Origin of the sequence: Nodosilinea sp. FACHB-131 (genome assembly GCF_014695395.1) — a bacterium.
GTDB lineage: Bacteria > Cyanobacteriota > Cyanobacteriia > Phormidesmidales > Phormidesmidaceae > Nodosilinea.
The window spans coordinates 1-114,131 of record NZ_JACJOF010000010.1; the positions used below are offsets into that span (position 1 = coordinate 1).

Here is a 114,131-nt window from a genome sequence, read left to right on the forward strand (position 1 = left end):
GGTTGGTTAAAAAGCCGAATTCGAAAGCTCCTTCCCCATGACGATGGCTTGCGCGCTGCCATGGAGTCAATCCTTAAGCAAGCCGTGTCCTAACCTAACCGGCTTTAGCTATAACTTCTAGCGAGAGTTATTCAAGAGCGCGCTATCGAGGGATACTAAATCCTATCTGTGTAACCCGTAGGAGTGTTACAGTGCAATGCCCCTGTGGGGTATCGGCGATGAATGGGGTTTCGGGAGTCGGTGTGAAGCCGGGGGTAATTCAGATTCGCGGGTTGGCCGCTCGACCCAGTTCGTCAATTGATCAGGCTAGCGATCGCCGCCACCAGTTCAGCGGGCCCAACCGGCTTGCTAAAGTGGCGCTGAAACCCGACCGCCAGGGCTTTTTGCTGATTGATTTCGCCAGCGTAGGCCGTCAGGGCGATCGCCTTGGGCAAGGGATAAGCCGTGGCCTGCCCGCCTGGTTCAGCCAACTGAGCGGTCATGTGCTGTAGCAGCATGTAGCCGTCCATGTCGGGCATGCCAATATCACTGATCAGCACGTCAAAGGTTGACTGGTTGAGGGCTTGCAGCGCGTCTACCGCAGAGGCCACGGCCGTCACCGTCGCCCCGGCCTGCTCCAAAATAAAGGTCAATATCTCGCGAGAATCGGCGTCATCGTCCACGGCTAACACACGAACGCCCGCGAGGGGCGCAGTGCTAGACCCCAAGGGCGCAGGCTGAGGGTGATCCACCGGTCTGCGCGCCTCTGCCAGCAGCGGCAGTTTCACGCTAAAGGTGGCTCCCTGACCGTCGCCGGGGCTCTCGGCAGCCACGGTGCCGCCGTGCAGTTCAACCAGCTGACGCACGATCGCTAGCCCCAACCCCAACCCACCAAACTGGCGGGTCGTTGTGCTATCGGCCTGACGAAAGCGATCGAAAATATAGGGAAGCACCTCGTCGATAAAGCCCTTGCCGGTATCGGTGACCGTAATTTGAGCGTAGCTCTGGAGCGGTAGAGGAGGGTCAGATTCAGCGCTCGTACCCGTTTCACACCGTAGGGTGACCTCCACCCGTCCTCCGTTAGGGGTGAATTTCACCGCGTTGGAGAGCAAATTCCAAACCACCTGCTGGAGGCGACCGGCATCCCCTGAAACGTACCCCACCTGACCATAGTCAACCTGAATCGCGATCGCCTTGGCCTCAGCCGCTAGCCGCACCGTTTCCAGGGCAGCTTCAATGACGGATTGAAGATTTACCGGCGCGGCCTCAAGGCTGAGTTTGCCCTGCAAGATTTTCGACATGTCGAGCAGGTCGTCAATCAGCTGGGTTTGCAGCCTGGCGTTGCGCTCAATGGTCTGGAGGCCACGGGTTTGAGTTTTCAAGTCGTGCCGCTGCTGCTGGAGGATTTTTGACCAGCCCAAGATCGGGTTTAGGGGCGACCGGAGCTCGTGGGAGAGCACCGCCAGAAACTCGTCTTTGATCTGGTTGGCCCGCTCGGCCTCAGCGCGGGCCTGGCGCTCGGCCTCATAGAGCTGCGATCGCGAAATGGCCTGGGCACACTGACGGCTCAGGGTCAGCATAAACTCGCGATCGTCCTGGCTGAGCTGCTTAAACTGCTTAAACGACAGCGATAGCCCGCCCACTGGCTTGCCTTCCACCATCAGGGGCAGCGAGATCCAGGCCTGATAGGGATGGCGTTTGTAGACCTCGGCCAGATGGGGATAGCGGGCCAGCCGTTCTGCCAGTGGCTCTGACCAGGCGGGCTGACCAGTTTTCACCGCCTTTGAAAGCGGCAGCGATGCATCGATAGAGAAGCGAGGCTGAATTTCCTGGGGATTGGTCTCATAGCCAATCGATTGCACGATCTCAAGGGTGGTTCCATCCGGGCTGAGCAGGGCCATGAGGGCGGCATCGGCCTCCAGAGCCGCTACACTCTGCTCCACAATCACCGCCGCTACTTGCTCGGGCGTGAGCAATTCAGAGAGCGCCGCCGTCACCGTCTGCAACCGAGCGGTGCGATCGGCGGCGGTTTCGGCGGCCCGCTGAGCCTGCTGGGCGGCTTGGTAGAGGCGGGCATTGTCGATGGCGATCGCGGCCCGACGACCCAGGTCCTCAGCTAGGGTTAGATCACCTAGGCCATACTGCTGCTCAGACTCGGCAAACGCAAAGGAAATACTGCCCAAAACCCGGCCCCGCGCCTCCAAAGGGGCAACAATGCAGGACCTCAGGCCCACCCCGCGCAAAATATCTAGATACTCAGAGTTGGTGACAGTTGCCGTCAGTTGCTCATCGGTGATGGTAACCATAATTTCGCTTTGCCCAGTCTTCATCACTCGAGAGATGCCGTAACCATCGTCTAGGTGCCTGGGAAAGCGCTGGGCTAACTCCCAGCCCAGCTGCACCTTTTGAGGATCGCAGTGGGCGACAGCAACACGGCTAATGCTGCCGTTCTCATTTAACAGATCTACCGCGCACCAGTCGGCAAAGTACGGCACGGCTAGCTGAGCAACAATTTGCAGCGTCTGTTCGTAGTCTAAAGATGCGGCTAGGGCCGTACTCACCTCCACCAGAAAGGTCGATTGCCGCTGCTCAGTCTCAGCCTCCAGCTGGGCCGCCTGCGCCCTGACTAACTGGGCGCCTTCTTCTGCCAGGCGCAGGCGCATGGCTTCGGCCTGTTTGTGTTCGGTGATGTCGTGCATGACCACCACGGCCCCCTGCCGTTTGCCCTGAGCATCGACGATCGCCTGCCCGTTGACCAGCAGTGTGCGGGCGGGGCCAGTTTTAGGCGCAATAACGATCTCGGCGTTGTTGACAATTTCGCCCTGCAAAGCTCGAAAGAGAGGAATTTCTGCCAGCGGCAGGGGCGTTTGGCCGTCGGAGCGGTACAGATCGTAGCCCTCGGCCCACTGCTCCGGTGGCAGGGGTTGCTCGGGCAGCCCGTGAAACTCGCGGGCCGCCTGGTTAAACAGGGTTAAAACGCCCTCGGCGTTGCAGGCCACGATGCCAGCCTGCAGGTTGTCAAGCAGCACCCGCAGCACGTTCTGCTCGGTTTGCAGAGCGGTTTCAGCCTGCTGCCGGTCAGCAATTTCGGCGTGGAGGAGCGACTTGGCCTGGGTGAATTCGACCTGCTGGTTGAACAATTGCATCAGCGCCTGCTGCCGAGCGGCCTCAGAGGCTGATGGAGGCTGCGCGGGTGACGCCGAGTCGGGGAGGGGTTCAGCCATGAATCGATTCAGCAGGAATAGCTAAGCGAGCGAATAGGCTAGCAAACCTTAATCCTACCCAGTTTCTTAGGCAGAGTAGGCATGGCCGATGCCCAGGGTGGCGATCGCTCCAATTAAATCCTCGGGCTCCACAGGTTTGGCCAGGTGCAGCTGAAACCCGGCAGCTAGGGCCTGCTGCCGATCGAGTTCTCCGGCATAGGCGGTCAGGGCGATCGCGGCAATGGTGCCCCCCTGCTCGGGCGGCAGGGTTCTGATCTGCCGCATCAGCTGGTAGCCGTCGGTGTCGGGCATGCCAATGTCGCTCAGCAACAGATCGGGCTGGAGCTGAGGTAATGCCGAGAGGGCCGCCGCCGCCGATGCCACCGCCACCACCTCGGCTCCAGCCTGTTCGAGCAAAAACGAAAGCACGTCGCGGGTATCGATTTCATCATCGACCAGCAGTACTTTGACGCCCTTCAGCGAAGTAGAGTCAGCGGGTTCAGGGGGCAGGGGCGGGCGGTCTTCCCCCAGCCCAACCGGCAGGGGCAGCCTGACGGCAAAGGTTGCCCCCTGCCCAGGGCCAGGGCTGGTGGCGGCGATCGTCCCCCCGTGCAGTTCTACGATGTGGCGGGCGATCGCCAGCCCCAGCCCCAACCCCCCAAACTGCCGGGTGATAGCACCATCGGCCTGCCGAAAGGTGTCAAACACGTGGGGCAGAAACTCCGGAACAATCCCCTGGCCGCTGTCGGCAACTCGAATTTGGGCAGAGTGAGCTGTGGGCGAGGCATTCCCGGTCGGGGCGGCGGCGCCCCAGGGCCAGGGGCTGTTGCTCACCACCCGCTCTAGGGTGACCTCAACCTGACCGCCAGAGGGCGAGAATTTGACCGCATTGGAGAGCAGGTTCCAAACCACCTGCTGCAACCGATTCGGATCGCCAGACACCCTACCCACGGCGGCGTCAAACACCGTTTGGATGTGAACCGCCTTGGTGTTGGCCGCCAGCTGAACTGTCTCGATCGCAGCCTGAATAGTGGCTCTTAAATCAACGGCATGGTCATCCAGGCGCAGTTTGCCCTGTAGAATCCGCGAGACATCGAGCAGGTCGCCAATCAGCTGGGTTTGCAGCTGGGCATTGCGCTCAATGGTCTCTAGAGCACGATCGGTCGTTGCGGCATCGTACTGGCGCGATCGCAGCAGTTTAGACCAGCCCAGAATCGGATTGAGGGGAGTGCGCAGCTCGTGGGACAGCACCGCTAAAAACTCATCTTTGATGCGGTTGGCCGCCTCCGCCTCGGCCCGAGCGGCTTGCTCAGCGGCCAGGCTGCGAGTTAGCTCAAGCTGAGCCTGGCGCTGGGCCGTGATGTCGCGCGCGGTGACAATGGCCAAAATGATTCGACCTTGCTTATCCTGCACCGGAGTGCCGCTGTAGCTGCCAATCCAGGTCTTGCCGGTGTCGCGACGATGTACCTGGATGGCATAATCGCGAAAGGTTTCGCCCCGCAACGCCTTGACCATCGGCCACTGCCCCAGGGCAATACGCTGGCCCTGCAAATCGTGACCCTCAAACAGGTCCGCAAACTCGGGCACAGACCGCTGCACCTGGTCGACACTGTCGTAGCCGTGCAGCGCTAGCGCCACCGCATTAAACGTCACAATGTGGCCCTCGGGGTCGGCTATGACCAAACCCTCGGTCATGCTGTTGATGACGGCTTCGAGCTGGCCCAGACTAGTCTCTAGCCGATGCAGGAGCTGTTCCCGTTCAAGCTCGGCCCGTTTGCGATCGCTAATATCTAGAAAGGCCGCCACCGACCCGCGCACCTGACCCTGGTGGTTAAGCAGTGGTTTAGCGTAGCCAAATAGGTTGAACCGGGTGCCGTCGCCTCGCACAATGTCGACTTCTGTGCCTTTGACTTCTGTGTTGTGAATCGCGGCGTAGCGCAGGGGAAATTCATTAGGGGTAAGTTCTTGGCTCCCCCTAAAGAGTTTGTAGCCTGGCGACGGGGTCTCGACGCGGGTGTAAGACACATTCTCCTTAGGGTCAAGCCCTAAAATTTGGGCAAAGGCCGGGTTCGATCTGATCTGCCTAAACTCGGCGTCTTGGGCGATTAAGACCCCGACGGGAATCACCTCAAAGAGGGTTTGCATGTCTTGGTTGAGCGCCGCGATCGCCTGTTCTCTGGCCTCAAGGGCCGTGGCCATGTCGTCAAACGCCCGCGCCAGCTGACCCAGCTCCCCAAACTGGTAAGACAGCTCGGTGCGAGTTCCCAGGTTGCCCTCCTGAAGCTGGTGGGCGGTCTGCACCAGAGACTTGACCTTGCGCGTCAAAAAAACATCGCCCCCAATCCAGGCAGCCGCTAGGGCTAGCGCCGTCACCCCGGCTAGAGCAAACAAGTTTTGCAGCAGCAGCCGGTTGCTTTGGGCCACGACAAGGCTTTTGGGCACTCCAATACGAATATGTACCGCCTGATCGGCGGCGCTATCGCCCAGGGTTGTAAACCCGTAGAGTCGCTCGACGCCATCGAGCCCCCTGGCTACTGCGGTCCCCTCTCCCTGACTCAGCATAATCTGGGTCACGGGCGAATCTGGCAGCGATACACCTACCCAGCTGGAGAAATTTGGGTAGCGCCCCAGCACAGTTCCGTTGCGATCGGTGATGGTCATGATTGCCCCCGGCGGCAGGTCCACGGCGGCGGCCAGCTGATCGAGCCAGGTCAAATCGAGCGCGGCCATCACCACCGCCTCCACCTGCCCAGTAGCATCCAGAATGGGATAGCCAAAACTGAGGTCAGCCTGTTTTGTAATCCGCCCAATTTGATAGTTGCCAATGGCAAAGTCGCGGGTATCGCGGGCGAGTTGAAAGTACGGGCGATCGCCAATGTATACCGGCTGAGTCGGCGTGGATGTACTACAGATGGTGTAGCCTGTCCGGTTGGCAACGGCCAGGGCCACATAGGTTCTGTACTGCTGAATTAGATCGGCTAGGAGCTGATTACAGGCCTCTGCATTGCCCTCGCGCAGGTCAGGCATTTGGGAAAGCGCGATCAGCAGTTGTCGAGCCCCTTCACTCGTCTGCCGCTGGTGGGCAGCCGCAAACTTAGTTAGCCGCAACAAGTTTTCTTGTGCCTCGACGGCGGCAGTGCGACGCTGCACCGCTGCCGTATAGAGAATCAGCCCCAAGGCTGGAATTACGGCCAGGAGAACCAGCAACACCAGGCGAGCACGGAGACTAGATATTTGGTAGCGGAACCTGGCCTGCCTTGCGATAGCGCTTGCTCTCCCATTGCCTGAATTGAGGTTGACTGAACTAAGGTAACAGCTGCGCTCCCGTGTATCCCAGCCTAAACGGACACCCGCTAGATTTCACCAAAATACGCAGAGAATGCTCGGCGGCCACCGGGCCAGAACGGAAGAACTTCGCCATACTCTATTAATTAACCCGTCTGACCACCAGCGATCGCCTTTTCCTAAACACCGCGTTGGCGTCAAACTAACCCTTTACTGTACTGCTACCGGAAATCTGATGCGACTAACCGCAGGGTGTGAGCTTTTATTTGAGACCACTGAGCCTTCGCCGCTGATCCTCATGCTGCGGCCGCGCGGTGGGGCCGCCCAGCAAATCATTCAAGACAACCTAGAGCTTGGGCCCAACGTGCCCGTAATCAACTATGTCGATAGCTACGGCAACCTCTGCCAGCGGCTGCTCGCCCCAGTCGGGCAGCTGCGGGTGCGCAGCACCTCTACCGTCGAGGTCGCCGACGCCATCGATGTGCAGTTTGGTGCCGAGTTTGTGCCCGTGCAAAACCTGCCCGACTATGCGCTTCAGTTTTTGTTGCCCAGCCGCTACTGCCAGTCTGACCTGATGGCCAACTTAGCCAACGACATCGTGGCCAACATTGAGCCCGGCTACGACCAGGTCGAGGCAATTCGCCACTGGATTCACACCCATATTGAGTACCGCTACGACACTAGCGACGCCTCGACCTCAGCGATTGAAACCGAAAAAACCCGCGTCGGGGTGTGCCGCGATTTTGTACATTTGGGCCTTGCCCTATGCCGCAGCCTGACGATTCCGGCCCGCATGGTGGTGGGCTATCTGCACCAGCTCGACCCGATGGATCTGCACGCCTGGTTTGAGGCCTACGTAGGCGATCGCTGGTATACCTTTGACGCCACCCAACCCACCGCCAAGGGCAACCGCATTGTCATTGCCTACGGTCGAGATGCCGCCGATGTCGCTCTGGCCACCCAGTATGGGCCGATCAATCTAACCGAAATGAAGGTCTGGGTAACCCCGTCAGAGCTATGACTATTACAATAGAGGATATTCCAGCTACGGCGCTATCCGTTGCGGGCGTTCCTACTGGCTGACTAAAGGTTTAAGCCAATACCTGAAACGTTTAAAGCGCGTTGGGCATCGCCCAATTTCACCAACTAGCTCTTTATTGGTCAAATATCATGGGCAAGGAAAAGAAAAGCAACAAAGAAGTTAAGAAGCCTAAGTCCGATTCGAGTGGGGAAAAGAAACCTAAGAAAGATCCTAAACGCTACGACTAACTGTTCTGGCGTCGTCAGGTCTTTCAGCTGTAATGATTACCGTTCACCACTTAAATAACTCGCGCTCCCAGCGGGTGCTCTGGCTGCTTGAGGAATTGGGTCTGCCCTACGAGGTCAAGCGCTACGAGCGTGACCCAGAGACCATGCTGGCCCCACCCACCCTGCGGCAGGTGCACCCCCTGGGCAAATCGCCGGTGATTACCGATGGCAATCGTACCCTGGCGGAATCGGGAGCGATTGTCGAATATTTGGTCGATCGCTATGGCGATGGGCGGCTGATTCCGGCCTTGGATACTCCAGAGCGGCTGCGCTACACCTACTGGCTACACTATGCCGAGGGGTCTGCCATGCCGCCGCTGCTGCTAAAGCTGATCTTTGACAGAATTGAGCAAAGCCCGATGCCATTCTTTGCCAAGCCAATCGCCCGAGGCATCGTTGGCCGGGTCAAAGACTCATTTATTCATCCTCAAATTACTCAACACCTCGATTTTATGGAGGCAGAGCTGGGCAAAAGTACCTGGTTCGCCGGAGAAGACTTCACCGCCGCCGACATTCAGATCAGCTTTCCCCTAGAGGCCGCCGCGACGCGGGCGGGGCTCAACGCCAGTCGTCCCAATCTGATGGCGTTTTTAGATCGCATCCACGCTCGACCCGCCTACCAAAAAGCGCTGGAGCGAGGCGGTAAGTACGAGCTTTTGAGTTGAGCGCGCAACTTCAGCTGTAATCAGCGGGCCTGGGCAGACTCTATGGGACAAAGCAATTCGACAGTCCTACGAGCCGGGCGCTTCATAGCCCTGATGCTGGCTGCGCTCAGTCTTAGTTTGTCGATGGCTCACCTGCTAAAGCTGCCGCAGAGAATGCAGTTTGACCAGCAGCTCTGGGTTGAGGTCACAATTGTTGAAAACGCTGATCGGCTGTTTGGCTCAGTTGGCGCGGGTTTTGACATAGGGGCCATTTTAGCGGCGATCGGGCTGGCATTTCTGGTACGCAGGCGCGGTGCAGCGTTCTATTGGACGCTGGGTGGAGCAGTGCTTCTGGGGCTGGCCTTCGTGGGCTGGCTGGTCTTTGTGGTGCCTATGAATGCCGAGTTTGACACCTGGTTGACCGAGCCCGTGCCCACCGACTGGATGCGGTATCGTGACCAGTGGGAATATGCCCAGGCTGCGATCGCACTGATCAAAACCCTTGGCCTAAGCTGTCTTGTCATCTCTGTATTACTGGATGCGCCAAGCAAGCTAGCGAATAATTCTCAGTTTGAGAGGCCGCACCAAAACGGCTTGCCAGCGACAACCCTATCCTCTGCGCCGGCTAGGGCCACTTCTGCCTGGCTGTGGTCAGTGCGGCTGGTGGGGGTAATCGTCGTCAGCGCGGCATTCTTTGGATTAATAACCTACGTTTTTCACAGCGTTCTAATAGGGACAATTTTATCGATCGCAGGCATTCTGGGGCTTGGCTCCATGGACAGATGAGGCGGTTAGGTCTTCGCTACCACCAACCACGAACGCTTAAAGTGTATAAACCCGGTGGACAGTGAGATTGAAGAGTAGACAGGGGCGATCGCTTCTAGGGGTATCACCCCGCCCGTATCTTTTCGCAATCAGCCCACCCCGTGATCTAGTTAAAATACAAGCAGCAAGTTTCTCCCTAGCAAGTTACACCGAATCCATCTGTGCAACAGTCCTCTCCTAAACAGCCCCATCCCGACTCAGCCTGGCGAGCAGATCCCGGTTTGCAGCGGATTATTACCCACCTCTCGACGAGCCTGGAGCGGGATAGCCAGATCGTGGAGACCACCCGCGACCTGCAAGAAAAACTGGGCGTTGATAGAGTGCTGTTGTATTACTTCTACCGGCCTTGGAAAGGGCGGGTAACCTTTGAAGCCCTGAGCGATCCGCAGTTTTCGATCTTTGGTTCCACTGGGCCAGACGAATGTTTCACCAACGAATATGCGGAGCTATACCTAGCTGGGCGAGTCCGGGCGATCGCCGACATTGAGACAGAGCCCATTGCCGAATGTCACCGCAATTTTCTGCGCGAGCTGCGAGTGCAGGCCAATTTAGTCGTGCCGGTGCTGGTGAATGACGATCTCTGGGGACTGCTTGTGGCCCATCACTGTCAGTCCCCCCATGTTTGGACCGATGGAGATATTGCGGCCATGCTATATGGCGCAGAGACCCTGGCTATTGCTCCTGCCATTCGGGGTCAATAGCCGGTGAACGATGGGTTTAATACAGCCCCAAAACACCAAGATTCGAGTTTCTGAATCATTCCAATAGAAACCCAGGTCACGGTTGTGTCTTAGGAATTGGACGACTGTGCTCAGCAATTTCTATCAAATCGACCCGCTCTGGCTGCATTGGCAGCGACCCCAGTTGCCGAGCACTGGAGCGGTCTGGGGCGGAGGGATTGCGATCGCCCTTTAAGACCGGCCCTTGATCATCGCCGACTAGCTGGCGATAGACCGCCTCATAGCCATCGACCATGCGCTCAACGCTAAAATTGACTGCGACATGCTCTCGGCAAGCGCGGCGACTCAGGCGATGCACCTGGGTTAAAACCCCAACGCAGTCGTCAACGCTGTGGCAGAGAAATCCCGTCTTGCCATCGACCACTACCTCCGGGGCCGCCCCCGTGGCCATGGCCATGACTGGGGTGCCGCTGGCCATCGACTCAGCCATCACAAAACCAAAGGGTTCTGGCCGGGTACTGGGACACAGGATGGCGGTGGCGTGGCTAAGCAGAGCTTTTTTCTGGGGCTGGCTGACCTTTCCCAAAAACTCGATTTGCTGTCCGTCGATCAGGGGAGCCACCTGATGCTCAAAAAACGCTTGGTTTTGAAAATCAATTTTTCCTGCCATTCTGAGACGCCAGCCGCTGCGCTTGGCAATCTCGATCGCTAAGTGCGGGCCTTTCTCTTCCGCCATGCGACCCAGAAAGGCTAGATGCGGCGGCTCTTGGGGTAGAGGATGAAAATCGAATTGGTCGAGGGCGATCGCGTTGTGTATCGCAGCTACATAGTTGAGCCCAAGCTCGGGCCGCTGCTGCGACCTAGACACCGTGACTAGGTTTTGCCGCCGATACTGACTAAAGATGTTCTCAAAGGCGGGGGTGAGCAATTCGTGCAGGGTGTGAACCACTGGCGTCGGGCTGAGATGGGCATAGGGCAGCGCCACTGCATCCACGTGAGAGTGAATGATGTCAAAGTCTCTAGCGGCTTGAAAGACGCTTTCTAGCTGTCGCTGCTCGTAGCGGGCATACTCCAGCGGCAGTAAGCCCAGGGGACGCAAAGCGCGATAGCAGCCCGGCACTAACCGGGCCTGGGTCTGAGAATCGCCTGAGGCAAACAGCGTCACCTGGTGTCCACGGCGCACTAGCTCTTCGGTGAGCAAACTCACCACCAGCTCAGTGCCACCGTCGGCTAGAGGCGATGCTCTCTCCCACAGGGGGGCAACCTGGGCGATCCTCATATAGATTCCCTCTAATCTTGGTATGACGCTAGGCGCGTCAGCGCTGGGTCACAAGGTTTAGTCAATAAGTCGTGAAAATGTGTGAGCTTACCGCATTACTTTACCCAAAAAGTTTGATACTAAATGGATGTCAAACCCAGGGAAAACACATGTTTGCGTACCGTTATCCTAAGCCTCTGATCTGCTAATAGCCTATACCGCTGTGACGATTGGACCTACCCAAAAATCTCTACCTTCAGGCTGGTTTAACTTGCATCTTTGGTATAGAAAAAGTGGATTTATTTTTGGTAAGAGTTAGCAGCAATGGCAGGAAAATTTGAGTCAATAAATAAGGCAAAAACACAACCCTTTTTAGGGCGAGTTCCTTGCTCTAAAAACGAGCCCAACTGCGCTAGGTATTGATTAATCTGCTGGGCAATACTAGCAAATGCATGCCCCAGGGAACGGGTGCATCCCACTTTTGTGGCCCACCCTACGGGAAGCAAGCTACACCCTAAATCCTTCTTCCAATGCGGGAGAAGGACGTTGAATCCGGCCCCCCTTCTCCCGTTTTGGGAGAAGGGGCTGGGGGAAGAGGGCAAACTGCAAAGTTGGGACGCGCCCTCAGGGAGCTGTGGGCTTTAATCTAGCGCTCTAGGGCCTGATCGGCCCACGAGACCGGATCCTCTAAGGGTTCTAAATGGGTGAAAACAAAGGTGCCGGGTAGCGATCGCGCGATCGCTGCCTCAATGTCTTCACAGAGGTCGTGCCCTTGCTTGACGGTCCAGGCCCCCGGCACCAGCACATGCAGCGAGACAAACCGCCGGGCACCGGCCACCCGAGTTCTGAGGGCGTGAAACTGAACGCCTTGGGCCTCAAACGGCTGCAACGCCTGGGCGACAATCTGACGGTCCGCCTTGGGCAAGGCTGTATCTAAGAGGCCCAACCCGGTTTCGCGCATCAGCCTGAGCCCGGCCCACACAATGTTGGCCGCCACCCCCAGGGCAATAATTGGATCGAGAATCAGCCAGCCCGTTAGGGGAATTAGAATCACCCCCACCCCCACTCCCACTGATGTCCAGACATCGGTCAGCAGATGGTGGGCATCGGCCCGCAGGGTGATAGAACGCAGCCGTCGACTGGCCCGCAACATGACCACGGCCAAAGCCCCATTGATAGCAGTCGCCACCAGCGAGAGCACTAGCCCCAGACCCACCTGCTCGATGGGCTGGGGATCAAACAGGCGACCCCAGGCGGCAAAGGCAATACTGCCGGCGGCCACCAAAATCAAGACACTTTCGGCACCACTAGAAAAATATTCTGCTTTGTAATGCCCAAAGGCATGGTCTTCATCGGGTGGCTTAGCGGCAAAGGTTACCGCCCAGGTGGCCACGATCGCGGCTACCAGGTTCACCACCGATTCGGCCGCATCGGACAGTAGCCCGACCGAACCGGTCAGCAGGTAAGCCGTTGTTTTAAGCAGGATAGTTAAAACAGCGGCCCCGATGGAGAGCAGGGTGTAAAACCGAGCTGAGCGATCGCCCATGGCAGTCGGAAAGGCAGTAGAGAGGCTAACCCTTTCAGCTAGTCTACGGCCAGTTGCCCCTCGGTAAGCGATCGCGGCTGTTTTCGTTGGGTAGGAGGGTTTAAGGTATTTGGTTTAAGGCAAGCCGTAAACCCGAAACCTGAGACCCAAAACCTGACCCTCTCACAAACCCGTAATCCTTGGCTTTGCAGACCGCCCGAATTCATAAAGAACCAGAAAAATCTAGGCTCACTGGGTTGACTGGAGCAGGCGATCGCCAGAGCATAGACGCTCGCCCCCAGCGTCAGCGGAGCTAGCACCCTTGAAACGTCGAGCACTATTGTCCTTAGGCCTTGGTGGTTTTGCCGCAGCGGTAGGGCGGCGTTACTGGACTCGAACTCCGGCGGGGAACGGCGCGCTGCTCAACTTTATGGCTGCGGGGGATGTGGGGACGGGGGCCGAGGAACAACACGCCGTGGCCCAGGCGATGATTCAGCGGCAGCGGATGGCGGCTTCTGCCTTGGTTTTGCTCACCGGGGACAACATCTATGAAGATGGTGAAATCGAAAAGATTGACCGGGTTTTTGAGCAGCCCTATGCCGATTTGCTGCGGCAAAATATCAAGTTCTATGCTGTCTTGGGCAACCACGACATCCGCACCAACAACGGGGAAGATCAGGTTAGCTATCCAGGCTACAACATGGCCGGACGCTACTACACCTTTACTCGGCAGTTTGTGCAGTTTTTTGCCCTCGATACAACCCAGGCCATCGACAGCGACGACAAATCGCCTTGGATGGCTCAACTCGACTGGTTTGAGACCGAGCTGCGGCGATCGCAAGCTCCCTGGAAGATTGTGTTTGCCCACCATCCGCTCTATTCGTCCGGCAGCCACGGGTCCCATCAATCGCTGATTGACGAGCTCTCGCCTTTGTTTGCAGAACATGGCGTGCAGCTCTACATCAACGGCCACGACCACAACTACGAAAGAACAGAACCGATCGACGGCACCACCTACATTACCTCTGGCAATGGCGCTAAGCTGCGCCCGGTTGACCGCTCTGTCTGGACAGCCACTGCTAGCTCTCAGCTCGGGTTTACCGCCTTTAGCGTCTTTGCCGATCGCATTGAGGTCAAAGCCATCGATACAAACAATGCCGCCTATGACGAGGTTTCAATTGGTCTGCATAGGGCTCAGAGGACTTTTGCGGCGGGTTTAGCGATCGGGTGAGGGGCCAAGTCGCCTCTTCGAGTGCCTCGACTACCCCGCCGAACGTCCATAACTTCAAGCACTCTAGATCCCGGAGAGGTGTAGCCGATGGCAGCCTCATCCTCGCGTTTCAGTTCTTGTAACCGCCCTCACAACCCTTCAACCCCTGGAGAAAATAGGAGCTGAACTAGAAGAATCCTTGGCCTACCATGCGGAATTATCTCGCTGGCGGTTGAAGGTTCTGAAGCGATGCTGCGGCTCTAAGAAGCATGCGATCGCTCCCTAGAGGCTACGTGACCGGCACTCTGCTCGACGTTCGCTACCGCCTACCCTGCCCCCGACGTTGACCCTGGCCTCACTAGCTCAGGCGCAACGTCTTCCTCTCCCGACGACCTATGAAAATCTCTATTCGCTTTCCGACTCTAGTCGGCATCAGTTTACTCACTACTACTCTCCTGGCTTGTTCCGCCGTTCCCCCTGCTCCGCCGGAGACACCGGAAACACCCGCTCCCCAGGGCGAGGCGGCCCCATCTAACTGGGCCGACATTGTGGGGCCGATCTCTGCTCCCCCAAACTGGCAGGTCGAGCCCTGCGTCAATGCGGTGCTGCTGTGCGTCGAGGCCGACGGAGAGCTAATTGGCACAGTAGAACGCTTTAGCCATCCCATTAGCGAGGTGCCCATGCAGGGCGGCTTACCGCTACCCGAAGGGTCAGAGCTTGATTTTCTTCAAGCCTGGGTGAGCAACCACTACCGCACCATCGAAGAAGATCGGCAGGTGGCTGACCCCGCCCTCAAGTTTATCGGGGAGACGCCGGTAGCCATTTCCGTGGGCACCCTGCCTGGGCTCCGCTACGACTACACCATCGAGCATCCCAATGGGGCACTGTTTGACCGCGGCGTTGGCTATGTGACCACCGACGGCACCATGCTCCATGTGTTTGCTACCGGGGTGATCAGCGGCGACCCCAGCGGCTCATTCTCTGACGAAGAATTATTCGAAACATTTCTACCCCACCTCAACACCACTATTCAGGGGCTCAAACTATGATGCGAGGCAACATGAAGCGATTCAAACGGCTGGCTTACCTGGGCCTGGGTTTGGTGCTGGCGGCGACGTTGAGCTGGCCGACGAATTCCCTCCAGGCTCAGATCGACCCAACTGCTCAGCAGACAAACTGGGCCCAGGCCCAGGCGGTAGATGTGGGAGCGCTGCGATCGCACCTGGCCGCCCAAGACTGGCCCGCCGCCGATGCTGAAACCCGCCGTATTCTAGACCCCTGGATTCATCCGAGGGGTGATATTCTCAGCCCGCCGCTGGCGACCAACATTCCTCCAGAGGTGCTGCAAACCCTCGATCAGCTCTGGGTTGAGGCGAGCGACGGTCGGTTTGGCTTTAGCGTGCAGCAAAAAATTTGGGCTGAGGTGAGAGCCGCGAACCCAGTAGATTCGGCGGTGGCGGCGAAGGCCTTTGGCGATCGCGTCGGCTGGACGCGCCCTGCCGGCATGGAAGACCCCACCTTCATCGCTGGGGAATGGCTGACCGAGCAAGAAATTAACCCTTCCCTGGATGCGCCTGTGGGTCACCTGCCCTGGGCTGGGGTGAGCTGGGAGCAAATCAGGAAAATTCTGACGGTTGAAAGCTGTGGCAGCTGCACCATCGACGCCATGTACCTCCAGGGCGAACGGTTCAACCAGTACATACCGGTGCTGTTCAATTGGGTAGACACAGCCCTAGAGCTACCCGTGCCGGCGATCGGCTCCTGGCAGCAACCCCAGCTGGCCAGAAGTATCGATCTCAAATCTCTCTATCCCGACTCCCAGTGCCCGATTCGCACTGCGTCCTCGGCCATTAGCCCCAACGGGGCGGTGATTGCCATCGGCAGCTACAGCTACGAGCGATCGTGCACCCGTGGCGAAAGCGCCCTGGCTCTGTGGAATGCTGAGCGCGGCAACCGCATCATTACCCTGCACCGAGGGCCAGCCCTGGAGGCATCGGCCCAAGGAAATCCGCCCCAGGAGCCGGCGGGGCAGGGAACTCGCATCGTTGGGGATGTGGCCAATGCCGTGGCGTTTACCCCCGACAGCCAGATGGTCGCGGCGGGCATGTCCTACGGTGTGGTGCGGCTCTGGTCGGCGACGACGGGCGAGCAGATTCGCACATTTCAGGGGCATCGGTATGCAGTGCGGGCGATCGCCATCAGCCCCGACGGCACCACGCTGGCCAGCGCCAGCGCTGACCAAACCCTAAAACTGTGGAACCTACAGACCGGGCAGCTGTTGCGGACGATATCGATGAATGCCGCCGATGGCATGGTGCACACCCTGCGGTTTAGCCCCAACGGTCAGCGGTTGGCCACAGCAACTGACCAAAACACCCTCCAGCTTTGGGATGCCACTACTGGGCAACAGGTGCGGACCCTGGTGAACCGAGCCGCAACCCGCTCCCCCCTCCTGCCGCTGGCCTTTAGCCCCGATGGGCAAATTCTGGCCACGGGCGATCGCGACAACAGCGTCAAGCTCTGGAACGCCACTACCGGCGCACGCCAGCTCACCCTGACCGGGCACACTGAGCCCGTGCGGCATCTGGCCTTTAGCCCCGACTCCCAGCGTCTGGCTACCAGCGACGGCAAAACGGCTCGCCTATGGAACCGGCAAACCAATGAAACGGTTCACACCCTCACACTCAACCAAAGTGCGGGGCACCCTATTCAACCGACCAACCTGGGCGAAGTGGCGTTTAGCCCTGACGGACAGACCCTGGCCACCAGCACCCTGCTGCTGCCCCTGGTGCAGAGCGAGCCCATCCCCGGCCAGGGAATGACCCTCTGGTCGGTGGCGACTGGGCAGTCGCTCTCGCAGATCCACGACGTCGGTCAGTTTCAGTTCAGCCCCGATGGTCGGTTTTTGATGGCCCAGGGTCAGCGGGTGCAGCTCTGGCAGCCCTACCGTGGCCTGGTGCAGTAGACCAGTGTGGCCATTAGGCCACCTCAGTTGCGGGGTGTATCCCAGCCCTCATCCCCCAACCCCTTCTCCCGTTTTGGGAGAAGGGGAGCCAGAGTCAAAGTCCCTCTCCCAGAACGGGAGAGGGATTTAGGGTGTAGCTTGCTTCCCGAAGGGTGGGTTACAAAAATGGGATGCACCCCTAATTCCAAGCATTGGACTGGCGGGCTGAGGGCAGGTGATACCAGGGAAGATTGGGATATTCGTGGTGCTCCCAGTGGTAGCCGAAGTAGTAGCAGGTCAACAGCGACAGCACGAGTGGATAGTTGCTGCTAGTCGCGCTGTGGGGGTTAACTTGCCCCGCGCGGTGCGGCAAGTAGGTGCCAAACAGAAACAGCTGCATCGAACTCAACACGATGGGCAAAAGCCAAAACAGAATCAGGTTGCTGAGAGGAATTTGAAATCCAATGATGAGCGTTAGGCCTATGGCGATTAGCTTGATCAGCATGACCACTTTTTCGCGACCGTTGAGATAGCCCGACATAAATTTCCAATACCAGCGGGCAAAGCTGCGGTGAATGCCATCGTGAAAATCGGGATCTTGAGCTTGACCAGGATATCGATGATGCCGCCAGTGGTTGGTAGACAGTTTCTGGTAAGACAAGGGGGCGTATAGGCTAACGGCCAGTTGACCAATGCCGTGGTTTAAGCGGCGATCGCTCGGCGCCACGACGCCATGAATGGCGTCATGGGCCACAATAAATAGCCCAGTCTGAATGTAAGTGCGCCCTAGTATGGCCGCAAACATCCACAGCAGGTTGAGCTGAGCTATATCTACCAGCAAAAGCCCGGCTAAACTGCTCAGCCAGAGTGCCACAATTACTAAGGCAACAAAAATACCCATTACAAAAAATGGCCTAAAAACCAGGCTATAAACTTCAGTAATCAAAAACTAGAGCTATGGGCTAAACGCTGTCGCTGCGACCAAATCGAAAGTCGCTGAGGTTTTGCGTATAGTTTGGGTCTTGGGTGCCCAGCAGCCGATCCCAAAACGTGAAGTAAAGCCCATAGTGCACGGCATATTTGAGGTGATGAATGGAGTGATGGGCGGGACCAATCACCCACTCACCTAGCCAGTGGTGGGGGAACAGAGCCGGAAGACGATCTGGCCCCAAATGGTTAAGAACAGCCCATACCGTCATCGTTGTGAGTACGGCAATCACCGTGATGAAATGCAGCGGCAGCACAAAGACAATGCCGACTAAAAAGAGCGCCTGAACGACGGCCTCTAAGGGATCAAATGCAAAAGAAGTCCAGGGGGTGGGGTAGCGCGAGCGGTGGTGTCCCCGGTGTAGCCAAGCAAACAGCTTGGGGTGGTGAAACAGCCGATGGGTGAAATAAAAATAGGTATCTTGCAAAACCAAGACTGCACTATAGCTAACCCCCAAATACCACAGTCCATATTGTCTTGGGTCAGTGTAGAGGCGGGTAGCTCCGTCCTCGTAGGAGGAGAGGATGAAGCCCGCGGCCAACGCAAACACCAGAGCCGACAGCGCCGAAAGATTGATATCGTGGCGAATTGCTGGCCAAGATGGCACCCGATGCCGCAGTCGATGGTTGATAAACGACCGACTGATTGGCGAATAAAAGACCCAGTAGGTGATACCTGCCACTAAAAAATAGCGGAACATAATGATCCCTAAAAAGGCAATGCTGTAAAACTCAAAGGATTGTTCTCTCAAGTTGATTTAGTTCCTTTTTAGGCCCTTAATTAGTGCAGTGGTATCCGCCTGAGGTGCGCGTCAACGGTCTAAGCAGCTGGGGCTGCCCAATGTAGACCGAGTTTAGCAGCAGGTCAGCCGTTGGGCCTGGCGATCGCTCACCCCCTAAGGAGTGGTTGTTGCCATCGTCAGGTTGGTTAAGACATGCTGTACACTCCTTGGTGCGCTAATACGCCAGAGTGTCACCTCAGTTTTTCCGGTGGTAGGAACCTGTACCTCAAGCGAGTTGGACAACCTACCCCATTGGCCTTACCCTATCCTGCCAACAGCAAATCACCACCCGTCGTTTGGGCGGTTTTTTAAGTTTTTATAAGGGCGATCGCCAACAATTTGTCATACTGCAAATCCTCCACTTTACTGATGTGACTAGCAGTTGCGTTGACCATATAAGACCGGTCTTTGGCCATTACGGTACAGCAGCCACAGACAGTAGGATGATTGGAGGTTGGCTTACGGGCTGAAACTCGATTGTTGACGTTACCCACTGCTATGGTTGCCTCACCGCAATATCTCACCCCTGAAGACTATCTTCAGTTCGAGGCCAAAAGCCTCATCAAGCATGAGTACTTTGGGGGGAAAGTCTCTGCCATGGCTGGGGCTAGGGACAGGCACGTGACCCTTACAGGTAACCTTGGTGCCCTGCTCCGCAACCACGTGCGCGGCACGGGTTGCCGGGTCTATATTTCAGCGATGAAGGCCCGCATTGAGGCTCGCGATCGCTTCTACTACCCCGATGTAATGGTGACCTGCGACCCGCACGACCAGGAAACCTCGGCCTACAAACGCTTTCCTAAGGTGGTGGTAGAGGTGCTGTCTAGTTCTACAGAAGCCTTCGACCGGGGCGATAAGTTTGCTGACTACCAAACCCTGGAGAGCTTAGAAGAATACGTGTTGATCAACACACGCCACCAGCGGGTGGAATGCTTTCGCCGCAATGAGGCGGGGCTGTGGGTGTTGCAATATTTTATGCCCGAAACAGCCGTGCCCAAAACAGCTACATTTTGCCTAAAGAGCATCGGCTTTACCGCCACCATCGCAGCCCTATACGAAGACGTAACCCTAGAGCAAGCTGAAGAAACCTCTGACCTCTGATGAGGGTAGTCTGCTAGCAGGTGAGGGCTACACTGACAGGTTCATTGAGATGCTGTGGGTCTGAAATTGGCAATTATGCCCTTTGAAAGCATTACACTGCTGTGCCACTTTGCTTTACACCGGCTTGTATAAGCTGTACAGCTGTGCCACTTTGCTTTACATCGGCTTGTGTAAGCTAAACAGCTGTGCCACTTCGCTTTACATCGGCCTGTGTAAGCTATACAGCTGTGCCACTTCGCTTTACATCGGCCTATGTAAGCTAAACGGGTTGCTCAGCATGCCAAGTTGCGGGGGCAGGATGCTTTGGGTTGGCGATCGCAGCCCCCGAGAGCAAAGAGTATGCCGTCGGGGGCGGGCGGCGAGCGTTACTCGATCAGTATGGTTTTAGTGGCGATTCGCGAAGCGTTCGGGAACCGACTCGGAACGAGTATCCGTCCCAGAATCGCTATCTAGATCTAGGTTTCGCTGGATGCTGAGCCATAAATATCGCTGGTGAGCGGCACGGAAATAGGTCACTCCAGTCGTTGGTTGGCTGTTCGTGGGCGTCTCACCACCTACGGACAGCGCCAAGATTTTCGAGTTCTGCGGGTCCACTCTGCTGAACGGCTTAAGAAAAGAGAACACTAGTACAAAAGCTCCCCGTCAACACTGGAGGAGAGCTAATCTTAAAGGGAAGTTGAAAGATTGCAGCTTTCAATAGAGGGATGGCTATGCTGATTTTTTCCATCTAGTCGACCATATGAGGCAGTTAGACTGACATCTTTCTACCTAATCTGCTGTGTAGACGAAATTGTTCTCTCTAATAACGAGTCAGGTTGCTCAAGCTATTAATTAGGACGTAGTTGAAAAGTTATCTATTGATGTGCGAGCTTGGGCTAAGCTACACCCTTAAAAACACTGAAAATTTCAGGTAACTCTGTGAATCAGCAAACTTACTTGAAAGTGCCTTTTGTCTGGGAAGAGCCTAAGCCGTTGATTGAGGTTCCTTCCCGATTAAAATTCAAAACTGCCAAATCGTTGAGCTACGAGATATTACTTTCGTTAGTTGCTCAGGTTATGGAATCATCGATCGATGCCAGCGATCAAAAACAAGTCATTGAACATGGTTCTCGCCAAGCTGCTGAGCAGTTTTTAACCGAGTCCACAGATGGGTTCTCGCACCAAGATGAATGGTGGCAAGTAGGGGTTAGTAGCGATGATAGAATCATCGGGTTTGTTTTTCCTGTGATTTATCAAGGTGGTGCTAGAAATGGCTTGGAAGAAGCAACTGTTTATTACATTGGGGTTTTGCCAGAACATCGTGGGCAGGGCTTTGCAACCGATCTGCTGTTAAAAGGAACGAGAGTACTGCAAGATGTAGGAGTTTGGAGAGTTTTCTGCGATACGGATGTGAGCAATATCCCGATGATTTCTACTTTTGAACGAGCTGGATATCAGCAACACAGTGAGCCTTGGCAGCGTCCTCTATAAATATGCACGTACACAGCCCAACAACACCCATACGCACCGACCGCTGAGAGGTTATCTGTGAGTGTCAAAGAGTTCTGCAGTGGGTGATGGGCAACGTCAAGCTAAATGGTTAGTTCTTTTCTTTATGGCGTAAGGGTTTTTAGCTAAACAAAGAGCTTACTATGTCAAGTAATTTACAGATTTCAAAAGAGCTTCGTAGAAAAATAGATAATGAGCTTCAACCAGGAGAGTCTATAAGATGGGTTGGGCAACCAATACCTCGTTTTTTCACAGCAGATTCCATCGGATGTGTTTTATTTGGTATTCCCTGGACTATCTTCACGATATTTTGGATGTGGGCGGCACTAGAGTTTAAACTTCCCAATTTAAGAGAGGATTTACAACCTCAGCATTTGTTTGCCCTTTTTGGTATACCTTTTATGCTGACTGGCTTTGGGATGCTGTCTAGTCCCCTATTAGTATGGCAAGCAGCAAAAAAGTCAGTTTACTTAGTGACAAACAAACGAGCTATCTCTATTCAAAGTGGTTGGTCTACTACAATCAGAAGCTACCTGCCTGATCAATTAAAAGATGTATATCGGAAAGAGAGAGCTGACGGAACGGGTGATGTGATTATTGCTATTCGGGAATGGATAGACAATGATGGAGACCCAAGAAGTGAGGAGATAGGATTTTTGGAAGTTCGTGACCCACGAGAGGTTGAGAATATATTAAGGCAACTATTTCAGAATAATGCCTAACAACATCCATGAACGTTGACCGTCGGAGGTTGATTGCTTAGCGCCAAAAATTCCTGGCGGGTAATGGACAGCATCAGCTGGCTTCGCATCAATATCTGAGATACCTTTTAAGGAAGTCAGTGAACTCGTAAGCACTCAGAAGGCGATCGCCAATCTCCCCCGAAACCCTTTTGAATTTTGGATTTTGAAGTGGATGGTGTTGGCATGGCTGTGAAACCAGGGCGGCAGTGGATTCGGCGGTTGAAGTTGAGCCTGTGGTGCATGGTTCTGTTGGGGTGCATGATGTTGGGGACTGGGGGATGCGATCGCCATCTCCGTGCGCTCAAAAGACATCATGCCTTTTACGCCGGAGTTAAACATTAATGTACGTAATTGCTGGGTTGACTGGACTGCATGGAGTTCTTATTGCTAAAAGTGCCTTTAAACATCGCAAACAAGCACAATCTAGTATGGGCAACCTCCTCATAGAACTCAATTGTGCAGGCTTGCTCGTTCTGGCTTGTCTAATAATGCTGACGCATGTAGTGTTTAAAGTAGCACCAGTTATCTCTTTTTTCTGCGGTTGGCTTTTAGCTGCGATCGCAACTTTGCCCCTCGTTATTATAGGAGTAATAAAAGTCATCACAGCAATTAGACAAAAACAGCGTGTATGGCGAAAAGTAGTAAGGCTAGTACTCAATTGTTTTGCCTTATTAATCTATTTAACATTCGCACTTTGGATGAGTATGCTTCTCGTGATGCTTTTATCAGGAGAGCCTTATATGGGTAACTAAGCCCTGTAAATTGGGTAACGCACTAACAGAGCCCAACAAAGCTAAGTCTGTGACCTTTTGTATTTTAGATTTCTAGAGTGGATAGTGTTGGCATGGCTGTGAAACCAAAGCGGCGGTGGATTCGGCGATTGAGGTTGAGCCTGTGGTGCATAGTTCTGTTGGGGTGCGTGATGCTGGGGACTGGGGGATGCGATCATCCCGTCCGCTCCAAAGACATCACGCCACAGACCGGGCAACTATTAGTCAATCGCTGGTTTGTTTCCGCCCATAGCTTTCACGAAGGGTTGGCCCAAGTCGAGCCGGTGTTCCAGAGCTATGGCTACATCAATCGCCAAGGGAAACTGGTTATCCCTGCTGAGTTTGAGCTGGCTCAAGATTTTTCGGAAGGGCTGGCGGCGGTCATGAAAAATGGGCTGTATGGGTTCATCAATCCGTCCGGTGAGATGGTGATTAAACCTCAGTTCCAGCGAACGCCGTTGCCAAGGCCACAAACCATGAAGTTCATCGCGGACTATCAGTTTCAGCAGGGCATGGCCTCGGTGTACCAAAACGACCGCTGGGGCTACATCAACCGAGATGGACGGTGGGTAATTTCACCTCAGTTCGACGCAGCAGATGGTTTTGTAAATGACCGTGCGTCAGTGCTAGTAGGCGATCGCTGGGGCATCATCGATCGTGCCGGGCAATGGATCGTTTCCCCAAAATTCACGGATTTGCAACCCTTTCACGAAGGCTTAGCAGCAGCGCAAGACGGTGACTATTGGGGCTTTCTCGATCTAGCTGGGAATTGGGTGATTCCGCCTCAATACCGCTCAGCCATCGCATTTTCCGAAGGGTTAGCGGCTGTTGCCACCGATGAGGGCGGAGGCTATATCGACACCACAGGAGCCTGGCGCATTCCCCCTCGCCCAGCCCGAACCATGGCCTTTTCCGACGGTATTGCGGTTGTAGAATCCGAAAAATCTGGCTACATCGATAAAGCTGGGAAATGGGTCATCAAACCGCGATTCGATGGTGCGTCGGAGTTTCGGCTAGGGCTGGCAGCGGTACGGGTCGATGAAGATGAGCAGGGGTTTGGTGGTCATTGGGGATTCATCGATCGCAAAGGTCGCTGGGCGATTCGTCCTGTGTATGATGATGCCTATTCCTTTTCCGATGGGTTTGCCCGCGTCTGTTTTGGGGGCGATCACTGCGACTTTATCTACCGCTAAGGAGAAAGCTCGTCTATCCTAGTACCAATACATCCAGCTCCTTCCCGAGAAAAGGTCCGGTGATTGCTTGGCACATCAGGCTGATTCAAGCCTATGACTTCAACCAGTTAGCAGTAGCCAGCTAAAATAAGATTTTCAGTTTTGATATGACCACTATCGGAACCGTCGAAAGCTTGTGGTGCTACCCAGTTAAAAGCATGCGCGGCGTAGAAATGCCCGAAATCTTTATGGGGTTTTCTGGTATCTACGGCGATCGCTGCTACGCCTTCAAAAGCTCTACCGCTCGCAAAGGATTTCCCTATTTGAACGCGAATGTGCAGCAACAAATGTTGCAATATCAGCCACAATATCGCTACCCAGAACGAGCCTCAAAACCGCCGAATCTAACCGAAGCAGCGAGCATAGCACCTGGGGTGACACCCGCCAACAGTGACCCAGAAGACATGATTTTGGATATTGTCACCCCATCAAGCAAAACTATTTCTGTCGATGACCCAGAACTGATACAACTACTGGGTGAAGGACTCGACGAAAAGACCCAGCTAAAACTTGTGCATTCAGACCGGGCGTTAACTGATTGTCGCCCGATTTCGTTGATCAGCTTATCCACGATTCGACAAATTGAATCCGAATGCTCGATCTCCATTGATAAGCGGCGTTTTCGAGCAAACGTCTACTTCGATTTTGCGCCAGACGAAAGCGGATTTGCTGAAGATAGTTTTGTCGGTCGCCGTCTACGAATTGGTGCAACCGCGACGGTCATGGTGCTTGAGCGCGACCCGCGTTGCAGGATGATTGCGCTCGATCCAGACACAGGCGAACACAACCCCGAAGTGTCACGGAAAGTGGCCCAGGCACACGACAACTTTGCTGGACTTTACTGTGCAGTTTTAGTTGAAGGAGTATTAAAAAAAGGCGATCCTATCGAATTGGATCATCGTTTTTGATAAACTTTGGGTGTCACCCCTGTCATCTGCCGGAAGACTTTTGTCAGATGAGTTTGATTTGAAAAGCCACAATTTAGAGCAATGTCGCTAATTGAAATGGCTTGCTGTCTCAGTAATTGCTTGGCTCGTTCTACACGTTGTTGCATCAAATACTGATAGGGCGCAATTCCCACTGACTGCTTGAAGGAGCGGCTAAAGTGGGATTCGCTCATGCTGGTCAGGCTCGCCAAATCCAAAATCGATAAATCTTGTGCTAAATTCGCCTTTATGTAGTCAATAACTCGCTTCAGCTGTGATCGGGGTAATCCGTTGGCTTTGAACTCAAGCGCAGGTTTGCTGACTGCATAGTTCTGCACCAAACGAGCGGCAAGCGCTGTTCCCAACGACTCGCCATACAATCTGCCAGACATACAACCCGTTTGGATTTCCGTCTTAAGCGCGAGGGCTAACTGCTGGATTACCGGATCATCGATCGAAAACTGTGGAATCAGTTCTGTTTTACCCTGCGTCAATTCCTGGGTGGTTTGATTCAACAATGTTGGACAAATTGCAATCACCGAAAATTCGACTTCCTGATTCCAGTTCGTCCAATGACTGAGAAAGGCTGGGATAATATCTACGCGACCGTTGCCGTGGGCGTAGTGTTTAAACTTGCCGTCTAAATGACGCTCTGCTTGAAAGCAACTTTTGGAATCTGTGATTACTAGTGAATGTTGTAGAAGGCTATGCTCCACCGTTTTGTGGGGAGGATGGCGGTAGTGAATGAAAGTTAATCCTTGCCATCCCGCATGATAGCTAGCGACTAAGGGTGTTTGTGGCAGCACTCGCGCTGCTTCCTGCTGGTTTGTCAGATCAAGTGTGAAGGGTGCATGGTTCATGATGGGTTTTAACCCAGTCAAGATTTCACATCCCAAGCAGGATTAGGATAATTTTAGCAGAATTGGATGAGACGACAGGTTGAGGCTGTGCCTACTGTAAAGGTGTCCACAAAAGGCGATAGTAGCGAGTATCCCAATAGAAGGGAGAAAGTTCATCCGATCGCAAGTTAGACACTGTCCCATCTCTTTCTCCTACTTCTTATGCCAGATCAATCTGCACCAGAAATTGAGCTGCTACGCACAGCATATGCGGCCTTTAACGCGCGTGACATTGACGCTGCTCTCGCCCTCATGACTCCCAGCGTGCATTGGCCGAGAGCCTTCAAAGGTGGTTTTGTCCGTGGAGCTGAAGCAGTCCGTGCTTACTGGACGGAGCAGTGGCGCGAGATCGATGGCCACGTCGAACCGGTTGCCTTTCACCCTGAGGATGCTGGGCAGATCTTGGTCGAGGTGCATCAGGTCGTGCGCGATCTGGCCGGAGCTGTGCTGGCCGACGAGCACGTTGGCCACCGTTTCACTATTGAGCAGGGCTTGATTCAAGCGATGGAAGTCTGTCCACTGCCATCGCCCGAACTCGGTGCTTAACCGCGCCTATGGGTTAGCAGGTCGCGGCATTTGAATGTAGCCCCACTTGCCACCTCGGAGTTGGCTGGAATAAAAGCAGCCGTCACTTTGGGTACAGCCCGTCTGCACTCGGGTCCAGGTGCCGCCTACATTAACCCGTGCCATGCCATTCGAGACCCGATCAGCATCCACAAACTGAGTTGCGATCGCATATCGCCCCGTGCGGTCAATAAATCCAGCCTGCTCGCCCCGACGCACCATAGCAATGCCTCCCGAAAAAGGAGTCGTCACCGGGCCTTGATACTCTGAATGGGCAAAGAATTGAGGTTGAATTGCCGTTTCACCGGCGCGGTTAATGTAGCCCCAGGTGCGTCCGTCACCACTGAGGCCTAGAACAGCGGCCAATCCCTCAGAAAAAGGCTCGGCATCGTAATACTGGGGCTCGATCACAAATGCCCCAGTGCGATCGATATAGCCCCACAGCGCGCTAGCTGTGGGAGAAGAACGCACTTTTACAGCAGCCAACCCATCGGAAAAGGCCCTGACTTGCTCAAACTGAGGCTGAATTGCGATCGCCCCCGTTTTGTCGATAAAGCCAGATTGACCATTGATTGAGATCGCGGCTAGCCCTTCCGTAAAAGAGGTCACGTAATAGGGCTGAGGCTCGATTGCGATCGCACCCGTTTTGTCAATAAACCCAGTTAGCTGACCCTCAGTGCGAAAGGCCGCCAAGCCATCAGAGAAGTTCTCAGGGCGGGTCGTAAATTGCCGGGGAATGACATAGGCTCCCGTGCGATCGATAAAGCCCCAGCGATCCCCGACCCGCACCGCCGCTAACCCGTCGGAAAACGTTCCCCCTTCGTCAAACTGCGGCGCAATTACAGTTGCTCCCTGTTGGTTCATATAGCCAATTTTTCCATTGACTAAGAAGGGCGCTAGCCCCTCTGAAAAGCGATCAAACCCTCCCAGTTCAGGCGGAATCGTAAACACCGTGCGATCGCCTGCCACATACTCTAGGGGCAGCGTCCGAGGGAGGTTGAGGGACTGGCAGATCAAGGCCGCCACCTCGCCCCGAGTGATGGCTCGATTGGGCTGTAATTGTCGCGGGTTTGGATAGTTAACGACCAAACGCCCCACCGTTCCGGCTGCGATCGCATTTCTAGCGTAGGGCGGCACCTGCTGAGCATCGTCAAAATAGCGCGGCAAAACAGTTTCCGCTGGTTCCGGGCTGCTCATGTGAGTGGCATTTGCCAAAATTGCGATCGCCTGCACTCGGGGAATGGCCTCTGTCGGTCGAAACGTGCCATCTGGATAGCCCGAGAAAAACTCGCGCGCGTAGGCGTCCTGAATCGCTCGATAGCCCCAGAAGCTAGAGGGCACATCTCGAAACGTCGGCGCACTGCGAGTCGGCTCAACGTTGCCAAACGAATTGAGCATAAGAACAGCGAATTCAGTGCGAGTCAAGGTGGCCTGAGGGCGAAAGCTGCCCTCGGGATAACCACTCACCCGCCGCTGCGCCGCTAACTGGTCAATACAGTTGGTGGCCCAATGAGATTGGGTATCTGAAAAAGCAAGGGCGCTGGAAGCAGCTAAAGCCCAGGTAGCAGTTGCGGTTGCTGAAAGGGTAATAGAGCGAAGCAGTTTGAGAACGGTCATCCTACACCAGACAGGTCAATGGCTTTAAGAATTATCAGCAGACAATAGAGGATTAATGCCTAATTGTTTCATCCGTTAAAACTATTTCAACCTATATAGCTCTAGTCAGGCTCAAAATGAGACTGAATACAGTAAAAGTAGGGTGGGAACTGCCCACCACTCCATCAACGCTCTTACCCATTGCACCGCGATCGCCAACTCCCCCTCAACCATCACGCGCCACCATCAAACCTCCACACCGTTTGACAAGACCTATGGCAGGCTGGCATCCCCAGTTTGCCAATTTTTTAAGTTGTGCCATGGGTAAGATGTCGCGGCAGTCCTGGTCTGGTTTAGTTTAGTCAGATCCTATGAGGTGGATGATGTTTCCAGCCTGGTTGGTAATTGCGGTGGTGGGAGCGGCGATCGCGTCTGCGTCTAGCCTGATTAGGCCTCGCGGTATTAAGTGGTTTAAGCGGCAGCGGCGCCCCGACTGGCTAAAGTTTGAGTTTGCCATTCCTGTTGTGTGGATGGCGGTATTTATCTGCGGCGGCTGGTCGGCCTACATTGTCTGGACCCAAACCCAGAGCTGGTGGTTCATGGCGGGATACATCCTGCTGGAGTTGCTGATTGTGAGCTATAACCCGGTCATGTGCAACTTGCAGAATTTGCGAGCAGGTACGGCGATCGGAGCGGCGGGGTTTGTGTTCGGGCTACTGCTGGCCTTGCTAGTTGCGCAGGTAGACACCAAAGCCTTCCTCTTGCTGATCCCCTTTCTGCTATGGAGCCCAGTAGGAACGCTGATTACCTGGCAGATGGTAAAGCTAAATCCAGGTCAGTAAACTTGATAGTCTGTCGAACCTGAGTGTGTAGGTTGGCTTCCGCTTTAGTGTCCCTAACTTACGAGAATCCTGGTCTTCGGGTTGACGATACGCTGGAGGAATCTGCGTTGCGCCTTTAACAACTCGCTAGTCTTGATCATACGAAATAGTAGTGCGATCTCTGCCAAAAACCTTGAATTATATCTCGTAGCTAAGTTCCAAAAACTTGATAGAAGTCATCTTTCCAATCGCAAAGAGTTGGCATCAAGATCTGTTTGGTCTCAGATTAAAGAAATTTGAGAGCCAATTTTTATATTCTACTTTCCCCATTAACTATCTCAGCTAAAATTTATGCGTTTAGATTGAAAAAATTATACCTCGCGATAGAGACAAACCCTTTACTCCAGACTCTAGACTAATTCAGTTATTTTACAGAGAAATACCATGAAAGCAAGCTGGATGGTCTTACCGTTGGTGCTTGGACTTTCTTCTTTGACTGTTGCCTGTGACGCTGGCGGAAACACAGAAGGCGATGAGCAACTAGAAACAACGCCGAACGAGGCTGAGTCTGTCGAAGGTGAGGAAGAGGAAACTGAAGAAGGCGAAGGTGGCGAAGGCGGCGAAGGCAACGATTAAGGCTTCTACCCTCTTAGTTATCACACAGGTTGGGTACGCGTTGGCAGAACTAAGTAAAACTTGGTTTGAGTTAGACTGCCATTCGTGTATCCAACCTGCTGACCAAAGATTTATGAGTTAATCGAGAGCAACTTCATCGCTCTCTTTGTATAGAAGAATGAGCAGTACAACAATCTAGTTCTACTGCTTAAACAACAGAAACAAAATATCAGAAGGTGAGCTAACCGATCTGACGTTTTTGTAGCCATAACGCAATTAAAAATTCAGAGTATTGACAATGAGTCCAAAACAGGTTTGGCGACTACTCAAAGAGGCTTTTCAGGAGTGGAACCAAGACCAAGCTTCGCAGTTGGCTGCTGCGTTAGCCTACTACACTCTATTTTCTCTAGCGCCTCTGCTGATTCTAGCGATCGCGATCGCCAGCCTCTTTTTTGATAACGGCGCCGTGCGTGACCAGCTCATGGGCCAAGTCGAATCGCTGATGGGTGGGGCCAGCGCCGACTTTGTGCGCACCGTGCTCGACAACGCCAATCGCCCTGGGGAGAGTTCTGGCTGGCTAGCTTCAGCCATTAGCGTTGTGCTGCTGTTGGTGGGCGCTACGGGAGTGCTGTCGCAACTACAACTGTCGCTTAACACGATTTGGAATTTGGAAGCTCGCCCTGGAATTGGCCTGATCGCTCAGCTTCGCAAACGACTGCTGTCGTTGGGAATGGTGATCGTTATTGGCTTTCTGCTGCTGGTGTCGCTGATTGTCAGTTCGGCGATCTCTGGATTTTCAGGCTACCTCAACACGCTAATGCCGGGTTTAGATGCTCTGGTTCAGTTCTTCAATTTTGTGCTGGCCTTTGGTCTGACCACCCTGCTCTTTGCCATGATGTTCAAATATTTGCCCGACGCAATTATTGCCTGGCGCGATGTTTGGTTTGGGGCCGCTGCCACCGCCATTTTATTTTCCGTAGGCAAATATTTCATCGGTCTCTACTTAGGCAACAGCAGTTTTGGCTCGTCCTATGGAGCAGCAGGTTCCGTAATCATTTTGCTGGTTTGGGTGTTTTATTCGGCCCAAATTTTGTTCTATGGAGCCGAACTTACTCAGGTTTATAGTCGTCGCTTTGGCTCGCAGATTAAACCCAATAAGTATGCCGTTCAGCGAGAGCCATCGCCCGGGCAATCATGATTCCCCTTTCACCCATTTCCTGGATAGATGTTACCGGTCGATTGGCCGTTGCTGTTGCCTTGGGGACTGTGATTGGTATCGATAGAGAATTTAGCCGCAAAGCTGCTGGCCTAAGAACAAACATGTTGGTCTCCTTAGGGGCCGCTCTATTCGTTTTAGTAACCATCCAAAGCGGCATGGCTCAAGTGGATAATAGCGCCATGGGTCGCATTCTTCAGGGCATTATCACTGGGGTTGGGTTTGTGGGAGCAGGGACTATTTTTCGGGAGGATCGGGTGCGAGGGCTGACCTCTGCCACGGCTATTTGGGTATCTGCTGGCGCAGGGGTCGCTGCTGGGTTAGGGCTATGGCAGCTGGGCCTTTTGAGCACAGGATTTGCCTTAATTATTCTACGCCTAGTTAAATTTATCGAAAGCCGTGTGTAACACCATAAACTCCCTATTATTAAGCAAATATTTGTTAGCAAAACCGCTATCTGCTTTTAACGTCGAAGACAACAAAGCCTTCTAAAATCCACCTATAGGATGATAAATTTCTGCTAGCAAGATTGCTAGTGTGGATTGATTCCTCAGGGTTGACAGCAACAGCAGCGGCAAATGTTTGACTATAGGTGTCTTTGCTTTGATGTCATAGCGTCGTCGCTGCGATCGCAATGATGTAACGCGGCCTTGAATTTATGGCTAACGATAACTCGATGAACTCACAACAATCTGATCTCACTGAAAAACTTCCCCATGAGATAGATGCAGCGCCACCGCCGTCCAACGAACCCGTAATCCACCTTCCCCCTAGTCAGGCTGAGGTTGAAGAAGCCCGCGTCGGGCAAAGCGACGACAGCGCGCACCTCGGAGCCGACGTGACGGCTTATAACGCTATGGAAACGAGTAGCCCTTTAACTGGGGGTGACCCTGATGCGGTTGCAGAGCGAGCCGAAACGGTTGGTGAAGAGGCCGTTGGCGGCACTACGCCAACTCCCGAACAAAATGATGTTGACGCTCTCGCTGACGCTGTGGGCATTAGCACTCAGCCCGAGCACCCCGTTGGCGTCCTCAACGAAATGAATCGTCGGGATGCCCAACGGTTTGAACTCGATCCGGAGTCTAAGGATCTTGAGTCTTAATTGTCACAGCTATGGCCTATCGATTTTTCACCGACAGTACCGTTGAGGCCAATGTTCAACGCATTCTTAACGAGCAGCTTGAGAAAGCAATCCAAGAGCTAAGCGACGGCATTCGAGAAGCCCCCGAACAGGCGATTCACAGCACGCGCAAGCGGTTAAAAAAGGGGCGAGCGGTGCTGCGGCTGGTGCGAAAGTCGATAGGCGAAAAGGCTTATCAGCGGGAAAACGAGCAGTTAAGAAGTATTGGTCAAGCTCTTGCTCCGGCCCGAGATGGTGCTGTCTATCAAAAAACCTTGGACAGCCTAATCGAAATTTATGGAATATCGCTTGAGAATAAAGGACTCTCTGAGCTGCAAGTCAACCTGACAGATCTCTATAAATCCGAACTCAAGGCACTAATTGATCGCGATGATGCGATCGCGCCCATTCTGGCTGACTTAGAAGCGAGTAAGGAGCGGCTAAGCCAGCTTACCCTTCATCAAACGGGGTGGAAAGCGGTCTCCAAAAGCCTAGAGCAAGTTTATCGGCAGGGACGAGAGCGATTTCACTCCGCCTACAAAGACGGTAGCGACGAGGCGTTTCACGACTGGCGCAAGCGAGTCAAAGATCTGTGGTACAGCTCCTGTTTACTGAAGGAGATTTGGCCCCCTATTATGGAAGCGTTTGGCTCCGAAGCTCATTACCTCTCCGAACTGCTGGGCGACGGCCATGACAGCGCTGTTCTGCAACACTTTTTGAGACATCACCCCTCAAATGTGGCACTCAGCGATACTCATTCGCAGGTGCTCATGCCCCTGCTGGTTCATCGACAAGATAAGCTGCATCAGCAGGCTAAGGATTTAGGGAGAAAACTTTATAGTGAGGAGCCTAAACCGTTTATCAAGCGTATTCACAGCTATTGGCGGCCTGAGTTTTCGAGTTCGAGTTAGTTCCAAAACTGAAAACAGTTGGTGGCCTCAACTTTGCTTAGCCACCAACTATTGAGCTTGATTTAAGTTCAAGTGCAACAAAGGTAATTTAAACAGGGCACAGCGGCATTCGTTCTGCCAACAAATTAGGGCAATGGAATAGAATTTGCGATCGCTCATCACGCCTAATCTATCTGAGCATTGCTAGTCTGCTTGGGTAGTTGAAAGATGTCAGCAAATATTGATTTAGGGTCGGGGCGACGATTGTCGTCTGGCGAATCGTAGACCACCATTAGCCCATCGTCGTAGCCTAGACAGGGCATCAACGTGAGGCCCTCGGCATGGTCAGAGCCGATAGTAAACGGTAGATCAAACAAGACCTTGAGCCGACCAGATTCTTGGCTCCACAGCGTATCGTTGGTGTGCTCAAGCACGTCCTCAAGACGAAACACCTGCATGGCGCCCTCTAGCTCCATAGTCGGGCCGGCCAGCAGCAGCAGATCGCCGTCGTAGAAGCACAGTTCGCGAACGCCCTGACCATTGAGATCAAGAAAGTGTTTGCGGTAGAGACAACCCTCCCCCAAATCTTTAAGCGTGAGCGTACCGGGTTCGGCATCTTCTACTTCAATTTCAAGAATCATTGCCCACCCGCGCAACACCGGGCCGCGCAGACCCAAAAAGATTTTGCTGCCGCTAACGGCGATGCCTTCGATATCAAAGCCGTTGTCTTTGGAGGGCAGCTGCATTTTTAGAAATAGCCCCAAGTGCTCGTCTTCAGCAAGGGCTTCTAGCAGCAGATTGTGACCGCTCACCTGCTTTAAGTTGGCTGCGGTAAGGGCACCGCCTTTGTTGTCAGGAAGGGCATAGGTTTGCACAATTTCGCCATTGAGAACTGGCAGCCGAGCCAGCAGCGATCGATTGGGGTCATGCTCAATTTCGGAGAGCCGTTGAATATCTTTGTGCTGCTTTTTACCCTTGGCCTGAGTGCGTTTAAAGCTGTGGGAGCCCACCACCCAAAGATAGCCGTCGCAGTAGGCAAGGCCTTCAATATCAATTTCAGACTCATTATCAAAGAGCTGAATAAATTCTTGGAGATGGAAGGTTTTGTGGTTGCCATAGACCCCATCGCCCATAGGGCTCAGCCGCTCCAGAGTAGTAAATTCGTCAGAACCGAGCCAGAGATTACCATCCGGGGTGCGGGTTATAGCGGATAGCTCGCCAATTAAATCTTCGGATTCGGTTTGAAACTTAAGTAGAGCGCGGCTGAGCAAAAATCCATTGGGCATGATGACCACGAACGCCAGTTTGAGACTACTCTAAACAATTCGGCTGATGATAACCTCTTTCAAAGGATAGGAATAGCTCTGTGTAGGGCCAACATTCTACATGCGGATAGAGGACTAAAAATTCAACTCTCCCATAGGTTTGGGGAGCGTAATCCTTCAGCTAAGGATTTAAGGCTGGCGGTCGGTTACTTAACTGAAACGGTTAAGCTGTTCGCTTAGCAGCACGATGTACTGCAATAGTTGCCATAGAGGCACAAGGTGTTATCTTACGCTCAGCGTCTTCCCCCATCCCGTTAAATCTCAAATTTCAGACCCGCTCCTAACCGCTTTAACCTTCTCCTCCTCCCCATGTTCAACTGGATCACGACCTGGATTGAGTCTCTTGGCTATGTTGGCATCTTTGGCCTGATGGTGCTGGAGCATCTGTTTCCGCCCATTCCGTCAGAGTTGGTGATGCCACTGGCGGGGTTTGTCAGCCGTGACAGCTCTGACATGAATTTGGTTGGGGTGATTTTGGCGGGGTCCCTCGGCTCGTTAATTGGGGCGTCGGCGTGGTACGTGGTGGGTCGGCTAATCAGCCAGGAACAGATAATGGGCTGGGTGAAACGCTACGGCCGCTGGCTGACGCTCAAGCCCAAAGATATTGAAAAGGCAATGGATTTTTTTCAGAAGAGTGGCGGCAGCTGGATAGTAGGGGCAGGCCGCATGGTGCCGGGGGTGCGCACCTATGTGTCGGTGCCAGCGGGGCTGAGCCACATGCCGCTGCTGCCCTACTTGGGCTACTCGGCCCTGGGCACCCTGCTGTGGACGGGGACGCTGGCGGTAGCAGGCTACATTTTAGGGGCTCAGTTTGAGCGGGTGCAGGTGTGGCTTGGCCCAGTCAGTAAAATCGTGCTGATTAGCTGTGCGATCGCCTTTATTATCTGGGTGGTCGATCGCCGTCGCCGCCAGGCTTAATCTCCCGTTGAGATTTTGACGAAAAATTCTGTCGAATTAGTATAAAAGCCACCACCAAATCAACTTTGACGGCGGCTTTGAGTAGGTAGTATTTGCCTAAAGCGATCGCTCCACCGCAGGGAGGATTCCCCTAGGGTGAAACCAACCCAAACCACAGCTGGGTTCTACTTAAGCATCGGCCACAGTAGTCGTATCAGCCGTTGCTTTGCGGGCCGCTAGGGCCGCCGCCAGTAAACTAATGCCGCTCATCAGCAGACTGATGCCAACATAGAGGCCAATCAGCCACAGGGCGCTAACGGGCCAGCGATTGAGCACCATAATGCCCAAGATTAGGGTGACGACGCCATTGAACGCCACTAGCCAAGACATGCTGCGGCCAGCCTTTTGAGTAAAGGCCATAACGATGGTAAAAACGCCCTCAACGATGAACAAAACGCCAAAGGCAAAGGTGAGGGCCAGCAGCGCTGCGCCCAGGTTAAACAGAATATAAAGGCCTGCTACGGCATAGAAAATACCGACGATGAGGTTGAGCCAAAAACCTCTAACTGGATGCGATCGAAAGGATTCAACCACCATAACGATGCCGCTGATCAGGGAAATCCACCCCATCATGGCGGTAAAAAAGGCCGAGGCCACCATCGGCGAAACGATCGCCAAAATACCCAGCACAATCAGCGCAATGCTGAGCAAAATAACCCAGTTAGTTGACTTTTTAATCTCTTCGCTCGACAAAAAATCGGTTGTCATAACAGTTTCCTCTCATTTCGTTGTTCATAGCTTTGCGACTAGTGAAATGAAACGACTGAGAAAATTGTATGCGCCAAAAACGTCAGTGAAATTAATAGATGTAAACCGTATGAGCCCCATTAAAATTTAGGGGATCCTCGCTGGGGCAACACTGATGGTAGTCATGCACCAACCTCACTGCGGCTGTAGAGAATCTGCACCACGCGCGAACCGGGTTCGCAGAGGGCGTCGCGGGCGACCACGGCAATTTCGCCAACTACGCTGGCCCGATACTCGGCTACCACATCCCCAAAGGCATTACGCTGGATCGCTACCGGTTGGTCAGGGATGACGCGATCGCGCAGATCTACTAGCAGCTCTAAAAAGCCACCCGTGGTGGCGCGAATTGTCTCTAGAGCATCGCCATAGACCGTGCCCACCTCAGCGGTGGTGCGCCCCAGGGGGCCATCGACCAAGCCGTAGTGCTTGAGCACGTTGCAGGTGCCCTCCACCGCCCGAGCAATTTTGCTGGCGTCGAACCGTCTAGGGCCACCAATTTCCACCGTCAGGGCCGGAATGCCCGCCGCTACCAGAGCCGTTTCGAGGGTGCCGACTAGCCCCGGATCGTTTTGGATTTGCTCAACCGGAAACAGTTCTGCCATTTGCCGCACTGTGGGCTGGCGCAGGTCGGCAAACAGAAACAGAGTGAAGTCACTGCCCGTCGTCACCGTGTGGTAGTCAATCACCAGGTCGACGTTGGTGATTAGCAGGCGATTCCACAGCAGCCCGGCGTGGCGAGTGGCGGCATTGACCCCGGTTTCATCACCGGGCCAGACCCGGTTCATATCTACCTGCGAGCCGCCGCCCTGGGCCGTCAGCCAGTGCGATCGCATATACTCCACCGCTGGGCGTGACACTCCCAGCACCGCCACCACGCTGCCCGCCATCGCCGTGGGGTCGAGCTGGGCCATCACTCGCTGCACCGCATCAATGCCGCTGACCTCATCCCCATGAATACCCGCTACGAGACCCACGCAGGAACCGGGGCGATCGCCCTTAGCCACCACCACCGGCACATACCAGTGCTGGCCGGTCGCCATCTGCACCCCTTCAAAGAAAAACCGATGGCTGTGCCCTGGAGCCAGGTCGCCCACTCCTAGGTGGCTAATCACCGGCACTCCCTGGAGGATGTCGCCGGTATAGATGGTCTTGGCAAGGTCAGAGACGGAACCTGGGTTGATGAGAGTCGTCATAGTGGCTCAGCGGAATTTGTGGACACCAGCGGTTGCGTAACTGCCCTAGCCTAAAGCGCCTCGGCGGCAGGGCCAGGGGCGGTGGGCAGCTTGTCAATTTTGAAGCCCGTAATGCCGTAGAGCAGCGACAGAATGGGGCTGGCGATGTTAAAAACCGCAAAGGGAAAATACAGAAATGTAGAGACTCCAGCGTCACCGCCATGAACGCACCGCAAGAATTCCACGGTATCAGGGCTGAGGTAACAGTACCCCCATCGGCGGCCAAACGCGACAGGTTTTGGGGCTGCAACCCCGCTTTTGAAACTCAATCCGAAACATGTGGGCGGGCAGCACCAGGGCAATGTACGGGTCGCCCGCAAAAATATTCAGGCCGATCGCCGTCGCAAATAGCTTGCCCTGGGTGCGCGCCCGCAACAGCACTGGGCTAATCAGCTTGGTCAACATACCAAACTCTTCCATGATGGTGCCAAAGGTCACGGCCCCAATAATAATCCACAGGGTGTAGAGCATGCTGTCCATACCGCCGCGAGAGACCAGGCGATCGACATCGGCAATGCCCGAGTTTTCGCTAAAGCCATTGGCTATGGCCAACCAAACGCCCTTGAGAAACACCAGCGGCGCTGCCGTCCCTGGCTCGTTTACAAAGCGCATTACCGCTTCAGGTTGCAGCACCGCCGCCGTCAACCCACCCACCAGCGTAGCTACCATAATTGTCAGCGAGGCCGGCACCTGGCGATAGGAGAGAAACCCTAGCAAGAGCATGGGGAACAAAGCCAGGGGCGTAATCCAAAATAGCTGATCGAGCTGGTTGAGATCGGTAACGGTTTCTACCCCAGCGGTGACATCCGTTTGGCTGCCAATAATGGCAAACACAATCAGGGCAATGATGAAGGCCGGCCCCAAAGTCCATAGCTAAGCACGAATGTGGGTGTAGATGTCGATGCCCACTAGCTGGGCGCTCAACACCGTGGTCTCTGACGGAGACGTCTTGTCGCCAAAGTAAGCGCCAGAGATTATTGCCCCCGCTGTTACCGCTGGGGAAACTCCTAGCACGGTAGCAATACCCACCAGTCCCACCTCAATCGTGCCTGCGGTCGTCCAGGAGCTGCCAATGGCCACCGAGACGATCGCACAGATGACCGCTGAGGCCAGATAAAACCAGCCCGACTGCAAAATCTGAATGCCGTAGTAGACCAGGGTGAGGATGGTGCCCGCCATATTCCAGATACCGATCAGCGCCCCCACCGCTAGCAAAATGAAAATAGCGCTGGTGACTGAGGCCACGGCCCGCCCTCCGGCAGCGCTAATCTCTGACCAGGAATTGCCGTTTTTAAGGGCCACAACAGCGGCAGCCATGGCGCTGAAAATTAGCGTTACCTGCACGGGGCCATCGATGGCTGCCAGCCCAAAGAGAGTAACCGCTCCGCCAATCAGGCCAATCGGCATCTAAAAAGGAGGGGGGCGCGAACCGTCAGAGGGCTGGGCCATAAAGCATTTCCTAGTAGCTACACGATCGGTGTAAGGGTCTTGAGGTTAAAACGGTAGCCGTGAGGCAAAATGTGCAGCTTGACGCCGCACAGGGCAATGGGTTCATCCTTGAGCAACCCTTCCAGGTTGTTGTGGGTAGCGGTGCTTTCATCGACCACGGTGATGGTGCCTGCCCCGACGACCTGAAACTCATCGCCAGTAACGATAATGGCCGTGTTTTCGTCGATGCCCAGGCCAATGACGGCGGGCTGTAGTACTAAGGCAGCCAGCAGCCGACCCAGTCTTCCCCGCTGGGCAAAGTGCTGGTCGACTACAACACCGGGCAAGAAACCCATGCCTGGGCCCATCTCTACTGCATCGACGCTGGGGTTTGACACCGAAGCGCCCCCCACAATCATCTCGTCGGGCATCATCGCGGCCCCGGCGCTGGTGCCGCCGATTACGGCTCCTTCCCGATGGCGTTGGTGAATCACTTCGTCTAAGGGAGTGTCTTTGATGTATTCAACGATGCGAGACTGGTCGCCGCCGGTAAAGAAGATGCCGGTAGCTCCTTTGATTTTTTCTAAATTTTCCTCGCGTTCAGAGTCTTCTCGGCGATCGGTGTGCACCACATCGACGCGCTTGGCCCCAATCCGCTCAAACACACGAGTGTACTCATCGCCCACTTCGCCGGGCAGGCTGGTGGCGGCCGTCATAACGGCGATCTCGGCATCAACCCCACCAGCGGCCCGGATGAATTCTCGCAGGACAACGCAGTCGCCTTCTTTATCCTCCGCGCCGCCAATAATAACTAGTGCGCCCAATTGTTGGTCAGTACCCATGGTGATTCTCCTTGAGGTGTCTGTTGTTACAGAATCCCAGCATCCCAGATTGGCGGGCTGGTCGTGCTATATCCACCGGCTGAGACCTGAGGGCAAATGCTGACATCAACAGTATTTGACAGTGGCTCAGCATGGGTGGGCATCACACCTGAAGCTGATGGGTGCTAGTAGTCTGCCAAGCCAAAGGTGACAGGTTAGTGGGGTTTAAGGTTCAAGGTGTAGGGTTCAAGGCCTGCTGTGAACCCTATACCTTGAACCCTGAACCCTAGACCGTCATAGCTCTTGTAGTCAGCTTGGAGCACGCACTAGTCCGCTGCAGCGGGCAAGCTAGGCACCTCGCCGGGCACATAGCCGGGCAGCCGGCGGGAGGGCACAATCACCAGCAGCGCCAGCACCGCCATGGTGAGAAAGGAGAGCTTGAGGGCTCGCAGTCGAGCCGCCGCGTTGATCTCTACCGCTGCCGCCACCTGCTCTGGGGTAGCGGTGGTCGTGGCCAGGGTGCTCTCGAGGCGATCGTTGCTGACGAAGGTGACGTTATCCAGGTTCACCTGCTGAATCAGCTCTGGGGGAATTACCGAGTTATCGACCACGCCACGCTGAATATTGAGGCTGAGAATGCCCACCACTACCGCCCCGGCCAGGGCCGTGCCTACCCCCGCTGCCAGGTTGTTGACGGTGCCGCGCAGGGCACCCACATCCGCCGCCAGTTCTTTAGGCGAAGCGGTGACCAGCACGTTAAACAGCAGCGTCACGAGCGAACCCTGGCCCAAACCCACCAGCACCAGGCCAAAGATCACCAGCAGGTTGCTCCACTGGTTGTTCATCACGATCGCCAGCACCACCATGCCCACTGCGACCAAGATGAACGCGTTGCGGGCGATCTGGCGGGGAGAGAGGCGATCGAAAAGTTGCACGATAGAGATGGCGGCGGCAAACACCGCCAGCTGGTAGGGAATCATCGCTACCGAGGTATCGAAGCTGGTGCGACCCTGCACCATTTGAATGTAGAGGGGCACCAAAAAGGTCAGCGCGTTGCCGAGAATGACGATAGACATCATTGAGTACACCGCCGCCTGCTCCCTGGGCGAGTCGATCACCTCTAGGGCCAGCAGGGGGGTGAGCTGCGCCGCCTGCCGCCGCTGGGCCCAGGCAATAAATAGCTGCACACCAATTACGCCCAGCACCACCATGAGCGGAGCGGGCGAGAGGCCCAGGGGAGCAAAGGGAGCGGCGGCTCGGGAGAGAAACAGGCCCCAGCTATTCAAATTGTTGACGCCGACGCTGATCAAAATAATCGACAGGGCGGCCAGCACAACCCCCACCCAGTCAATTTTGACGCCGGGAATTTTGGGTACTGGTTTGAGGCGCAGGCTGAGCAGCAGCACCACCGCCGTAAACGGAATGATGATGCCAAAGGCCCAGCGCCAGCCAATCCAGGTGCCCAGAGCCCCGGCCAAAAAGAAGGCGGTGACGGTAGTAATTGCCTGCACCGCCCCCAAAATTCCCAGGGCCTTGGACTGCTGCTTGCCGCGGTAGTTGTTGGCAATCAGCACCACGAGTGTCGGCACGATCGCCGCCGCCGCCAGCCCGGCAATCAGCTGGGCCACAATCATGATTTCGGCACTGGAGCTGAAGGTCATCAGCACCATGGCCAGCAGCAGCAGGCCGGTAGCTACCCGAAACACGTTGAGGGAGCCAAACTTTTGGCCCAGCTTGCCCCCCAGCATGACAAAGCCCGCCACCGCCAGAGAATAGGCCACGATCGCCGTACCGACGGTAGTAGGTGACGTGTCAAATTCGTTGACGATGTTGCTGATGGACACTGGCAGGGCGTTGATGTTGAGCGACATCTGTACCTGGCCCATGCCGATCACGACCATCGGTAGCCAGGAGTCTTGAACTTCGATATCGGTGTTGGTTGAGGGAATCGAGTTGGTGGTCATCGGAGGATCTCCGGTGGGTGAGTGGGTTAGGGGGTGGGGAGTGGATGGGTAGATGAGTGGATGGGTAGGGTGGGCAATGCCCACCATTCAGGGAAAGCGTTTTTAGCCAATAACCTCACTGCTCGGGCGGGAGGCGAACAAATTCAGCCCCAGCTGTTCCGACAAGAACTGCGTCACCAGCTGCCCCTTGACGCTGTTGCCCGCCTCATCCAGAGGCGGGGCAAAGGTAGCTAGGCCGCCCTTGCCGGGGGAAACCGTGACTAAGCCGCCGCTGACGCCGCTTTTGCCGGGTAGGCCGGTTTCGTAAAGCCAGTCGCCCGAGTTTTCGTACAGCCCAGCGGTGACCATGACGGCGAGCACGTGCTGGCAGTGGATCGGGTCAATGATGGCGTCGCGGGTGACAGGGTTGACGCCGCCGTTGGCCAGGGTCGCGGCCATCACCGCCAGGTCTTTCGCGGTGACGTTGAGAGAGCACTGCTTGGTGTAGACATCGGTGGCTTCGACCGGGTCGAAGAAGATGCGATCGTAGGCGTGCAGCAGCTTGGCAATGCCGGTGTTGCGCTGGTTGGTGGCAGCTTCGGATTCGTACACGGCCTGGTTGAGACTGAGATCTCGCCCTGCAAACCGCGACAGCTGGGTTTGGATAAACTGCCACTTGGCTTCGGCGGTGTCGCCGGGGGCCAGGCTGGTGGTGGCGATCGCCCCCGCATTCACCATCGGGTTATTCGTCCCTTCCTCAATGCGCTCCAGAGCAATCACTGAGTTAAAGGGCAGGCCGGTGCTGTTGACCCCCAGCTTTGCCTGGGCGGCAGCTTCGCCAATAGCTTGGCAAATCAGGGCAAACACAAAGGGCTTCGACACGCTCTGAATTGAAAACTCATAGTCAATGTCGCCCGCGCCGTGGATCGCGCCGTTGGTGCCCACTACACAGACCCCAAACAAATGGCGCGGCACCGCCGCCAGGGCAGGAATGTAGTCGGCGACCACTCCCTCATCGATGGGTTTGAAGCGATCGTAGGCGTCATCAACCAGGGTCTTGACCAGGGAGGACGACGGTAGCTGCCCGGCGGCGATCGCCGCCGCCTGAGCCGCTCCATCAGTGGCGTTATTGGCCCCGGCGGGCTCCCGGTTTCGTTGAGATAACCATTTACGCAGGGGCATTGCTGGTATTGAGTAGTTTTGCTTTAGCGAGCTGAAACTCGTCGTTGGTCAGGGCACCGGCCTCCTTGAGCTGAGCCAGCTGGGCCAGCTGGGCGACCAGATCGCTCGGGGGCGCGGCAGCGGGCGCAGCGGGCTCCACGACAGCTGGCGGCGCGGCTGGCTGAGCGCGCGCCGCTTTGTTGTGCATGGCGTTGCTGGTGGCCTGGCTAGAGGCCGTCACCGCACTGCTAATCACCGAGGCTCGGGCGGCGGTGCGCAACAGGCTGGGTTGGTCACGTCGGTTTCTGCGCATGGTTGAGGTTCTGAGAGAGGGGTAAAGGGTGACGTTGGCATGGGGGAAAAATCGAAAATCATTCCGCCGCTTGGGCGGCCAGTGCCTCATCGACGATTCGGCTGGGAATTCGTTCACTCAAGATCAGCTGTCCGTCAGCCTTGAGCACCGCATCGCGAAAGCTGGTGGCCCAGGTATTTTCAAATAGCATGAGGGCGGCAAAGGAATTGTTGTCTAAACCCTGGGCGATCGCCTGCACATCTTCTTCCGAAATCAGCCCAGAAATGTCGGCAATTAGAGGATCTAAAAGGCTGTGATCAATGTCGTCCATCTCGTCAATTTCGGTTAGGGTGACGTCGCCGCTACCGTTCTTTTTGACAAATAAAATGTCAACGATGCGAATCATTTGGCTGTCGACCAGAGTTTTGAGCGCAGCGGCGATGCCCGCTGTGACTGCCCTTTCGGGAAATTTGATACTGAGAATTTCAATCGGGCCGAGGGGCATAAGAGGTTCCTTAGGTGGTGGGGGTTGTGGTGATGGGAGGTTTCGCCTAAAACTCGACGGCGTCGCGAATGATCGGGCAGGTCATGCAGTGGCCGCCGCCGCGCCCGCGCCCTAGCTCGGCTCCGACAATGGTGACGACTTCGACGCCCTCTTTGCGCAGGGCGGTGTTGGTAACAGTGTTGCGGTCATACATCACCACTACCCCCGGCTCCAGGCAGACGGCGTTGTTGCCGCTGTCCCACTGCTGGCGCTGCTCCTGGTAGGCGTTGCCGCCAGTCTCCACCACCCGCAGCTTAGGAAATCCCAGCGCGTGGGCCACCACATCGACAAAAGATTTCTCTTCTTTGACGATGTCGTAGCCCCGAGGCTTATCGCTGGGGAAAATCGAGAAGGTCACGACCTGGTTCATGACGGGCGGAAACAGGGTAACCAGATCGCGATCGCAAAACGTAAACACCGTATCCAAATGCATGGCCGAGCGCAGTTTGGGCATACCCGCCACGATTACCCGCTCGGCTCCACCCTTGGCGAATAGGTTGGCCGCCACCTGGGCAATCGCCTGGTAGGAGGTGCGCTCGCTCATACCCACCAGCACAATGCCCTTGCCAATCGGCATCACGTCGCCGCCCTCAAAGGTGGCGGTGCCGTGGTATTCGGTCGGGTCGCCCCACCAGATCTGAAAGTCGGCATTCACAAAGCTGGGGTGAAACTTGTAGATCGCGGTGGTCAGTACTGTCTCCTCGTGGCGAGCGGGCCAGTAGAGCGGGTTGAGGGTGACGCCGCCGTAGATCCAGCAGGTGGTGTCGCGGGTGTAGAGGGTGTTGGGCAGGGGCGGCAGCAGGTAGCCCGCGTAGCCGTCGTTCTCCTGGGCCAGCTTCAGCAGCTCGCTGCCAAAGTCGAGGGGCATATCGTAAACGGCCAAACCGCCAATTAGATATTCCGCCAGCTTAGCTGGGGGCAGCTCGTCTAAAAAGGCCCGTACGTCATCCACCAGGCCCAAACCCACCTCGTTGGGCACGATCTGCTGATCGAGAATCCACTTTTTCGCCTCGGGGATGGCGACGGTTTCCGCCAGCATTTCATGCATTTCGATTACGTCGATGCCGCGCGATCGCATCTTCAACACAAAGTCAGCGTGGTCGCGCTTGGCCATCTCCACCCACAGCACATCGTCAAATAGCAGGTCGTCGTTGTTGCTGGGGGTCAGCCGCGAGTGGGCCAAACCGGGCGAGCACACCATCACCTTGCGCAGTTTGCCGACTTCGGAGTGAACGCCGTAGGCTGGGGTTTCTGTGGACATAGAAAGTTCCATACAACAAAGTTGAATGAGGCAGTTTTGAGTGTTGAATTTTAAGTTTTGAATGGCTAAACAACTCAACATTCAAAACTCAAAACTAAGAACTGCTCAAAACTGCTCTAGGCCCAAAAACTCGGTTGAGCTGTTGTCGGCGATCGTGCTGCAATCGCTAGAGATCACCCGCGAGTTAAACACCTCAATCCGGCAGGTGCCGGTAGTATTGGTAATAATCCGCAGGTTGGCCGAAGAGTCAAAGCTCCGCACCCGCGTAAACAGGCTAAAGCTATTGGCATTGGCTGGGTCATTGGTGCGTCGAGTAATCGCCCCGCGATACTGCACCCGCGCTAGGGACTGGCCGCGCACATTCGACGGCAAAATCTCCGTTAGCTCCAGACCAAAGTTTTCGCCATCGAGGTTGAGCGTCACATTGGCATTGCGGCCGCGGTTGAAGGAAGCTCCTTGCGCCACCCCGCGCCCCTGAGACAAGTTGGTCGGGGCAGGGCGATTGGGAATCTGGGCCTGGGTTGTCGGAGCTATGAGGGCAACCCCTAGGGCAGCGATCGCCCCTGTCAGGGCAATGGGTAAGTAGTTTTTCTCGAACATCTGGTTTTAATGGGTTGTGGCAACAGGTTAAATCGATAGATTCATGCACCTAGGCGGTTTGGACCCACACTCACCGGCTCCTAAAACTGATCCATGCCTCGGAACTCAGTTGATAGGCCAAGCACAGTCAAGTCAGTTGGAAAGGCTGGAGCCGTGACGTTGCAGATAGAAGACACCACTAGCGCGTCAAACACCTCAATGCGGCAGGTGCCGCTGGCCTCAAAAACCTGCCAGTCGCCCAGGGAAGACACAAACGAGTTGACCCGGGTCTCTAGCACAAAGCTATTGGCGGCTTGGCGACCAGCAGACCGCCGGGTGACAGTGCCCTGGTAGAGCATTTCTAGGTTGTTGGCAGCGGTGGCGGCGATGGAAATACTGAAGTTGTTGTCGTTGACGTTTAGCATCGCATCGGCCTGACGCCCGATCGCAAACTTTGAGCCAGTCGCAACTCCCCGGCCAGGAAACGCCCCAACTGGCGTAGAAACTCCGACCCCACGGAACTCGCTCGATAGACCCAGCCCGGTCAAGTCAGTCGGAAAAGCTGGGGCCGTAACGTTGCAGGTAGAAGACACTACTTGCGAGTCAAACACCTCAATGCGACAGGTGCCGCTGGCCTCGAAGACCTGCCAGTCGCCCAGGGAAGACGCAAACGAGCTGACCCGAGTTTCTAGGACAAAGCCGTTGGTGCCTAGAGCACTGGCTGACTGGCGAGTGACGGTACCCTGGTAGAGCATTTCTAGGGTATCGGCCCCGGTAGCGGCGAGGGACAGACTAAAATTGTTGCTGGTATTAAAATTCAACATCGCCTCGGCCTGACGCCCGACGGTAAACTTCGAGCCGGTGGCGACCCCTGTCCCAGCAAATGTTCCCTCCCTCACTCCCTCCCCAGGGGGGAACTCAATCACCGGGAAAGACTGAGCTAGTCGTGACGCTACAGATGGACTTGGGAGGAGCCGATCGGTCTGGTTGGCCACTGGCTCGCGGGCGGCAACAGCGCCTGTCATTCCCAGTGCAGCAAAGATGGCGCTGGCCCCTAACAACGAGTAAACGGGTCTAATCATCGAAATCCTCAAAAGAATGGTGCCGTGCATCAGTAGACAGGCTGCCAAGAGCGATCGCCTAGAACGGCCCTTGACGCCATGCCCTACCTACTCGCAGGCTGCGATCGAGAGGTTGTAAAAGTTGCCGTTGACGCCGCCAGTGCGGGCGTTAACGATGGCAGGCTGTCGGCCCGTCGGCGACTCAAAGGGAATGGCAATGGTTTCACCTGCCTGCACGTCAGCCCGTGAACTAAAGACCTGTTCCACCCCTCCGTGGGACTGCCTGAGATTGATATCCATCCAGTAGGAGGCTGTATTTTCTGGAGTGACCAAGGCCACGAAATATTTAAAATTGGGCTGGTTGGGCACTAAAAAGTCTAAATGCCAGTTATTTCTGGCAATGCGGCGGTTTTCGATGCGGCGGCGCACCTCGGTCTTGCCGGTGACGACCTCTTGCAGCAGTACGCAAGAGTCCGTGGTGGGCTCTGTCAACTCAGCCTGAGCCAACTGCTGGGGCTCAGGGCTGACTTGGGGGGCAGCAGCGATCGCCCCCGGCATGAGAACAACACCCGAGACCACACCAGCGATCACAGCCGTAATCTTGTTAGCGTTCACGTTTTCTACCTTGATTCTTAAAAAAGCTGTCTTAAAACAACTGAAACTGGTTTTGCCAATGGCTGAGTGAAAACCAGCACCCATAGGTTGCCTATAGAGTTAGACTGGGCGCCAAACTCCATAGGCATTGGAGCACCTACAGTTCAGCGCCAAAGTCTTCGCGCAGCTTGGCCTCCTGCTCAGCGCTCAAATTCGACTGAATCAGTTCCCCCACCTCATCGGGAGCAAACGCCTCACTGACCTTGTCCACCGTGACCTGCCCAGTGAGCAAAAACAGGGCTGAGGTGCCCTCGGTCACTTTGTTGCGCAGGTCTTTAATAAAGTCGTCGTTGATGCCATAGTCGGTAAACTTGCCCGACAGCGCCCCCGCCGCTGCACCCACCAGCAGGCCAAACAGCGGCACCAAGAAAATTAGGCCAAACAGCATGCCCCAAAAGGCGCCGCCCAGGGCACCGACACCCACAGTGCTCACGGCCTGGTTCGTCCTCGGCTTGCTGCGCCCCACGGGCCAAGACACGATCGCCGCGTCTAGCACCTTAACAATTTCCTGCTTTTGCAGATCGCCCAGCTTGGCCAGCGCCTTTTCGGCCCCCTCGGGGGTTTTAAATTTCCACACCGTCAATGTAGACATAAATATTCTCCTGGTACTGTTTATTGTTGGGCAAAGGTACTTAGAAAATCCCTTGTTTTTCCTGAGGCAGAAGCTACTCGCTCAATGGTTGAAAACGGACTTTGAGTGCAAAATCTAGATTAAAGTCTTGCCTGATCAGGCTAATTTTCAGGGTTCTCTAAAGTCATTAGGCGATATATCTGAGACGACAAGGTAGACGGATTAAAGGGTTTGCTAATTGCCCCAGAAAAACCCATCCGGCGAAACTCTTTTAGAGTGAACCAGTTAGCCCGAGAGCTAAGTAGCAAAAGAGGCACCGATTGCCTAAAGGAGTACTGCTTTAGCTCCTCAAACAGAAGTATCGCATCGCTTTCAGAAATGGACGTGTCAATCAAAATTACATCTGGTCGTTTTTCTTCACACAGTTTAATGCCTTCTTGAACAGACCCTGAGAGCCTGACCTCCCAGCCGCCTAGCTCCCTGAGGCAATCGCCTAAAATGTCTCGAAGACCAGCTTCGTTCTCAATTAAAAGGATTGAATTACTAGGCATAATTCGCCCCTTTAGATTCCTCAAGAAGGAACGCCCTACGCTTGGAAGGCAAACCGATGCAAGCGTAGGTAAATTGAGATGACTTGGAAATTAAGAGTAGAAGAATCCTATAGGAAAGTTATAGGAGTAAATAGATGGTTTATGCCCTATCTCATTTGGCTAGGGAGGGCGCGATCGCTCACCCTAGCTATAACCCTCAATAGACACTTACCCCTAGAATCAAGGGTGTCAATTCATGCCTGAGGAGGCGTTGTGGCCCACAAGCGACTAATTATTGAAATGGGGATGGGCGTCGATCAGCACGGCCAAGACCCCACCGTGGCGGCGGCGCGAGCGGTACGCAATGCGATCGCCCACAATGCCCTGCCCGGCGTCTGGGAAGTTGCTGGGCTCAGCCACCCTAACGAGATGCTGGTTGAAGTTCAGGTCGCTGTCCCCTTCCCCGACCAGGTGCGGCAAGACGACGTGCTGGCGGTGCTGCCCTTTGGCCAAAAGACCTTGGTGCTTAAGGATGGCGGCATGGTAGTAGCCGGGCGCGCCATCCCTGAGCTAGACGATAAGAACGACGATATGTACGTGGCGATCGCCGCAGTCACGGTATCGATCCCTGAAAGTAACGAGTAAGGAATCACCATCCACCCCCTACCCATCCACTCCCTACCGCAGCCTCGCCCCTCGATACCGCATCTCCTTCTTGATCGCGTTCTGCTGGGCAAAGTTAGGCATATCCCCCTGGTGACCCATCAAAATAATCGAGTCGCCTAGGGCCAAATAGGTAGCCCGGCTGGGGTGAATGATCACCTCACCGTCGGCGCGGCGCAGGGCCACGGTAATAAACGTGCCCTGGCCCTTGACCTCGATGTCGCCAATCGTGCCGCCAATCAGCGGTGAGGCGGCATCAATCACTAGCTCATTCAGCTGAATATCTAGCTCCGCCAAAAACTCATTGAGCCCGTGCTGGCCATCGGTCTGCGACAAAAAGTCCACCGCTGACGGGTGACTAATCAGATGGGCCATGCGCAGGGCGCTAATGCTGGCGGGCAGCACCACGTGGTTGGCTCCCGCCAGCCGCAGCTTTTTCTCGGTGGAGGGCATTTCGCCCCGAGCCAGGATCATTAAGGCTGGGTTCATCTCCCGCGCGGTGAGGGTAATGAAGACGTTGGCGGCGTCGTTGGGCAGCACCGTTGCCAGCGATTTGGCCCGGAGGATGCCCGCTGCCTCTAAGGCGGCTTCGTCGGTGGCGTTGCCCTGATACATTAAATAGCCCTGCTCTTGGGCCAAGGCTACCCGCTCAGGGTCGTTGTCAACAACAATAAACGGCTGGCGATCGCGCTTCAGCTTGCGGGCCACCAGCTGGCCAATGCGGCCAAAGCCGCAAATAATCACGTGGTCTTCCAGGCTGGCAATCTCTTTAGTCATGCGCTTTATATTCAGGGCTCGATGAATCTCCCCTTCGGTAATCATCTGCACGAAGCCCGACACGGTGTAGGCCACCGACAGGGCTCCCGCGATAATCACAAAAATCGTAAATACCTTAAGCGGCGGTGAGGTCAGGGGCTGCACTTCCCCATAGCCCACTCCAAAGATGGTGATCACTACCATATAGATAGCGTCGAGGAAGTTCCAGCCCGCCACCATGTAGCCAATTACTGCCCCCACCACCGTCAGCGAGAAGAAGCTAATTCCCGTAACAATCCGCCGAAACGAGCTATTTGGCATTAACACCTCAGACAGGGCTCAGGCCTCGACAGAAATCGGCTCAGTCCTCAAATAAAGGCTATGGTAATTGACAGCCTGCCCCTCAAAGAGTGCGGCACATAGCAAATTGAGATACACTATAAAGCAAACTCATAATGACTTCGACTAAACCCATTACCTACTAAAATGCTTGCCGCCTCAACAGCGGCCCTAGGGGCTTTAGGGCAATGGCCCGGCCCAGTTAGTTTTATCGTTTTTGTCCCTCCTACCTCCATTGATTCTGCGACTATGACAGCTACCGTCTTGCAAAACCCCCTCCTGATTGGTGCCGGTCTACCTCCCTTCGACAGCATCGACACAGCCCACATTGTGCCGGGCATCACCGCTCTACTTGATGACCTCACTACCGCCTTAGAAACCCTAGAAGCTCAGGTCACCCCCACTTGGGACGGCCTAGTTGAGCCCCTTACCCGCATCGAAGAGCGCTTGGGCTGGAGCTGGGGCATTGTTGGCCACCTGATGGGTGTAAAAAATAGCCCTGAGCTACGCGCTGCCTACGAGGAGGTGCAGCCGCCCCTGGTGCAGTTCGCCACCCGCCTCGGCCAGAGCAAGCCGATCTATGAAGCCTTCAAACAGCTCCGCGCCAGCGACCAGTGGGCCAGCTTCGACCCGGCCCAGCAGCGCATCGTTGAGTCCTCGATCCGTGAAGCCGAGCTGTCGGGGGTAGGCCTAGAGGGCGCTGAAAAAGATCGCTTCAACGAAATTCAGCAGAGCCTGGCCGAACTCACCAACAAGTTCTCCAACAACGTGCTCGACGCCACCAAGGCCTTTAGCCTCACCCTCACCACCCCCGAAGACATCGACGGGCTACCCCCGAGCCTGCTGGCCCAGGCTGCCCAGGCTGCCCGCGATGCCGGCGACGAAAGCGCCACCGCTGCCGCAGGCCCCTGGCGAATCACGCTGGATTACCCCAGCTTTGGCCCGTTCATGCAGCACAGCCGCCGCCGTGACCTGCGCGAGCAGCTTTACCGCGCCTTTGTCACCCGCGCCTCCGAGGGCGATCTCGACAACAGCCCCAACATCGAGAAAATTCTCGAGCTGCGCCACGAAATGGCCAACCTGCTGGGCTACGCCACCTACGCCGACCTCAGCCTGGCTCGCAAGATGGCCCCCTCTGTCGAGGCGATCGAAAAGCTGATGGGCGAATTGCGCGTCGCCAGCTACGACACCGCCGTCAAGGAGCTGGAGGAACTCAAAGCCTTCGCTCAATCGAAAGGGGCAGCCGAGGCCGACAGCCTCACCCACTGGGACACCGCCTTTTGGGCTGAGCGCATTCGCGAAGAAAAGTACGGCCTCAACGACGAAGAGCTGCGCCCCTACTTCCCGCTACCCCAGGTGCTTGACGGCCTGTTTGCCCTGGCCCACCGCATCTTTGACGTCACCATTGCCCCCGCCGACGGCGAAGCTCCGGTGTGGCACCCCGATGTGCGCTACTTTCAGGTGCTGAATAGCGGCGGCGACCCGATCGCCCACTTCTACCTCGACCCCTACAGCCGCCCCGCCGAAAAGCGCGGCGGCGCCTGGATGGATGACTGCATCAACCGCGGCAAAATCAACGATCAGGTGCGTCTGCCCGTGGCCTACCTGGTGTGCAATCAGGCTCCCCCGGTAGACGGCAAACCCAGCCTGATGACCTTCCGCGATGTGGAGACCCTGTTCCATGAGTTTGGCCACGGCCTTCAGCACATGCTGACCAAGGTTGACTTCACCGGAGCCGCAGGCATTAACAATGTGGAGTGGGACGCCGTCGAGCTACCCAGTCAGTTCATGGAGAACTGGTGCTACCACCGCGACACCCTGCTCACCCTGGCCCGCCACGTCGATACCGGTGCGCCCCTGCCCGAAGACCTTTACCAAAAGATTGTTGCCGCCCGCACCTTCATGACCGGCAGCGCCATTCTGCGCCAGGTGCGCTTTGGCTGGACCGACATTGAGCTGCACCACCGCTACCGCCCTGGCAGTGGCGAGACGGTGACCACCGTTAGTCACCGGATTGCCGAGCAGTCCTCGATTCTCAAGCCCCTGCCCGAGGATGCCTTCCTCTGCGCCTTCACACACATCTTTGCGGGAGGCTACGCGGCAGGCTACTACAGCTACTTCTGGGCCGAGGTGCTAAGCGCCGACGCCTTTGCTGCCTTTGAAGAAGCAGGGCTGAACGACGAGGGCGCGATCGCCGCCACCGGTCGCCGCTTCCGCGATACCGTGCTTGCCCTGGGCGGCAGTCGCCATCCGATGGAGGTGTTCAAGGCCTTCCGGGGTCGCGAGCCCAGCACCCAGGCTCTGCTCCGCCACCGCGGGCTAGTGGCCGCCTAGGGCCTATCGGCTAAGAGATAAATTAGTAGGACCCAGGGTTTTCGCGAAAACCCTGGGTCCTTTTTGGCTCAAGACTCTTCGCTATGGTGGCGCTGGTGAAACCCGTCGATCGCACTCGGCAGCGTAAAGAAGATGTGCTCGGTGCCGATCAGCTCTAGCAGCCCACAGCGCTTTAGCTGGGCGTAGAGATCCTGTTTAACCCGCGCTAGGGCCAGGGTAATGCCTTGTTTCTTCAGGGTTTCGTGCAGTTCTACCAGCATGTCGGCGGCGGTGACGTCGATCCCAACCATGGCCTCGGTATTGATCACAAACCACTCCACTGGCGCGGTTTCAGCCTCGACTACCGCCAGGGCGCGACGCTGGAAATTTACAGCGTTGGCAAAAAACAGCGGTGCATCGTAACGATAGATCACCAGCCCCGGAATGGTGGTTGCCCCCGGCCAGTCCGTCACATCGTGCAGCCCAGCGATGTTCGGCACCCTACCCATGACCGCGTCGTGGGGGCGGGCAATGCGGGCAAAGAGTTCGATCACAGAGAGGCCGACGGCGATCGCTACCCCCACCAGCAAATCCGTCGCCAGCACTCCTACCGTAGTTGCCAGCGCCAGAGCAAAATCGCCCTGGCGAAATGCCCTAAGCCTCAGAAACTCGGGAATATCCACTAGTTTAGTGGCGGCAAAAATCACCAGCGCCCCCAGTGCCGCTGTCGGAAACATCGCCAATAGAGGTCGCAGAAACAGCAGCACCCCCAGCACGACCCCAAAGGCTGCTAGCGAATATACCTGGCTCTTACTGCCCATAGAGTCGCCAATGGCCGCACGGCTAGCGCTGCTGCTCACCGGAAAGCCCTGCACCAGCCCGCCGCCCAGATTGGCTACTCCCAGGGCAAATAGCTCCTGATTGGCGTCTATGCGTTGGTGGTTGCGAGCCGCCAACGCCCGTGCCGTCAGCACATTGTCTGAGTAACCGACGATCGCAATTCCCACCGCCGCCGTCAAAATTTGTTGCACCTCCTGGCGAGAGGCCAATGGCACCACAAAACGAGGTAGCCCCGCCGGAATTTCGCCCACGACTTTGACCCCCTGCTGCTCCAACCCGAGTAACGCCACCATGCTGGTCGCCAGCAGCACCGCCAGCAGCGGCCCAGGCAGCTGCGAAAACCGGGCCTGTACCGCAAACAAAAACACCAAAACAAAGCCCCCTACCGCCAGCGTGGGCCCGTGGGCCTGACCCAGGTGACTCCCAAATTCCGTCAGCTGCCCCACCACCGATTCAGCCTCAATAGGTATACCGCTCACTCGGCTGAGCTGTCCGGCGATCATAATGACAGCGACTCCGGCCATATAGCCAATTAAAATCGGCTTTGACAGCAGATCGGCCAAAAATCCCAGGCGGGCCGCATAGCCCACTAAGCACAGTACTCCCACCGCACAGGCCAGCAAAGACGCCAAAATGGTGTAGTCCGTGCCAGAGGTGGCTGCCAGAGGGGCGATCGCCACGGCCGTCATCACCGCAGTGCTCGACTCTGGCCCTACCGAGAGCTGGGGCGACGTGCCCACCAGGGTATACAGCAGCAGCGCCGGCAAAATTGCCCATAACCCCTGCACTGGGCCAACTCCCGCCAACTCCCCGTAAGCCATGCACTGGGGAATGAGATAGGCCGCCACGGTAATACCCGCTAAGCAGTCCTGACGCAGCCAGGCTCTAGGGTAATGGCGCAGACGTTCCAACCCGGGTAACAGGGCATAGAAAGGAAAATGCTTAGGTTTTACAGTCAACTTAGTTCTTAGGTTAAGGAAAGAATAAGTAGTCTACCGTCTGATATAGCGCAGGACGAAAGCTCTTAACAGAAAGGCAGGATCCACTGCACAGACGATGCTCAAGCCGCAGCAATTGTTGTCGCCGTTAACGTCAGCAGCTGCCAAAAGATTAGCTCCTAATACGGTAGTGAATTAGCCACCAGCCCACCGTAGAAGCCAACTCAGCACAGCTTTGTTGTGGCAATACCTAGTTTGAATCCAGAAGACATAACACCGATCAGCAAAAGCCCTACGAAGTCAATCAAAGCTATCAACAAAACTATGCCTATCGAGAATTCAATCGTCTTTCCATTGACCGATAGGACCCATCAACCTGAGCCTTAGCATGACACCAAGACAAATTTTTCAGGAGGACTCAGATATGGCTTTGTATCATCTCAAGGACTACTACCCCAACTATAAAGACACCCTCGCTGACGGACAGATGGGAGATATCAGCTCCTATTCCGTTTACGCTCAGGGCGAAGACAAAGTTGGCACCGCCAAAGATTTGCTTGTAGACGAATCCGGTCGCTTTCGCTACCTAGTAGTCGACACCGGCCCGTGGATCTTCGGGAAAAACGTTTTGGTTCCCGTCGGTGTAGCCCGGTTTGACTACGACAACACCCGCGTCTATGTGAACGGCCTGTCTAAAACCCAAGTTGAAAACCTGCCCGAATATAAGGACGACACCGTCGTAGACGAGCGCTACGAAGAGCAAGTTAGAGGTCAGTATCGACCCTTGGCCCAAGGCCGCTCTAGCCGTCAGTTCCTAGGTAGCGCCTATGTTGCACCGAACGACGCCTCCAACATGAATCCCCTAGATTCTGACCGGATGAATCCTCTCGAGGTAGACCAGCAGCGCACTCAGACCACTGTTGGCAATACCCAAGGGGTGAATAAGATTCGCGAGACCATGGCTAATCAGGACGTTGCCCAGACAACTCCCACTCCGTACGATCGCGAACCCAGCTTCTATGGTTTAAGCGATGAGGACAACCACGGTCCCCTACGGCTGTATGAGGAGCGCTTAGTCGCTCACCGCAGTCGCGCAAAAGTGGGCGAAGTAATCGTAGGCAAGCGCGTTGAAACTCAAACCGCTGAAGTCTCTGAGCCGATCGAGAAAGAGCGCGTTGTGATCGAAAGACGCGATGTTACTGGTCAGGCCGCTGTAGGCACCGACCATGTCTTTGAGAATCAAGAAGTAGCTCGTATGGAAGTCTACGAAGAGCAAGTTAACGTTGAGAAAGAAGCCTTCGTCCGCGAAGAAGTGGATGTTCACAAAGAAACTGACCGTGAACTAATTCGTTCACGGGAAGAGATCCGACGTGAGGAGCTGGATGTTAACACTGACGGCAACCCCAAAATCGATCGCTAGGATCTGAACTAGGAGATAAACATTAGTATCTCCGTTTGATTAAGGGGGCGTAGCTACGGCTACGTCCTCTTAATATCTATTGCGAATATTAGTTATTAGCTTACTTGCGTCTCAAAATGTCTCAACAACACCTAATCAGCAGTGATGTTTTCGATCGCTCAGGATATCTAATTGGCAATGTGGCTAGAGTTGAATCCGCAACAGCCACAGATTTTTCTCTCATCGTGCAGCCTATAGGTAGTGATAAGGGAAGCCAAATCACGATTCCTAGTGTTTCCATCACAAACATAAACTCCGAGAAAAATACTATTCATGTTGATCGGGATCAGCGCGAATTTGCTCCTAACGCCGGTCAAAGAATCCAGCTGGTTGAAGAGCGCTTAGTCGTTGACCGCAAGCGCGTCAAGGTAGGTGAGGTCAGCGTCCGCAGAGTAGTCGAAACCGAGATGGTGCAGATTCCTGTGCGGCGAGAGAAGCTGGTGATCGAGAATATTGGTAGCAACACGCCCCCCGTTGAGGTGAGTCTGGGGGAAACTCAGATTCAAGGCCACGAAATTGCTGTTCAACCTGACAGCGATCGAGATATCACCGCTAGTGGCGTCTTTGAAACTATTCAAGACGCAATAACTTTTCTTGGCACCGTTGACCAGAGGCCAGAACTCCACTGCGAGAAAATCAGAGTGGCCATTCTTCTGGACGGCAAAAATGGTCTTAAAGGGACTATTTATGAGTTTGAAACCCCTCAAACTGCAACTCAAAAGCTCTCGCGGTTAGAAAAGGTTCTTTTCAATCAGTGTAGTCACGTTCGCCTAGAGCTGTTCCTCAGCGATCCCAGCATGGCACAAACCTATCAGAAGTTGATCTCTGAGCATACTTCCGCTTAAAACTTCGTACAAAAGACTGGCAAAGGAATAAGCGGCTTAACTGCTGCTCAAGTCCACACTGTTGTAGAGACTCATGGCTTTTTCGACTCCGTCGGTAAGGGCTTTCTCAATGGCGCGCAGAGTCGTGTCAACCACCCCGTCTAGGGTGCTGCGTTCGGCCTTAGAAAAGTTGCCTAGCACATGGGAAACAACGGCTTGATCCCCAACCCGTTCGCTGGCCCCAATGCCAATCCGCAGCCGCGGAAACTCTTGGGTACCGAGGTGAGCGATCGCCGACTTCATACCGTTATGCCCCCCAGCTGAGCCCGAAAGCCGCAGCCGCAGCCGCCCTACCGGCAAATCCATATCGTCGTAAACGACTAACACTTGACTCGGCTCCAGCTTTAGCCAGTCGAGCACCGCCCGCATCGACTGACCTGAGCGGTTCATGTAGGTTAGCGGTTTGAGCAAATACACTTTCTGGCGAGTTGGCCCAAACCCTGCCCCATACTCGCCCTGAAACCGCCGCTCCTCCTTAAGAGAAACAGCCCAGGTCTTAGAAAGGCGATCGACCACCTCAAAGCCAATGTTGTGGCGGGTACCGGCATATTTATCTCCCGGGTTGCCCAACCCCACAATCAGGCAGGGGGGAGCAGGCGATGCTGCGTCAGCCATAGGTCAACGGTTCCTATCACCTCAAGCAGGAGAATCAGTTTCAGCTGACTCAGCCGCAGGGCTGCCGCCATTAGCGCCACTTGATTCCAGCGAAGCCATATCGGGTTCAACCTCCGGAGCAACCTCAGGGGGTGTCAGCACCTTGGGCGATTCAGGTTCTAGGGTCGCCTTCATTGGTGCAGTCACCGCCTTTTCAATTTGTTGGGCCTCCTTCTTGAACTCCTCCTCAAACTCCCGAGAAGCCTCTTGAAAGCCCTTAATGGCTTTTCCCATGCTGCGACCAATTTCGGGCAGCTTTTTTGGGCCAAAGACCAGCAGCGCCAGCACCATGATTAGCGCCATCTCTGGCAAACCCACACCAAATACGTTCATAGGTCAACTCCCGAGTAACGACGGCTGTGCAAACGACCTGCTGCTTGTACCAACATGCGTGCATCAAACGGCAAAAGAGGCCGGGTAGTCAAGGGTCTACACCAGCCTCAGATTAGTAAATTTTGGATGCCGTATCCAAACTGCGTTGGCAAAATTTGAGACCAAACCGAAGTGGCTCGATCCCGAAACTCCCTAGAGCCCTACGCTGCGCCAGTCCACATCAAAGCTTTCCAGCACGATGGAAGAATTATAAAGCTGCAAAATAATCAGCAGAAACACGAAGAACAGACCGATAAAAACCGCCATCACTGGGGTAGTGCCCCAGCCGGGAGCAACCTTACCGTACTCAGAGTTGAGGGGCTTTAACACGTCTCCTAACCTAGTCCGTTGTGCCATGGATCCTTCCACAATCAACACTTTATAGTTCGTAATATTATAGGATGGGGTGGTTTCCTATTCTCATAAACCCCATGGAACCTGCAACAGTTCTTATCATTTCCGTGGCTGCCGTGGTGGTAGCCGTGACTGGTTACTCAGTGTACATGTCCTTTGGCCCCCCGTCCAAGCAGTTGGCCGACCCCTTTGACGACCACGAAGACTAGGGTTTCTCAGGGCGATGTCCCAAGCTTTGGAGGCACCGCCCTGATAGCCTCAAGCTTTTGGGTCAAAACCATTGATTGCACAGGTCTCTAGTGGTAGGATTAGAAACCTGTGGATTTATTCTGGCTGTCCTGCCGCAATCCGTACAGGTCAAAACCTTTCAACCTCAACGATGTTGCTCTAAACCCTATGATTAAGCTTCGACTCAAGCGTTTCGGCAAAAAGCGGGAAGTCAGCTACCGCATCGTAGCCATCAATAGCGATGCCCGCCGCGACGGCCGCCCTTTAGAAGAGGTTGGCTTCTACAATCCCCGCACCGACGAAACCCGTCTGGATGTTGCCGCTATTACGCGCCGTCTTGAGCAAGGTGCGCAGCCCACCAAAACCGTGCGGCACATCCTTGAAAAGGCCAACCTGCTTGAGAAGTTTGACATTAAAGCTAAGACCGAAGCCAAGGCTGAAGTTTAGGTTACTGACTGTTTTTAGCCCCCACTCCCGACATGGATAGCCCTGATTTTCCAGGACTGGTTCGGTTTCTGGTAGAGCCTTTTTTAGACTCACCTGATTCTTTGCGCATCGATTGCGAGGAAAACCCCATACAGTCCAAAGTTTGGATTCGGATTGCCTTTAAGGGCGACGAACGGGGCAAGGTTTTTGGTCGAGGGGGGCGCAACATTCAAGCCATTCGCACCGTTGTGCGAGCTACGGCGGCGTTGTCGGGTTGGTCGGCCTACGTGGATGTCTACGGCGCCTCGGAGCAGGAAACTGGGACTGATCACAGGTCTCACAGTGGCCCTCCCCAACGCTCGTCGAGCAAGCCTAAGCCACAGCTTCGTCCAAAAGTGTAGGGTTTAGGCACAAGCACTCCAGGCCCGAATTATTCTGGCAATCTTTTTAGATGGATTCTCCCCTTCGGATTGAACTGCCTACCTCAGAGGGCGCTGTGGCCCTGGCGGGCTACCGAAACGAAAATATCAAACTCCTGGCGAGCCAAACTGGAGCATCTCTAGTGTTGCGCGGCCAGGAGTTATTTATTTCTGGCACTGATCAGGGTGCAGCTCTGGCCCAGCGGCTGGTCTTAGCCTTGGAACCGCTGTGGAGTCAGGGACAGCTGATCACCACCGCCGATATTATGACGGCCCGCCAAGCCCTCGACACCGATCGCGTCGACGAGCTCCAGGCGATTCACCAGGATGTGGTAGCTCGCACCCGGCGAGGTGAGGTGGTGCGGGCTAAAACCTTTCGCCAAAAGCAGTATGTCAAAGCTCTGCGCAGTCAGGACATGGTGTTTTGCATTGGTCCAGCAGGCACCGGCAAGACCTTTCTGGCGACCTTAGTAGGTATTCAAGCACTGCTTAACAACGAATTTGAGCGCCTGATTTTGACCCGCCCGGCGGTCGAAGCCGGAGAGCGGCTGGGCTTTTTGCCGGGAGATTTGCAGCAGAAGGTAAACCCCTACCTGCGACCGCTCTACGATGCCCTCCACGAGCTGGTAGACCCAGAGAAAGTTACCAACCTGATGGAGCGCGGCATCATCGAGGTGGCCCCCCTGGCCTATATGCGGGGGCGCACCCTCAACAACGCCTTTGTGATCATGGATGAAGCCCAGAACACTACCCCAGCCCAGATGAAGATGGTGTTGACCCGCCTGGGCTTTAAGTCACGCATGGTGGTAACGGGCGATGTCACTCAGACCGACTTGCCGGCCGACCAAACCTCAGGTCTGGCCGTGGCTCAGCAGATTCTCAAAGGGGTAAACGGGATTGCCTTTTGCCAGCTCAACCAGGCAGACGTAGTGCGCCATCCGCTAGTGCAGCGCATTGTGGCTGCCTACGAAACCTACGAGAGCCGGGTGACAAAGCGGGAGAATCGATCCCGATAGCCTCGTGCTTGACTCTCTTAATGGATAAAGCCAAACAGCAAAAGATCGAAAAGACAAGGATAAAAAACGTCAGTAAGTGCCGGTGCTCCAGCTTTTGGTTTGATCATTGGTTGGCGATCGCCCTAACACCAAAGACCCTCCCTGCTGAAAAACCGCTAGCAGGCGAGAGTGCTTGATTAGAAATGCTGGCCTAAGTAACCCAAGCCATTAGACGGTAGCGAACTCTGGTGCAGCCGCAGCCACAGCATCATTCGTCGGCACCGAGGCATAAACTTCCGCAGAGTTGTTGGGGCTTTCGATCAGCTTGACCTTGTGGAGACTGGCACCCAAGTCAGCGATCGGGCCTTGCAGCAGGTCACGAATGTGGACGGCGATGTTCTCTGCTGTGGGCACTACTTCGGCAAAGTAGGGAATGTCTTTGTTGAGGAAAGTGTGGTCGAAAGGTTCTACCACATGCTCGTCAATAGCCGCCTGGAGCGCTGCCAAATCGACCAGCATGCCGGTGCGAGGATCGATCTGCCCTTTAACGGTGACTTCTAGGTGGTAGTTGTGGCCATGGCCGTGGGGGCGGGCGCACTTACCGTAAATTTCGCAGTTTTCTTCGTAGCTCAGCCGAGGCGAGGCCAGACGGTGAGCGGCGCTGAAGTGAGTGCTGACGGTGAGAAAGGCTTCCATGGCATTACCTGAGTAGTCGGACCAGAGTTCGGGGTGTTCAAACAGCTGAACGTTGACGATGGGCAAATGGGGAGCAAGGCGATCCCAGATCACCTTGGCAAGGTATTCGGTGGTGGGCAGGGTGTGCTGAAATTCTGGCCAGACATCGTTGAGGTAGGCAAAGTCAAGCTGGGATGTGACTTCCTTTTTGATGACATGCTTGACGTCAGACAGGTTGAGCACCATGCCGTACTCGTCTAGGTCGCCTTCCATGGCTACATAGAGCACGTAGTTGTGACCGTGGCCGGGAAAGTTGATGCAGGGGCCAAACCGCTGGGCGTTTTCGGCCTCGCTCAGCTCGCTTAGCCAGTAGCGGTGGCTAGCAGAAAACTGCGCCCGGCGATTGATGATGCATTTCATAGAACTGGGAACCCATGCGGGAGGCGATGGTTACGTTAAGCAACCGTTACATATTCAGCATAGTGTAAATTGCTGGCTATTGAGGAATCGGCGCGGGCGGCGATCGCTGCAAAGAAACAGTAAAGATTTACGGCTACCCCATCGCCCTCCTGACCCCTCAAACCTTTGGTTGGTCAGCTATTTCCTGAGATAGATATTCCTTTAAATTAAATGACATGGCTTGTTGACATCGAAAGGATTTAGTAAAATTGAATACAGAAAGTACGTTGACGTTCATCTGAGGCAACCTGGAAACTACTCCACTACGCCCTAGACGGAAGTAAGGAGATTGGCTCCCGAAGGAACGCACCCTGCTTAGGCAGTTTGTTAAATCCTTTGTCAACAAGAGGCGTGACATGAAACTTTGCTATCGCGGCGTAGATTACGATTACAACCCGCCTTCTCTAGAAGTGCGTGAAAGTGAGCTGACCGGATCCTACCGGGGCCGTCCGATAAAATTTTCCTACGTTAGGCATTTACCGATAACCCAGCCTATCGGCAATTACACTTATCGTGGAGTTAGCTATAGCACCAATTGCCACGGGCAAATCGAGTCTTCCACGGCAGCTTCCGAGCGTCAGCCTGTGTTTCAGGCGGAGCGGACTGCGGCAGGCAAAGGGCTACCCGCCCGTCGTCACCTGCTACAAGAAGCGGCTGAGGCCCACCGCATTAACATTCAGCAGTCGACTCAGCACCGGATTGAAGTGGCCCGGGCCCAGGGCAACGACCAACTGCTGAAGCAGCTTGAGGCTGAGCTGCACCAAGTGGTCTAGGCTTTGCGTCAGCGACTCCACTTTTTGCTGTAGCTGGAGCAGTGAGGGACATCCCCAAGGGGGTGTCCTTTTCTTTGCGATTTTTTGAGCGATCGCCTAAAGTCTGCTGCCTGTCTCGGCATAACGGCGATCGCCCCCATGAGCTGCCACAAAACGATCCATATCAAGAAGTGAGTAGGAGATTGACTAGCTGAGTCCTATCCACAACCGGGCTAAGGCATCGTTTTTTTGATCAGAGCCCCCAACGTTCCCTCGGTTGCAGCCAGGTAATCTTTTGGAGCTAACCACAGCATCAGACCCCGTTTGCCGGCCGATACGGCCACAGTTTCAAAGCTGAGGATCGATTCATCCACATAGACTGGATAGGCCTTCTTAGTGCCCAGAGCCGTGACACCGCCGCGAATGTAGCCGGTGAGAGGCTGCACGTCTTTGAGGGGCACGGTGTCGGTTTTGCGATCGCCCGCCAACACCGCCAGCGCCTTGAGGTCGAGCTGAGCGCTGCCGGGGATGACGGCGAGGTAGACGCCCGTGCGATCGCCCTTAGCCACCAGGGTCTTAAACACCTGCTCCGGCGGCAACCCCAATTTTTCAGCGGTGCTCTCAGCGGCCAGATCGTCGGGATCCACCTCATACTCCAGCAGTTGATAGGGCAGCTTGAGGCGATCGAGGATGCGGGCGGCGTTGGTCTTGCTCACAGGACGGCGGTAGAACTTTGAAAGGTCAAATTAAAAGGGTTCAAGGTACAAGGTATCAGGTTCAAGGGCGTGCCCTAAACCTTGAACCTGATACCTTAAACCCTCTTCCATGACGTCTTTGACCCTACTTAATAAACAGCATCTCCTGGTAGGTGGGCAAAGGCCAGAGGTCATCGGCCACTTCGCCCTCTAGGGCATCGGCATACTCGCGCACCTGGTCCATCAGGGGGCGAATGGTTTGGGCGCAGAACTGCATGTGCTCTTCCACCGACATGAAGTGCTTGGTCAGCATGTCGGCCAGGTCACCCACCGAGGCCATCATAGACTTGGTGAGTTCTGCCACCTTGGCCACGCTGTCTTTGCCAAACTCAATGCCAATTTCATCGAGGCTGTCGATGGTCTTGGCCAATTCGCCCATATAGCGCACAGCAGCGGGGTAGATGATGGTCTTGGCTATGCTAATCACCAGCTTGGCTTCGACCTCAATGTGCTGGATGTACTGCTCAGAGTAGGCCTCAAAGCGGCTGCCCAGCTCTACCGGGGTGAGCACATTCTCTTTGGCGAACAGGTCTTCGATGTACTGCTCTCGCAGCACGGGCAGGGCGTCGGCGGTGGTGCGCAGGTTGAGCAACCCGCGCTCGTTGACGGCCATTTCGTGCCACTCGGCGGAGTAGCCATTGCCGTTAAACACCACGGCTCCGTGGTCGCGAATCACGTCGCGCAGAATGTCGTGGATAGCGACGTTGAGGTCGACGCCGCTGCCCAGTTTGGCCTCAAGCTGATCAGCCATCCAGTCTAACGAGTCGGCCAGGATGGTGTTCATCGCCACCAGCGGCCCAGAGACCGACTGGCCTGAACCCACAGCCCGAAATTCAAAGCGGTTGCCCGTAAAGGCAAAGGGTGAAGTGCGGTTGCGATCGCCTGCATCCTTGGGAAACACCGGCAGGGTCGGCACGCCCAGATCCATGTCGCCTCTCAGTTGGGAGCCGGTGACCTCGCCCGAGGCAATCTGGTCAAACACATCCTGGAGCTGGCTGCCCAGGTAAATAGAGATGATTGCGGGCGGTGCTTCGTTAGCCCCCAGCCGGTGGTCGTTGCTGGCACTAGCGATCACCGCCCGCATCAGCGGCCCATACTTGTGCACGCCGCGAATCACCGCCCCGCAAAATACCAGAAACTGTGCGTTGGAGTGGGGTGTGTCGCCTGGGTCGAGCAGGTTGCCCTGGGTGGCGTTGCCCACCGACCAGTTGACGTGCTTACCCGAGCCGTTGATGCCCGCGAAAGGCTTTTCGTGGAGCAGGCAGACAAAGCCGTGCTTTTTGGCTGTGTTGCGCAGCACCGTCATAATCAGCTGCTGGTGATCGCTGGCCACGTTAGCCGCTTCAAAGAAGGGGGCAATCTCAAATTGGCCAGGGGCAACCTCGTTGTGACGAGTTTTGGCCGGAATGCCTAAGCGGTAGAGCTTTTCCTCCACATCCTGCATGAACACCTGCACCCGCTCGGGGATGGCCCCAAAGTAGTGGTCGTCGAACTGCTGGCCCTTAGCCGGGGCCTTGCCAAACAGGGTGCGGCCCGCCAGCAGCAGGTCGGGGCGGATATTGGCAAAGCTGGCATCTACCAAGAAGTATTCTTGTTCAGCGCCGCAGCTGGAGTTGACCGGGGCAACTTCGCTGTGGCCCAGCAGCTTGAGCACGCGGGTGGCGGCTTTGCTCATGGCGGCGTTGGAGCGCAGCAGCGGCGTTTTTTTGTCCAGCGCTTCCCCCGTCCAAGAGACGAACACTGTGGGAATGCAGAGAGTGACGCCGTTCTCGGTCTCCATCACAAAGGCGGGGCTAGTGACATCCCAGGCGGTGTAGCCCCGGGCCTCAAAAGTAGAGCGAATGCCGCCGTTGGGGAAGGAAGAACCGTCGGGCTCACCCTGCACCAACACCTTGCCGGAAAATTCTGAAATTACCGACCCATCGCTCTGCACGGAGATAAAGCCATCGTGCTTTTCGGCGGTGGCGTTGGTCAGGGGGTAGAACATGTGGGAGTAGTAAAGCGCCCCCTTGGAAATGGCCCAGTCTTTCATGGCCACGGCTACGACATCAGCCACCGAAACGTCTAGCGGTGCCCCGGTGGTAATCGTCTTTTGCACCGACTTAAATACCGACTTGGGCAGGCACTCCTGCATCTTGCTGAGGCTAAAAACGTCCTTGGCCCAAAGATCTTCGAGCCGTCCGGGAGTGCTCACTGCCACCTTGGGACGGCAGGCGATACTGGCAATAGCCTGGGCCCGCAATTCGTTTCCGCTCATAGAAGTCTCCTAGTTGAATGGGAAATTAAGCAAAGCTGTCACTGGCGCGGGGCAACGCTAAGGCCACAAGTATCAGAAAAGCCCGTCCTGGAAACCATGGTGGATAAATTGGCCCTGGAGCGATCGCCTCCCGCACTAGAAAAGTCTGAGAGGCTTGACTGCTAGGCATCTTTGAGGAAAATCGCATTGCCGAGACAGAAACTGGCAACCCCGTAACGGGAAGCTTCTGTCTACAATGGCGATCGCCTAGCAGCCAAAACAAACCTCTCAGACAAACGTGAAGTACCCAAAATGCCAAGGGCAGATGGCTCATAGGCCTAGGCAATATTTTTGACCCATATTCAATACCGTCACCCTAAGCAGACATTGGAGAGATAAAATCCTCAGTGTTTAAATCGAAACCAGAGCCAAAACCGCACTTTTCTAGCTAGTTAATATCACCCTGAAAACTACCAGAGCAACATTATTTCAGTCTTTGGGTTTTGCCAGCGATGGTCTTAAAAAATCCGTAGAAATTTGCATTATGGATAGTAGAGGTAAAGCCTAAGGGGCTTTTGTAGCTATGAATACCTTTGTCAATCAATTCAGCTTACCTAAAGATTGAGGCCCGATCGCAACTTCAGCTGGGGCAAACTCCAAGTTGAAGCCTAGCCTCATTCAACCCGGGTGACGGGTTAGGAGCATTAGCGCAGCCATGCCGAAGGCTTTACGGTGTTGCCCCAATGAGTCGAGGCTAACCCAAGAGGATTCGGCCCCAGGTCCCCGTTCAGCACCGCTCTGGGTCAGAATAGTTAACATTCTGTGTAAACCCACTACAGACCGAGCACGACTATGCCGCGCATTCGAGACATTCTGCACAAAGGCGAACCGGGTCAGAGCACCACCATCCAAGGCTGGGTGCGCACCAAGCGTGAGGCCAAGGGCGTCACCTTTGTGGATGTCAACGATGGCTCATCGATGGCGGGCTTACAGGTGGTGCTCAATGCTGACCTGGCAGGCTACGACACCGTCGTCAAAGACCTCACCACCGGCTCGTCGGTGGAAATTGGCGGCACTCTGGTGGAATCACCCGGCAAGGGCCAGCGCGTGGAACTGCGGGGCGAAACCATTACGGTCTTCGGCACGGCGGATGGAGAGACCTATCCACTGCAGAAAAAGCGGCATTCCTTTGAGTATTTGCGGACGCTGGGGCATCTCAGGTCACGCACCAATACCCTCAGCGCCGTCTTTCGGGTCCGCAACGCCTGCGCCCAGGCAATCCATCAGTTCTTCAACGAGCGCAGTTTTTTGTGGATTCACACCCCCATCATTACCGCCAGCGACTGCGAGGGCGCAGGCGAAATGTTTGCGGTCACAGGATTAGATCTGGCCAACCCCCCTAAGAATAAAACCGGCGCGGTGGACTACAGCCAGGATTTCTTCGGCAAACCCGCCTACCTCACCGTCAGCGGTCAGCTCGAGGCCGAGATTATGGCGATGGCCTTTACCGATGTCTACACCTTTGGCCCCACCTTTCGGGCCGAAAACTCCAACACCTCCCGCCACCTGGCCGAGTTTTGGATGGTGGAGCCAGAGATGGCTTTCTGCGACCTGACCGGCAATATGGATCTGGCCGAAGAATTTCTCAAGTACATCTTCCACTCGGTGCTAGAGCAGTGCCCGGAGGATATGGCCTTCTTCAACGATCGCATCGACAACACAGTGCTGGCCACCGCCGACAATATCATCAACAATACCTTCGAGCGCATCACCTACACCGATGCGGTGAAGCTGCTAGAAAAGACAGACCGAAAATTCGAATTTCCGGTCGAGTGGGGGATTGATCTGCAATCGGAGCACGAGCGCTACCTGGCGGAGGAACTGTTCAAAAAGCCGGTAATTGTCACCGACTACCCCACCGGCATCAAAGCCTTTTACATGCGCCTCAATGATGGCGGTGAAACCGTGGCGGCGATGGACGTGCTGGCCCCCAAGGTGGGTGAGATTATCGGCGGCTCCCAGCGAGAAGAGCGGTTGAATGTGTTAGAGCGTCGCATCGTCGAGGCGGGGCTAGATCCGGAAACCTACTGGTGGTACCTGGATCTGCGCCGCTTTGGCACCGTGCCCCACGCCGGATTTGGTCTGGGCTTTGAGCGCCTAGTGCAGTTTATGACCGGCATGGGCAACATCCGCGATGTTATTCCCTTCCCCCGCACCCCAGACAGCATTGAGTTTTAGGGCTTTAGAGGATTTGATCAAACCGGCTGAGGCAGATGGTTTTTAGGGAATTTCTCACCTCAAAATACCAGAACTAACTCTATCCACCAGTCCTTGTCCTGGCGCACGATCTGGATGTCGCGGATGAATTCACGGAAAAAGAAGCGCCGCTCGGCCTCGGAGAGATCGAGCCAAAACTGAGGAATTGACACCGATTGGGACAGCTCTTGCAGGTTCACCGGGGGCAGCTGAGCGAGCTGCTGGTGCAGGGCCGAAATTTCGCCCCTCAGCTTGTAGCGGCGTAAAGCAGCGGTTTCAGCATCCAGAATGCCAGATTCTTCTAGGGTGGGTAGCTGTGCGATCGCGGCCTCTTTGGCGGCGATCGCACCCTGCAAACCGGCGCTAGGAGCAGGAGCACCGGGGGGAATTTTGGCCGTGAATTGGGCCACCGCTGGAGGCAACTCCTGACAGATCTGATTCACGATGCGGAGCAGTGCGTCGTCGTAGGGAATGGCTGGGCAGCGGGGAGCCCTGGGACAGCCGCTAGGCCGCAGGTAAAGATAGCTTTTGGCTTGGCCCCTGGATGTGCTTTTGGGAGCAGTTTTTGAAATGGTCAGCGGTTGACCGCAGGCCTGACAGGTAACGAGGCCGGCTAGCGATCGCGGTGCTCCCGCCGTCCGGGGCGGCAGGGGCCGGTTGCGGCGCAGCAAGCGATCGATCTGGGCCGCCTCGTCACGGCTGATGATAGCGGCGTGGGTGTCGCGCAGAACGTTGCCATCCTGGTATTGCAGGTCGCCCCGGTACACCGGGTGAGTGAGCCAGCGCCGCCCCGTAGACACCGAAATTCGCTTACCCAGCTTGCCCTCGATGAACCGCACCGCACCCCGCAGCGAGCCATAGAGCAAAAATTCGTTGACGAAGGCGGTGACTACTGGGGCCGTGGCGCGATCGATCAGGTAGCGGCCCTGGCCCCGGCGGTAGCCGTAGGGCGGCTTGCCTGGGGGCGGCAGCGCCTGTAGGCGACTGCGGGCGTGGCCCTCTCGCAAGCGGCGGCGGCGCTGATCGTTAGCTAGGTTGGCCCCCTGCAAGATGCTGTCCAAATCAATGGCAGTACTGCTTAAAGAGACAACTTCAGCCCCGGCAGAGGCCAACGCCTGCACCCAATGGCGAATATCTTCGGGATCGTTGCCCAGGGCAGCGAGGTTGTCCACCAAAACCCGATCGGCAGGATTAGCTTGCAGGTCGGCTAGCAGGCGATCGCGCTCTGGCCGATACCCTGGCTCCGTCGGCAGCGCTACATCGGTATAAACCCGTTCCACCGCTGCCAACATCTCCTCCCCGAGGGCGTCAGAGGGGGAAGCGGTTGAGGCCTCATCTCGGTAGCGATAGGCGACAACGCGCATAACCTAGAACGCCTGCTTCAGCGCTTCACGCAGGGCCAGCGCCTGTTCATCGCTGTCACTGGCTACCACTACCATCACTGTGGTAGTGGCTGGTGGGTTCTCAAGACACACAAACATCGCCGTCGCCGTCTCAGAGCGCCCAGCCACGCTGGTGGCATCGTTTTGCACCGGCTCTAGGCCTTGAGATTCTAGCGCTTGTCGAGCCTGGCTCAGACACTGGGCCGTATCGATGCCTAGAACCTGCCAGGCGTAGTGCATGCCTGGCGGAGCGGCCTGAATAGCAGGAATCGTGGCGACCATGCCCAGCCCCGTCAGCATCGCCGTCAGCAGATAGGTCATTGAAATCATTGGTGTTTCCTCATCGCCGTGGCTTCTTTGTGGCTCTGGGCAGAGATAACCACCCTGTGTCGATAATACTCTGCGGCTTTAGTTTCATACCGCTGCTCCGGCCATTGGCTCGGGGTCGTGGCAAGATAAATGGGTGGGAATGGGTTTGAGGTCTAAGGTTTAAGGTCTAGGGCTAGACACAGCGCCCTGAACCTTAAACCCTAAACCTTAAACCTTGAGTCAAAGCTTGCCGACTCCTCCGCGTTGCATTCCTAAGAGGCAGTTTCTTTGCAAATTACATTTTTGGGTACCAGTTCTGGCGTGCCGACTCGCGCCCGCAACGTCTCAAGTGTGGCCCTACGGCTTCCCCAGCGGGCCGAGGTGTGGCTGTTTGACTGTGGCGAGGGTACCCAGCACCAGTTTTTGCGCAGTGAGTTTAAGTCGAGCCAGATTCGCCGCATCTTTATTACCCATATGCACGGCGACCACATTTTTGGCCTGATGGGGCTGCTGGCTAGCTGTGGGCTGGCGGGCAACCGGCAGCAGCGCATCGATATCTATGGACCCAAACCTCTCAACGACTATTTGCAGGCTAGTCGCCGCTATTCACAAACCCACTTTTCGCTGCCGATCAAAATCCACGCCGTAGAGCCGGGGCTGGTGTTTGAGGATGACGACTTTCGGGTGACCTGCGACCTGCTAGAGCACCGGGTGCCTGCCTACGGCTACCGGATCGAGGAGCGCGATCGCCCCGGTCACTTTGACGTCAAACGGGCCCAGGCCTTGGGCATTCCCTCGGGACCCATTTACGGTCAGCTTAAGCAGGGGCAGCGGGTCAAGCTCGATGACGGTCGCACCATCAACGGGGCCGACCTTTGCGGGCCAGACCTTGTAGGGCGCAAGCTAGTGTACTGCACCGATACGATCTACTGCGATCGCGCCGTTACCCTCGCTACCAACGCCGATGTGCTAATCCACGAGGCCACCTTCTCCCACCGCGACGCTGACCTGGCCTACCAGCGGCTGCACTCCACCTCGACTATGGCCGCCCAAGTGGCCCTTGGTGCCCAGGCCAAGCAGCTGATCATGACCCACTTCAGCCCCCGCTACGCTCCTGGCAACGATATTCAGCTGCCCGATCTACTGGCAGAGGCGCGGGCCATTTTCCCCAACACCAATCTGGCCCACGACTTCCTGGTCTACGACATCCCGCGCCACGACGAGAAGGTGCTGGCGTCCTCCTCGGTCTAGGTCTGTAAGAAATTAGCCCTAGCGATTGGCGGCGGGCTTACCCGGCGCCGTGTTTAACCGCTGTCTCAGCGCCGTCAAATGGTGCTGGTTATCCACCGCGGTGCGGGGCATGGGAACCTCGGTGTTAGGCCAGGTGGCCAGGTCATTACAGGGGCAGAGCTCCGTCATCGTACCGGCCGTGGGAATAACAATCGGCATTTCACAGCGAGCACAGGGGGCCACATCCCAAGCCGGCGACAGCATCGCCGCAATGCTCTGGCTGGTGCCTTTGAGATAGCAGTCTTGACCGCTGGTCACCATGACGCGGTGCCAGCAGTCTTCAAAGGCTTGGCTGTAGTGACCGTTTTGGAAAATCGGGTCGGGTAGAGATTCGCCTCGGCCTTCGGCCAGCACTACTGGTTTGCCCAGCTGAAACCAATGGGCTAAAAAATTTCTAACTTGGTCCTGGGATGCCATGGCTGTGAAACTCCTAATTACGTTGCCGGGGCTGCTTCAATTTAGACAGGCTAAACAGGCATTAATGACCTGATACAGCGCGCGCTGTCAGTCGGGATGAAGCGTTGCTAATGCTCCTTCAAGCAGCCCAGGCCAATGGCTTCATCCTAGCGGCTGCCTGGTTTAGGCTACAGGTATCTACTGATATTCTTCGGAAATTGAATCTGACAAACCTGCTCTGGGGTAGGTTATTTCACCTCTCTAGGGCTAGAGAATTCTCTTTATGATTTGCTCGATGTAGTTTTTTACATAGTGAGTAGTTTTTTACATAGTGAATAGAAAATTTTAGTCGGACAGAGCTAGACCTTGGGACTGACGGCGATCGCTATCCTTGAGCCGCTGCCCCAACCCTTAGACTATGGCCTTTCGTCCTGCTTAACGAAAGTTTGCAGAGTGCCCTTACCAGCGCTAAAAGTGCCGCGTAACCGGATAAAGTAGCCCTATGTATGACGACGATCTCTCCACCCTAAACCCCGACCTGGAGTTTGCCGACCCCCTCGATGCCCTGGGCCCCGTAGACGAGGAACAAGCTCCCCAGTTCGACCCCGAGGCGATGCTGCCCCTGCTAACCTCCGCTGACCCGCAGCATCGCATGCTGGCGGCGCGGGCCTTTTGCGAAGTAGAAGACGGACGGGCAGTGGGCCCCCTAACCACGCTGCTGCGCGATCCCTGCCCCCTGGTGCGGGTGAGTGCCGCTTACGCCCTGGGTCGCAACCCCGATCGCTCGGCGGTAGAGCCCATCATTGCCCAGCTAGCCACCGACTGGAATGGCTACGTGCGCAAGGGCCTGGTGTGGGCTCTGGGCAATGCCCACGACGCGCGATCGCTGCTGCCGCTGATCGAAGCCCTACGCACCGATGTTGCCGCTGTGCGGCTGTGGGCAGCCAGCGCCCTGGCTCAAATGGCCCAGGTCAACTACGAGTCGGTAATTGCTGCCATTCCCCCCCTGATCGAAGGGCTACGCCGCGACCCAGTACCGGCAGTGCGCAGCAACTGCGCCTGGACTGTGGGTCAGCTCTGCCGCGAGCTACCCTCTAATGTGGTCTATCACACGGCGATCGATGCCCTGATCGAGAGCTTCGCCGAAGAAGATGACCTGGGTGTGCGCGAAGACGCCCGCACCGCGCTGCTTAAAGTGGGCGATACGCGAGGTCTGCAAACCATTGAAGAAATCGAGCAGGATGGGTTTTTCTTCTAAAGCGGCTGGCTCAATGACGAGGGCTGAAGAGAGGGTACAAGGTATAGGGTTTCAGGTGTAAGGGTTTGCTCTGAACCCTACACCTGAAACCCTATACCCTATTTAGACGCCCGAAACAGCAAATATAAACCAATCGCCAATCCCAGCAGCGTCGGCAGCCAGGCCGACATAAACGGCGACAGCACCCCTACCTCGCCCATGGCGTTGGTGATAAACGACAGCAAGTAGTAGCCAAAAATAATCACAATGCTGATGCCAAAGCTGGTGGCGCGGCTGGTGCGCTGAGGCAGCACTCCGATGGAGGCCCCTACCAGGCCAAACACCACGCACACGAAGGGCAAAGCATACTTCTGCATAATTCGAATTTGCCAGCGGCGAATCATCTTTTCGTCACCGCTCTGGCGCACCAGCTCTAGCTGCTGGGTGGCCTCGGCAATGTTCATCTCGGTGTCGTTTTTGGTGCGGCCCGCCAGATCTAAGGGCGTGCGGGGCAGCTGTAGCTCCTGGGTTTCAAAGGTGATGATATTGCGGAAGGACCCATCGGGGGCAACCACGTAGATGGTGCCGTTGTAGAAGGTCCAGGCGTTGCTCTCCACATCCCAGTTAGCTGACTCGGCACTGACCACCTGGTTGAGCCCCTTTTGGGAAAAGTCGAGGATAGTCAACCCGTGCATGGTGGTACCGTCGAAGCGGCGGGCATAGAACTGGCGCTTCAGCTCCTGGGCGGCGGGGTCGTCGCTGGCGGGCTGGAACTCCTGGTAAAAAATATTGCGCTCCTGAAACGGGGGCCGCTCTGACTTCAGCGCCTGCTCCAGGGTAATGGCGGCTCGGTAGTTGGCAGCGGGGGTAATCAACTCATTGAATACAAAAGTGAGCCCTGTCACCAGCAGGCTGAGCACCACGGCAGGGGTAATGATGCGGCGAATGCTCACCCCCACCCCCCGCAGGGCAATCAGCTCGCTGTCGCTGGAGAAGCGGCTGTAGGTCATCATGGTGGCCAACAGCGTTGACATTGGAAAGGCCAGCACAATGAACTCAGGCAGCTTGAGCACGAAGATTTGCACCGCCAAGGTAATGGCCAGGCCCGACTCGGTGATGCGGCGAATCAGCTCAAATAGCGCCCCAATGGATATACCAATAGAAGAGAACGCCCCCACCCCAAACAGGAAGGGCATGGTCAGCTCTTTGGCGATGTAGCGATCCATCACCGTCAGCAGCGGGGTGCCGGGGCGCGAGCGCGGGGGCGTAAAGGTAGCAGGAGCTGAAGCCATGGGATAACGTTAAGGGGCCTGACTCTACATTATCGGCAATGGGGCTGGGGATGCGTAGTCCCCGTTGCCCATTGAGTTTTTAAGAACCAGGCAGTCGGAGGGTGAGGCAGCTAAATAGCGAAGTCTTTGCCCAGGTAGTGCTCACGCACCAATGGATTGCTGGAGAGATCGTCAGCGTTGCCCGAGGCCAGAATTTGACCATCGCTCATGATGTAGGCGCGATCAATAATGCGCAGGGTTTCGCGCACGTTGTGATCGGTGATGAGGATACCCATGTCGCGATCGCGCAGCTTAGCCACAATCTCCTGAATTTCGTTAACGGCGATCGGGTCAACGCCAGCAAAGGGTTCATCCAAGAACAAAAAGCTGGGGCCTTCGGGGCCAGAGGCCAGAGAGCGGGCCAGTTCTGTACGCCGCCGTTCTCCCCCTGACACCTGAATGCCCAGGGTGTTGGCTACTTTCTCCAGGCGAAATTCCTTAAGCAGATCTTGGAGGCGATCGCCATACTCCTCTGGGGGGACGCGTGTCTGCTGCATTACCAGCAAAATGTTGTCGGCTACCGACAGGTTGCGAAAGATGCTTGGTTCCTGGGCCAAGTAGCCAATGCCTAGCCTCGCTCGCTGATGCATAGGCAGGTCAGTAATATCGATCTGGTCAAGGCAAACCTTGCCTGCATCGGGTCGCTCCAGGCCAGTCGCCATATAAAAGGTTGTGGTTTTACCTGCGCCGTTCGGCCCTAGCAGGCCAACAATCTCGCCCTGGGCCACTGATAAGCTAACCCGGTTTACCACCTGACGCTTGCCGTAGGTCTTTTGAACGTTGTCAAGTACGATTTTCAAGGGCGCGCCTGGGCCAGTAGAGGTTGATTGAGCTGCGTAAATTGTATCAAAGCTCTTCCCTACTCTAGGCGGCCCCCCCATAAGCCAGTTCAGGGCACTTCGCCCAAATTGCTGAGCCGGTAGGCTTTGCCGAGGTGTCCTTGAGAGCCCAGCCCTACAAAACTACTGAGGGCCAGGGACAAACCTAGAAAACCCGCCTAGCTTTGGCCACTTCCAACGAAAAGCTGGGCCAGATGGGCAGCCTCAAGGTCGATATTGTGCCGCTGCGCGACTTTTGCCATGCCTGCTTTGCCCATAGTCTCCAGCTCTGCTGGGGAGGTATCGAGGGCAGCGCGCAAAGCCTCCACCAGCGACTCCACCGATCCGGGTACAACTAGCCAGCCGTTGACGCCAGTTTCGACTAGCTCAGGAATGCCGGCAATAGAGGTAGTAATGACCGGTCGTCCCAAGGCCAAGGCCTCCATAATAACGACGGGCAAGCCTTCGGCAAAGCTGGGCAATACCAGCGCCTGAGCTTTAAGTAACTGGGTTTTGACAATTTCGCTGGAGACCCAACCCGTAACCGAAACGCAGTTTTGCAGTCCGTAGGCAGTAATCAACGCTTCGACCTGCGATCGCATTTCGCCATCGCCCACCAGCACAACTGTAAATCGATAGCCTGTATCTACAAGCTGCTTAATGGCCTCCAGCAGCAGCAGATGGCCCTTTTGCCCGCTGAGCCGCCCCACACAGACCAGGTGGCGCTGCTCTGGAATAGGTGTAACCTCTTGGGCTAGAAACTTTTGGTCGAGTCCGCAGTGCACAACGTGGACTTTGGGCCAGTCTTCCAAGTCTGTCCAGCGGTACAGTTGGCTCTTACCAAAGGAACTAATGGCGACAACAAAGGCAGCGCGCCTGATTTTTTCGGCCAGTGAAATCGCCCTCACCTTGTCAAATTCTTCTGGCCCATGCACCGTAAAGCTGTAGGGTGGCCCACCCAGAGCATGGCACAGCATAGCTACGGTCGTTGAGTTAGTGCCAAAGTGGGCGTGCACATGGTCGACGTCGGCGACCTCGAACCAAGCCAGCAGCACGCAGGCTTCGGCCAGGTAGGCCAGGTGATACAGCAGCCCCGATTCATTCTTAAGGCCAAGCTGAAAGGCCAAGCCGAGGGCAGCTATAAACGCCATGGGGCGCTGTATCACAACCCGGGCGATGGTGAGTAGTAGCTCAGACCAGGGATGGTCTAGCACAATGTGAGTTTTGTTTAGCTCTTCGATGTCGTCAGGGTCTACCAGTTCATCAGCGCAGGAGCGAATCGAAAACCTAGCCACCGTTAGCCCTTGGGTTTCAAGGGCAGCAATTTCACGGCGAATAAAGCTATGACTAACCTTAGGGTACTGATTAACTAGATAGGCTACTGTTCTAGGCTCCGGCTCAGCAGCGTCAAGTTGAGCGATCGACATCTCTATTCTTTATTCCTAACGGATACGCCTTAACGATTGCGGGCAAAAATGATGTTAGCAAACGCCCTATTCTGAAGATTAGTTGAGAATAATACGGTCCAAGCTCCAAAGCATAAAGATGCTAAGGAGCACAAACACCACAAACCCTAAAAGTACCAGATGCGGTAGGGGGTAATACCAAACTCCAGCTGTAGCAGCAGTCGAGAGTTTTCGATAGGTACGGTGCCCTTATGTAGGCAGTAGGGATCTCCCGCAAAGCCTAGTCCGGCAGCACCGGTAACCACCTGAACGCGATCGCGGCCATAGGTTTGAACTAGAGTTTCGTCATCGATCGCTGCGCAGCGCTGACCTAAGCTCTGGTGGCTAAATTTTCTCGTGCGATGAGTACCCTCCATATAGACGTGGGGGCCTTCGCCCTCGCCCACCTCAGTAAGGTAAAAGAAAAATTTGATTGTTTTAAAGTCGTTGATATCGCAATGGTAAACCCGCGCCGTTTTGATTTTGTCGGTCAGGGTATTAGGAGCCGGAAATCCCCATGCTAGCTCGCCCCGGAGATACACCGCTGGGTGATTGAGGTACTCACTCGCGATCGCCAACAAGTAAGGATCATGCTTGATTTTTTGATAAGCCCAGCACGATTCATGGCGGTCCAAATAGCCAGCCACCAACAGCGGCGCGCCTAGTTCTTGCGCTGTTTTATCCCTGTTTTGAATGTAAAACGGCTGGGATGGATTGCGATTGGCATAGCAGGGTGTCGTCTTGGCAAAGGTTAACAACCCCTGCAGAATGCTGGGCTGTAGCGAAAATCCAACATAGTAGCCATTGGTGCGAATCAGTTGCGCCACCTGGCCTGGGCTCATTAGGGGACAGGCCCCCTCCGCATCGTGAATTACTGTCGCATCAAGCACCGCTGGAGGAAGATATTCGCCGCGACGGGCAACCCACTCTCGGATTGCGATAAATCGAGCTAGCCAACTCATTACCAAAAACTTAGGGTCGCCCCGGAAGAGCCGCAGAATATTTTCTACTTTCTTGATCGAGCGCTGCACTAACCTGCCGGCAAAAGTTTCCGACAGAAACGGAACGCAAGGAAAATGAGTAAGCATGTTTTTTTAAGTCAAAGAAATACTATGCGCAACGATTCCCAGGAATAAACACAGCTCCTAAAGCAGCTTACAAAAGACGCTAGAGTTGTCTCTAGGGAGATGTACGAATCCCTAGAACAATAAGACTGCATTAGTCTAAAAAAGTGTCGAGGCACCGCAAATCAACCGATGATAAAAGCAGATTTAGCATCAAGCTAACACCGCAATATCACGTACTTAACGGCCTAAAAAAACACAGGTATTTTTCCAGCCTGCGCAACTTCATCAGCGTTTTATTCTGGAGGAATCAACTTGGCTTAGTTAATCGTGCAGTAATCTTTAATAATCCAGGGAACACTTAAAGCATAGCCAGTGTTGAACATTGATACCGATCTGACCGATTTGGACAGAGCTGTAATACGAATCTTCTACTGCGTGTGCTCATACTTATATTAGCTAAGCCGTGGGCAATAACCTGCGATCGCGTGAAAAGGCTTCTCAAACCATCCTCAATTCGTAAGAAATTGATAAAGTTCAAACAAACAAATTCAGCTTTACGGTATTAAGTAGCTGGTAATCGAAGCTAACTCCAAACAGCTTATCGAGCGTAACATTGTGGTTGTTTGCGTCAAGTGGGCCAGACCCCTCACCGGCCTAGACGCGGTTTTTGGTAGCGACTTATACTTCCAAAAACCTTCTTAGAGTTAGGAAACAGCGTTTTATTGACTAGGATTTGAGGGCTGAGCTCCGCCCTCGACGGGGCTAACATCTAGCACCACTGGAGGGCGTGGGGCAGGAGCGCGATCGCCTGTCCCGCCGCTGTTTGATGCTGGCGCAGGCGGTGACTCAGGCAGAATATAAACCGCCTCAACCTGATCGTTGGGACGAGGGGTGGCCACAAAGCGATCTTCTTCAATTAGATAAGTGACTACCTCGGCCCGCAGTGTGTTGCCCTTCTGAGTCACGACGACATTGCCGCTGAGCACAATGCGATCCTCATTGCTGAAATAGTCGGCCTGGGCCGACGTAGCCTGGATGCCGCGAGTTGGGTAATCGATCTGCACATTGCCCCGAGCGGTAATGATGCCCGTGGCTGCATTGGCCTCTTGAATATCTGAGCGCAGGGTAATGGTGCCGCCATCCTGGGCCTGGGCTGGTGCCCCTCCCAACGGAGCCAAGTCACCTCCATCTAGGGCTACTGAGGCCCCAGCCACCGCTGCTACTATCCAAACCCAGCGAGACCTACACGCCATAGCCCAATACCCAATCCTGTTCCGGTTCAATGCTTCCATAGCCCCCCAATCTTACTGCATCCCCCTTCTTCTCTTGCCATTCCTGGTCCACTCCCCCCGCCGTCCACCCGATCGCCTCTAGAGGAGCATTCCCTACATCCCCCTACCCTCCTCATCGCCCCTCACTCCTCACGCTATCCTCAAAACACCCCCACCCAGCGCCGCCATGCTCACCGCCCCACCAACTACCCGCCCCCTCCAGTTCGCCAGCGACAACTACTCCGGCATCTGTCCCGAAGCTCTAGACTATCTGCTGCAAGCTAATCAGGGAGATGTGCCTGCCTATGGCGACGACGAATGGACTCAGAAGGCTTCGGATGCCTTTCGCAATGTCTTTGAAGTTGACTGCGAGGTATTCTTTGTCTTCAACGGCACGGCGGCCAACTCCTTGACCCTAGCGGCGCTGTGCCAGTCTTACCACAGCGTGATTTGCCACGAGCTGGCCCATGTCGAAACCGATGAGTGCGGCGCCCCTGAATTTGCCAGCAATGGCTCTAAGCTGCTGCTGGCCCAAGGCGACAACGGTAAGCTCGACCCCGCCGATGTGGAGCGGCTGATTACCAAGCGCACCGACATTCACTATCCCAAGCCCAAGGTGATTAGCCTCACTCAAGCTACAGAGGTAGGCACTCTCTACACCACCGACGAGATAGCGGTCCTCAGCGGTCTGGCGCGCCACCATGGGCTAAAGGTGCATATGGATGGGGCGCGCTTTGCCAATGCCCTGGTGGCCTCAGGCAAAACCCCGGCTGAGCTGACCTGGAAGGCCGGCGTTGACGTGCTGTGCTGCTGCGGCACCAAAAACGGCATGGGGATAGGCGAGGCGATTCTCTTTTTTGACCGTAGCTTGGCTGAAGACTTTGCCTACCGCTGCAAGCAGGCGGGGCAGCTGTGCTCAAAGATGCGGTTTATCTCAGCCCCCTGGTTAGGGCTGTTAGAGACGGGCGTGTGGCTGCGCAATGCCGAGCACGCCAATCGCATGGCTGCCTATCTAGAGCAACAGCTGCGACAAATTCCCGAGCTGAAGATTCTATTTCCGCGCCAGGCCAATGGGGTGTTTGTGCAAATGCCTCAGCCCCTAGTCGACGAACTTTATCGTCGGGGCTGGAAGTTTTACACCTTCATCGGCAGTGACGGTGCCCGACTGATGTGTGGCTGGAACACGACTATTGAGGCGATCGATGAGTTGGTGAGTGACATTAAGGATGCGAATCAGCCCTAAACGCCATTGAGATTGACTGACGTCAGCACTTCGGTGGTGAGGCTATTGTCGGTTAACGGCTAATGGCTTTGCCCTTGCTAAGGTTGCCCCACAGGTTGGCGTGGTCTGGTCATACTGCAAATTCCAGCTGATCGCCATCCATCATGAAAAGCTCGCGATCGCTGATGTCGAGCTCGGCCAGCACTGCATTCCACTGGGCCATGTGGGGTGTTTGGAAGTGAGCAGCGAGGGCGGCGCGATCGCGCCAGCGCTCGATGATTCGCATAACGGTTGGATCTAAAACATCGATCGAGTAGGCGTAATCAATGCAGCCGTCCTCAGCCAGACTGGCGTTGATCATGACTGCTATTGCAGGACGAATTCGCTCTAGATCGTCTTGGTGAAAGCGAACTTTTCCAGATACCAAAATCATATTCAAAGCTCTCCTGACAGGTCAGAGTGAACTCAGAGGGATAGCCCCTGCAATCGCTGGTTAGCGGCCGCCAAATCAAACCGTTCAGGGTCGAAATCGTAGCCGACTTTTTGCCAGAGAGCATCGATTTCATCAGGATCATCGCCATCGCCCAAGCGATCGATCAGGTCAACGTAGTCCCACACACCATTGCAAAACTCCGGCGGGCACTGGCGCTCTCCAGCAGTGCAGTGGGGCAGGGGATGGTCGAGGGGGGCGATCGCCTTTAGCGTAACTTTGTGCAGCCAACCCTGGGCAGGGGCATAGTTGTAGATCAATGCCTCGCCGGGCTGGGTGAGCAGGGTAGAGAGAGCACGATCTTCCCCAGCCTGCAAATCCTTGCCCTGGCCCTTAAACACGTAGTCAGCTTCCCCTGACCACCCCACTGCCGCCGCCAACACTCGGTGAAGCTCAGATAGGGAGGCATCACCCCGCACAGCGATCTGCCGCCAAATATAGGGGTCGCTGTCCAGCAGTTCCACATGCAGATGGTAGGTTTCAGTAGTCAGGTCAGGTTCCATGGTGTCCATTGGTTTCTTTGCCGCCCTCGACTCGATACTCTGTCCCCGGCCACGCGGCCTGAATCTCCTCAGCCTGGTGGTGGGCGGCGAAGTGCTCCCAGGTAATGCCGTTGACATCCACCTCGGCGGTAAATGCCTGGGCTTCGTCATCTTCCCAGCCCAGGTGGCGTAGCTGCCCTGGCGCTACCTCAGGGGCATGGCGAATGGAGAGATTCAGCGTCTCCGTGCGCCACAAGGCATAGGTGCCCTCAATTACCAGCGCTGGGCGGCATCCCAAACGGGCAGAGTAATCTGCCACAGAGGCAGCGATATCGTTGGATGAGAGCGCTAGGTGGAGCTTTTTCATCGCGGTCTTTTCTGACGGTCTCTCGTCAAACCTGTAAACTAGGGTCAACCTTACCACGATGATTTCTAAACCCATCCATGACTCACGCCACCGATATTCACACCCTGGCCCGCTGGATGGCGGCAGACTTTAGCAACCAGCAGCAAGCTTTCGAAAACCCGCCGCTGTTTGCTCACATTCGCGTCTGTATGCGCCCCCTGCCCACCGAAACCCTAGGTGGCCTAGGATTTTACATTGAGCAGGCCTACGACTTTATGATCCAGCAGCCCTACCGCGCCCGAGGCATGAAGCTCAGCGCCCAAGGCGACCACATTATGATTGAGAACTACACCCTCAAGGACGGCGAAGCCTTCTACGGAGCCTCTCGTAATCTGGAGCAGCTCTCAAAGCTCACCGCCGACCACTTTGAGAAAACCCCCGGCTGCGACATGATCGTCCACTGGACAGGCCACAGCTTTAAAGGAGCGGTTCAACCCGGCAAAGCCTGTATGGTCGAGCGCAACGGCAAGACCACTTATTTAGATAGCGAGTTTGAAATCGACGCCGACCAGTTCGTCAGCTGGGACCGAGGCCGCGACCCAGAGACCCATGAGCACCTGTGGGGGTCGCTGGCAGGGCCGTTTGAGTTTAAGCGCCGGGCGAGCTTTGCCGATGAAGTGAAGGGGTAACGAGGGAAGTTTTGAGTTTTGAGTTCTTAGTTTTGAGTTTTTGCGGTAGAGCATCAATTCAACACTCAAAATTCAACATTCAAAACTTTCCTTCACTCCCCCGCTCCATCACCCCCACTTGCTCCCCCGCCGCCACTGATCGCTATGATGGGGAACATCGCACCAGTGCAGCATTAGGAGTCAAGGACGTGGAGTCCAAATATATCCCCGCAGACATCGAGAAGAAGTGGCAGCAGGCTTGGGCCGAGCAGGGGCTAGATCGGGCGATCGAGAACCCCGATCAGCCTAAGTTCTATGCGCTGTCAATGTTTCCGTACCCGTCGGGGAACCTGCACATGGGCCATGTGCGCAACTACACCATCACCGATGTGGTGGCGCGGGTGCGGCGGATGCAGGGCTACCGAGTGCTGCACCCCATGGGTTGGGATGCTTTTGGTTTACCGGCGGAAAATGCGGCGATCGATCGCGGCGTTCACCCCGCCCAGTGGACCTACCAAAACATTGACCAGATGCGGGCGCAGCTGCAAGAACTCGGCCTCTCCTACGACTGGGAACGCGAGGTAGCGACCTGTGCTCCCGATTACTACCGCTGGACCCAGTGGATTTTCATCCAAATGCTGCAAATGGGGCTGGCCTACCAGAAAGAGGCGGCGGTCAACTGGGACCCCATCGACCAGACGGTGCTGGCCAACGAGCAGGTGGATAGCGAGGGGAAGTCGTGGCGATCGGGGGCGAGCGTCGAGAAAAAGCTGCTGCGTCAGTGGTTCCTCAAAATTACCGACTACGCTGAAGAGCTGCTGCAAGACCTGGATAAACTGCCCGGCTGGCCCGAGCGGGTACGCACCATGCAGGCCAACTGGATTGGCAAATCGACCGGCGCACGGGTGGTTTTCAAAACTGAGTCGGGAGAGGCGCTGCCGGTGTTTACCACCCGACCCGATACCCTGTGGGGCGCAACCTTCATGGTGCTGTCGCCCGAGCATCCCCTAGTGGAGAAGCTGATTGCGCCCGATCGCGTCGCGGCCATAGACGACTACCGCAAGGCCGCTGCCGCCAAGAGCGAGATCGATCGCACCGCCGAAGACCGCGAAAAAACTGGTGTGTGGACCGGCAGCTATGCCGTGAACCCCGTCAACGAGGCCAGAATTCCGATCTGGATTGCTGACTACGTACTGATGGGTTACGGCACTGGGGCAATTATGGCGGTGCCCGCCCACGACCAGCGCGACTTTGAGTTTGCCCGCAAGTTTGGCCTGCCTGTCAAGGTCGTAGTGCAGCCAGTGGGGGAATCTCTCGACGGCGACACCATGACCGCCGCCTGGGCCGGAGAAGGCGTGATGATCAACTCTGGGCCGCTCAATGACATTCCGGCGGGTAAAGGGGAGGCTGAAAGCGTCCCAGCCGCCATTCACTGGCTGGAAACCAACGATAAAGGCCACGGTGAGGCCAACTACCGCCTGCGCGACTGGTTGATTTCTCGCCAGCGCTACTGGGGTGTTCCCATCCCCGTGGTGCACTGCCCCGAGTGCGGCATTGTGTCCGTGCCCGACGAACAGTTGCCGGTGACGCTGCCTGAGGATGTGGAATTTTCGGGGCGGGGAGCCTCTCCCCTGGCGCAGCTAGAGCACTGGGTGAATGTGCCCTGCCCCACCTGCAATCGCCCCGCCCAGCGCGAAACCGACACCATGGACACCTTCATCGACTCGTCCTGGTATTTTTTGCGCTACACCGATGCTCAGAACCCTGAGTCGGCCTTTGCCCAGGCCCAGGCCAACGGCTGGATGCCGGTGGATCAGTATGTAGGCGGCATTGAGCACGCCATTTTGCACCTGCTGTATTCACGGTTTATTACCAAAGTGCTGCGCGATCGCGGCCTGCTCGCCTGCGATGAACCCTTTGAACGGCTGCTAACCCAGGGCATGGTGCAAAACACCACCTACAAAAACCCCAAAACCGGCAAGTACGTCGCCCCAGAGGACGTCGCTGATCCTACAAACCCTGTGGACCCCGACACGGGGGATGCTCTGGAGGTGTTCTACGAAAAGATGTCGAAGTCGAAGTACAACGGCGTCGACCCCAAATCGGTGCTGGCCAAGTACGGGGCCGATACCGCCCGCATGTTCATTCTCTTCAAAGCACCCCCCGAAAAAGACCTGGAGTGGGACGATGCCGACGTAGAGGGGCAGTTCCGATTTCTCAACCGCGTCTGGCGTCTAGTCATCGAATACATCGCCACTGTAGGGGCGAACGGTGGTTCGCCCGCCGGGGAGGTGGCCGCCGCTGATCTCTCCAAAGATGAGAAAACCCTGCGCCGTGCCATCCACACCGCCATTCAGGCAATCACCGAAGACATCGACGGCGACTACCAGTTCAACACCGCCGTGTCGGAGCTAATGAAGCTCAGCAACGCGCTCACCGATTCTGCCGCTAAGGATTCCCCGGTCTATGCCGAGGGCGTGCGCGCCCTGGTGCTGCTGCTGGCCCCCTTTGCCCCCCATATGGCCGACGAACTGTGGCACCAGTTGGGCAATACCGACTCAGTTCACCGCGCTCCCTGGCCCGTGTTTGACCCCGCTGCCCTAGTGGTAGATGAGATCACGTTGGTCATCCAGATTATGGGCAAAACGCGCGGCACTCTAGAGGTGCCTGCCGACTCCGACAAAGCCGCCCTGGAGCGGTACGCCCGCGAGTCGGAAGCGGCCCAGCGCTACCTGGAAGGCAAGGAAATCAAGAAGGTGATCGTGGTGCCGGGCAAGCTGGTGAACTTCGTGGTGGGGGGGTAGAGGATACCTCTAGGGTAATTACACGGTTATGGAGAGGGCATAGGGTGTAGGGTTCAAGGTTCTACCTTAGACCTTGAACCCTAGTTCTTAAACATCCCAACGCACCGGCCTTCATAGAGCTTGATAAACCTATGCCCATGCTCCGCCTAAAACTTCCCCACCACCCTGTTCCTAACGCCCCGCCCGAACTGATCATCGAGGCGGGCAGAAGTGAAGCGCAATACTTTCGCGACCTGTGACGCGGTGGTGCCCGCTAGCGTGATGATTGTTGGCTTTGTGAACTTTTTAACCTCAGGCCTGATTCTGCTGGAGCTGATGGCTTGGTATCAGCAGGTGCCCTCGGGACAGGTGGTGACGCTGCCTGTGTTTATGGCGATCGCCTTTGCAGTAGCCATTGGGGCAGGCCTGCGGCTAGCGGGCCTCAATGGGCAGTACCGCGATTTTCGCTACGTAGTACCGTTTTTGGTGCAGTTTGGCCTTGATCTATCGCCGGTGGGTTTCAGCAGCGCCATCATTCCTAATCACTGGCGGTTGCTCTATTTCTCAAATCTATGGCAGGCATAATCCGTGGCGTTCGCTGGATCATTATAGGTGTCGGTTTATCGCTGTACTGGCCGGGCTTTTTGCTGTCGCTGGTGCTGGTGCTGCTGGTCACCGGAATGCTAAATTTCCGCCGTGGGAAGCATACCTTTGCTGACGTTATATAAACCCATGCAACTTTCATAAAGCCTAGGGGCACAATGAGCACAATGGCGGATGCGCCAGCTAGGTGAACTGCCCCCGTTCCACAGCCCCCTCAATGTCAGACTCAGTTATTCAAGTCGAAAATCTCGGCAAAAAGTATGTTCTTGGCCAGCAGCAGGGCAACTCTCGTTACGTAGCCCTACGCGACGTAGTTGCCGATGGGGTCAAGTCTTTCAGTCGTCGTCTACGCTATCCTCTTAAGCACAAAATTAAACCTCAACACGATGAGTTTTGGGCGCTAAAGGATGTTTCCTTTGAAGTGAACCAGGGCGAGGTTGTGGGCATTATTGGCCGCAATGGGGCGGGCAAGTCAACACTGCTTAAAATTCTCAGCCGTATCACCGAGCCCACTAAAGGGCGAGTTCGTCTGCGAGGCCGGGTGGCCAGTTTGCTAGAGGTGGGCACCGGGTTTCATCCCGAGCTAACCGGGCGAGAGAATATCTTTCTCAACGGTGCAATTTTAGGTATGAGCCGGGCCGAGATTAACCGCAGATTTGATGAAATTGTTGAGTTTGCTGAAGTCTCTCGGTTTTTAGACACGCCAGTCAAGCGGTATTCCAGCGGTATGTATGTGCGGTTGGCCTTTGCCGTTGCTGCTCACCTAGAACCTGAGATCTTAGTGGTCGATGAAGTGCTGGCGGTAGGCGATGCCGCTTTTCAAAAGAAGTGCCTCGGCAAGATGGGTGATGTGGCCAAGCAAGAGGGCAGAACCGTTCTTTTTGTTAGCCACAACATGACCGCAGTGGAGTCACTATGCCAAACGGCCCTGATGCTAAGCGACGGGCAAGTGTCGTTTCGGGGCAATGCCCGCACTGCGATCGCTAAATACGTATCTGAAACCAATCTTGTTACCTCTGGCCATGTTGATCTATCTACCCGCTTGACGGAACGGTATGGCCCAAAGCAATATGCAACACTAAAAAGCTTCAGCCTTCTAGATATTGACGGTCACTGTGTAACCACCCTTCAGATGGGACAACCGGTCAGCTTCAGAGTTGCGATTGATTTCAAGGTGTCAAGCGATAGCTACGAGATTGGCATTGCCATTTGTAACCTGCACGGCGTTAGACTGCACTACCTGATTTCTAATTGGGAAAACAATTTGAATGTGGCCATTCCAGGCTGTCACACAGTTGAGGCTTTCGTACCAGCTATTCACCTATTTCCAGGAGAATATTCTGTCAATGTCTGGGTGAAAAAACAGGGAGAAGCTTACGACGATGCCGTCCATGAGGCTACAGGATTTACTGTTCAAGAGTCTCAAATCACCAACCAATACGCTTACTTCGAAAGGTATTCCACCAATACACAGGTTTATACCCCTAGTCGGTGGCAAATTTCTCAAGATGATAACTTAGGCAAAACCATTTTTGCCAAAACAGAACAGTAAAACCAAAGACTCGCTACATTCAAACTATTTACCATGAAAATTACTGAAGATACATCCATTTTGGTGACTGGCGGCACCGGCTCCTTTGGCAAAAAGTTTGTTGACACCATTCTCAAAAAATTTCCTAGTATTAAACGGCTCGTCATCTACTCAAGAGATGAGCTAAAGCAGTTCGAGATGGCCCAAGTATTTCCACCATCGAAATATCCCGGCATTCGATACTTTATTGGCGATGTGAGAGATCAGCAGCGGCTAATTCGTGCCTTTGAGCGAATTGATATTGTCATCCACGCGGCAGCCCTAAAACAAGTGCCCACTGCCGAATACAACCCGATGGAGTGCATCAGAACTAATGTTTTAGGTGCTGAAAATGTAATTGAGGCATCCCTTAGTACCCAAGTTAAGAAGGTTGTTGCCCTCTCCACCGACAAAGCGGCAGCTCCCATTAATCTCTATGGAGCGACTAAACTTTGCTCCGACAAACTATTCATCGCTGCTAATAACATTAAGGGCATACGCGAGCTTAGTTTCTCCGTTGTTCGCTACGGTAATGTGATGGGCTCTCGGGGGTCGGTTATTCCTTTCTTTCTAGATAAACGCAAGGAGGGTGTTTTGCCGATCACAGACCCCACCATGACCCGATTTAACATTTCCCTTGAAGAGGGGGTTGACATGGTGCTTTGGGCAATTAAGCACGGTTGGGGAGGAGAAATTTTTGTGCCGCGCATTCCGTCTTATCTGATTACTGATGTGGCCAAGGCCATTGGTCCTGACTGTGATTACCCAGTTGTAGGCATTAGGCCAGGCGAAAAAATCCACGAAGAGATGATTACGACTTCAGACTCTTACACCACCGTAGATCTTGGCCATTACTATGCTATTTTGCCGATTCAGGGGGCGTACTCAATCGAAGAGTACTGCAAGAAAATGGATGCTAAGCCTGTAGAACCAGGATTTAGCTACAACTCGGGGCAAAATGAAAAGTTTCTCAGTGTTGAGGAGCTACAAAACCTCATCAAATCGCATGTTGACCCTCACTTTTCTGTTTGATCAATGGCCCCTTTTATCCCCTACGGTCGGCAGAGCATTAGCCAGTCAGATATTGATGCCGTGGTTGCGGTGTTGAAGTCTGACTGGCTGACCCAAGGACCTGCGATCGCCCAGTTTGAGCAGGCTGTAGCTGACTACTGCGGCGTCAACTACGCTGTGGCTGTCTCTAGCGCTACCGCCGCGCTCCACATTGCCTGCCTGGCCGCTGAACTCAGCCCCAACACTGCGCTTTGGACATCGCCCAATACCTTTGTGGCCTCGGCCAACTGTGGTTTGTACTGCGGGGCCACGGTCGATTTTGTGGATATCGATGCTAAGACCTACAACCTCGACGTTGCCCTACTGCAGCAGAAATTGATCCAAGCGCAGCAAGACAATACACCGCCTAAGGTTGTCGTACCTGTGCATTTTGCGGGGCAATCGTGCGATATGGCGGCGATCGCACCCCTGGCCCAAGAGTACGGCTTCACCGTGATTGAAGATGCCTCCCATGCTATCGGCGGGCAGTATCGGTGCAAGCCCGTGGGCTGTTGCGAGTTTTCGGACATGGCGGTGTTTAGCTTTCACCCAGTCAAAATTATCACCACTGGAGAGGGCGGCATGGTGCTGACTAACCAAAAGCCACTCTACGACAAGCTGGTGCGTCTGCGCAGCCATGGCATTACCCGTGCCCCCGAACATATGGAGGGTGAAAGCCACGGCCCCTGGTATTACCAGCAGCTAGAGCTGGGGTTTAACTACAGAATGACTGATATTCAAGCAGCTTTGGGAACCAGCCAAATGCAGCGGCTGCCGGCCTTTGTGCAGCGTCGTCGAATGCTGGCCGATCGCTACTTCGAACTCTTGCAGGGTTTGCCAATCATGCTGCCCGTTCAACATTTGGATGCGGCCTCTAGCTGGCACCTCTTTGTGATTCGGCTCATGCTCGATACTCTCCAGTTGAGCCATCGGCAGGTGTTTGAAACCCTGCGAGACAAGGGTATTGGGGTAAACCTGCACTACATTCCTGTGCATACTCAGCCCTACTACCAAAGCCTTGGCTTTCAGCCGGGCGATTTTCCGGAGGCGGAGCAGTACTACCGTGAGGCCATCAGTCTACCTCTGCACTACGAGATGGGCTTAGACGAGCAAGATTACGTCGTCGATTGTTTGCGAGCGTGCTTAACATGACAATCACAATTATCGTGCAGGCCCGCATGACCTCGACGCGACTGCCCGGCAAGGTGCTCAAACCCGTGCTGGGTAAACCGTTGCTGACGTACCAAATCGAACGGCTCAAGCGGGTAAAGGCCGCCGACAGCATTGTGATTGCCACCACTGAAAACAGTGCTGATGACCCAATCGTTGAGCTGTGCCAAGCCCTAGCGGTTGACTATTTTAGGGGCTCTGAGCAGGATGTGTTGTCGCGCTACTACCGGGCCGCCCAGACCGCCCAAGCCGATGTTGTGGTGCGTGTAACCTCAGACTGTCCGTTGATTGATCCAGAGGTTATCGATGAGGTTATACAGGTTTATATAGCTCAGCGCGATCGCTACGACTATGTCTCCAACTCGCTTCGGCGCAGTTACCCACGGGGGCTAGATACTGAAGTATTCTCAGCCCAAGCACTAGAGCAGGCTCACCGCGAGGCCATTGCACAGCCCGACCGCGAGCATGTTACTCCGTTTATTTACAACCATCCCAATCGCTATGCGATCGGTCAAGTGACCACTGCTCAAGATCTCAGCCGTCACCGCTGGACGGTGGATACCCCCGAAGATTTCGAACTGATCAAACGCATGCTGGAAGCGCTGTATCCCCAGGTACCAAACTTCACCCTACAAGACTGCCTAGACTTGCTCAGTCAGCACCCCGACTGGACTGTCATCAACAGCCATGTTGAGCAAAAGGCCTACGGACAATAGCCCATGCACCTTCTTTTTCGAGCGGATGCCTCAACTCAGATAGGAACAGGTCACGTGATGCGCTGCTTGGCCCTGGCTCAAGCCTGTTTGGCTGAGGGCGGGCAGGCCTATTTTTTGATGGGCAGCGAGGGGGCTAGTCTGGCGCAGCGGGTTCTAGATGAGGGGGCGCAGGTCAGCTATTTGTCAGCTCAGGGCGGGAGCGAGGGTGATGCTCAACAGGCGATCGCGCTGGCTAAAACATGTCAGGCCGATTGGGTGGTGGTGGATGGTTACCATTTTGGGGCTGAGTACCAAAAATGGCTAAAGGATGCGGGGCTAAAGGTGCTTGCGATCGACGACTATGGTCATGCGTCGCACTACTGGGCCGATGCAGTGCTAAACCAAAATATTACTGCCGATGCAGCGCTTTACCCCAGTCGAGAGTCTCACACGCAGTTACTTTTGGGTACTCGCTACGCACTGCTCAGAAAAGAGTTTTGGCCCTGGCGCACCTGGCAGCGACAGATACCATCTATAGCCTCTAAGGTGTTGGTTACCTTAGGTGGTTCTGATCCAGACAATGTAACTCTGCTAGTTATTCAGGCGTTGCAAAAAGCCCAGATTGAGGGCTTGGAGGTTGTTATTATAGTAGGAGGTAGTAACCCCTACTATGAGCAACTTGATCAGGCAATAAAAAGCTCAGAAGTTTCAATTATCCTGAAGCAAAATGTGACAAACATGCCTGAGCTAATGGCTTGGGCCGATCTAGCGATCACTGCGGGAGGAAGTACTTGTTGGGAAACTGCATTTATGGGGCTACCAAGTATAGCGATTACATTGGCAGAAAACCAAACTGCAATTGTGAAAAGCCTCTCTGATTTAAGTGTCGTCATCGGTATTGGCTCTCATAAAGATTTTGCGATCGACTCTCTCGCTCATTGTTTACAAAAGTGCCTCAAGCAGCAGGAATTGCGCTCAAGTCTGTCGAAAACATCCAGTAGCTTAGTAGATGGGTACGGCTCCGATCGACTGATAATGACTCTGCAAAACAACCCTATCAGGTTTAGGCCTGTTGTTAAAGAGGATTGTTCGTTGCTTTGGCATTGGGCCAATGATTCAGTAACGAGAGCTGCTTCATTCTCGTCAGAACCTATTTCTTGGTACGAGCATATTCAATGGTTCGATACCAAGATTAAATCTGAAAGTTGTAGAATGGATATTGCTCTAGATAATCGAGATCGGCCTGTAGGCCTAATTCGATATGACATTGATTTCAAAAATGAAGCCGTAGCTTCAATCACTATTGCCAGTCAACATAGAGGAAAGGGTTATGCCTTTCCAATCATTGAAAAAACCTCCGAAAAAATATTGAGTGAATCAAAGTTGCGTCAAATAAACGCATACATTAAACGCGATAATCTGGCATCCATTAAGGCTTTCTTGAAGGCAGGATTTAAGCAAATTGACATGCCGTCTTCAAGGCTTGACGGCAATGAACCAAATGTAATCCATTTAGCAAAACAAAATTACAGCTTTTAATTTATCGATTTTATGAAGACAATAAATATTTGCAATTATAGATTGGATAATGCTGCCCAGCCATTTATTATTGCCGAGATGTCGGGCAACCATAATCAGTCGTTGGATCGTGCTCTAGAAATTGTGGATGCGGCAGCCAAAGCAGGGGCACATGGTTTGAAGATCCAGACCTACACTGCTGATACCATGACTCTCGATATCAAAGAGAGGGAATTCTTTATTGAAGATCCTAATAGCCTTTGGAAAGGCAGTTCGCTTTACAGCTTGTACCAGCAGGCTTACACCCCTTGGGAATGGCATAAACCCATCTTCGATCGCTGCAAAGAGCACGGCATGGTGGGCTTTAGCAGCCCCTTCGATGCCACTGCCGTCGATTTTCTCGAAACCCTTGACGTGCCTTGCTACAAAATTGCCTCGTTTGAAAATACCGACCTGCCGCTGATTCGCAAAGTGGCTAGCACCGGCAAACCCATGATTATCTCTACAGGCATGGCCACCATTGCCGAACTTGATGAGGCTGTGCGCGCTGCCCGCGCTGCCGGGTGCCAAGATTTAGTGCTGCTCAAGTGCACCAGCACCTACCCGGCTAGCCCCGCCAACGCCAACATTATGACCATTCCCCACCTGCGGGATTTGTTTAACGTGCAGGTGGGCCTATCAGATCACACCCTGGGCATTGGCGTTGCCGTTGCCAGTGTTGCCCTGGGGGCCACTCTGATCGAAAAACACTTCACCCTTAGCCGGGCCGATGGCGGAGTAGACTCAGCGTTTTCCATGGAACCGGACGAACTGCACCAACTGGTCGTTGAAAGTGAGCGGGCCTGGCAATCGCTGGGTCATGTGAGCTATGGGGCCACGAAAGATGAAGAAAAATCGGTAAGATTTAGGCGCAGCCTGTATGTGGGGCAACCTATGGAAGCAGGTGAGGTATTCACCGCCGATAGCCTGCGGATCATTCGGCCTGGGTTTGGTTTGGCCCCAAAATACTACGAGGACTTAATCGGCAAACCCATCAAAAAAGCCACCCCAGCGGGTACTCCTGTTACCTGGGATTTGATTTTGTAAACCAGCGGTTTTTGAGCGGATATTTATGGGCTACCCCCCCGACCTAGAGCAGCAGATCAAACGCATTAACGCCTTTGAGAAAAAATACTCAGCTCCAGAAGCTTATCAGTGCTATGGCTTGGGGAAATGGCTCAAGCGCGATCTGGATTTGCCCGAGGGTATTCCCCTGCATATTCATATGGATCATGGCGTTCGCATTAGCGAGGCGACGACCAACTGTGATCTGCTGACCACTGAGCCTATCTTTTTCACCAGTGCCGCCCAGCGGGATGAGTACGTTAGGCAGACTGGTAAACGCGCCTACGTTAGCGGCTCGCCCTTTGTTGCCTGCCGCACCCTCAACCAAATTGAACCAGACGCCGATGCCAGGGGCACCGTCGCCTTTCCAGTGCATTCCACCCACTTAATTGACGTGGTGATCGACTGGGAAAAGTACGCCGACGACTTGCTGAGCTTACCTGCCAAGTATCAGCCTGTCACCGTGTGCTTGTACTGGAAAGATCTGCTGGCTGGGCGGCACACCTCATTTCTAGAGCGCGATATGGCCGTGGTTACTACCGGGCACATGGCCGACCCAGACTTCGCCACTACTTTTTATGCCACTTTGCGGCGGCACCGCTACTGCACCAGCAACATGGTGGGGTCTTACACTTTCTATGCGGTCGAGATGGGGATTCCATTCTTTATCCACGGCATGCCGCCAGTGTTCAACAATCACGGCCACGACCACAACCGACCGACCGGCACCTACACCGTTGATAACCTGACAGACGATCGCGAAAAGCGCGATTTCCTTGAATTTCAACGCCTGTTTGAGCTGGATGTGAATGCAGAGGTGACAATTAGCGATCGCACCCGTGCATTGTGCTTGAGCAAGTTGGGTATTGGCCAAGCCGACAGCAAAGCTACGCTGCGGCGGGTCGTCTACCAAGCCTGGGCTAGCCACTTGGCCCGGTGGCCCATCAACAAAGCCAGTGGCGCTGCGAAAAAACTGCGGCGGTTAGCCCAGCCGACCAAATCACGGCTTACTCAGGCTCTCACCGGCAATATCCGCCAGCTTGAGGGGGTTAACATTCCCGCCAGCGAGATGATTTCGCCGCTCATTCGGCAGACCATCAACTCCGGCGTTTACGAATTTGGCGAGATCAGCCTGCTGAAAAAGTACTTAGAAAAGCACGACACGGTAATGGAAATTGGCGGCGGCATTGGCTTTTTGTCGGCCTACTGCGCCAAAAAAGTCGGCGACCATCGCGTCTTCACCTACGAGGCCAATCCAGTACTGAAGGAGGCCATCCAAACGCTGCATGCCAAAAATCGGGTTTGCCCAACGGTGGCGATCGCCATGGTGGCTAACACCGAAGACACCAGCAAAACTGAAAAATTTTATGTCACCGACGATTTCTGGAGTTCGTCGCCAGTACAGCCTCTCACCGAGGTTGTGGATCGGGTAATTGAGGTGCCGGTCAGATCCTTCAGGCAAGAGCTGGAAAAGAATCAGCCCACTCTCCTGGTGGTCGATATTGAGGGTGGCGAATACGACCTGTTTGCCCAGGCAACCCTTGACACTGTGCGCAAGCTCATCATCGAGGTACACGCCGTGCTGGGACCAGACAAGCTAGCAGCACTAAAGGCAAACCTGACAGGCTTAGGCTTTAGCCTGGTTGAGGCAATTCCCAACTGCGACGACCAGGTTTGGTATTTGCAGCGATCGCCCCTTTAGGTCATCACCATGATATCGGTCATTATTCCTACTCTGAACCGCGCCGATAGTCTAGCTCTGGCGCTTGAGTCGCTGACTCGGCAACAGGCTCCAAATACCGACTTTGAGGTTTTAGTAGTAGATAATGGCTCTACCGACCACACCAAAGCGATCGCCGAAAGCTTTGTAGATCAGCTGCCCTCGGTCCAACTACGCTACATTTTTGAGCCTGAGCCGGGGCTGTTGTCGGGGCGGCACCGGGGTGCCCAGGAGGCCAAGGGCGATATTCTCTCGTTTCTAGATGATGACGTAGAGCTTGACCCAGGCTGGTTAGCGGCTATTCAAAATGCCTTTGCCGATGCGACAGTTCATCTGGTGGGCGGGCGCAATCTGCCTCGCTACGAGAGCACACCGCCCCCCTGGCTCCAGTACTTTTGGCAAAAATGTCCCGGTGGGCAGCTCTGCACCGAGTTAAGTCTGCTCGACTTGGGCGACAAGAGCCACTCTATCGATGCCAACTACGTTTGGGGGCTAAACTTCTCGATTCGCAAACGTACATTGTTTGAGCTGAGCGGATTCCATCCCGACTGCATTCCCAAACGGTTGCAGCACCTTCAGGGCGATGGCGAGACGGGCCTAACCTGCCAGGCTAACCAAAAAGGCTACAAAGCCCTCTACGCCCCCAATGCCCTGCTGCACCACGTAGTGCCCGCTGCCCGCCTGACGCCTGAGTATTTTGAATCGCGCTACTTTTACCAGGGGGTGTGCGATTCCTACACAGCTATTCGCGATCGCTATCGCAGCCAAGATGCTGGAGCAAACGCCACCGAACAAGCCCAACAGTTAAATCACTACCTCGGTAAGGTCAAAGGAAAATTGGCCAGTTTGGCTAAGGGTAGCGCCGAGTACCGAACGATTCGGCAACGCTGCAAAGTGGCTTACCAAGCAGGGTTGCAGTTCCATCAACAGCAGGTGGCGCAGCAGCCAGACCTTTTAGCTTGGGTTCTAAAGGAAGACTATTGGGACTACAAACTGCCCGATATCGTTGTTGCACCCCACGCCGTTCAGCCCTTACCTCTGTCTACCCCACCTACTATGGCTCCCACCATGCTGAGTCAGCTTAAATCTACCCTATCTGCCCCCCTGGCTAAGGTTATGCAGTCTACTGCCGCCGAGGCGGAAGCACTCGGTAGCAAGTGCGCCCAAATGCAGCTCTGGCTTCAGTATCGGCAACTGCGGCACCAGCCCAATAGGTTACCCAGCTTTAGCGACACAGGTTTCAAGGTCTATTCCCAGGCTGATGAAGACGGGCTGCTGCTGTATATCTTTGCCTTAGTTGGCACCACGAACAAATACTGCATTGATATCGCTGCTGGGCACCCTGTTGGGGCTAACAGCACCAATCTGATTGTTAACTGGGGCTGGCATGGGTTGCTGATCGAGGGCAACCCAGATCTGGTAGCGGCCTCGCGACAGTTTTATGCGCAAAATCCTAACACTTTTATCTATCCTCCGCAGGCTGTCAATGCCTGGGTAACGGCTGAGAGCATCAATCAGCTAATTGCCCAGCAAGGGTTTACAGGCGAAATTGACTTGCTTTCTTTAGACATTGACGGCATCGACTACTGGCTGCTCGACTGCCTAGAGGTGGTCAAACCTAGGGTAATAATGGTTGAGTATCAGGATATTTTGGGCGGCGATCGCGCCCTGACAGTACCCTACAAGGCCGACTTCAACCGCTTCGACACCCACCCCGATTTCTATGGCGCTTCCCTGCCCGCCTTTGTCAAGCTGGCTTCAGCTAAAGGCTATCGGCTAGTGGGCTGCAACCAGTACGGCTACAACGCCTTCTTTATCGCCAACGGTTTGGGCGACGACCTGCTGCCTGAGGTATCGGTGCAGTCTTGCCTCACCCACCCCAAGGTGTTGCAGGGCCAAAAAGAGCGCCTGCCAGCGGTAGAAAAGCTGCCCTGGGTCGAGGTGTAGCCCTATCTGTTGATTTAGTTAAACAGGCTACCCGATCGCAACCATCCTGGGCAGACTAAAACTAGCAGGCCGCTTTGCCACTTCAGCAGGCGCTGCCTCCTTCTGTCCTTTACCCAAAGGCTCTGCCCCCATGCCATCATTCCCTACCGCCACCGCCGCTCAGCTCTCCCCCGTGCAGCAAATTGTCCACAACAGCGAAATGCTGGCGCTGATTCTCTCTCACCGTTTTGCCGAGCCGGGCATTCACTTCTTTACGCCCAACGAGCTATCGCAGCAGCTCGCCTACATGAAGTACGACGCAGGCAAAACCATTCCGGCCCACGTCCACAACCCTGTGCACCGCGACGTGTTCCACACCCAGGAGGTGCTATTCATCAAAAAGGGTAAGCTGCGGGTCGATTTCTACAGCCAACAGCAGGAGTACCTGGAGAGCCGCGTGCTGGAAGGCGGCGACGTGCTCTTACTGGTGACGGGTGGCCACGGCTTTGAAGTGCTGGAAGACCTAGAGATGGTCGAGGTCAAGCAAGGCCCCTACATGGGCGATCAGGACAAAACTCGATTTTCTGGGATATCGTCTAGCCAGGCCACCATCGCAGGCTAGGCAACACCATGGCATTTATTCCTGTTAACGAGCCCGCCCTTAACGGCAACGAAAAAAAGTACTTGCTGGAATGCCTGGACACCGGCTGGATTTCGTCGGAAGGCCCCTTTGTCGATCGCTTTGAGACCGAGTTTGCCCAGCGGGTGAGTCGCCAGCACGGCGTGGCCGTGGCCAACGGCTCTGCTGCCCTCGATGTCGCGGTGGTCGCCCTGGGTCTGGGGCCAGGTGACGAGGTGATTTTACCCACGTTTACGATTATTTCCTGCGCGGCAGCGATCGTTCGCGCTGGAGCCAAGCCTGTCGTCGTCGATGCCGACCCTATCACCTGGAACATGAATGTGGGTCAGCTGGAGGCCTGCATCACCCCACAGACCCGGGCAATTATGGTGGTGCACATCTACGGCCTGCCAGTGGATATGGAGCCGCTGCTGGCGATCGCCCAGCGCCACCACCTAGCCATCATTGAAGATGCCGCCGAAATGCACGGCCAGACCTATCGGGGGCGGCCCTGCGGTAGCTTTGGCGACCTCAGCACCTTTAGCTTTTACGCCAACAAGCACATCACCACGGGCGAAGGCGGCATGGTGCTCACCGACAATGGGGGGCTGGCAGAACGCGTGCGATCGCTGCGTAACCTGTGCTTTCAACCTCAGCAGCGCTTTGTCCACGAAGAACTGGGCTGGAACTTTCGCCTGGGCAACCTGCAAGCGGCCCTGGGAGTAGCCCAATTAGAACAGCTAGACGGCTTTATTGCGCGCAAGCGAGAGATGGGGCGGCGCTACACCGAAGGATTGGCGGGGATAGCGGGGCTACAACTGCCGCTAGCCACTACCGACTACGCCGAGAATGTCTACTGGGTTTACGGCCTGGTGCTCGATGACGGGGTGCCTTTCGATGCGATCGAGGCCATGCAGCGCCTTAAGGCTAAGGGCATTGGCACCCGCCCCTTTTTCTGGCCCATGCACGAGCAGCCTGTATTCCACAATATGGGGCTATTTGAAGGCGAAAAGCACCCCGTAGCCGAACGCATTGCCCGACGCGGCTTCTACCTGCCCAGCGGCCTGGCCCTCACCGACGGGCAAATCGACCAAGTAATTAGCGCTGTGCGAGAGGTGATGATGTGAGCGTATTTAATGCCTATGCTCAGTACTACGATTTGCTGTACCAGGACAAAGACTACGCCCAAGAGGCCGGTTTTATTCATCAATTGATTGAGACCCACGCCCCAGCGGCTCAGCATTTGCTGGAGTTGGGCAGCGGCACCGGTCGCCATGCCGAATATTTAGCTGAACGGGGCTACCAGGTCACTGGGGTCGAGCGCAGCGAGGAGATGCTGGCCCGCTGCGGGCAACGGCAGACCGGACAGTCTAGCCAAATCGCCCAGCGGCTCAAATTCCTCCAGTGCGATCTGCGAGAAGTGCGGCTGGAGCAAACTTTTGACTGCGTGCTGTCGTTGTTTCACGTGATCAGCTACCAGACCAGCAACGCTGATTTGGCGGCGGCCTTTACCACCGTAACCCAGCACCTCAAGCCGGGCGGGGTGTTTATTTTTGATGTGTGGTACGGGCCTGCGGTGCTGCAAGACCAGCCCCAGGTGCGGGTCAAGCGCCTGCAAAACGAGACCCTGGCCATTACCCGCATAGCTGAACCAGTGCTGCACCCTAACGACAACATTGTGGATGTGAACTATCACGTTTTGCTTCAGCGGTTGGGCAGCGACACCTGGCAAGAGCTGCGTGAACTGCACCGCATGCGCTACCTGTTCAAGCCCGAGCTAGAGCTACTACTCCAACAGGCGGGGATGGATCTGGTGACCTGCGGTGAGTGGATGAGCGATCGCCCTGCTGGTCTAGATACCTGGGGCGTCTACTTTGTCGCCGTGAAGTTATGAAAGTTGCCCTACCCGTCTCCGCTGCGTTTCCGTCGGATGGGGGTGGATACACTTTTGAGTCAGAAATCGTGGCGGCTCTGCTCGATCTCGCGCCGGAGACTCGCCACGAAATCACGATTTTTAGCGCCACGGCGAGCGGTGAACCGGCGGCAGCTGCACACCCCAACCTCACCATTGTTCATCCGCCCAGCCAGCTGATGACGGGGGCGGTGCGCGGCGTGCTGCGGCGGGGCATGGGGTTAGCCCACAGGGGTCACCCAAAGCTCAGCTCTCAGGCCGACAAGCTCCAGGCTGCTTTTGTCCGAAACTTCATTGCCAAAAACCACTTTGACTTTAGTTGGGTGCTGGCCCCTGCTGCCCTTATCCAGTGCCCCAAGTACCATACCCCCTACGCCCTGACTATCTGGGATTTGCAGCATCGGCTTCAGCCCTACTTCCCCGAGGTCAGCCAGGGTCGAGAATGGGGCAAGCGGGAGCAGTTCTATGCCGACAACCTGAAGCGGGCCACCTACATAGTCACCGGCACCGAGCGGGGCAAGGTTGAGATCGAGCGCTTTTATCAGATTGCGCCCGAACGCATTCGGGTGATTCCGTTTCCGACGCCGAGGCTAGGGGATGCTATTGCCAATCAAACATCCACGAAAGAGGAATTCTTGGCTCAGCACGGTTTACCCAGTCAATACTTCTTTTACCCAGCCCAGTTCTGGCCCCACAAAAATCACTACACGCTGCTGAAGGCGTTCAAAGCCCTGGTCGATGAGCATGCTATTGATATATCCCTAGTATTGACAGGGTCTGATAAGGGCAATGCGGACTATATCAAGCAGCTAATCCACGATTTAGTTCTCACTACCAGGGTTCACATCCTAGGGTTTGTCTCAAGGTCAGATCTGGCTAATCTGTATAAGCACGCCCTGGCGCTGGTGTTTCCCACCCACTTTGGGCCAGATAACCTGCCGCCGCTGGAGGCGTTTTCCCTGGGCTGTCCGGTGATTGCCTCCCAGGTGCCGGGGGCGGCAGAACAGCTAGGCGATGCAGCTTTGCTGGTCGACCAACGGGATGCGGCCCAGATGGCCCAAGCGATGAAATCCGTCTGCGAAGACGAAGCCCTGCGCCATGACCTGATTCAAAAGGGCTTGACGAGGGCAAAAAGTTGGCAACCCCAAGACTATGCGAAGCGGCTGATCGCGCTTTTGGATGAGTTTGAGAGCATTCGCTACTGCTGGCCCAACAGCACTAGCCACCCTGGTAATACCTAGTGTTCTTATGGATGACAAGGCCTACATTCTAATTCCGGTGCACAACCGCAGGGCAATTACCCTGAGCTGTTTGCAGAATCTCGATCGCAACGGCGACCTGACACGCCATCGGGTAGTTGTAATCGACGACGGCTCCACCGATGGTACCGGAGCAGCGATCGCCGCCAATTTCCCCACCGTAACTGTGCTGGCGGGCGACGGCAACCTGTGGTGGACGGGGGCGATTCGCTTGGGAATGGAGTATGCGATCGCCCAGGGCGCAAACTATATTATCTGGCTCAACGACGACTGCCGCCTCGCCCCCGGCACCTTGAATGGATTTGTGCAGTTTTGCAGCGATCATCCTAGCGCTATCGTTGGGGCCCAGGGGTTTGAGCAGGATGACCGCGATCGCCTCTCCTTTGGCGGCAAGCGCAAGACCTGGCAGGGCTACCGCTTTTTGTCGCTGCCCCCCGGTCAAACGGTACCCTGCGACCTGCTTAGCGGCAATTTGGTCTGCATACTAAGGGCTGTAGTGGATGCAATCGGCTATCCCGATGTGGTTGTCAGCCCTCACTATGGCGGTGACTCGCTGTACCTACTGCGCGCCCAAAAGGCCGGATTTCAGCTCTTTGTCGATAGCCGCTATCCAGTCTTTAACCAGGCCGCCGAGGCGCGGCTCTGCCCCGCCGACTGGCTAATGGCCCCTGGCGACCCTTGGCAGCTGGTGCGGCTGGCCCTTAACCCCTACTCGGGGCTAAGCTGGCGACTGTGGTGGCGGCTCAACTGGTTAGCCTACGGACCTTGGGGAATGGTGATGTTCCTCAAAAAATACCTCTCCATTCTCCCCATTACCCTGCTGCGGCTGCTGCCCGTCGCTACCCGCCAGCGGCTGTTTCGGCCGGGACAGGTTTCCTCCAACCAGCCCACATGAGGGACTATCCATGGCTAAATTACCTACCCTGAGTGTGGTCATCACCTGCTACCGCGAAGGCGACCTGCTGCTGGAGGCAGTGGAAAGCGTGCGCCAGCAGACCCAGCCGCCCCTAGAGATTGTCATTGTCAACGATGCCTCGCCGAGCGATCGCACCAATCAGATTTGTCGCCAGCTAGAGGCTGAGCCGGATATTACTTTAGTGTGGCAGACCGTCAACGGCGGTCCCTCAGTGGCGCGCAACGCTGGGTTCACCGCTGCCCAGGGGGAGATCCTGGTGCCCCTCGATGCCGATGACCTGCTGCCTGTCGACGCCCTAAGCCACATTCAACAGGCGTTTTTAGATCATCCCGACGCCGGGTTTATCTACGGCAGCTATCTGTGCCAGCGCCATCCTGGCGACACCCGCGTGGTCAAAGCAGAGCCCATCTCACTGAATTCTCTGCTGCGGGCCAGGCGATTTTCGCTCAGCACCAACTGGACGCTAATTGGCACCGCTCCGTTGCGTAAATCGCTGTGGGAGGCGGTGGGCCACAGCGACCCACAACTCGGTGCCGAAGACTTGCACGACCTGGAGTTTTGGGTACGGGCCATGGCCTTGCCATGCGGCTATTACGGCACCCCAGCAGTGATTTACATCTGGCGTAAATACCTGGGTAGCAACAGCCGCAAAGTTAGCCCGATGTCGTGGTATCGCGTGGCCCAAAAGCACTTTGAGGTCTATCGCCAAAATGGGTTGGAATACCGAGCCCACGAACTGCTGCTGCTGGGCAGTAAGTGGAGTAATCAAGTGGAGGAAATTCGCCGTCATCGTCGTGCTCTGCTCACCTGTGTTACTCACGGAAACTTTCAGCTCTCGTCGCTGATGGCTCTGACAATACCCGCTGCTTTATTTCAGCCCATGGCTCAACTGGCGAAGCGATTTCGCTGAGACTTATAGCAAACCTCTGAGAGACTTGTGCCAAACCTCCGATCCCAGACCTGTTTGAATATTCTCCTTTTGTAGAAGCACGGTAGGTTCTGTGTATACAAAGGCCGCGCATAAAAGCGGAATATACGCACAACTACTCCGTCAATAATTCAGTAGTTTTACAGTAGAAATAATTAGCTTCATTCAAGCTTCACGTAGCATTTGGAACCTTAACGGCATCAGTAGGGGTCTATTAAAGTGACTCCTTTGCCTATGGATTACACAACAATGAAACAGCGACATGGGGCGTTTAGTCTATTAGGAGCAACGGCTATTAGCACGCTGGCGCTACCTGTTTTTGCCAACACTGCCACTCAGCAAACTGGCACACAGTCTGCAACTATTGATGGCAGCAATAACCAAGTGATTCAGGTTATTAATCAGGTCAATATTAGCCATCCTGGCCTGGGTCGAGGTCTAGGCAACAACGATCGCCGGGGCACGGTACAGGGCACTGTGCAAGACAGTTCCCAGAGCGCCACTGTTGATGGCAACGGCAATAGCGTCTACCAAGAAACCAATCAAATCAATCAGCAGTCATCGGGCCGCGCCGAACCAGGGCGGGGCAATGGCCGAGGCCAACAGCGAGGACACGATCGCGATCGCAACTGATTAAACTGCTTTTCAGCTAGCTCCATAGACCTCCTCAGCAATTTTAGTAGTTGTCAAAGGCGTTGGAAAGATTCCCCCTAGCCCCTGTTTACTCAAGGGGAACAGCATAAGTTTCTGACTGCGGGGGCAGGGGGATCTGACCTACTCCTTGACTTATCTCACTCGGTCAAGAAGCTCGACTTGCGATCGCTTTTTAGTGCTGTTGTAGAAAGCCTGAAACGGAAAAGCAAAGGGATCTGCAACTTACACCCGCAAATCACCAGTATTTTTCCAAATCCTCAGGCTTTCTAATAATAAAATTAAATAGCTTTTTCCTCCCTGAATTAATGTTAATTCTAGGAGAATTTTGCGTTTCTAGATTTTTTATTAGTTATAAAATCACAAAACTTTATTTTTTATTTTCCGGAACCTTTGCGTAATTCTACGGGTCATAAGGGGTGTGAATCGATGAAAATGGATGCTAATTAAGAAGCATAAAAAACCGCTCTTAAAAATGAATCCTTAATAGTTGAATTCACAAATTCACTCATTTGCACAACTAATCGTTGAGGACGTTTCAATGTTGAAGCACATCTCTACTTTGGGTCTACTGGGTTTTGCTGCTCTGGGCTTTGTGGCCATGCCTGCCAGCGCCGACACCGCCGTCGTGCAGCAGGGCACCCAAGATATCTATATTCAAGGGAATGGCAACGCTACGGTGCAGCGCAGCCAGCAGGTTAACCGGGTTGAAACCCGTGGCCCTGCTGGTCGCCAGGTAGAAAGCACGGGCATTGTGCAAGACATCTACCAGACCGGCACTGTGGTGGGTGACGACAACGCTGCTTACCAAGAGAGCAACCAGGTCAACGTTATTCGCGAAAGCCGTCCTGACAATCGTGGTCACGGCCGGGGTCATGGCCGCGGCGGTGCCCGTATTGACGTTCGGAACTAATCCTTGAAGGAGCCACCGCTCGCAGAGTCTTATCTGTGGGCGGTGGCTCCGCCGTATTTTTCCTGCTATTGCAAGGAGACGACCATGATGATTTCAACTTTGAGGGTGGGCTTGGTGGGTACGATTGCCCTCGCCGCCCTAGCCCCCGCTGCGATCGCTAGCTCGATATCTATTAACACCGACCGGGTGCAGCTCCAGGTGGGCAACAACGGGCAGGTCTACATCAGAACCCTAGCCGACAGCCCGCTAAATCGGTCCCGTCCGGCGATCGCCCCCCAGGCCAACTCACCGCTGCCCAGGGCCAACTTTGCCCCCGGCTGCACTGCGCGATCGCAGAGTTCCCATGCCACTCGATCGACGCCGGGGGGCAACGTGGTCTATAGCGAAAACCGCAGCACCACGCAGGTGTGCCAGTAGCCTGGGCTTTCCGTCAAACCCCTATCCCCTATCGTAACTATGATTAAACCTCAGCATCTTCTGGGGCTCCTCTGTGCTGGAGCCCTAGTGTCGTTTGCCCCAGAGGCCTCTGCCCAGTGCGTAGTTGCCGATGTAGCCATTCAGGCCGCCATTCACGGTGGCGACCAGCCGGCCGAGCAGGTCAACGATGTGACCATCGATGCCGCCGGCCCCTGCGTGGGCAACACCAGCGTCAGCACCAGCCGCCAAATTCAGGTGGGGGGCACCGGCGAGGTGCGCCAGACCCGTCAGAGTCGCCATCAACTTAGCAGCTCTGAGCGGCCCAGCCAGGGGGTCTCTGGCCCTACCGTGGCGGTGCCTGTCAATGTACAGGTCGATGTGTATAATCCCGCTGAACGCCTGCGGCGGTAGCGAACGATTATTTGGAAAGGGGAACCTGCTGTCCAGAGACGGTGTCTATCTAGCCTGACTTGGTCAGGGCACCTGCGCTGGTTTTTGAAGGCTGTCTCGCCTATTTCTAGCCGTGCTACCCTGGGCCGAGCGCCCGCTGCTATGGCTAGCCCTGGTATGCCTTTCCCCTTTTCCTGGAGATGTCATTGTTATGAAACATCCATCAGCCCTTGGGGTTTCCCTATTGATCTTGGTGGCGGTTACCGCAGCGGTGGGGCCTTCCTCAGCCAACGGTAATCAGTCGTTTGGGGTCTCCCATCAGGCTCTCAGCGCCATCTTATCTAGGGCCAGCGCAAAGGATGTTATGGATTCATACCAACGTCAAACCAACACGATTAGCCTAGATCGCGCCAATTTAGATGAGCCCCATCTGCTCTCGGTGAGCATACCAACGGGTTCATCTTTACAGGGCTATATTGAAATCGATGGTCACACTCGGGTGCCCCTAGGTGCCAATTCAGAATTTATCGACGTTAGCCCCTATCTGAGCGAGGCGATTACCCGCGTCACCATCGTAGGCAGCTACTCACCCCCCTCAGCCTCGGTGGCGATCGCCTTCAACGGTCCCAACACGGTGGTGCAGCAGCAGACCGGCGGCACCGGCCGCGTCAACTACCAGCTAAATTTGCTGGTGCAGTAGCGGTTCTTTATTCCAGTGAGGCAATAGGGTGCGATCGCGTCGCCAGGTAGGCTTGGTAGCCCTGGCGGGGGCTCCAGGTAACCGCTCCGTCGCGCTCGGTGCAGAAAACCTGAATGCCGCGATCGCGCAACAGCTGCTCGGTGGTCTCATCGATGCGGGGGGCAGAGGCGATCGCCACCTGTGCCCCAATTGCGGTAATCACCTCTGCCGTCAGGGCTTCTCCATGCCACCACAGCACCTCGCTTTGCAGCCCAGGGTGCGCCGCAATCCAGGGCATTTGCTGCTCGGGCGATAGCTTGGGCAACAACAGCCAGTTTTGCCGATTCAGCAGATCTAACCGCAGCCCTCGAGCGCCATCCTGCAAGTACTGCACTCGCTGGCGGCTCACCGGCTGCACCTGGCCTGCGGTCAGTGGGTGAAACTGGTTGACCGCCGGGGCCTCTGCCAGAGCAGAACTAGCTCCGTAGAAATTGTGAATTGGGGTTTTGTCGGCAATGGTGCGCCAGTTGTCGCGATCGCTGTCGTCACCATGAACCGCGCTAGTGAGCTGGTTAATGCCCGCCTGCCGCAGAAAGGGCACCACGGTGTAAAAGGCAGTTTTGTCGGTGCCGCTGTTGATCACCAATGGGGAACGCCCGTCCTGCACCACCATCACTGCATCGCTGCCCGCCGCCAGCACCGTTACTTGGGAGAGGGTTGCGCCCCGATATAGCAACGGCCCCAGGGCCACCACCACAATCAGCAGGGCGACCAGCCCTCGCCTTCGCACCGCGCCCCAGCCCCAAAGCCAAAAGAGCCCATAAAGGCCAAACATCTGCAACAGGGAAATGTGGCCGGTGGCTAGGGCACTGCCCGGCAGGCCCACTTCCCACCGCACCAGGGCAATGAGGAGCTGGGTTGGCAACCACAACGGCCAGGCTAGCAAGCTCCCCAGCCAGGGCCAGACCGCTGCCGCCAATCCACTGGCCATGCCGCCCAGGCTGATCACCGTCACCAGGGGCGTGGTCACAATATTCAACAAGATGCTGTAGGTGGTGAGGGTGTTGAAGTAATAGAACGCTAAGGGAATTGTCCACAGGTAGGCAGCCAGGGGCACCGCCGCCACCGCCGCCAGCGTGGTCGGCAGCCACTCCAGCTTCTCTGTAATGGGCGTCACCGCCACCATTAGCCCAAACGTAGCCATGACGCTGAGGCGAAAGCCTAGGTCGTCAATCCAGGTTGGGTTAACCAGCAGCAGCAGGGTGACCGCCAGCAGCAAACAGCCCAGGGGTTTGATGCTGCGCTCCAGGGCAATGCCCGCCAACACCCCAGCCCCCATGACCGCCGCTCGCATGACGCTGGGCTGTACGCCGGTCAGCAGCACAAACACCACCAGCGCTGTTCCCCCGGCGATGACCTTGGTCGTCACCGGGTAGGGCAGCCGGGAGGCGATCGCCCGATAGCCCATGATCGCCAGCACCACCCCCAAAATCAGCGACACCTGAAACCCGCTAGCCGCCAAGACGTGCGCCATGCCAGCTTGCATAAACATATCTTGAATGTCGTAGGGCACATTCACCGCCTGGCGGCCCAGGGCCATGGCGCTGACCAAAGGCCCGATTGGACTACCCAATCGTTCTGCTTGGGCGCGAGCAATTCGCTGCCGCAGTCGCCACAGCGCCCACCGGGGCGGCGACTGCCCCTGATCGGGCAGAATGCGATCGCCCGTAAACCCCGCAAAACAGCGCTGGCTAGCTAAATACTGACGAAAATTAAACGCATTGGGATTTTTAGGTAGCGCTGGCTCGTAGAGCTTGCCTTGGATCTGCACCCGCTGCCCCGGAAACAGGCCCTCGCTTAGCTCCACTGGCACGGTGACGTAGAGCCGGCCGCGAGTGATCCCCGGGGGACCGAGGGGATTGTTTTGAGCATCCAACCGGCGCACCTGGTTAGTAGTCAGCCAAAACTGCTCTCGACCATTGCGGGTCAGGCGAGGCAGCGTTTGCACATTGCCCCAGACGATTTGCTGCGCGCCAGCCGCCTCGCCCTGGCTCAGCAGGGAACTGATATCGAGCGGGCCAGGGACCGGGTAGCGCAGGCCGTAGTTAAGGGCAGCTAGGAAGGCGATCGCCCCAGCCCCCAGCCACAGAGCTGCCGTTGGCCCGCGCCGCCAGCGACGGGGCAGTATCAGAGCCGACAAACCTGCCGCACCCAGCGCCCCGATGCCAGCAACAGCTACCCCAGCCCAAAGGTTCAACCCCAGATGACGCACCCAAAGACTGACCCAAAGTAACCCAATGCAGTACGCACTGGCCCACAGCAATCCCGCAATCCTGCCCATAGAAATTTCTTTGCACCCTGCACCCGGTTGTTACGTTTAGAAAGCCCGAACCCGAGCCCTGACTCACAGCACCACAGGCCTTACGCGATAGCCAGTTCCAGTCATCGCTTTAGCCGTGGGAAACGCCATAGGTTGCTTTTTCCAATTTTTAGTTGCCAACTTTTGAGAAATCAGTAGTATTAATCAGTGCTACATCCAGGGAGATGAGAACCATGACGCAATTGCCCTCTGGTCTATCCACCAGACCCGAGACTTTTGCCCCCGCCAGCGAGTCGAACCTTCGCCTGCAGCGGGCGGTAGAGAGTCTCAACCTCAACCTGGATGACGAGCTGCACCGCTACCGGCAAGCCCGCTCGGGTCAGGTTACTCCCACCCCGGCTCGCCTACAGCTGCGGCCCAACCGCAAGCCCATTGACCTGATCACTGTCAAATCCACAGCGGCCCCAGCAACGGCGGCAGCCGCCGCTCCGCCCCCACCCTCCAACGCGCGTCTGCAAGAAATTTTGGGGCAGTCGTCAGTGCCCAACGTGCAGGCCTACCCGCCACAGGCCACCGCTCACCAGGTGCGCATGAGCCACGGCGGTACCCTAACCACCTATCGCCCCTCCCCAGAAGACTACCTAGAAAGTACTGAGGCCCTTTTGGGCAGTCTGCCCAACGCCCGCCAACAGCGCCACGAACCAGCATACGTGCCCTCTTTAGGGCGCCAGCTAACCACACCTCTGGGGGTCGGCGCTCTGCTACTGCTGCTGGTAACTAGTGCTGGTTTTGGCTACCTGGTCACCTCCCCTCAGGCCATACAGCACCTAACTGACAATGCCATTACCCGCCGCCTCAAGGGTGACCCCATTCCAGCGGATAATCAGGCCGACTCCGTAGCCTTAGACGGTCTCGATAATCAGGCCGAATCAGACTTCAAACCCCTTGGCCCCGACCTGTCAGAAAAGGAGTTTGCCTCCCTCGATCTGAACAATATCAGCACTCTGCCCTCCGCCAATTCGTCCAAGTCACCTGCCCCAGCTGCAGGCTTGCCAGGGACTACTTCACCCACGATGGTTGGGGGGCAGCCCTTGCCTACCAACGGACAGCGCCCTGGTGAGCCCAGAACCACAGGCCCTCGGCCCGGTGTGCTTACCCCGGCGGGAGGCAGTGGTGGGGTACTGCGCGCCAACATTGTGACCGCGCCTAGAGCCGCAGTCAGCCCTAGACCGGCCGCAACCGCTGCCCCGCCGCGATCGGCCCCTGCCCCTGTCACCGCGCCTCCCGCTGTCCGGGTAGCGCCCCCTGCCGCCAATGCTCAGCCCCCGCGACCTCTGGCCGCAAACCGAGCCCCAGCGGCGCCCGCGACGCCCGCAGCTCCTCCGGCTGTAGCGCCTCCCGCCCCCATTACCCAGGCTCCACCCCAGGCGGCAGCGCCTAGCTACTACGTGGTGACCGACTACAGCGGCACCCAGTCGCTAGAGTCGGCCCGCGGCGCAGTGGGTGATGCCTACGTACGCAATTTTTCCAACGGCACCCGCATTCAGATGGGTGCATTTTCTCAAGAGTCATCGGCCCAAAACCTAGTGAATGAGCTCCAGGGGCAGGGGATTCCGGCGCAGGTGATTTCGCCCTAGGGAAGCCGAGCCGGGAAGGGAGATCAGGAAGGTGAGGGAGGTGAGGGAGATGAGGGGAATGAGAAGATAGGCGAGTTGTAGATCTACAGGATTTGGGGACGTTTGAACTTTCCAAAGCTGATCGTTCTGACCTGCCTCACCTCTCCGACCTCATCACCTTCCTGATTTCGCCACCCCTCTACTCGCCTGTTATGCTGAATCAAATCACCGTTGTGGGAGAGACTCGATGGGGTTGTTTGATCGGTTATGGCGACTTCTGCGGGGTAATCTAAGTAGCGCCGTCAACCAGGCCGAAGACCCCGAAAGGGTGCTGGAACAGGCGATGGCCGATATGCAGGCCAATCTGATTCAGCTGCGCCAGGCGGTGGCCCAGGCGATCGCCACCCAAAAACGCACCGAGCGCCAGAGTTCCCAGGCTAAATCGACCGCCCAGGAGTGGTATAACCGCGCCGAGCTAGCCATTCAAAAAGGCGAAGAAGACCTAGCCCGCCAGGCCCTGACCCGCCGTCAAACCTACCTGCAATCGGCCCAGGCCATGGATGCTCAGCTCGACCAGCAGCGCGACGTGGTCAACGGTCTCAAGGACAACATGCGGCGACTAGAGGCCAAAATTTCCGACGCCCGCACTAAGAAAGACCTATACATCGCTCGCGCCCGCTCCGCCGAGGCCTCCCAGCGCATTCAAGACATGTTGGGGCAGACAGGCACGGGCGGTTCGCTCGCCGCCTTTGAGCGCATGGAGGAGCGAGTGATGGAGCTAGAGGCCAAATCTGAAGCCCTCGAAGAACTCAGCGGCGATCCCTTGGAGCGCCAGTTTGCTGCCCTTGAGGGCGGATCGACTACGGTAGACAATGAGCTAGCGGCGATGAAAAATCGTTTGGCAGGTCAGGGGGGCACCCCAGGTCTGCCGCCAGGTCCCTAGGCAATGCTGTGTCAGACATCACATCTCACAATCTTAGGGATTGACCTGAACTGAGCAAAGATACTTCTTCGGCTTCTAATCTCTGCGAATTTTGCTTATCCAGCAGACGGTCAGCCATTACGGCTGGTTGAATGTTCTTCAAAATACTGTTTGCGCTTTGGACTGTACCTACAATGCGGCCCAAAGCGCTTTTTTAACCCCCATGTCTACCACCACCGAACCCTCCCTTGTTCACAAAGGCAGCGTCAACGAAGACTATCCCCTCGAACCGGTTCCCCAGGCGGCTCGCCGGTCATTTGTTTCTCTGGCGGCCATTTTAGTAGGCTTTACGCTGTACTCCGGCACGCTGTTTGCAGGCGGGTTGATTGGCCCTTCGTTTCGATTTTGGCCCGACCTGGTTAGCCTAATTGTGATTGGCAACCTGATTTTGGGACTGTACGCGGCGCTGCTAGGCTACATTGCAGGCGAAACGGGGCTAACAACGGTGCTGATGGCGCGGTTTAGCTTTGGCAATGTAGGTTCGCGCTGGGTCGATTTTATTTTGGGGTTTACGCAGATTGGTTGGTATGCCTGGGGCTCGGCGCTGATGGCGCAGTTGTTTAACAGCCTGGCTGGGGTACCAGAGTCTTGGAACTGGCTGATTATTTTGTTTTTCACCTACGCCTTTTGCTCCACCGCCTACTTTGGCTATACGGCGATGGACTGGCTGAGCCGGGTGGCGGTGCCGGCCATGGTGCTGCTGATGGCGATCAGTCTATCGGTGGCTTCGCGGGATGTAGGTGGATTTGTGGGGTTGCAGGAGCTGGCGATCGCAGATCCCCTACCCCTAGGGGCCGCCGTCACCATCATCGTCGGCACGTTTGTCTCAGGCGGCACCCAGGCCACCAACTGGAGCCGATTCTCTAAAAATGGGAAGGTCGGCTTTGTAGCCACGCTGATCGCGTTCTTTTTAGGCAACGGTCTATTGATTTTTTCGGGAGCTTTTTGTGCCAAAGTCTATGGTGAGCCCGATATCGTCAAGGTGATGGCTCAGCAGGGGCTGGTGGTAGGTGGTCTGGTGCTATTTTTGCTGAATATGTGGACCACCCAAGACAACACCATTTACGCCTTTTCCATTGCTGGGTCAAATATGTTTCGCTCCAGTCGCCGCACCCTATTTGTGCTGGGAGGCGCAACCCTGGCTCTGCTTATGGCCTGGGGCGGCATTTACGAAGGGCTAGTGCAATATTTAATTCTGCTAGGCACCTTTATTCCGCCCATTGGCGGCATTATTATGGCCGACTACTGGGTCAACCGGCGGCGGCAGTTTCCCGATTTGGCAGCCCCGCAGCCGGCTTTTAACTGGGCGGGGGTGATTGCCTACGTAGGGGCATCTGCGATCGCCTACATCACTGGTCAGATCGGCTGGGGCATTGTGCCCATCAACGGCATCGTGTCAGCCTTAGCGATCTACATCGTGCTGAGCCGGGTATTGCCGTCGTCGCGATCGGCTGCTTAGTCAATTGCGGCTAAAGCGTCTACGGCCGTAGGGCTGTTCCTCCGGATAGAGATAACAAATGCGGCTAAATGACTATGCTGGGAGCTTAGTGTCGTCACGGTAACAATTGCGATGCCTACCTCGCCCGAAGACTCAGACTCTGATGGAGAGCCTCCGCCTGTGTGGCTGTGGTGGTTAGGGGTTGGGCTGATGCTGCTGGTGCTAGTGCTGGTCAGCTATGGGTATCTCAGGGGCAGCTTTCGCCAAGCCTCTACCTGCACGATTGACAACGTACCTAGCCTAGATGACCCCTGTTTTGCTCTCAGTCTAGAAGGGTTGGCTAACTCCGCAGACACTACTGGACACCTGGTTGGTTTTTGGAGCGAGATAGACGATGTCTACGCCGCTCGTAACACCGCCATGGCTGGCGCCAAGCATCTAATTCAGTATGAAACCTATTTTATGACGCCGGGTCGCCGGGCCGATGCCTTTGCCGAAGTGGTTGCCGATCGCGCCATGGCAGGCGTTACGGTGCAGCTCCTGCTCGACCACCAGGGCACCAAGGCCATGCCCGCAAAATACTGGCGGCGGCTGAGAAACGTTGGGGCCGAAATTCAGTTCTTTCGGCCGCTCGACTGGCGCGCGCCGCTGGAGTACAACTCGCGATCGCACCGCAAACTGCTGATTGTCGACGGTCGCCGGGTGTTTATTGGTGGGGCCGGCGTATCCGACTTTTGGGATGGGGTCGCCTTTGAGCACGATGATGGCCCCTGGCTCGACTTTGAAGTGGCCTACGAAGGCGAAGTGGTGAGCCTGCTCCAGGGCAAATTTCTGCAAAACTGGTCCTGCGCTGGGGGGTGCATCGACCTCAAGCAAGGCCTGCATTCGGTACAGAAGCATGGGTCTACGCCGCTTTACATTACCGACAACACCTCTAGCCTCAACGAATCTTCCATGCGGCTGTTAATGCAGCTCCACATTCTGGCGGCCAAAAAGCGGCTATGGATCGGCAGCCCCTACCTGGTGCCCGACGATGACACCGCCCAAGCTCTAATCTGCGCCTGCAAAAAAGGCGTGGATGTTCGTATTCTCACCATGGGGGCAGCCACCGACAAAACAATGGTGCATCTGGCCAGTCGCGGTCTGTATGGCCCCCTACTCGAGGCCGGCGTCAAAATTTGTGAGTACCAGCCCAGCATGATGCACGCCAAGTTTGTGCTGGTGGATGACGATTGGGTCAGCACCGGCAGCGCCAACTTTGACCCCCGCAGCTATTTCCACAACGACGAGCTAAATATCTCAGGTGCCTATCCAGAGCTGGCTCGCCAGGTCGAGCAGTTTTTTATCGATGCCATGGCCAACAGCTACTGCATCAGCTACCTCGATTGGCAAAACCGCCCTACCCCCGAAAAGATCAAGGGCCAAATGGCGCTGCTGTTTAGACAATTGCTCTAGGGTCTGAGCGATCGCGATCGCCAACCTCTGAGCCCCAGCTCTATAGGCTTTCTCCAAAACTCAGGCTATTCTAAGCAATCGGATGTAGTATCTTGTAGCATAAGCTGTAAGCGTTACAGCCTAGAGCTGTGACGGGGGCTAATTCTACCTTAGTCACCCTGTTCAAACTCAATCGTCTCCGGCAGGCAAACCTTTTGCCCTATATGGATTTGAGGGGACAGCAGAATTGGGCAATAGCAGCTACCTATACCCTTGCAAAACCTGAGATTTTGAATGATTCGCCCTACTATAGCCGCTGACGCCAGCACTCTGATATCCCTAGCTGACGCAACCGGACTGTTTGAACCCCACCAGCTCAAGGAGTTGAGCACCCTGTTGGCCAACTCCCTTAACGACACCACAGCTAGCAAGGCATTTTGGCTAACCGACGACGACAGTGGGCCCGTAGGGGTTGCCTATTGCGAGCTAGAACGAATGACCGATCAGACCTGGAATCTACAGCTGATTGCTGTCCACCCTAGCCGGCAAGGGGAAGGGCGGGGAACAGCGCTATTGCGCCACGTCGAGCAAACGCTAGCGGCACAAGGCGGACGCCTGCTAATAGTTGAAACCTCCGGTTCCCCTGACTTTGAGCGCGTACGCACGTTTTATGCCAACTGCGGCTATCAAGAGGAAGGGCGGATCCGCGACTTCTACGCAACGGGCTACGACAAAGTAGTGTTTCGCAAAGTTTTAGAGGGATGAGCTGGGGAATCTACCCCAAATCGATCGCAAATATCCAGTCTTGATACTCATCGTCACGCCCTTCGGTGATGGCGGTGAGTTTTTCACGCAGGCGATCGGTGATGGGGCGGCTGGTGGGCAGGTTATACGACTCCACCTTGCGGACTGGGGTAATTTTAGCCGCCGTGCCGCTGAGAAATACCTCATCGGCAATCAGCAGCTCTGACTTATCGACCGGGCGCTCGACCACCTCAATGCCCAAGTTGCGAGCGACGGTGAGAATGCTGTCGCGGGTAATGCCTTCGAGAATATCTTGCTCGTAGCCGGGGGTGATGAGCTTGCCATGGCGCACGATGAAGACGTTCATACCCGAGGCTTCGCTGACCTTGCCCTGGGAATTCATCAAAATCGATTCGTCAAAGCCCGACTCAACGGCCTCGGTTTTGGCTAGCGACGAGGTGATGTAGGCCCCGCTGATTTTGCCACGCAGAGGCAGGCTGCGGTCTTCTTGCCGATACCAGGAGCTAAACCGGCAGGTGACACCCTCGGGCGAGAGATAGTCGCCCAGTTCTAGTCCGTAAACAAAAAAGCTTTTCTCGACGTTGTGCAGCCGGGGCGAAATGCCCAGGTCTGAGGTATAGACAAAGGGCCGAATATAGAAAGATTTGTCGGGGCTATTTTTGCGAACGAAATCTTCGATTACCGCCTGAATTTTGTCGGCGGGCAGGTCGTAGTTGAGCAGCCGGGCGCTGGTGCTGAGGCGCTGGCAGTGGCGATCGAGGCGAAAGAGCAAAATGCGCCCATTCCCCGCCGGGTCAGGAATGCCGCGCAGACCGCCAAAAGCCCCGGTGCCGTAGTGCAGGGCGTGGGTGGCAATGGAAAGTTTAGCGTCGCTAAAGTCACAAAACTGGCCTTCAAAGTAGGCGACGGGCAAAAAGTTGTGCATGGCTACGGCTGGGCAAAATTCGGCATCTCTCAAGAATAGACCCAATCCACAGCCTTATTAAACTAACGCGCAGCGACTTGCCCCAATGAAATTGGGCCTAGCAATGCCTTGAATTGAGCGTCTACACCGCTCAGGTCGGGCAAGGGGTGCTTCCTAATCGGGTGTAACCCGCGAAGCAGCAGAGGGCGACGGCAGAGCGACTCATTTCAGTGCGAAGAATTATTGAGGTATCAGGCATCACACCGCTTTCCCTGGGCATCTTTGGAGAGAACCCATCCAGGCCGCACGTCGCGCCTTTATCTGCCATGAATAATGCCCTGCTTGCCTCTGTCCGTGAAGCCGACGGTCGCTACCTGAGTGATGTTGAGCTGCGCCCCTTCGAACAAATGATGGAGGCCTTTCAAACCCGGGTGAATCTCTACAACCACGTTAGAGACCACAGCAAAGATCTAGTGCTCAATACCCTGCGGCGGCTCATGCAGACCCCCCATCGCCAGGTCGTACAAGAGCACGCCCAACAGTGCCAGCGCGATATGACCTATACCCTGGAGTACGTCGCCAAAGGCGTTTTGCTCCACGACGAAGATGGCTTTATGGAAGAGTATCTGGTGTGGATGCAGAATATTATCCGCGCCTTCCATCGTCAGACAGCCTGTGTGGTGGCCTACCGTCTGCTCAAAGAAGAAGTGCGCACTACGCTCCCCAGCGACCAGAGCAATCTCATGATGATGTATCTCGACAAGCTGACTGAGGCACTCGAGAGCGGCATTTAGCGCGATGATCAAAGACCAGCTCAAGAGGGCGTTGGCGCAGCTTCTCTAAAGGAGAATCGCATCCTCCGGGCGGCTACCCAGCCACTGATCTGCGAGAGGGTCGGCTACCGCCCGAGTAACAATTCCTTGCTAGAAACCATTTGACTCCCCAGGTGCCCGGTTTGAAATTAGACTAGGGTCAATCCCGTTTATTGATTTCTTGCAGAGCATCTCCATGGGAAAGTCTCGCCTTAGTCCCCGTCAGCGGTCCTACGAAGCTGACCTGATCAACCGCCTGTCGGACAACCACCAGCTCAACCAGGCCCAGCAACGGGTCAGTGGCCTCAGCGACAAAGACCGCGATCTGGTGTCTGAGCGCCTCAGCGGTCGCACCCGAGGACGTTTGCGGCAGAACTACTAGCATTCCAAACAAAGCGGCGGTCTGTAAACAAGCCGCCGCTGCTCTAAAGCGGTTCAACTACCGCACACCTATTCTTACTGAGAAAAATGGGCTAGTTAGGTGCTGTCTTGGCTGCCCTAGAGTTTGGCGTGGCTCCCATCACAGAAGGGCGCATTTTGCGTGTACTTGCAGGCGCACAGCGCCACCTGCTGCTTCTCCTCTAGGGTAAATTTCATCGGTGTAAACTCGGTGCCAGCGTGGGCACCGTTGCAGAAGGGTTGGTTAGTTGACTGGCCGCAGGTGCACCAAAAATAGTCACCGGCCTCCAGCTGCATTACTACGGGCTTAGTATCGGCAATTACAGGCTCAGCCATCGGTTTTTCCTCTCATTACGATCACCGTCTTGTCACGGACATTCAGCGGCAGCAGGGG

The 114,131-nt window shown here is 55.5% G+C and carries 110 protein-coding genes, 1 pseudogene and 1 riboswitch; of the genes and pseudogenes, 63 read left to right on the top strand and 48 right to left on the bottom strand.

All coding sequences use genetic code 11. The features are described 5' to 3' along the window. Positions 1-293 precede the first annotated feature (293 nt). Positions 294-3,203, bottom strand: a complete 2,910-nt coding sequence (locus H6F75_RS05255) for an ATP-binding protein (protein ID WP_190749932.1) — start codon at positions 3,201-3,203, stop codon at positions 294-296. Between the two features lie 66 nt (positions 3,204-3,269). After that, a complete protein-coding gene (locus tag H6F75_RS05260) occupies positions 3,270-6,392 on the bottom strand; it encodes an ATP-binding protein (protein WP_190749934.1) in 3,123 nt (1,040 codons plus the stop codon). A 310-nt stretch (positions 6,393-6,702) separates the two neighbouring features. On the opposite strand from H6F75_RS05260, the gene H6F75_RS05265 reads away from it, so the two are divergent. From H6F75_RS05265 to H6F75_RS05280, 4 genes are all read left to right on the top strand, one after another. Further along, complete coding sequence (locus tag H6F75_RS05265; RefSeq protein ID WP_190749936.1) at positions 6,703-7,488, top strand: transglutaminase family protein; 786 nt, start codon at positions 6,703-6,705, stop codon at positions 7,486-7,488. A 280-nt stretch (positions 7,489-7,768) separates the two neighbouring features. After that, entirely contained in the window at positions 7,769-8,440 is a 672-nt protein-coding gene (locus H6F75_RS05270; protein WP_190749938.1) for a glutathione S-transferase, read from the top strand. A gap of 42 nt (positions 8,441-8,482) precedes the next feature. Continuing rightward, positions 8,483-9,205, top strand: coding sequence for a hypothetical protein (locus tag H6F75_RS05275; RefSeq protein WP_199303766.1), 723 nt, complete (start codon positions 8,483-8,485; stop codon positions 9,203-9,205). A gap of 200 nt (positions 9,206-9,405) precedes the next feature. Further along, on the top strand, positions 9,406-9,945 hold the full coding sequence (locus H6F75_RS05280; RefSeq protein WP_190749940.1) for a GAF domain-containing protein: 540 nt from the start codon (positions 9,406-9,408) through the stop codon (positions 9,943-9,945). 76 nt (positions 9,946-10,021) lie between these two features. Here the strand turns inward: H6F75_RS05280 and H6F75_RS05285 are convergent, their stop codons facing one another. Together H6F75_RS05285 and H6F75_RS05290 are read right to left on the bottom strand one after the other, a co-directional pair. Continuing rightward, a complete protein-coding gene (locus tag H6F75_RS05285) occupies positions 10,022-11,203 on the bottom strand; it encodes a glycosyltransferase family 4 protein (RefSeq protein ID WP_190749942.1) in 1,182 nt (393 codons plus the stop codon). 625 nt (positions 11,204-11,828) lie between these two features. Further along, positions 11,829-12,728, bottom strand: coding sequence for a cation diffusion facilitator family transporter (locus H6F75_RS05290; protein WP_190749944.1), 900 nt, complete (start codon positions 12,726-12,728; stop codon positions 11,829-11,831). Positions 12,729-13,029: 301 nt separating this feature from the next. On the opposite strand from H6F75_RS05290, the gene H6F75_RS05295 reads away from it, so the two are divergent. The 3 genes from H6F75_RS05295 (at position 13,030) to H6F75_RS05305 (ending at position 16,882) form a co-directional block, all read left to right on the top strand. Next, positions 13,030-13,938 (top strand): metallophosphoesterase, encoded by a 909-nt coding sequence (locus H6F75_RS05295; protein WP_190749946.1) that lies wholly within the window; start codon positions 13,030-13,032, stop codon positions 13,936-13,938. A gap of 374 nt (positions 13,939-14,312) precedes the next feature. Further along, complete coding sequence (locus tag H6F75_RS05300; protein ID WP_190749948.1) at positions 14,313-14,966, top strand: hypothetical protein; 654 nt, start codon at positions 14,313-14,315, stop codon at positions 14,964-14,966. An 11-nt stretch (positions 14,967-14,977) separates the two neighbouring features. Continuing rightward, positions 14,978-16,882, top strand: a complete 1,905-nt coding sequence (locus H6F75_RS05305) for a GUN4 domain-containing protein (RefSeq protein WP_190749949.1) — start codon at positions 14,978-14,980, stop codon at positions 16,880-16,882. Between the two features lie 178 nt (positions 16,883-17,060). On the opposite strand, the gene H6F75_RS05310 is transcribed toward H6F75_RS05305, so the two are convergent. Next, positions 17,061-17,762 (bottom strand): fatty acid desaturase, encoded by a 702-nt coding sequence (locus H6F75_RS05310; protein ID WP_190749952.1) that lies wholly within the window; start codon positions 17,760-17,762, stop codon positions 17,061-17,063. 61 nt (positions 17,763-17,823) lie between these two features. Further along, entirely contained in the window at positions 17,824-18,600 is a 777-nt protein-coding gene (locus tag H6F75_RS05315; protein ID WP_190749954.1) for a sterol desaturase family protein, read from the bottom strand. Positions 18,601-19,128: 528 nt separating this feature from the next. Between H6F75_RS05315 and H6F75_RS05320 the strand changes: the two genes are divergently transcribed. The 3 genes from H6F75_RS05320 (at position 19,129) to H6F75_RS05330 (ending at position 21,941) form a co-directional block, all read left to right on the top strand. Continuing rightward, positions 19,129-19,731: a Uma2 family endonuclease gene (locus H6F75_RS05320; RefSeq protein WP_190749956.1), complete on the top strand. Its 603-nt coding sequence runs from the start codon at positions 19,129-19,131 to the stop codon at positions 19,729-19,731. A gap of 918 nt (positions 19,732-20,649) precedes the next feature. Next, positions 20,650-21,201 (top strand): GNAT family N-acetyltransferase, encoded by a 552-nt coding sequence (locus tag H6F75_RS05325; RefSeq protein WP_190749958.1) that lies wholly within the window; start codon positions 20,650-20,652, stop codon positions 21,199-21,201. A 161-nt stretch (positions 21,202-21,362) separates the two neighbouring features. Further along, positions 21,363-21,941, top strand: coding sequence for a hypothetical protein (locus H6F75_RS05330; protein WP_190749960.1), 579 nt, complete (start codon positions 21,363-21,365; stop codon positions 21,939-21,941). Between the two features lie 135 nt (positions 21,942-22,076). On the opposite strand, the gene H6F75_RS05335 is transcribed toward H6F75_RS05330, so the two are convergent. Next, on the bottom strand, positions 22,077-22,277 hold the full coding sequence (locus H6F75_RS05335) for a hypothetical protein (protein WP_206754672.1): 201 nt from the start codon (positions 22,275-22,277) through the stop codon (positions 22,077-22,079). Positions 22,278-22,303: 26 nt separating this feature from the next. On the opposite strand from H6F75_RS05335, the gene H6F75_RS05340 reads away from it, so the two are divergent. The 3 genes from H6F75_RS05340 to H6F75_RS05350 all read left to right on the top strand — a co-directional run bounded on the left by H6F75_RS05340 (position 22,304) and on the right by H6F75_RS05350 (position 24,872). Further along, a complete protein-coding gene (locus H6F75_RS05340) occupies positions 22,304-22,714 on the top strand; it encodes a hypothetical protein (protein ID WP_190749963.1) in 411 nt (136 codons plus the stop codon). Between the two features lie 92 nt (positions 22,715-22,806). Then, positions 22,807-23,925: a WG repeat-containing protein gene (locus tag H6F75_RS05345; RefSeq protein WP_190749965.1), complete on the top strand. Its 1,119-nt coding sequence runs from the start codon at positions 22,807-22,809 to the stop codon at positions 23,923-23,925. Positions 23,926-24,071: 146 nt separating this feature from the next. Continuing rightward, complete coding sequence (locus tag H6F75_RS05350; protein ID WP_190749967.1) at positions 24,072-24,872, top strand: MOSC domain-containing protein; 801 nt, start codon at positions 24,072-24,074, stop codon at positions 24,870-24,872. Here H6F75_RS05350 and H6F75_RS05355 read toward each other — a convergent pair. After that, positions 24,860-25,750: an AraC family transcriptional regulator gene (locus H6F75_RS05355; protein ID WP_190749969.1), complete on the bottom strand. Its 891-nt coding sequence runs from the start codon at positions 25,748-25,750 to the stop codon at positions 24,860-24,862. The genes H6F75_RS05350 and H6F75_RS05355 overlap by 13 nt on opposite strands. 201 nt (positions 25,751-25,951) lie before the next feature. Between H6F75_RS05355 and H6F75_RS05360 the strand changes: the two genes are divergently transcribed. Further along, the gene (locus H6F75_RS05360; RefSeq protein WP_190749971.1) at positions 25,952-26,335 is read left to right on the top strand and encodes a nuclear transport factor 2 family protein; all 384 of its coding nucleotides are present in this window, start codon (positions 25,952-25,954) and stop codon (positions 26,333-26,335) included. A gap of 6 nt (positions 26,336-26,341) precedes the next feature. On the opposite strand, the gene H6F75_RS05365 is transcribed toward H6F75_RS05360, so the two are convergent. Beyond that, positions 26,342-27,970, bottom strand: coding sequence for a WG repeat-containing protein (locus H6F75_RS05365; protein WP_190749972.1), 1,629 nt, complete (start codon positions 27,968-27,970; stop codon positions 26,342-26,344). A 359-nt stretch (positions 27,971-28,329) separates the two neighbouring features. Between H6F75_RS05365 and H6F75_RS05370 the strand changes: the two genes are divergently transcribed. The 6 genes from H6F75_RS05370 (at position 28,330) to H6F75_RS05395 (ending at position 32,632) form a co-directional block, all read left to right on the top strand. Continuing rightward, positions 28,330-28,791 carry a tryptophan-rich sensory protein gene (locus H6F75_RS05370; protein WP_279308286.1) on the top strand — a complete coding sequence of 154 codons (462 nt, stop codon included), beginning with the start codon at positions 28,330-28,332 and terminating at the stop codon, positions 28,789-28,791. Between the two features lie 423 nt (positions 28,792-29,214). Beyond that, positions 29,215-29,406 (top strand): hypothetical protein, encoded by a 192-nt coding sequence (locus tag H6F75_RS05375; RefSeq protein WP_190749974.1) that lies wholly within the window; start codon positions 29,215-29,217, stop codon positions 29,404-29,406. 277 nt (positions 29,407-29,683) lie between these two features. Beyond that, a complete protein-coding gene (locus H6F75_RS05380) occupies positions 29,684-30,583 on the top strand; it encodes a YihY/virulence factor BrkB family protein (protein WP_190749975.1) in 900 nt (299 codons plus the stop codon). Then, positions 30,580-31,008 (top strand): MgtC/SapB family protein, encoded by a 429-nt coding sequence (locus H6F75_RS05385; RefSeq protein WP_190749977.1) that lies wholly within the window; start codon positions 30,580-30,582, stop codon positions 31,006-31,008. Before H6F75_RS05380 ends, H6F75_RS05385 begins: the two co-directional genes overlap by 4 nt. Positions 31,009-31,259: 251 nt before the next feature. Continuing rightward, the gene (locus H6F75_RS05390) at positions 31,260-31,703 is read left to right on the top strand and encodes a DUF6335 family protein (RefSeq protein WP_190749979.1); all 444 of its coding nucleotides are present in this window, start codon (positions 31,260-31,262) and stop codon (positions 31,701-31,703) included. A gap of 11 nt (positions 31,704-31,714) precedes the next feature. Beyond that, positions 31,715-32,632, top strand: a complete 918-nt coding sequence (locus tag H6F75_RS05395) for a CHAD domain-containing protein (RefSeq protein ID WP_190749981.1) — start codon at positions 31,715-31,717, stop codon at positions 32,630-32,632. A gap of 164 nt (positions 32,633-32,796) precedes the next feature. On the opposite strand, the gene H6F75_RS05400 is transcribed toward H6F75_RS05395, so the two are convergent. Beyond that, positions 32,797-33,897 carry a DUF3616 domain-containing protein gene (locus H6F75_RS05400; protein ID WP_190749983.1) on the bottom strand — a complete coding sequence of 367 codons (1,101 nt, stop codon included), beginning with the start codon at positions 33,895-33,897 and terminating at the stop codon, positions 32,797-32,799. A gap of 348 nt (positions 33,898-34,245) precedes the next feature. Between H6F75_RS05400 and H6F75_RS05405 the strand changes: the two genes are divergently transcribed. Further along, positions 34,246-34,854: a DedA family protein gene (locus H6F75_RS05405; protein WP_190749984.1), complete on the top strand. Its 609-nt coding sequence runs from the start codon at positions 34,246-34,248 to the stop codon at positions 34,852-34,854. A 168-nt stretch (positions 34,855-35,022) separates the two neighbouring features. On the opposite strand, the gene H6F75_RS05410 is transcribed toward H6F75_RS05405, so the two are convergent. From H6F75_RS05410 to H6F75_RS05475, 16 genes are all read right to left on the bottom strand, one after another. Continuing rightward, entirely contained in the window at positions 35,023-35,601 is a 579-nt protein-coding gene (locus H6F75_RS05410) for an HdeD family acid-resistance protein (protein ID WP_190749986.1), read from the bottom strand. A gap of 161 nt (positions 35,602-35,762) precedes the next feature. Continuing rightward, positions 35,763-36,833, bottom strand: a complete 1,071-nt coding sequence (locus tag H6F75_RS05415) for a succinylglutamate desuccinylase/aspartoacylase family protein (protein WP_190749988.1) — start codon at positions 36,831-36,833, stop codon at positions 35,763-35,765. Next, a complete protein-coding gene (locus tag H6F75_RS28725) occupies positions 36,799-37,122 on the bottom strand; it encodes a Na+/H+ antiporter NhaC family protein (RefSeq protein ID WP_347710611.1) in 324 nt (107 codons plus the stop codon). The genes H6F75_RS05415 and H6F75_RS28725 overlap by 35 nt, the downstream gene beginning before the upstream one ends. Continuing rightward, on the bottom strand, positions 37,062-37,736 hold the full coding sequence (locus tag H6F75_RS27680) for a Na+/H+ antiporter NhaC family protein (RefSeq protein ID WP_199303768.1): 675 nt from the start codon (positions 37,734-37,736) through the stop codon (positions 37,062-37,064). The genes H6F75_RS28725 and H6F75_RS27680 overlap by 61 nt, the downstream gene beginning before the upstream one ends. Positions 37,737-37,745: 9 nt before the next feature. Continuing rightward, the gene (locus H6F75_RS27685) at positions 37,746-38,279 is read right to left on the bottom strand and encodes a Na+/H+ antiporter NhaC family protein (RefSeq protein ID WP_199303769.1); all 534 of its coding nucleotides are present in this window, start codon (positions 38,277-38,279) and stop codon (positions 37,746-37,748) included. A 59-nt stretch (positions 38,280-38,338) separates the two neighbouring features. Continuing rightward, on the bottom strand, positions 38,339-39,142 hold the full coding sequence (locus tag H6F75_RS05425) for a cyanophycinase (RefSeq protein WP_190749990.1): 804 nt from the start codon (positions 39,140-39,142) through the stop codon (positions 38,339-38,341). 305 nt (positions 39,143-39,447) lie between these two features. Further along, entirely contained in the window at positions 39,448-41,085 is a 1,638-nt protein-coding gene (locus H6F75_RS05430) for an MFS transporter (protein WP_199303770.1), read from the bottom strand. Between the two features lie 102 nt (positions 41,086-41,187). Beyond that, a complete protein-coding gene (gene glsA / locus H6F75_RS05435; protein ID WP_242019714.1) occupies positions 41,188-42,246 on the bottom strand; it encodes a glutaminase A in 1,059 nt (352 codons plus the stop codon). After that, positions 42,233-42,538, bottom strand: coding sequence for an SHOCT domain-containing protein (locus H6F75_RS05440; RefSeq protein ID WP_190749991.1), 306 nt, complete (start codon positions 42,536-42,538; stop codon positions 42,233-42,235). The genes glsA and H6F75_RS05440 overlap by 14 nt, the downstream gene beginning before the upstream one ends. A gap of 58 nt (positions 42,539-42,596) precedes the next feature. Continuing rightward, positions 42,597-43,022, bottom strand: a complete 426-nt coding sequence (locus H6F75_RS05445) for a DUF6325 family protein (RefSeq protein WP_190749994.1) — start codon at positions 43,020-43,022, stop codon at positions 42,597-42,599. Positions 43,023-43,068: 46 nt separating this feature from the next. Next, positions 43,069-44,322: an arginine deiminase gene (gene arcA / locus H6F75_RS05450; protein ID WP_190749996.1), complete on the bottom strand. Its 1,254-nt coding sequence runs from the start codon at positions 44,320-44,322 to the stop codon at positions 43,069-43,071. 105 nt (positions 44,323-44,427) lie between these two features. Then, the gene (locus H6F75_RS05455; protein ID WP_242019716.1) at positions 44,428-44,922 is read right to left on the bottom strand and encodes a hypothetical protein; all 495 of its coding nucleotides are present in this window, start codon (positions 44,920-44,922) and stop codon (positions 44,428-44,430) included. Positions 44,923-45,002: 80 nt separating this feature from the next. Then, a complete protein-coding gene (locus tag H6F75_RS05460) occupies positions 45,003-45,983 on the bottom strand; it encodes a hypothetical protein (RefSeq protein ID WP_190749998.1) in 981 nt (326 codons plus the stop codon). 87 nt (positions 45,984-46,070) lie between these two features. Next, positions 46,071-46,577 carry a hypothetical protein gene (locus tag H6F75_RS05465; protein ID WP_190750000.1) on the bottom strand — a complete coding sequence of 169 codons (507 nt, stop codon included), beginning with the start codon at positions 46,575-46,577 and terminating at the stop codon, positions 46,071-46,073. Positions 46,578-46,713: 136 nt separating this feature from the next. Then, a complete protein-coding gene (locus H6F75_RS05470) occupies positions 46,714-47,208 on the bottom strand; it encodes a DUF1269 domain-containing protein (protein ID WP_190750002.1) in 495 nt (164 codons plus the stop codon). Between the two features lie 140 nt (positions 47,209-47,348). Beyond that, on the bottom strand, positions 47,349-47,738 hold the full coding sequence (locus H6F75_RS05475) for a response regulator (protein WP_190750005.1): 390 nt from the start codon (positions 47,736-47,738) through the stop codon (positions 47,349-47,351). Positions 47,739-47,990: 252 nt separating this feature from the next. On the opposite strand from H6F75_RS05475, the gene H6F75_RS05480 reads away from it, so the two are divergent. Next, complete coding sequence (locus H6F75_RS05480; RefSeq protein WP_190750012.1) at positions 47,991-48,362, top strand: Lin0512 family protein; 372 nt, start codon at positions 47,991-47,993, stop codon at positions 48,360-48,362. 33 nt (positions 48,363-48,395) lie between these two features. On the opposite strand, the gene H6F75_RS05485 is transcribed toward H6F75_RS05480, so the two are convergent. Next, on the bottom strand, positions 48,396-49,457 hold the full coding sequence (locus H6F75_RS05485; RefSeq protein WP_190750014.1) for a potassium channel protein: 1,062 nt from the start codon (positions 49,455-49,457) through the stop codon (positions 48,396-48,398). 267 nt (positions 49,458-49,724) lie between these two features. Between H6F75_RS05485 and H6F75_RS05490 the strand changes: the two genes are divergently transcribed. Further along, positions 49,725-51,809: a M3 family metallopeptidase gene (locus tag H6F75_RS05490; RefSeq protein WP_190750016.1), complete on the top strand. Its 2,085-nt coding sequence runs from the start codon at positions 49,725-49,727 to the stop codon at positions 51,807-51,809. Positions 51,810-51,877: 68 nt separating this feature from the next. Here the strand turns inward: H6F75_RS05490 and H6F75_RS05495 are convergent, their stop codons facing one another. Further along, a complete protein-coding gene (locus H6F75_RS05495) occupies positions 51,878-53,539 on the bottom strand; it encodes a solute carrier family 26 protein (RefSeq protein WP_242019717.1) in 1,662 nt (553 codons plus the stop codon). Positions 53,540-53,990: 451 nt separating this feature from the next. On the opposite strand from H6F75_RS05495, the gene H6F75_RS05500 reads away from it, so the two are divergent. Then, the gene (locus H6F75_RS05500; RefSeq protein ID WP_190750020.1) at positions 53,991-54,986 is read left to right on the top strand and encodes a DUF2382 domain-containing protein; all 996 of its coding nucleotides are present in this window, start codon (positions 53,991-53,993) and stop codon (positions 54,984-54,986) included. 116 nt (positions 54,987-55,102) lie between these two features. After that, on the top strand, positions 55,103-55,870 hold the full coding sequence (locus H6F75_RS05505) for a DUF2382 domain-containing protein (protein ID WP_190750022.1): 768 nt from the start codon (positions 55,103-55,105) through the stop codon (positions 55,868-55,870). A gap of 36 nt (positions 55,871-55,906) precedes the next feature. Here H6F75_RS05505 and pth read toward each other — a convergent pair whose 3' ends face one another. The 3 genes from pth to psbH all read right to left on the bottom strand — a co-directional run bounded on the left by pth (position 55,907) and on the right by psbH (position 57,292). Further along, on the bottom strand, positions 55,907-56,524 hold the full coding sequence (gene pth, locus H6F75_RS05510) for an aminoacyl-tRNA hydrolase (RefSeq protein ID WP_190750024.1): 618 nt from the start codon (positions 56,522-56,524) through the stop codon (positions 55,907-55,909). A 21-nt stretch (positions 56,525-56,545) separates the two neighbouring features. Further along, positions 56,546-56,896, bottom strand: a complete 351-nt coding sequence (locus H6F75_RS05515) for a TatA/E family twin arginine-targeting protein translocase (RefSeq protein ID WP_190750026.1) — start codon at positions 56,894-56,896, stop codon at positions 56,546-56,548. A gap of 192 nt (positions 56,897-57,088) precedes the next feature. After that, entirely contained in the window at positions 57,089-57,292 is a 204-nt protein-coding gene (gene psbH / locus H6F75_RS05520; protein WP_073607619.1) for a photosystem II reaction center protein PsbH, read from the bottom strand. Positions 57,293-57,366: 74 nt separating this feature from the next. Here psbH and psbN point away from each other — a divergent pair, with 74 nt between their 5' ends. The 4 genes from psbN (at position 57,367) to H6F75_RS05540 (ending at position 59,378) form a co-directional block, all read left to right on the top strand. Then, on the top strand, positions 57,367-57,498 hold the full coding sequence (gene psbN, locus H6F75_RS05525) for a photosystem II reaction center protein PsbN (RefSeq protein ID WP_073607618.1): 132 nt from the start codon (positions 57,367-57,369) through the stop codon (positions 57,496-57,498). Between the two features lie 187 nt (positions 57,499-57,685). Continuing rightward, positions 57,686-57,964, top strand: coding sequence for a 30S ribosomal protein S16 (gene rpsP, locus H6F75_RS05530; RefSeq protein ID WP_190750028.1), 279 nt, complete (start codon positions 57,686-57,688; stop codon positions 57,962-57,964). 32 nt (positions 57,965-57,996) lie between these two features. Beyond that, positions 57,997-58,344, top strand: coding sequence for a KH domain-containing protein (locus H6F75_RS05535; protein WP_190750030.1), 348 nt, complete (start codon positions 57,997-57,999; stop codon positions 58,342-58,344). Between the two features lie 50 nt (positions 58,345-58,394). Continuing rightward, entirely contained in the window at positions 58,395-59,378 is a 984-nt protein-coding gene (locus H6F75_RS05540) for a PhoH family protein (protein WP_190750033.1), read from the top strand. 207 nt (positions 59,379-59,585) lie between these two features. Here H6F75_RS05540 and H6F75_RS05545 read toward each other — a convergent pair whose 3' ends face one another. Then, positions 59,586-60,452 carry a 6-carboxytetrahydropterin synthase gene (locus tag H6F75_RS05545; RefSeq protein ID WP_190750035.1) on the bottom strand — a complete coding sequence of 289 codons (867 nt, stop codon included), beginning with the start codon at positions 60,450-60,452 and terminating at the stop codon, positions 59,586-59,588. 268 nt (positions 60,453-60,720) lie between these two features. Next, positions 60,721-60,802: riboswitch (Glutamine riboswitch) on the top strand. Between the two features lie 45 nt (positions 60,803-60,847). On the opposite strand from H6F75_RS05545, the gene H6F75_RS05550 reads away from it, so the two are divergent. Then, the gene (locus tag H6F75_RS05550; protein WP_190750037.1) at positions 60,848-61,264 is read left to right on the top strand and encodes a DUF4278 domain-containing protein; all 417 of its coding nucleotides are present in this window, start codon (positions 60,848-60,850) and stop codon (positions 61,262-61,264) included. 212 nt (positions 61,265-61,476) lie between these two features. Here H6F75_RS05550 and ybaK read toward each other — a convergent pair whose 3' ends face one another. Both ybaK and H6F75_RS05560 read right to left on the bottom strand, forming a co-directional pair. Continuing rightward, positions 61,477-61,959, bottom strand: a complete 483-nt coding sequence (gene ybaK / locus H6F75_RS05555; protein WP_190750039.1) for a Cys-tRNA(Pro) deacylase — start codon at positions 61,957-61,959, stop codon at positions 61,477-61,479. 124 nt (positions 61,960-62,083) lie between these two features. Beyond that, a complete protein-coding gene (locus H6F75_RS05560) occupies positions 62,084-64,255 on the bottom strand; it encodes a glutamine synthetase III (RefSeq protein WP_190750041.1) in 2,172 nt (723 codons plus the stop codon). Positions 64,256-65,086: 831 nt separating this feature from the next. Between H6F75_RS05560 and asnS the strand changes: the two genes are divergently transcribed. Further along, a complete protein-coding gene (asnS, locus tag H6F75_RS05565) occupies positions 65,087-66,472 on the top strand; it encodes an asparagine--tRNA ligase (protein ID WP_190750043.1) in 1,386 nt (461 codons plus the stop codon). A 59-nt stretch (positions 66,473-66,531) separates the two neighbouring features. Here asnS and H6F75_RS05570 read toward each other — a convergent pair whose 3' ends face one another. Next, positions 66,532-67,854: a recombinase family protein gene (locus tag H6F75_RS05570; RefSeq protein WP_190750045.1), complete on the bottom strand. Its 1,323-nt coding sequence runs from the start codon at positions 67,852-67,854 to the stop codon at positions 66,532-66,534. A gap of 3 nt (positions 67,855-67,857) precedes the next feature. Beyond that, positions 67,858-68,202 (bottom strand): hypothetical protein, encoded by a 345-nt coding sequence (locus H6F75_RS05575; protein WP_190750047.1) that lies wholly within the window; start codon positions 68,200-68,202, stop codon positions 67,858-67,860. Between the two features lie 267 nt (positions 68,203-68,469). Here H6F75_RS05575 and H6F75_RS05580 point away from each other — a divergent pair, with 267 nt between their 5' ends. Continuing rightward, on the top strand, positions 68,470-69,432 hold the full coding sequence (locus H6F75_RS05580) for a ribonuclease Z (protein ID WP_190750049.1): 963 nt from the start codon (positions 68,470-68,472) through the stop codon (positions 69,430-69,432). Positions 69,433-69,450: 18 nt separating this feature from the next. On the opposite strand, the gene H6F75_RS05585 is transcribed toward H6F75_RS05580, so the two are convergent. After that, on the bottom strand, positions 69,451-69,888 hold the full coding sequence (locus H6F75_RS05585; RefSeq protein WP_190750051.1) for a hypothetical protein: 438 nt from the start codon (positions 69,886-69,888) through the stop codon (positions 69,451-69,453). 481 nt (positions 69,889-70,369) lie between these two features. Between H6F75_RS05585 and H6F75_RS05590 the strand changes: the two genes are divergently transcribed. Continuing rightward, a complete protein-coding gene (locus tag H6F75_RS05590; RefSeq protein WP_190750053.1) occupies positions 70,370-71,125 on the top strand; it encodes a HEAT repeat domain-containing protein in 756 nt (251 codons plus the stop codon). Between the two features lie 98 nt (positions 71,126-71,223). Here the strand turns inward: H6F75_RS05590 and H6F75_RS05595 are convergent, their stop codons facing one another. From H6F75_RS05595 to H6F75_RS05615, 5 genes are all read right to left on the bottom strand, one after another. Continuing rightward, the gene (locus H6F75_RS05595) at positions 71,224-72,330 is read right to left on the bottom strand and encodes an LptF/LptG family permease (protein WP_190750397.1); all 1,107 of its coding nucleotides are present in this window, start codon (positions 72,328-72,330) and stop codon (positions 71,224-71,226) included. Positions 72,331-72,506: 176 nt separating this feature from the next. Continuing rightward, entirely contained in the window at positions 72,507-73,235 is a 729-nt protein-coding gene (lptB, locus tag H6F75_RS05600) for an LPS export ABC transporter ATP-binding protein (RefSeq protein WP_190750055.1), read from the bottom strand. Positions 73,236-73,432: 197 nt separating this feature from the next. Then, positions 73,433-74,680, bottom strand: coding sequence for a glycosyltransferase family 4 protein (locus H6F75_RS05605; RefSeq protein ID WP_190750057.1), 1,248 nt, complete (start codon positions 74,678-74,680; stop codon positions 73,433-73,435). 146 nt (positions 74,681-74,826) lie between these two features. Then, positions 74,827-75,729 carry a hypothetical protein gene (locus H6F75_RS05610; RefSeq protein ID WP_190750059.1) on the bottom strand — a complete coding sequence of 301 codons (903 nt, stop codon included), beginning with the start codon at positions 75,727-75,729 and terminating at the stop codon, positions 74,827-74,829. 755 nt (positions 75,730-76,484) lie between these two features. Next, positions 76,485-77,018: an LptA/OstA family protein gene (locus H6F75_RS05615; RefSeq protein WP_190750061.1), complete on the bottom strand. Its 534-nt coding sequence runs from the start codon at positions 77,016-77,018 to the stop codon at positions 76,485-76,487. Positions 77,019-77,223: 205 nt separating this feature from the next. Between H6F75_RS05615 and H6F75_RS05620 the strand changes: the two genes are divergently transcribed. Next, positions 77,224-78,279, top strand: coding sequence for a low specificity L-threonine aldolase (locus tag H6F75_RS05620; protein WP_190750063.1), 1,056 nt, complete (start codon positions 77,224-77,226; stop codon positions 78,277-78,279). Between the two features lie 109 nt (positions 78,280-78,388). Here the strand turns inward: H6F75_RS05620 and H6F75_RS05625 are convergent, their stop codons facing one another. The 3 genes from H6F75_RS05625 to H6F75_RS05635 are packed head-to-tail and all read right to left on the bottom strand — an operon-like array spanning position 78,389 to position 79,597. Continuing rightward, the gene (locus tag H6F75_RS05625) at positions 78,389-78,691 is read right to left on the bottom strand and encodes a putative quinol monooxygenase (protein WP_190750065.1); all 303 of its coding nucleotides are present in this window, start codon (positions 78,689-78,691) and stop codon (positions 78,389-78,391) included. Between the two features lie 32 nt (positions 78,692-78,723). Then, on the bottom strand, positions 78,724-79,260 hold the full coding sequence (locus H6F75_RS05630; protein WP_190750067.1) for a plasmid pRiA4b ORF-3 family protein: 537 nt from the start codon (positions 79,258-79,260) through the stop codon (positions 78,724-78,726). After that, positions 79,241-79,597: a hypothetical protein gene (locus H6F75_RS05635; protein ID WP_190750069.1), complete on the bottom strand. Its 357-nt coding sequence runs from the start codon at positions 79,595-79,597 to the stop codon at positions 79,241-79,243. Before H6F75_RS05635 ends, H6F75_RS05630 begins: the two co-directional genes overlap by 20 nt. 77 nt (positions 79,598-79,674) lie before the next feature. Between H6F75_RS05635 and H6F75_RS05640 the strand changes: the two genes are divergently transcribed. The 22 genes and pseudogenes from H6F75_RS05640 to H6F75_RS05750 all read left to right on the top strand — a co-directional run bounded on the left by H6F75_RS05640 (position 79,675) and on the right by H6F75_RS05750 (position 103,088). Further along, positions 79,675-80,265, top strand: coding sequence for a chromophore lyase CpcT/CpeT (locus tag H6F75_RS05640; protein WP_190750071.1), 591 nt, complete (start codon positions 79,675-79,677; stop codon positions 80,263-80,265). Between the two features lie 188 nt (positions 80,266-80,453). Further along, on the top strand, positions 80,454-83,048 hold the full coding sequence (gene leuS / locus H6F75_RS05645) for a leucine--tRNA ligase (RefSeq protein ID WP_190750073.1): 2,595 nt from the start codon (positions 80,454-80,456) through the stop codon (positions 83,046-83,048). A gap of 243 nt (positions 83,049-83,291) precedes the next feature. Then, positions 83,292-83,755 (top strand): annotated as a pseudogene (locus H6F75_RS05650) (ABC transporter permease); the annotation flags it as partial. A 92-nt stretch (positions 83,756-83,847) separates the two neighbouring features. After that, complete coding sequence (locus H6F75_RS05660; protein WP_190750078.1) at positions 83,848-85,182, top strand: ABC transporter ATP-binding protein; 1,335 nt, start codon at positions 83,848-83,850, stop codon at positions 85,180-85,182. 33 nt (positions 85,183-85,215) lie between these two features. Then, positions 85,216-86,232: a UDP-N-acetylglucosamine 4,6-dehydratase (inverting) gene (pseB, locus tag H6F75_RS05665; protein WP_190750086.1), complete on the top strand. Its 1,017-nt coding sequence runs from the start codon at positions 85,216-85,218 to the stop codon at positions 86,230-86,232. A 3-nt stretch (positions 86,233-86,235) separates the two neighbouring features. Continuing rightward, positions 86,236-87,402, top strand: a complete 1,167-nt coding sequence (gene pseC, locus H6F75_RS05670; RefSeq protein WP_190750094.1) for a UDP-4-amino-4,6-dideoxy-N-acetyl-beta-L-altrosamine transaminase — start codon at positions 86,236-86,238, stop codon at positions 87,400-87,402. Beyond that, positions 87,399-88,136: a glycosyltransferase family protein gene (locus H6F75_RS05675; protein ID WP_190750096.1), complete on the top strand. Its 738-nt coding sequence runs from the start codon at positions 87,399-87,401 to the stop codon at positions 88,134-88,136. The genes pseC and H6F75_RS05675 overlap by 4 nt, the downstream gene beginning before the upstream one ends. A 3-nt stretch (positions 88,137-88,139) precedes the next feature. Continuing rightward, positions 88,140-89,654 (top strand): UDP-2,4-diacetamido-2,4,6-trideoxy-beta-L-altropyranose hydrolase, encoded by a 1,515-nt coding sequence (pseG, locus tag H6F75_RS05680; RefSeq protein ID WP_190750098.1) that lies wholly within the window; start codon positions 88,140-88,142, stop codon positions 89,652-89,654. Positions 89,655-89,696: 42 nt separating this feature from the next. Continuing rightward, a complete protein-coding gene (gene pseI, locus H6F75_RS05685) occupies positions 89,697-90,719 on the top strand; it encodes a pseudaminic acid synthase (protein WP_242019719.1) in 1,023 nt (340 codons plus the stop codon). Positions 90,720-90,744: 25 nt separating this feature from the next. Continuing rightward, positions 90,745-92,439, top strand: coding sequence for an FkbM family methyltransferase (locus H6F75_RS05690; protein WP_190750103.1), 1,695 nt, complete (start codon positions 90,745-90,747; stop codon positions 92,437-92,439). A gap of 9 nt (positions 92,440-92,448) precedes the next feature. Continuing rightward, positions 92,449-94,404 carry a glycosyltransferase gene (locus H6F75_RS05695; RefSeq protein ID WP_190750105.1) on the top strand — a complete coding sequence of 652 codons (1,956 nt, stop codon included), beginning with the start codon at positions 92,449-92,451 and terminating at the stop codon, positions 94,402-94,404. Positions 94,405-94,534: 130 nt separating this feature from the next. After that, entirely contained in the window at positions 94,535-95,005 is a 471-nt protein-coding gene (locus H6F75_RS05700; protein ID WP_190750107.1) for a hypothetical protein, read from the top strand. A gap of 8 nt (positions 95,006-95,013) precedes the next feature. Beyond that, entirely contained in the window at positions 95,014-96,129 is a 1,116-nt protein-coding gene (locus H6F75_RS05705; protein ID WP_190750109.1) for a DegT/DnrJ/EryC1/StrS family aminotransferase, read from the top strand. Then, complete coding sequence (locus H6F75_RS05710; RefSeq protein ID WP_190750111.1) at positions 96,126-96,896, top strand: methyltransferase domain-containing protein; 771 nt, start codon at positions 96,126-96,128, stop codon at positions 96,894-96,896. The genes H6F75_RS05705 and H6F75_RS05710 overlap by 4 nt, the downstream gene beginning before the upstream one ends. After that, positions 96,893-98,155 (top strand): glycosyltransferase family 1 protein, encoded by a 1,263-nt coding sequence (locus H6F75_RS05715; RefSeq protein ID WP_190750113.1) that lies wholly within the window; start codon positions 96,893-96,895, stop codon positions 98,153-98,155. Before H6F75_RS05710 ends, H6F75_RS05715 begins: the two co-directional genes overlap by 4 nt. A gap of 7 nt (positions 98,156-98,162) precedes the next feature. Then, positions 98,163-99,068: a glycosyltransferase family 2 protein gene (locus tag H6F75_RS05720; RefSeq protein WP_190750115.1), complete on the top strand. Its 906-nt coding sequence runs from the start codon at positions 98,163-98,165 to the stop codon at positions 99,066-99,068. A 10-nt stretch (positions 99,069-99,078) separates the two neighbouring features. Beyond that, on the top strand, positions 99,079-99,999 hold the full coding sequence (locus tag H6F75_RS05725; protein ID WP_190750117.1) for a glycosyltransferase family 2 protein: 921 nt from the start codon (positions 99,079-99,081) through the stop codon (positions 99,997-99,999). A 267-nt stretch (positions 100,000-100,266) separates the two neighbouring features. Further along, positions 100,267-100,650 (top strand): hypothetical protein, encoded by a 384-nt coding sequence (locus H6F75_RS05730; RefSeq protein ID WP_190750119.1) that lies wholly within the window; start codon positions 100,267-100,269, stop codon positions 100,648-100,650. A gap of 559 nt (positions 100,651-101,209) precedes the next feature. After that, positions 101,210-101,581 carry a hypothetical protein gene (locus H6F75_RS05735; protein WP_190750121.1) on the top strand — a complete coding sequence of 124 codons (372 nt, stop codon included), beginning with the start codon at positions 101,210-101,212 and terminating at the stop codon, positions 101,579-101,581. An 84-nt stretch (positions 101,582-101,665) separates the two neighbouring features. After that, positions 101,666-101,998, top strand: a complete 333-nt coding sequence (locus H6F75_RS05740) for a hypothetical protein (protein ID WP_190750123.1) — start codon at positions 101,666-101,668, stop codon at positions 101,996-101,998. A 39-nt stretch (positions 101,999-102,037) separates the two neighbouring features. Then, on the top strand, positions 102,038-102,409 hold the full coding sequence (locus H6F75_RS05745; RefSeq protein WP_190750125.1) for a hypothetical protein: 372 nt from the start codon (positions 102,038-102,040) through the stop codon (positions 102,407-102,409). A 190-nt stretch (positions 102,410-102,599) separates the two neighbouring features. Further along, positions 102,600-103,088 (top strand): hypothetical protein, encoded by a 489-nt coding sequence (locus H6F75_RS05750; protein ID WP_190750126.1) that lies wholly within the window; start codon positions 102,600-102,602, stop codon positions 103,086-103,088. Positions 103,089-103,095: 7 nt separating this feature from the next. On the opposite strand, the gene H6F75_RS05755 is transcribed toward H6F75_RS05750, so the two are convergent. Continuing rightward, entirely contained in the window at positions 103,096-105,408 is a 2,313-nt protein-coding gene (locus H6F75_RS05755) for a ComEC/Rec2 family competence protein (RefSeq protein ID WP_190750127.1), read from the bottom strand. Between the two features lie 212 nt (positions 105,409-105,620). Here H6F75_RS05755 and H6F75_RS05760 point away from each other — a divergent pair, with 212 nt between their 5' ends. From H6F75_RS05760 to H6F75_RS05780, 5 genes are all read left to right on the top strand, one after another. Continuing rightward, entirely contained in the window at positions 105,621-107,024 is a 1,404-nt protein-coding gene (locus H6F75_RS05760) for an SPOR domain-containing protein (protein WP_190750128.1), read from the top strand. 226 nt (positions 107,025-107,250) lie between these two features. Continuing rightward, on the top strand, positions 107,251-107,946 hold the full coding sequence (locus H6F75_RS05765; RefSeq protein ID WP_190750129.1) for a PspA/IM30 family protein: 696 nt from the start codon (positions 107,251-107,253) through the stop codon (positions 107,944-107,946). 202 nt (positions 107,947-108,148) lie between these two features. Beyond that, complete coding sequence (gene codB / locus H6F75_RS05770; RefSeq protein ID WP_190750130.1) at positions 108,149-109,444, top strand: cytosine permease; 1,296 nt, start codon at positions 108,149-108,151, stop codon at positions 109,442-109,444. Between the two features lie 111 nt (positions 109,445-109,555). Continuing rightward, on the top strand, positions 109,556-110,878 hold the full coding sequence (locus H6F75_RS05775; RefSeq protein ID WP_190750132.1) for a phosphatidylserine/phosphatidylglycerophosphate/cardiolipin synthase family protein: 1,323 nt from the start codon (positions 109,556-109,558) through the stop codon (positions 110,876-110,878). Positions 110,879-111,151: 273 nt separating this feature from the next. Beyond that, positions 111,152-111,622: a GNAT family N-acetyltransferase gene (locus tag H6F75_RS05780; RefSeq protein WP_190750134.1), complete on the top strand. Its 471-nt coding sequence runs from the start codon at positions 111,152-111,154 to the stop codon at positions 111,620-111,622. A 10-nt stretch (positions 111,623-111,632) separates the two neighbouring features. On the opposite strand, the gene H6F75_RS05785 is transcribed toward H6F75_RS05780, so the two are convergent. Further along, positions 111,633-112,547 carry a branched-chain amino acid transaminase gene (locus H6F75_RS05785; protein ID WP_190750136.1) on the bottom strand — a complete coding sequence of 305 codons (915 nt, stop codon included), beginning with the start codon at positions 112,545-112,547 and terminating at the stop codon, positions 111,633-111,635. A gap of 305 nt (positions 112,548-112,852) precedes the next feature. Between H6F75_RS05785 and H6F75_RS05790 the strand changes: the two genes are divergently transcribed. Next, positions 112,853-113,320 (top strand): hypothetical protein, encoded by a 468-nt coding sequence (locus H6F75_RS05790; RefSeq protein ID WP_190750138.1) that lies wholly within the window; start codon positions 112,853-112,855, stop codon positions 113,318-113,320. 214 nt (positions 113,321-113,534) lie between these two features. Beyond that, the gene (locus tag H6F75_RS05795; RefSeq protein WP_190750140.1) at positions 113,535-113,720 is read left to right on the top strand and encodes a hypothetical protein; all 186 of its coding nucleotides are present in this window, start codon (positions 113,535-113,537) and stop codon (positions 113,718-113,720) included. A 116-nt stretch (positions 113,721-113,836) separates the two neighbouring features. Here the strand turns inward: H6F75_RS05795 and H6F75_RS05800 are convergent, their stop codons facing one another. Further along, entirely contained in the window at positions 113,837-114,073 is a 237-nt protein-coding gene (locus H6F75_RS05800) for a CDGSH iron-sulfur domain-containing protein (RefSeq protein WP_190750143.1), read from the bottom strand. Between the last annotated feature and the right edge of the window lie 58 nt (positions 114,074-114,131).

Excerpts from the sequence above, each read along its gene's own strand:
- H6F75_RS05395 (WP_190749981.1), top strand. The coding sequence starts at position 31,715 with ATGGCCTATCGATTTTTCACCGACAGTACCGTTGAGGCCAATGTTCAA.
- psbH (WP_073607619.1), bottom strand. The coding sequence starts at position 57,292 with ATGGCACAACGGACTAGGTTAGGAGACGTGTTAAAGCCCCTCAACTCT.
- H6F75_RS05405 (WP_190749984.1), top strand. The coding sequence starts at position 34,246 with ATGTTCAACTGGATCACGACCTGGATTGAGTCTCTTGGCTATGTTGGC.
- H6F75_RS05265 (WP_190749936.1), top strand. The coding sequence starts at position 6,703 with ATGCGACTAACCGCAGGGTGTGAGCTTTTATTTGAGACCACTGAGCCT.
- H6F75_RS05370 (WP_279308286.1), top strand. The coding sequence starts at position 28,330 with ATGATGTTTCCAGCCTGGTTGGTAATTGCGGTGGTGGGAGCGGCGATC.
- H6F75_RS05800 (WP_190750143.1), bottom strand. The coding sequence starts at position 114,073 with ATGGCTGAGCCTGTAATTGCCGATACTAAGCCCGTAGTAATGCAGCTG.
- H6F75_RS05615 (WP_190750061.1), bottom strand. The coding sequence starts at position 77,018 with ATGGCGTGTAGGTCTCGCTGGGTTTGGATAGTAGCAGCGGTGGCTGGG.
- H6F75_RS05660 (WP_190750078.1), top strand. The coding sequence starts at position 83,848 with ATGTCAGACTCAGTTATTCAAGTCGAAAATCTCGGCAAAAAGTATGTT.
- H6F75_RS05535 (WP_190750030.1), top strand. The coding sequence starts at position 57,997 with ATGGATAGCCCTGATTTTCCAGGACTGGTTCGGTTTCTGGTAGAGCCT.
- H6F75_RS05760 (WP_190750128.1), top strand. The coding sequence starts at position 105,621 with ATGACGCAATTGCCCTCTGGTCTATCCACCAGACCCGAGACTTTTGCC.
- H6F75_RS05550 (WP_190750037.1), top strand. The coding sequence starts at position 60,848 with ATGAAACTTTGCTATCGCGGCGTAGATTACGATTACAACCCGCCTTCT.
- H6F75_RS05485 (WP_190750014.1), bottom strand. The coding sequence starts at position 49,457 with ATGCCAAATAGCTCGTTTCGGCGGATTGTTACGGGAATTAGCTTCTTC.
- H6F75_RS05560 (WP_190750041.1), bottom strand. The coding sequence starts at position 64,255 with ATGAGCGGAAACGAATTGCGGGCCCAGGCTATTGCCAGTATCGCCTGC.
- H6F75_RS05470 (WP_190750002.1), bottom strand. The coding sequence starts at position 47,208 with ATGTCTACATTGACGGTGTGGAAATTTAAAACCCCCGAGGGGGCCGAA.
- H6F75_RS05270 (WP_190749938.1), top strand. The coding sequence starts at position 7,769 with ATGATTACCGTTCACCACTTAAATAACTCGCGCTCCCAGCGGGTGCTC.
- H6F75_RS05330 (WP_190749960.1), top strand. The coding sequence starts at position 21,363 with ATGTCAAGTAATTTACAGATTTCAAAAGAGCTTCGTAGAAAAATAGAT.
- rpsP (WP_190750028.1), top strand. The coding sequence starts at position 57,686 with ATGATTAAGCTTCGACTCAAGCGTTTCGGCAAAAAGCGGGAAGTCAGC.
- H6F75_RS05570 (WP_190750045.1), bottom strand. The coding sequence starts at position 67,854 with ATGCGCGTTGTCGCCTATCGCTACCGAGATGAGGCCTCAACCGCTTCC.
- H6F75_RS05630 (WP_190750067.1), bottom strand. The coding sequence starts at position 79,260 with ATGGACACCATGGAACCTGACCTGACTACTGAAACCTACCATCTGCAT.
- H6F75_RS05750 (WP_190750126.1), top strand. The coding sequence starts at position 102,600 with ATGAAACATCCATCAGCCCTTGGGGTTTCCCTATTGATCTTGGTGGCG.
- H6F75_RS05735 (WP_190750121.1), top strand. The coding sequence starts at position 101,210 with ATGTTGAAGCACATCTCTACTTTGGGTCTACTGGGTTTTGCTGCTCTG.
- glsA (WP_242019714.1), bottom strand. The coding sequence starts at position 42,246 with ATGCCCCTGCGTAAATGGTTATCTCAACGAAACCGGGAGCCCGCCGGG.
- H6F75_RS05595 (WP_190750397.1), bottom strand. The coding sequence starts at position 72,330 with ATGGATCGCTACATCGCCAAAGAGCTGACCATGCCCTTCCTGTTTGGG.
- H6F75_RS05625 (WP_190750065.1), bottom strand. The coding sequence starts at position 78,691 with ATGATTTTGGTATCTGGAAAAGTTCGCTTTCACCAAGACGATCTAGAG.
- H6F75_RS05740 (WP_190750123.1), top strand. The coding sequence starts at position 101,666 with ATGATGATTTCAACTTTGAGGGTGGGCTTGGTGGGTACGATTGCCCTC.
- H6F75_RS05775 (WP_190750132.1), top strand. The coding sequence starts at position 109,556 with ATGCCTACCTCGCCCGAAGACTCAGACTCTGATGGAGAGCCTCCGCCT.
- H6F75_RS05360 (WP_190749971.1), top strand. The coding sequence starts at position 25,952 with ATGCCAGATCAATCTGCACCAGAAATTGAGCTGCTACGCACAGCATAT.
- H6F75_RS05575 (WP_190750047.1), bottom strand. The coding sequence starts at position 68,202 with ATGATTTCAATGACCTATCTGCTGACGGCGATGCTGACGGGGCTGGGC.
- H6F75_RS05785 (WP_190750136.1), bottom strand. The coding sequence starts at position 112,547 with ATGCACAACTTTTTGCCCGTCGCCTACTTTGAAGGCCAGTTTTGTGAC.
- H6F75_RS05475 (WP_190750005.1), bottom strand. The coding sequence starts at position 47,738 with ATGCCTAGTAATTCAATCCTTTTAATTGAGAACGAAGCTGGTCTTCGA.
- H6F75_RS05755 (WP_190750127.1), bottom strand. The coding sequence starts at position 105,408 with ATGGGCAGGATTGCGGGATTGCTGTGGGCCAGTGCGTACTGCATTGGG.
- H6F75_RS05780 (WP_190750134.1), top strand. The coding sequence starts at position 111,152 with ATGATTCGCCCTACTATAGCCGCTGACGCCAGCACTCTGATATCCCTA.
- H6F75_RS05380 (WP_190749975.1), top strand. The coding sequence starts at position 29,684 with ATGAGTCCAAAACAGGTTTGGCGACTACTCAAAGAGGCTTTTCAGGAG.
- H6F75_RS05285 (WP_190749942.1), bottom strand. The coding sequence starts at position 11,203 with ATGAGGATCGCCCAGGTTGCCCCCCTGTGGGAGAGAGCATCGCCTCTA.
- H6F75_RS05620 (WP_190750063.1), top strand. The coding sequence starts at position 77,224 with ATGCTCACCGCCCCACCAACTACCCGCCCCCTCCAGTTCGCCAGCGAC.
- H6F75_RS05335 (WP_206754672.1), bottom strand. The coding sequence starts at position 22,277 with ATGATGTCTTTTGAGCGCACGGAGATGGCGATCGCATCCCCCAGTCCC.
- H6F75_RS05425 (WP_190749990.1), bottom strand. The coding sequence starts at position 39,142 with ATGGGTACTGACCAACAATTGGGCGCACTAGTTATTATTGGCGGCGCG.
- H6F75_RS05460 (WP_190749998.1), bottom strand. The coding sequence starts at position 45,983 with ATGATTAGACCCGTTTACTCGTTGTTAGGGGCCAGCGCCATCTTTGCT.
- H6F75_RS05590 (WP_190750053.1), top strand. The coding sequence starts at position 70,370 with ATGTATGACGACGATCTCTCCACCCTAAACCCCGACCTGGAGTTTGCC.
- pth (WP_190750024.1), bottom strand. The coding sequence starts at position 56,524 with ATGGCTGACGCAGCATCGCCTGCTCCCCCCTGCCTGATTGTGGGGTTG.
- H6F75_RS05400 (WP_190749983.1), bottom strand. The coding sequence starts at position 33,897 with ATGCCCAATGGATTTTTGCTCAGCCGCGCTCTACTTAAGTTTCAAACC.
- H6F75_RS05430 (WP_199303770.1), bottom strand. The coding sequence starts at position 41,085 with ATGACCACCAACTCGATTCCCTCAACCAACACCGATATCGAAGTTCAA.
- H6F75_RS05605 (WP_190750057.1), bottom strand. The coding sequence starts at position 74,680 with ATGTCGATCGCTCAACTTGACGCTGCTGAGCCGGAGCCTAGAACAGTA.
- H6F75_RS05290 (WP_190749944.1), bottom strand. The coding sequence starts at position 12,728 with ATGGGCGATCGCTCAGCTCGGTTTTACACCCTGCTCTCCATCGGGGCC.
- arcA (WP_190749996.1), bottom strand. The coding sequence starts at position 44,322 with ATGTCCACAGAAACCCCAGCCTACGGCGTTCACTCCGAAGTCGGCAAA.
- H6F75_RS05300 (WP_190749948.1), top strand. The coding sequence starts at position 14,313 with ATGAAAATCTCTATTCGCTTTCCGACTCTAGTCGGCATCAGTTTACTC.
- H6F75_RS05715 (WP_190750113.1), top strand. The coding sequence starts at position 96,893 with ATGAAAGTTGCCCTACCCGTCTCCGCTGCGTTTCCGTCGGATGGGGGT.
- H6F75_RS05730 (WP_190750119.1), top strand. The coding sequence starts at position 100,267 with ATGAAACAGCGACATGGGGCGTTTAGTCTATTAGGAGCAACGGCTATT.
- H6F75_RS05275 (WP_199303766.1), top strand. The coding sequence starts at position 8,483 with ATGGGACAAAGCAATTCGACAGTCCTACGAGCCGGGCGCTTCATAGCC.
- H6F75_RS05345 (WP_190749965.1), top strand. The coding sequence starts at position 22,807 with ATGGCTGTGAAACCAAAGCGGCGGTGGATTCGGCGATTGAGGTTGAGC.
- H6F75_RS05515 (WP_190750026.1), bottom strand. The coding sequence starts at position 56,896 with ATGAACGTATTTGGTGTGGGTTTGCCAGAGATGGCGCTAATCATGGTG.
- H6F75_RS05490 (WP_190750016.1), top strand. The coding sequence starts at position 49,725 with ATGACAGCTACCGTCTTGCAAAACCCCCTCCTGATTGGTGCCGGTCTA.
- H6F75_RS05255 (WP_190749932.1), bottom strand. The coding sequence starts at position 3,203 with ATGGCTGAACCCCTCCCCGACTCGGCGTCACCCGCGCAGCCTCCATCA.
- H6F75_RS05500 (WP_190750020.1), top strand. The coding sequence starts at position 53,991 with ATGGCTTTGTATCATCTCAAGGACTACTACCCCAACTATAAAGACACC.
- H6F75_RS05320 (WP_190749956.1), top strand. The coding sequence starts at position 19,129 with ATGGTTGCCTCACCGCAATATCTCACCCCTGAAGACTATCTTCAGTTC.
- H6F75_RS27685 (WP_199303769.1), bottom strand. The coding sequence starts at position 38,279 with ATGCCGATTGGCCTGATTGGCGGAGCGGTTACTCTCTTTGGGCTGGCA.
- H6F75_RS05310 (WP_190749952.1), bottom strand. The coding sequence starts at position 17,762 with ATGGGTATTTTTGTTGCCTTAGTAATTGTGGCACTCTGGCTGAGCAGT.
- H6F75_RS05765 (WP_190750129.1), top strand. The coding sequence starts at position 107,251 with ATGGGGTTGTTTGATCGGTTATGGCGACTTCTGCGGGGTAATCTAAGT.
- H6F75_RS05415 (WP_190749988.1), bottom strand. The coding sequence starts at position 36,833 with ATGACGACTCTCATCAACCCAGGTTCCGTCTCTGACCTTGCCAAGACC.
- H6F75_RS05795 (WP_190750140.1), top strand. The coding sequence starts at position 113,535 with ATGGGAAAGTCTCGCCTTAGTCCCCGTCAGCGGTCCTACGAAGCTGAC.
- pseC (WP_190750094.1), top strand. The coding sequence starts at position 86,236 with ATGGCCCCTTTTATCCCCTACGGTCGGCAGAGCATTAGCCAGTCAGAT.
- psbN (WP_073607618.1), top strand. The coding sequence starts at position 57,367 with ATGGAACCTGCAACAGTTCTTATCATTTCCGTGGCTGCCGTGGTGGTA.
- H6F75_RS05440 (WP_190749991.1), bottom strand. The coding sequence starts at position 42,538 with ATGCGCAGAAACCGACGTGACCAACCCAGCCTGTTGCGCACCGCCGCC.
- H6F75_RS05385 (WP_190749977.1), top strand. The coding sequence starts at position 30,580 with ATGATTCCCCTTTCACCCATTTCCTGGATAGATGTTACCGGTCGATTG.
- pseB (WP_190750086.1), top strand. The coding sequence starts at position 85,216 with ATGAAAATTACTGAAGATACATCCATTTTGGTGACTGGCGGCACCGGC.
- H6F75_RS05445 (WP_190749994.1), bottom strand. The coding sequence starts at position 43,022 with ATGCCCCTCGGCCCGATTGAAATTCTCAGTATCAAATTTCCCGAAAGG.
- pseG (WP_190750098.1), top strand. The coding sequence starts at position 88,140 with ATGCACCTTCTTTTTCGAGCGGATGCCTCAACTCAGATAGGAACAGGT.
- H6F75_RS05705 (WP_190750109.1), top strand. The coding sequence starts at position 95,014 with ATGGCATTTATTCCTGTTAACGAGCCCGCCCTTAACGGCAACGAAAAA.
- H6F75_RS05720 (WP_190750115.1), top strand. The coding sequence starts at position 98,163 with ATGGATGACAAGGCCTACATTCTAATTCCGGTGCACAACCGCAGGGCA.
- H6F75_RS05410 (WP_190749986.1), bottom strand. The coding sequence starts at position 35,601 with ATGACAACCGATTTTTTGTCGAGCGAAGAGATTAAAAAGTCAACTAAC.
- H6F75_RS05745 (WP_190750125.1), top strand. The coding sequence starts at position 102,038 with ATGATTAAACCTCAGCATCTTCTGGGGCTCCTCTGTGCTGGAGCCCTA.
- H6F75_RS05390 (WP_190749979.1), top strand. The coding sequence starts at position 31,260 with ATGGCTAACGATAACTCGATGAACTCACAACAATCTGATCTCACTGAA.
- H6F75_RS05355 (WP_190749969.1), bottom strand. The coding sequence starts at position 25,750 with ATGAACCATGCACCCTTCACACTTGATCTGACAAACCAGCAGGAAGCA.
- H6F75_RS05375 (WP_190749974.1), top strand. The coding sequence starts at position 29,215 with ATGAAAGCAAGCTGGATGGTCTTACCGTTGGTGCTTGGACTTTCTTCT.
- H6F75_RS05455 (WP_242019716.1), bottom strand. The coding sequence starts at position 44,922 with ATGTTCGAGAAAAACTACTTACCCATTGCCCTGACAGGGGCGATCGCT.
- H6F75_RS05545 (WP_190750035.1), bottom strand. The coding sequence starts at position 60,452 with ATGAAATGCATCATCAATCGCCGGGCGCAGTTTTCTGCTAGCCACCGC.
- H6F75_RS05690 (WP_190750103.1), top strand. The coding sequence starts at position 90,745 with ATGGGCTACCCCCCCGACCTAGAGCAGCAGATCAAACGCATTAACGCC.
- H6F75_RS05790 (WP_190750138.1), top strand. The coding sequence starts at position 112,853 with ATGAATAATGCCCTGCTTGCCTCTGTCCGTGAAGCCGACGGTCGCTAC.
- H6F75_RS05700 (WP_190750107.1), top strand. The coding sequence starts at position 94,535 with ATGCCATCATTCCCTACCGCCACCGCCGCTCAGCTCTCCCCCGTGCAG.
- H6F75_RS05350 (WP_190749967.1), top strand. The coding sequence starts at position 24,072 with ATGACCACTATCGGAACCGTCGAAAGCTTGTGGTGCTACCCAGTTAAA.
- H6F75_RS05640 (WP_190750071.1), top strand. The coding sequence starts at position 79,675 with ATGACTCACGCCACCGATATTCACACCCTGGCCCGCTGGATGGCGGCA.
- codB (WP_190750130.1), top strand. The coding sequence starts at position 108,149 with ATGTCTACCACCACCGAACCCTCCCTTGTTCACAAAGGCAGCGTCAAC.
- H6F75_RS05695 (WP_190750105.1), top strand. The coding sequence starts at position 92,449 with ATGATATCGGTCATTATTCCTACTCTGAACCGCGCCGATAGTCTAGCT.
- H6F75_RS05505 (WP_190750022.1), top strand. The coding sequence starts at position 55,103 with ATGTCTCAACAACACCTAATCAGCAGTGATGTTTTCGATCGCTCAGGA.
- H6F75_RS05675 (WP_190750096.1), top strand. The coding sequence starts at position 87,399 with ATGACAATCACAATTATCGTGCAGGCCCGCATGACCTCGACGCGACTG.
- asnS (WP_190750043.1), top strand. The coding sequence starts at position 65,087 with ATGCCGCGCATTCGAGACATTCTGCACAAAGGCGAACCGGGTCAGAGC.
- H6F75_RS05365 (WP_190749972.1), bottom strand. The coding sequence starts at position 27,970 with ATGACCGTTCTCAAACTGCTTCGCTCTATTACCCTTTCAGCAACCGCA.
- H6F75_RS05635 (WP_190750069.1), bottom strand. The coding sequence starts at position 79,597 with ATGAAAAAGCTCCACCTAGCGCTCTCATCCAACGATATCGCTGCCTCT.
- H6F75_RS05340 (WP_190749963.1), top strand. The coding sequence starts at position 22,304 with ATGTACGTAATTGCTGGGTTGACTGGACTGCATGGAGTTCTTATTGCT.
- H6F75_RS05305 (WP_190749949.1), top strand. The coding sequence starts at position 14,978 with ATGAAGCGATTCAAACGGCTGGCTTACCTGGGCCTGGGTTTGGTGCTG.
- H6F75_RS05540 (WP_190750033.1), top strand. The coding sequence starts at position 58,395 with ATGGATTCTCCCCTTCGGATTGAACTGCCTACCTCAGAGGGCGCTGTG.
- H6F75_RS05585 (WP_190750051.1), bottom strand. The coding sequence starts at position 69,888 with ATGGCATCCCAGGACCAAGTTAGAAATTTTTTAGCCCATTGGTTTCAG.
- H6F75_RS05725 (WP_190750117.1), top strand. The coding sequence starts at position 99,079 with ATGGCTAAATTACCTACCCTGAGTGTGGTCATCACCTGCTACCGCGAA.